This is a genomic window from Pseudomonas sp. 1 R 17 (assembly GCF_900067035.1).
Taxonomy (GTDB): domain Bacteria; phylum Pseudomonadota; class Gammaproteobacteria; order Pseudomonadales; family Pseudomonadaceae; genus Aquipseudomonas; species Aquipseudomonas marginalis.
In genome coordinates this window covers 12,391-126,242 of record NZ_FKLB01000056.1, presented here as the reverse complement: position 1 = coordinate 126,242, position 113,852 = coordinate 12,391, and the positions used below count along the sequence as shown (strand labels likewise).

At 62.1% G+C, this 113,852-nt stretch carries 100 protein-coding genes and 4 pseudogenes (1 of these 104 running past the window's edge); 49 read left to right on the top strand and 55 right to left on the bottom strand.

Annotation, left to right across the window (positions count from 1 at the left end):
- Positions 1–203 carry the beginning of an aldehyde dehydrogenase family protein gene (locus tag BFP99_RS20215; RefSeq protein WP_065923938.1) on the bottom strand. It extends 1,285 nt beyond the left edge of the window, so only the first 203 of its 1,488 coding nucleotides appear in the window; it begins with the start codon at positions 201–203; its stop codon lies off the left edge, out of view.
- 263 nt (positions 204–466) lie between these two features.
- Here BFP99_RS20215 and BFP99_RS20210 point away from each other — a divergent pair, with 263 nt between their 5' ends.
- Both BFP99_RS20210 and BFP99_RS20205 read left to right on the top strand, forming a co-directional pair.
- Positions 467–1,636, top strand: a complete 1,170-nt coding sequence (locus BFP99_RS20210) for a p-hydroxyphenylacetate 3-hydroxylase oxygenase component (RefSeq protein WP_065948004.1) — start codon at positions 467–469, stop codon at positions 1,634–1,636.
- Between the two features lie 56 nt (positions 1,637–1,692).
- Positions 1,693–2,625 (top strand): p-hydroxyphenylacetate 3-hydroxylase reductase component, encoded by a 933-nt coding sequence (locus BFP99_RS20205; protein WP_065948003.1) that lies wholly within the window; start codon positions 1,693–1,695, stop codon positions 2,623–2,625.
- Positions 2,626–2,675: 50 nt separating this feature from the next.
- Here the strand turns inward: BFP99_RS20205 and BFP99_RS20200 are convergent, their stop codons facing one another.
- The 4 genes from BFP99_RS20200 to BFP99_RS20185 form a co-directional block, all read right to left on the bottom strand.
- Positions 2,676–3,782, bottom strand: coding sequence for a class II histone deacetylase (locus BFP99_RS20200; RefSeq protein WP_065948002.1), 1,107 nt, complete (start codon positions 3,780–3,782; stop codon positions 2,676–2,678).
- Between the two features lie 34 nt (positions 3,783–3,816).
- A complete protein-coding gene (locus BFP99_RS20195) occupies positions 3,817–4,980 on the bottom strand; it encodes an MFS transporter (RefSeq protein ID WP_065948001.1) in 1,164 nt (387 codons plus the stop codon).
- 22 nt (positions 4,981–5,002) lie between these two features.
- On the bottom strand, positions 5,003–5,884 hold the full coding sequence (locus BFP99_RS20190; protein WP_141690802.1) for a transporter: 882 nt from the start codon (positions 5,882–5,884) through the stop codon (positions 5,003–5,005).
- A gap of 132 nt (positions 5,885–6,016) precedes the next feature.
- Entirely contained in the window at positions 6,017–6,994 is a 978-nt protein-coding gene (locus BFP99_RS20185; RefSeq protein WP_065923943.1) for a helix-turn-helix transcriptional regulator, read from the bottom strand.
- Positions 6,995–7,258: 264 nt separating this feature from the next.
- Here BFP99_RS20185 and BFP99_RS33890 point away from each other — a divergent pair.
- Positions 7,259–7,921: pseudogene (locus tag BFP99_RS33890) on the top strand (PAS domain-containing protein); the annotation flags it as partial.
- A pseudogene (locus tag BFP99_RS34165) lies at positions 7,907–8,218 on the top strand (methyl-accepting chemotaxis protein); the annotation flags it as partial. The pseudogenes BFP99_RS33890 and BFP99_RS34165, both read left to right, overlap by 15 nt.
- Before the next feature lie 45 nt (positions 8,219–8,263).
- On the opposite strand, the gene BFP99_RS20175 reads toward BFP99_RS34165, so the two are convergent.
- Positions 8,264–9,592, bottom strand: a complete 1,329-nt coding sequence (locus BFP99_RS20175; protein WP_065948000.1) for a hypothetical protein — start codon at positions 9,590–9,592, stop codon at positions 8,264–8,266.
- A gap of 291 nt (positions 9,593–9,883) precedes the next feature.
- Here BFP99_RS20175 and BFP99_RS20170 point away from each other — a divergent pair, with 291 nt between their 5' ends.
- The 4 genes from BFP99_RS20170 (at position 9,884) to BFP99_RS20155 (ending at position 13,672) form a co-directional block, all read left to right on the top strand.
- Positions 9,884–11,383, top strand: coding sequence for an APC family permease (locus BFP99_RS20170; RefSeq protein WP_065947999.1), 1,500 nt, complete (start codon positions 9,884–9,886; stop codon positions 11,381–11,383).
- Positions 11,328–11,948, top strand: coding sequence for a DUF3156 family protein (locus BFP99_RS20165; RefSeq protein WP_065947998.1), 621 nt, complete (start codon positions 11,328–11,330; stop codon positions 11,946–11,948). Before BFP99_RS20170 ends, BFP99_RS20165 begins: the two co-directional genes overlap by 56 nt.
- A gap of 116 nt (positions 11,949–12,064) precedes the next feature.
- On the top strand, positions 12,065–13,027 hold the full coding sequence (gene feaR, locus BFP99_RS20160; protein WP_027603480.1) for a transcriptional regulator FeaR: 963 nt from the start codon (positions 12,065–12,067) through the stop codon (positions 13,025–13,027).
- Positions 13,028–13,042: 15 nt separating this feature from the next.
- On the top strand, positions 13,043–13,672 hold the full coding sequence (locus tag BFP99_RS20155; RefSeq protein WP_065923948.1) for a TetR/AcrR family transcriptional regulator: 630 nt from the start codon (positions 13,043–13,045) through the stop codon (positions 13,670–13,672).
- 23 nt (positions 13,673–13,695) lie between these two features.
- Here the strand turns inward: BFP99_RS20155 and BFP99_RS20150 are convergent, their stop codons facing one another.
- The 6 genes from BFP99_RS20150 to BFP99_RS20125 form a co-directional block, all read right to left on the bottom strand.
- Positions 13,696–14,466 (bottom strand): SDR family oxidoreductase, encoded by a 771-nt coding sequence (locus BFP99_RS20150; RefSeq protein WP_065947997.1) that lies wholly within the window; start codon positions 14,464–14,466, stop codon positions 13,696–13,698.
- Positions 14,459–15,259, bottom strand: a complete 801-nt coding sequence (locus BFP99_RS20145; RefSeq protein ID WP_065947996.1) for an SDR family NAD(P)-dependent oxidoreductase — start codon at positions 15,257–15,259, stop codon at positions 14,459–14,461. Before BFP99_RS20145 ends, BFP99_RS20150 begins: the two co-directional genes overlap by 8 nt.
- Positions 15,252–16,073 carry a molybdenum cofactor biosynthesis F family protein gene (locus BFP99_RS20140; protein WP_065923951.1) on the bottom strand — a complete coding sequence of 274 codons (822 nt, stop codon included), beginning with the start codon at positions 16,071–16,073 and terminating at the stop codon, positions 15,252–15,254. Before BFP99_RS20140 ends, BFP99_RS20145 begins: the two co-directional genes overlap by 8 nt.
- Before the next feature lie 85 nt (positions 16,074–16,158).
- Positions 16,159–16,818, bottom strand: coding sequence for a response regulator transcription factor (locus BFP99_RS20135; protein WP_065947995.1), 660 nt, complete (start codon positions 16,816–16,818; stop codon positions 16,159–16,161).
- A gap of 57 nt (positions 16,819–16,875) precedes the next feature.
- A complete protein-coding gene (locus BFP99_RS20130; protein ID WP_065923953.1) occupies positions 16,876–17,241 on the bottom strand; it encodes a cupin domain-containing protein in 366 nt (121 codons plus the stop codon).
- Positions 17,242–17,272: 31 nt separating this feature from the next.
- Complete coding sequence (locus BFP99_RS20125) at positions 17,273–18,571, bottom strand: NAD(P)/FAD-dependent oxidoreductase (protein ID WP_065923954.1); 1,299 nt, start codon at positions 18,569–18,571, stop codon at positions 17,273–17,275.
- Positions 18,572–18,810: 239 nt separating this feature from the next.
- Here BFP99_RS20125 and hpaR (BFP99_RS20120) point away from each other — a divergent pair, with 239 nt between their 5' ends.
- Entirely contained in the window at positions 18,811–19,233 is a 423-nt protein-coding gene (gene hpaR / locus BFP99_RS20120; RefSeq protein WP_027603487.1) for a homoprotocatechuate degradation operon regulator HpaR, read from the top strand.
- Between the two features lie 303 nt (positions 19,234–19,536).
- Here hpaR (BFP99_RS20120) and hpaI read toward each other — a convergent pair whose 3' ends face one another.
- From hpaI to BFP99_RS20080, 8 genes are all read right to left on the bottom strand, one after another.
- Positions 19,537–20,340: a 4-hydroxy-2-oxoheptanedioate aldolase gene (gene hpaI / locus BFP99_RS20115; protein ID WP_065947994.1), complete on the bottom strand. Its 804-nt coding sequence runs from the start codon at positions 20,338–20,340 to the stop codon at positions 19,537–19,539.
- 13 nt (positions 20,341–20,353) lie between these two features.
- Positions 20,354–21,157: a 2-oxo-hept-4-ene-1,7-dioate hydratase gene (gene hpaH / locus BFP99_RS20110; protein WP_065923956.1), complete on the bottom strand. Its 804-nt coding sequence runs from the start codon at positions 21,155–21,157 to the stop codon at positions 20,354–20,356.
- Positions 21,158–21,169: 12 nt separating this feature from the next.
- Positions 21,170–22,474, bottom strand: a complete 1,305-nt coding sequence (locus BFP99_RS20105) for an MFS transporter (RefSeq protein ID WP_065947993.1) — start codon at positions 22,472–22,474, stop codon at positions 21,170–21,172.
- 51 nt (positions 22,475–22,525) lie between these two features.
- On the bottom strand, positions 22,526–22,918 hold the full coding sequence (locus tag BFP99_RS20100; RefSeq protein ID WP_065947992.1) for a 5-carboxymethyl-2-hydroxymuconate Delta-isomerase: 393 nt from the start codon (positions 22,916–22,918) through the stop codon (positions 22,526–22,528).
- Positions 22,919–22,963: 45 nt separating this feature from the next.
- Positions 22,964–23,821, bottom strand: coding sequence for a 3,4-dihydroxyphenylacetate 2,3-dioxygenase (hpaD, locus tag BFP99_RS20095; protein WP_053139655.1), 858 nt, complete (start codon positions 23,819–23,821; stop codon positions 22,964–22,966).
- 148 nt (positions 23,822–23,969) lie between these two features.
- Entirely contained in the window at positions 23,970–25,430 is a 1,461-nt protein-coding gene (gene hpaE / locus BFP99_RS20090; protein WP_065947991.1) for a 5-carboxymethyl-2-hydroxymuconate semialdehyde dehydrogenase, read from the bottom strand.
- 5 nt (positions 25,431–25,435) lie between these two features.
- Positions 25,436–26,206: a fumarylacetoacetate hydrolase family protein gene (locus BFP99_RS20085; RefSeq protein ID WP_065947990.1), complete on the bottom strand. Its 771-nt coding sequence runs from the start codon at positions 26,204–26,206 to the stop codon at positions 25,436–25,438.
- Positions 26,203–26,871, bottom strand: coding sequence for a fumarylacetoacetate hydrolase family protein (locus tag BFP99_RS20080; protein ID WP_065923961.1), 669 nt, complete (start codon positions 26,869–26,871; stop codon positions 26,203–26,205). Before BFP99_RS20080 ends, BFP99_RS20085 begins: the two co-directional genes overlap by 4 nt.
- A 161-nt stretch (positions 26,872–27,032) precedes the next feature.
- On the opposite strand from BFP99_RS20080, the gene hpaA reads away from it, so the two are divergent.
- The 6 genes from hpaA to BFP99_RS20050 all read left to right on the top strand — a co-directional run bounded on the left by hpaA (position 27,033) and on the right by BFP99_RS20050 (position 33,390).
- Positions 27,033–27,938, top strand: coding sequence for a 4-hydroxyphenylacetate catabolism regulatory protein HpaA (gene hpaA, locus BFP99_RS20075; protein WP_027603496.1), 906 nt, complete (start codon positions 27,033–27,035; stop codon positions 27,936–27,938).
- 173 nt (positions 27,939–28,111) lie between these two features.
- Positions 28,112–28,534 (top strand): homoprotocatechuate degradation operon regulator HpaR, encoded by a 423-nt coding sequence (hpaR, locus tag BFP99_RS20070; RefSeq protein ID WP_027603497.1) that lies wholly within the window; start codon positions 28,112–28,114, stop codon positions 28,532–28,534.
- A gap of 166 nt (positions 28,535–28,700) precedes the next feature.
- Positions 28,701–29,681: a helix-turn-helix domain-containing protein gene (locus tag BFP99_RS20065; protein WP_065923962.1), complete on the top strand. Its 981-nt coding sequence runs from the start codon at positions 28,701–28,703 to the stop codon at positions 29,679–29,681.
- 68 nt (positions 29,682–29,749) lie between these two features.
- A complete protein-coding gene (locus BFP99_RS20060) occupies positions 29,750–30,682 on the top strand; it encodes a SphA family protein (protein WP_065923963.1) in 933 nt (310 codons plus the stop codon).
- Positions 30,683–30,692: 10 nt separating this feature from the next.
- Positions 30,693–31,925, top strand: a complete 1,233-nt coding sequence (locus tag BFP99_RS20055) for an MFS transporter (RefSeq protein ID WP_065947989.1) — start codon at positions 30,693–30,695, stop codon at positions 31,923–31,925.
- Positions 31,926–31,941: 16 nt separating this feature from the next.
- A complete protein-coding gene (locus BFP99_RS20050) occupies positions 31,942–33,390 on the top strand; it encodes an amidase (protein ID WP_065947988.1) in 1,449 nt (482 codons plus the stop codon).
- Between the two features lie 62 nt (positions 33,391–33,452).
- Here the strand turns inward: BFP99_RS20050 and BFP99_RS20045 are convergent, their stop codons facing one another.
- Complete coding sequence (locus BFP99_RS20045) at positions 33,453–34,316, bottom strand: sensor domain-containing diguanylate cyclase (RefSeq protein WP_065923978.1); 864 nt, start codon at positions 34,314–34,316, stop codon at positions 33,453–33,455.
- A 220-nt stretch (positions 34,317–34,536) separates the two neighbouring features.
- Between BFP99_RS20045 and BFP99_RS20040 the strand changes: the two genes are divergently transcribed.
- Positions 34,537–35,316 (top strand): FadR/GntR family transcriptional regulator, encoded by a 780-nt coding sequence (locus BFP99_RS20040; protein ID WP_065923966.1) that lies wholly within the window; start codon positions 34,537–34,539, stop codon positions 35,314–35,316.
- On the opposite strand, the gene BFP99_RS20035 is transcribed toward BFP99_RS20040, so the two are convergent.
- Together BFP99_RS20035 and BFP99_RS20030 are read right to left on the bottom strand one after the other, a co-directional pair.
- Positions 35,256–36,089: an NAD-dependent epimerase/dehydratase family protein gene (locus BFP99_RS20035; protein ID WP_065948008.1), complete on the bottom strand. Its 834-nt coding sequence runs from the start codon at positions 36,087–36,089 to the stop codon at positions 35,256–35,258. The genes BFP99_RS20040 and BFP99_RS20035 overlap by 61 nt on opposite strands.
- Before the next feature lie 81 nt (positions 36,090–36,170).
- On the bottom strand, positions 36,171–36,896 hold the full coding sequence (locus BFP99_RS20030; protein WP_065923967.1) for an oligogalacturonate-specific porin KdgM family protein: 726 nt from the start codon (positions 36,894–36,896) through the stop codon (positions 36,171–36,173).
- A 359-nt stretch (positions 36,897–37,255) separates the two neighbouring features.
- Between BFP99_RS20030 and BFP99_RS20025 the strand changes: the two genes are divergently transcribed.
- From BFP99_RS20025 to BFP99_RS19980, 10 genes are all read left to right on the top strand, one after another.
- Positions 37,256–38,410, top strand: coding sequence for a mandelate racemase family protein (locus BFP99_RS20025; protein WP_065947987.1), 1,155 nt, complete (start codon positions 37,256–37,258; stop codon positions 38,408–38,410).
- A gap of 85 nt (positions 38,411–38,495) precedes the next feature.
- The gene (locus BFP99_RS20020) at positions 38,496–40,106 is read left to right on the top strand and encodes an ABC transporter substrate-binding protein (protein WP_065947986.1); all 1,611 of its coding nucleotides are present in this window, start codon (positions 38,496–38,498) and stop codon (positions 40,104–40,106) included.
- Positions 40,107–40,126: 20 nt separating this feature from the next.
- Positions 40,127–41,164, top strand: a complete 1,038-nt coding sequence (locus tag BFP99_RS20015) for an ABC transporter permease (protein ID WP_065947985.1) — start codon at positions 40,127–40,129, stop codon at positions 41,162–41,164.
- Positions 41,165–41,209: 45 nt separating this feature from the next.
- On the top strand, positions 41,210–42,820 hold the full coding sequence (locus BFP99_RS20010; RefSeq protein ID WP_065947984.1) for an ABC transporter substrate-binding protein: 1,611 nt from the start codon (positions 41,210–41,212) through the stop codon (positions 42,818–42,820).
- A gap of 42 nt (positions 42,821–42,862) precedes the next feature.
- Positions 42,863–43,780: an ABC transporter permease gene (locus BFP99_RS20005; RefSeq protein ID WP_027603510.1), complete on the top strand. Its 918-nt coding sequence runs from the start codon at positions 42,863–42,865 to the stop codon at positions 43,778–43,780.
- A 14-nt stretch (positions 43,781–43,794) separates the two neighbouring features.
- A complete protein-coding gene (locus BFP99_RS20000; RefSeq protein ID WP_065923972.1) occupies positions 43,795–44,634 on the top strand; it encodes an ABC transporter ATP-binding protein in 840 nt (279 codons plus the stop codon).
- An 11-nt stretch (positions 44,635–44,645) separates the two neighbouring features.
- Positions 44,646–45,422, top strand: coding sequence for an ABC transporter ATP-binding protein (locus BFP99_RS19995; protein ID WP_065947983.1), 777 nt, complete (start codon positions 44,646–44,648; stop codon positions 45,420–45,422).
- A 198-nt stretch (positions 45,423–45,620) separates the two neighbouring features.
- A complete protein-coding gene (gene kdgD, locus BFP99_RS19990; RefSeq protein ID WP_065923974.1) occupies positions 45,621–46,532 on the top strand; it encodes a 5-dehydro-4-deoxyglucarate dehydratase in 912 nt (303 codons plus the stop codon).
- A 61-nt stretch (positions 46,533–46,593) separates the two neighbouring features.
- Positions 46,594–46,962: a 5-carboxymethyl-2-hydroxymuconate Delta-isomerase gene (locus BFP99_RS19985; protein WP_065947982.1), complete on the top strand. Its 369-nt coding sequence runs from the start codon at positions 46,594–46,596 to the stop codon at positions 46,960–46,962.
- A gap of 41 nt (positions 46,963–47,003) precedes the next feature.
- Positions 47,004–48,803 (top strand): glycosyl hydrolase family 28 protein, encoded by a 1,800-nt coding sequence (locus BFP99_RS19980; protein WP_065947981.1) that lies wholly within the window; start codon positions 47,004–47,006, stop codon positions 48,801–48,803.
- Positions 48,804–49,974: 1,171 nt separating this feature from the next.
- Here the strand turns inward: BFP99_RS19980 and ppk2 are convergent.
- On the bottom strand, positions 49,975–50,892 hold the full coding sequence (ppk2, locus tag BFP99_RS19975) for a polyphosphate kinase 2 (RefSeq protein WP_065928085.1): 918 nt from the start codon (positions 50,890–50,892) through the stop codon (positions 49,975–49,977).
- A 188-nt stretch (positions 50,893–51,080) separates the two neighbouring features.
- Between ppk2 and pstS the strand changes: the two genes are divergently transcribed.
- The 6 genes from pstS to BFP99_RS19945 all read left to right on the top strand — a co-directional run bounded on the left by pstS (position 51,081) and on the right by BFP99_RS19945 (position 56,260).
- Complete coding sequence (gene pstS, locus BFP99_RS19970) at positions 51,081–52,109, top strand: phosphate ABC transporter substrate-binding protein PstS (protein ID WP_027603516.1); 1,029 nt, start codon at positions 51,081–51,083, stop codon at positions 52,107–52,109.
- Between the two features lie 74 nt (positions 52,110–52,183).
- Positions 52,184–53,149 (top strand): phosphate ABC transporter permease subunit PstC, encoded by a 966-nt coding sequence (pstC, locus tag BFP99_RS19965; protein WP_027603517.1) that lies wholly within the window; start codon positions 52,184–52,186, stop codon positions 53,147–53,149.
- On the top strand, positions 53,149–54,060 hold the full coding sequence (pstA, locus tag BFP99_RS19960) for a phosphate ABC transporter permease PstA (protein WP_027603518.1): 912 nt from the start codon (positions 53,149–53,151) through the stop codon (positions 54,058–54,060). Before pstC ends, pstA begins: the two co-directional genes overlap by 1 nt.
- A 76-nt stretch (positions 54,061–54,136) precedes the next feature.
- Complete coding sequence (gene pstB / locus BFP99_RS19955; protein ID WP_010210300.1) at positions 54,137–54,898, top strand: phosphate ABC transporter ATP-binding protein PstB; 762 nt, start codon at positions 54,137–54,139, stop codon at positions 54,896–54,898.
- Between the two features lie 55 nt (positions 54,899–54,953).
- A complete protein-coding gene (locus BFP99_RS19950; protein ID WP_065947980.1) occupies positions 54,954–55,652 on the top strand; it encodes a hypothetical protein in 699 nt (232 codons plus the stop codon).
- Positions 55,653–55,708: 56 nt separating this feature from the next.
- The gene (locus BFP99_RS19945) at positions 55,709–56,260 is read left to right on the top strand and encodes a hypothetical protein (RefSeq protein ID WP_027603521.1); all 552 of its coding nucleotides are present in this window, start codon (positions 55,709–55,711) and stop codon (positions 56,258–56,260) included.
- 72 nt (positions 56,261–56,332) lie between these two features.
- Here BFP99_RS19945 and BFP99_RS19940 read toward each other — a convergent pair whose 3' ends face one another.
- The gene (locus tag BFP99_RS19940; protein ID WP_065948007.1) at positions 56,333–56,584 is read right to left on the bottom strand and encodes a hypothetical protein; all 252 of its coding nucleotides are present in this window, start codon (positions 56,582–56,584) and stop codon (positions 56,333–56,335) included.
- Between the two features lie 172 nt (positions 56,585–56,756).
- Between BFP99_RS19940 and BFP99_RS33685 the strand changes: the two are divergent.
- Positions 56,757–56,912, top strand: a pseudogene (locus BFP99_RS33685) (C4-dicarboxylate transporter DctA); the annotation flags it as partial.
- Positions 56,913–56,953: 41 nt separating this feature from the next.
- On the opposite strand, the gene BFP99_RS19935 reads toward BFP99_RS33685, so the two are convergent.
- The 4 genes from BFP99_RS19935 to BFP99_RS19920 all read right to left on the bottom strand — a co-directional run bounded on the left by BFP99_RS19935 (position 56,954) and on the right by BFP99_RS19920 (position 61,595).
- A complete protein-coding gene (locus BFP99_RS19935) occupies positions 56,954–57,301 on the bottom strand; it encodes a BrnA antitoxin family protein (protein ID WP_065947979.1) in 348 nt (115 codons plus the stop codon).
- Between the two features lie 247 nt (positions 57,302–57,548).
- Positions 57,549–58,889, bottom strand: a complete 1,341-nt coding sequence (locus BFP99_RS19930; RefSeq protein ID WP_065947978.1) for a c-type cytochrome — start codon at positions 58,887–58,889, stop codon at positions 57,549–57,551.
- A 16-nt stretch (positions 58,890–58,905) separates the two neighbouring features.
- Positions 58,906–61,137, bottom strand: coding sequence for a xanthine dehydrogenase family protein molybdopterin-binding subunit (locus BFP99_RS19925; protein WP_065947977.1), 2,232 nt, complete (start codon positions 61,135–61,137; stop codon positions 58,906–58,908).
- Entirely contained in the window at positions 61,137–61,595 is a 459-nt protein-coding gene (locus BFP99_RS19920; RefSeq protein ID WP_065924418.1) for a (2Fe-2S)-binding protein, read from the bottom strand. Before BFP99_RS19920 ends, BFP99_RS19925 begins: the two co-directional genes overlap by 1 nt.
- 357 nt (positions 61,596–61,952) lie before the next feature.
- On the opposite strand from BFP99_RS19920, the gene BFP99_RS19915 reads away from it, so the two are divergent.
- Entirely contained in the window at positions 61,953–63,914 is a 1,962-nt protein-coding gene (locus tag BFP99_RS19915) for a methyl-accepting chemotaxis protein (RefSeq protein ID WP_065947976.1), read from the top strand.
- Positions 63,915–63,969: 55 nt separating this feature from the next.
- On the opposite strand, the gene BFP99_RS19910 is transcribed toward BFP99_RS19915, so the two are convergent.
- The 4 genes from BFP99_RS19910 to BFP99_RS19895 form a co-directional block, all read right to left on the bottom strand.
- Positions 63,970–64,926, bottom strand: a complete 957-nt coding sequence (locus BFP99_RS19910; protein WP_065947975.1) for a 2-hydroxyacid dehydrogenase — start codon at positions 64,924–64,926, stop codon at positions 63,970–63,972.
- A gap of 34 nt (positions 64,927–64,960) precedes the next feature.
- Positions 64,961–65,719: an SDR family oxidoreductase gene (locus BFP99_RS19905; RefSeq protein ID WP_065947974.1), complete on the bottom strand. Its 759-nt coding sequence runs from the start codon at positions 65,717–65,719 to the stop codon at positions 64,961–64,963.
- A 42-nt stretch (positions 65,720–65,761) separates the two neighbouring features.
- Positions 65,762–66,454: a fumarylacetoacetate hydrolase family protein gene (locus BFP99_RS19900; RefSeq protein ID WP_065947973.1), complete on the bottom strand. Its 693-nt coding sequence runs from the start codon at positions 66,452–66,454 to the stop codon at positions 65,762–65,764.
- A 98-nt stretch (positions 66,455–66,552) separates the two neighbouring features.
- A complete protein-coding gene (locus BFP99_RS19895) occupies positions 66,553–67,902 on the bottom strand; it encodes an MFS transporter (protein ID WP_065947972.1) in 1,350 nt (449 codons plus the stop codon).
- Positions 67,903–68,454: 552 nt separating this feature from the next.
- Between BFP99_RS19895 and BFP99_RS19890 the strand changes: the two genes are divergently transcribed.
- A complete protein-coding gene (locus tag BFP99_RS19890) occupies positions 68,455–69,387 on the top strand; it encodes a helix-turn-helix transcriptional regulator (RefSeq protein WP_065947971.1) in 933 nt (310 codons plus the stop codon).
- A 14-nt stretch (positions 69,388–69,401) separates the two neighbouring features.
- Here the strand turns inward: BFP99_RS19890 and BFP99_RS19885 are convergent, their stop codons facing one another.
- Positions 69,402–70,304, bottom strand: coding sequence for a LysR family transcriptional regulator (locus BFP99_RS19885; RefSeq protein WP_065947970.1), 903 nt, complete (start codon positions 70,302–70,304; stop codon positions 69,402–69,404).
- Between the two features lie 106 nt (positions 70,305–70,410).
- Between BFP99_RS19885 and BFP99_RS19880 the strand changes: the two genes are divergently transcribed.
- Both BFP99_RS19880 and BFP99_RS19875 read left to right on the top strand, forming a co-directional pair.
- Positions 70,411–71,775 carry an MFS transporter gene (locus tag BFP99_RS19880; protein WP_065924419.1) on the top strand — a complete coding sequence of 455 codons (1,365 nt, stop codon included), beginning with the start codon at positions 70,411–70,413 and terminating at the stop codon, positions 71,773–71,775.
- Complete coding sequence (locus tag BFP99_RS19875) at positions 71,772–73,046, top strand: glucarate dehydratase family protein (protein ID WP_065947969.1); 1,275 nt, start codon at positions 71,772–71,774, stop codon at positions 73,044–73,046. Before BFP99_RS19880 ends, BFP99_RS19875 begins: the two co-directional genes overlap by 4 nt.
- A 47-nt stretch (positions 73,047–73,093) precedes the next feature.
- Here the strand turns inward: BFP99_RS19875 and BFP99_RS19870 are convergent, their stop codons facing one another.
- Positions 73,094–74,776 (bottom strand): AMP-binding protein, encoded by a 1,683-nt coding sequence (locus BFP99_RS19870; RefSeq protein ID WP_065947968.1) that lies wholly within the window; start codon positions 74,774–74,776, stop codon positions 73,094–73,096.
- A 264-nt stretch (positions 74,777–75,040) separates the two neighbouring features.
- Between BFP99_RS19870 and BFP99_RS19865 the strand changes: the two genes are divergently transcribed.
- A complete protein-coding gene (locus tag BFP99_RS19865) occupies positions 75,041–75,817 on the top strand; it encodes an ABC transporter substrate-binding protein (protein WP_065924414.1) in 777 nt (258 codons plus the stop codon).
- Positions 75,818–76,038: 221 nt separating this feature from the next.
- Here the strand turns inward: BFP99_RS19865 and BFP99_RS19860 are convergent, their stop codons facing one another.
- The 4 genes from BFP99_RS19860 to BFP99_RS19845 all read right to left on the bottom strand — a co-directional run bounded on the left by BFP99_RS19860 (position 76,039) and on the right by BFP99_RS19845 (position 79,738).
- On the bottom strand, positions 76,039–76,665 hold the full coding sequence (locus BFP99_RS19860; protein ID WP_065947967.1) for a helix-turn-helix transcriptional regulator: 627 nt from the start codon (positions 76,663–76,665) through the stop codon (positions 76,039–76,041).
- A complete protein-coding gene (locus tag BFP99_RS19855; RefSeq protein WP_065924412.1) occupies positions 76,665–77,798 on the bottom strand; it encodes an NAD(P)/FAD-dependent oxidoreductase in 1,134 nt (377 codons plus the stop codon). Before BFP99_RS19855 ends, BFP99_RS19860 begins: the two co-directional genes overlap by 1 nt.
- Entirely contained in the window at positions 77,795–78,730 is a 936-nt protein-coding gene (locus tag BFP99_RS19850; protein ID WP_065924411.1) for an ornithine cyclodeaminase family protein, read from the bottom strand. Before BFP99_RS19850 ends, BFP99_RS19855 begins: the two co-directional genes overlap by 4 nt.
- Positions 78,731–78,799: 69 nt before the next feature.
- Entirely contained in the window at positions 78,800–79,738 is a 939-nt protein-coding gene (locus BFP99_RS19845) for a LysR family transcriptional regulator (protein ID WP_065947966.1), read from the bottom strand.
- A gap of 108 nt (positions 79,739–79,846) precedes the next feature.
- On the opposite strand from BFP99_RS19845, the gene BFP99_RS19840 reads away from it, so the two are divergent.
- The 6 genes and pseudogenes from BFP99_RS19840 to BFP99_RS19820 all read left to right on the top strand — a co-directional run bounded on the left by BFP99_RS19840 (position 79,847) and on the right by BFP99_RS19820 (position 87,629).
- Positions 79,847–81,346, top strand: a complete 1,500-nt coding sequence (locus BFP99_RS19840) for a CoA-acylating methylmalonate-semialdehyde dehydrogenase (RefSeq protein ID WP_065947965.1) — start codon at positions 79,847–79,849, stop codon at positions 81,344–81,346.
- 707 nt (positions 81,347–82,053) lie between these two features.
- A complete protein-coding gene (locus BFP99_RS19835; RefSeq protein WP_053139574.1) occupies positions 82,054–82,992 on the top strand; it encodes a pectate lyase family protein in 939 nt (312 codons plus the stop codon).
- A gap of 251 nt (positions 82,993–83,243) precedes the next feature.
- Entirely contained in the window at positions 83,244–84,494 is a 1,251-nt protein-coding gene (locus BFP99_RS19830) for a glycoside hydrolase family 68 protein (RefSeq protein WP_065947964.1), read from the top strand.
- 211 nt (positions 84,495–84,705) lie between these two features.
- Positions 84,706–85,833, top strand: a pseudogene (locus BFP99_RS34160) (HAMP domain-containing protein); the annotation flags it as partial.
- Positions 85,834–85,977: 144 nt separating this feature from the next.
- The gene (locus tag BFP99_RS34155; protein WP_370737670.1) at positions 85,978–86,691 is read left to right on the top strand and encodes a methyl-accepting chemotaxis protein; all 714 of its coding nucleotides are present in this window, start codon (positions 85,978–85,980) and stop codon (positions 86,689–86,691) included.
- A 17-nt stretch (positions 86,692–86,708) separates the two neighbouring features.
- Positions 86,709–87,629, top strand: a complete 921-nt coding sequence (locus BFP99_RS19820) for a substrate-binding domain-containing protein (protein ID WP_065947963.1) — start codon at positions 86,709–86,711, stop codon at positions 87,627–87,629.
- 43 nt (positions 87,630–87,672) lie between these two features.
- On the opposite strand, the gene BFP99_RS19815 is transcribed toward BFP99_RS19820, so the two are convergent.
- Positions 87,673–89,121: an MFS transporter gene (locus BFP99_RS19815; protein WP_065926255.1), complete on the bottom strand. Its 1,449-nt coding sequence runs from the start codon at positions 89,119–89,121 to the stop codon at positions 87,673–87,675.
- An 88-nt stretch (positions 89,122–89,209) separates the two neighbouring features.
- Here BFP99_RS19815 and soxR point away from each other — a divergent pair, with 88 nt between their 5' ends.
- The gene (soxR, locus tag BFP99_RS19810; RefSeq protein ID WP_065926256.1) at positions 89,210–89,662 is read left to right on the top strand and encodes a redox-sensitive transcriptional activator SoxR; all 453 of its coding nucleotides are present in this window, start codon (positions 89,210–89,212) and stop codon (positions 89,660–89,662) included.
- A gap of 5 nt (positions 89,663–89,667) precedes the next feature.
- Here soxR and BFP99_RS19805 read toward each other — a convergent pair whose 3' ends face one another.
- The 4 genes from BFP99_RS19805 to xylA form a co-directional block, all read right to left on the bottom strand.
- Entirely contained in the window at positions 89,668–90,804 is a 1,137-nt protein-coding gene (locus BFP99_RS19805) for a sugar ABC transporter permease (protein ID WP_027603558.1), read from the bottom strand.
- Positions 90,805–92,349 (bottom strand): D-xylose ABC transporter ATP-binding protein, encoded by a 1,545-nt coding sequence (gene xylG, locus BFP99_RS19800; RefSeq protein ID WP_065947962.1) that lies wholly within the window; start codon positions 92,347–92,349, stop codon positions 90,805–90,807. It lies immediately after the preceding gene.
- Between the two features lie 128 nt (positions 92,350–92,477).
- Positions 92,478–93,476: a D-xylose ABC transporter substrate-binding protein gene (gene xylF / locus BFP99_RS19795; RefSeq protein ID WP_065926258.1), complete on the bottom strand. Its 999-nt coding sequence runs from the start codon at positions 93,474–93,476 to the stop codon at positions 92,478–92,480.
- Positions 93,477–93,773: 297 nt separating this feature from the next.
- The gene (gene xylA, locus BFP99_RS19790; RefSeq protein ID WP_065947961.1) at positions 93,774–95,090 is read right to left on the bottom strand and encodes a xylose isomerase; all 1,317 of its coding nucleotides are present in this window, start codon (positions 95,088–95,090) and stop codon (positions 93,774–93,776) included.
- Between the two features lie 139 nt (positions 95,091–95,229).
- Between xylA and BFP99_RS19785 the strand changes: the two genes are divergently transcribed.
- The gene (locus BFP99_RS19785; protein WP_065926260.1) at positions 95,230–96,399 is read left to right on the top strand and encodes a XylR family transcriptional regulator; all 1,170 of its coding nucleotides are present in this window, start codon (positions 95,230–95,232) and stop codon (positions 96,397–96,399) included.
- On the opposite strand, the gene BFP99_RS19780 is transcribed toward BFP99_RS19785, so the two are convergent.
- Entirely contained in the window at positions 96,396–97,106 is a 711-nt protein-coding gene (locus BFP99_RS19780) for an autoinducer binding domain-containing protein (protein WP_065947960.1), read from the bottom strand. The genes BFP99_RS19785 and BFP99_RS19780 overlap by 4 nt on opposite strands.
- A gap of 219 nt (positions 97,107–97,325) precedes the next feature.
- On the opposite strand from BFP99_RS19780, the gene BFP99_RS19775 reads away from it, so the two are divergent.
- The gene (locus BFP99_RS19775) at positions 97,326–98,024 is read left to right on the top strand and encodes a lysophospholipid acyltransferase family protein (protein ID WP_065947959.1); all 699 of its coding nucleotides are present in this window, start codon (positions 97,326–97,328) and stop codon (positions 98,022–98,024) included.
- A gap of 275 nt (positions 98,025–98,299) precedes the next feature.
- Here the strand turns inward: BFP99_RS19775 and BFP99_RS19770 are convergent, their stop codons facing one another.
- Both BFP99_RS19770 and BFP99_RS19765 read right to left on the bottom strand, forming a co-directional pair.
- Positions 98,300–98,608: a DUF6124 family protein gene (locus BFP99_RS19770; RefSeq protein WP_065926263.1), complete on the bottom strand. Its 309-nt coding sequence runs from the start codon at positions 98,606–98,608 to the stop codon at positions 98,300–98,302.
- Between the two features lie 423 nt (positions 98,609–99,031).
- Positions 99,032–101,440: a glucose/quinate/shikimate family membrane-bound PQQ-dependent dehydrogenase gene (locus BFP99_RS19765; RefSeq protein ID WP_065947958.1), complete on the bottom strand. Its 2,409-nt coding sequence runs from the start codon at positions 101,438–101,440 to the stop codon at positions 99,032–99,034.
- Between the two features lie 243 nt (positions 101,441–101,683).
- Between BFP99_RS19765 and BFP99_RS19760 the strand changes: the two genes are divergently transcribed.
- A complete protein-coding gene (locus BFP99_RS19760) occupies positions 101,684–102,985 on the top strand; it encodes an Nramp family divalent metal transporter (protein WP_065947957.1) in 1,302 nt (433 codons plus the stop codon).
- A 49-nt stretch (positions 102,986–103,034) separates the two neighbouring features.
- Here BFP99_RS19760 and BFP99_RS19755 read toward each other — a convergent pair whose 3' ends face one another.
- The gene (locus tag BFP99_RS19755; RefSeq protein ID WP_064052580.1) at positions 103,035–104,078 is read right to left on the bottom strand and encodes an LLM class flavin-dependent oxidoreductase; all 1,044 of its coding nucleotides are present in this window, start codon (positions 104,076–104,078) and stop codon (positions 103,035–103,037) included.
- A 56-nt stretch (positions 104,079–104,134) separates the two neighbouring features.
- Positions 104,135–104,620, bottom strand: a complete 486-nt coding sequence (locus BFP99_RS19750; RefSeq protein WP_065925516.1) for a flavin reductase family protein — start codon at positions 104,618–104,620, stop codon at positions 104,135–104,137.
- Between the two features lie 321 nt (positions 104,621–104,941).
- Here BFP99_RS19750 and BFP99_RS19745 point away from each other — a divergent pair, with 321 nt between their 5' ends.
- Positions 104,942–106,348, top strand: a complete 1,407-nt coding sequence (locus BFP99_RS19745; RefSeq protein ID WP_065925515.1) for a purine-cytosine permease family protein — start codon at positions 104,942–104,944, stop codon at positions 106,346–106,348.
- Here BFP99_RS19745 and BFP99_RS19740 read toward each other — a convergent pair.
- From BFP99_RS19740 to purU, 6 genes are read right to left on the bottom strand one after another with little or no spacing between them, the layout of a single operon-like run.
- Positions 106,336–106,902 (bottom strand): sarcosine oxidase subunit gamma, encoded by a 567-nt coding sequence (locus BFP99_RS19740; protein WP_065947956.1) that lies wholly within the window; start codon positions 106,900–106,902, stop codon positions 106,336–106,338. The two genes, BFP99_RS19745 and BFP99_RS19740, sit on opposite strands and share 13 nt — an antisense overlap.
- Before the next feature lie 3 nt (positions 106,903–106,905).
- Positions 106,906–109,803 carry a 2Fe-2S iron-sulfur cluster-binding protein gene (locus tag BFP99_RS19735; RefSeq protein WP_065925513.1) on the bottom strand — a complete coding sequence of 966 codons (2,898 nt, stop codon included), beginning with the start codon at positions 109,801–109,803 and terminating at the stop codon, positions 106,906–106,908.
- Positions 109,800–110,099 carry a sarcosine oxidase subunit delta gene (locus tag BFP99_RS19730; protein WP_065925512.1) on the bottom strand — a complete coding sequence of 100 codons (300 nt, stop codon included), beginning with the start codon at positions 110,097–110,099 and terminating at the stop codon, positions 109,800–109,802. Before BFP99_RS19730 ends, BFP99_RS19735 begins: the two co-directional genes overlap by 4 nt.
- Positions 110,100–110,112: 13 nt before the next feature.
- Complete coding sequence (locus tag BFP99_RS19725) at positions 110,113–111,354, bottom strand: FAD-dependent oxidoreductase (RefSeq protein ID WP_065925511.1); 1,242 nt, start codon at positions 111,352–111,354, stop codon at positions 110,113–110,115.
- Positions 111,336–112,241: a bifunctional methylenetetrahydrofolate dehydrogenase/methenyltetrahydrofolate cyclohydrolase FolD gene (folD, locus tag BFP99_RS19720; RefSeq protein ID WP_065925510.1), complete on the bottom strand. Its 906-nt coding sequence runs from the start codon at positions 112,239–112,241 to the stop codon at positions 111,336–111,338. Before folD ends, BFP99_RS19725 begins: the two co-directional genes overlap by 19 nt.
- Positions 112,238–113,104, bottom strand: a complete 867-nt coding sequence (gene purU / locus BFP99_RS19715) for a formyltetrahydrofolate deformylase (RefSeq protein ID WP_065925509.1) — start codon at positions 113,102–113,104, stop codon at positions 112,238–112,240. Before purU ends, folD begins: the two co-directional genes overlap by 4 nt.
- Positions 113,105–113,852: the final 748 nt, after the last annotated feature.

Sequence of the window (113,852 nt, the reverse complement as noted above, 5' to 3'; positions counted from 1 at the left end):
AAGCCTCGGCTCGCCGACGCCACGGCCGCGTCAATGTCGGCCGGGTCGGCGTCGGCGACATCGGCGATGACCTGGCCGGTGGCCGGGTTGATCACCTCCAACCGCTGGCTGGAATGGCTCTCGACGTAGCCACCGTCAATGAACAACCCATGGGTTCGACGGAGGAAGGCTTCAACCTGGGGCAGCAGTGGAATATCGCTCATGGGGTTTTTCCTGGTGGCAGAGATTGAAAAGCCCGAGGTTAATCCCCGTGGCCGGAACGGGCTTGACTGTGGCTGCCCAGTGGCATGTCTGTGGCTGCCAGCGCCTGTACGCGGCGGATCAGCCTGAGCCTTTGAAAAGTACAATCTTGACTCTGGAAGGTGCATGTCCTGCCAGGAAGGCACGCTCCATACTGGCCCTGCATCCGGCGCCACGCCTTGATTTCTGGCGCTGCCCGGACATCCAATAATAAGCAGGGCCATCCATGAAAAAGCCAAACCCGCTCCTTGAAGACCTCAAGTCCATCCTGCCGACCATCGCCGCCAATGCCTTCGTGGCCGAGCAGGACCGCCAAGTGCCCGCCGAGAATATTGCGCTGCTCAAGAGCATCGGCATGCACCGTGTGTTTCAGCCGAAAGTGTTCGGCGGCATGGAGTTGTCGCTGCCGCAGTTTGCCGACTGCATCGCCTTGCTCGCCGGGGCCTGCGCTAGCACGGCCTGGGCCATGAGCCTGTTGTGTACCCACAGCCATCAATTGGCACTGTTCTCGGCCCAACTGCAGCAGGAGGTCTGGGGCGCTGACCCGGATGCCACTGCGAGCAGCAGCATCGCGCCGTTCGGGCGCACCGAGGAAGTCGAGGGCGGCGTGCTGTTCAGCGGAGAAATGGGCTGGAGCAGCGGCTGTGATCACGCCGAGTGGGCGATCGTGGGTTTCCGCCGCAACAACGCCCAGGGCACCCAGGATTACTGCTTCGCGGTGCTGCCGCGCAGTGACTACCAGATCCGCGATGACTGGTTTGCCGCCGGCATGAAAGGCAGCGGCACCAAGACCTTGATCATCGACAAGGCCTGGGTGCCGGAACACCGCATCCAGAAAGCCAAGGACATGATGGAAGGCAAGTCCGCCGGCTTTGGGCTGTACCCCGACAGCAAGATTTTCTATTCGCCGTACCGGCCGTATTTTGCCAGTGGCTTTTCCACCGTCAGCCTGGGCGTCGCCGAGCGGATGCTGGAGGTGTTCCGCGAAAAGACCAGGACCCGCGTGCGCGCCTACACCGGGGCGGCAGTCGGTGCCGCGACCCCGGCGCTGATGCGCCTGGCCGAGTCGACGCACCAGGTGGCCGCCGCGCGCGCCTTCCTCGAAAAAACCTGGGACGAACACGCCGAACACAGTGAGCAGCAGCGCTACCCCAGCCGCGAGACCCTGGCGTTCTGGCGCACCAACCAGGCCTACGCGACCAAGATGTGCATCCAGGCAGTGGACCGTCTGTTCGAAGCCGCCGGCGGCAACGCCTGGTTCGAGCACAACGAGATGCAGCGCCTGTTCCGCGACTCACACATGACCGGCGCCCATGCCTACACCGACTACGACGTCTGTGCACAGATCCTCGGCCGCGAGTTGATGGGCCTGGAGCCCGATCCGAGCATGATCTGAAGCTGCTTTTGAAAACAACAATCAGGGCTGCGCCTGACGCAGCCCGGGAGTCTTGCATGTCCGAATCGACCTTCGACCCACGCGCCTTTCGCCGGGCCCTGGGCAACTTTGCCACGGGCGTGACCGTGGTCACCGCCGCCGACGCCTCCGGCCGCAAGGTGGGCGTTACCGCCAACAGCTTCAACTCGGTGTCCCTGGACCCACCGCTGGTGCTGTGGAGCATCGACAAACGCTCCAGCAGCCACGGGGTATTTGAGGAGGCCAGCCACTTCGCGGTCAACGTGCTGGCGGCGGACCAGATCGACCTGTCGAACAATTTTGCCCGGCCCAAGGACGACCGCTTCGCCGAGATCGCCTATGCACCGGGGGAGGGCGGGGCGCCGGTGTTCGCCGATTGTGCGGCACGTTTTCACTGCGAGAAATACCAGCAGGTGGATGGCGGCGATCACTGGATCATGATCGGCAAGGTGGTGGCCTTCGACGATTTCGGGCGCTCGCCGCTGCTCTACCACCAGGGCGCCTACTCCATGGTCCTGCCCCATACGCGCATGACCAGGCGCGACGAAAGCCAACCGCCGAGCAGCCACTTCCAGGGGCGCCTGAACCATAACCTGTATTACCTGATGACCCAGGCGGTACGCGCCTACCAGTCCAGCTACCAGCCCCGGCAACTGTCCACCGGCCTGCGCACCAGCGAGGCGCGGATGCTGATGGTGCTGGAGAACGATGCCCGCCTGAGCGCTGGCGACCTGCTGCGGGAAGTGGCGATGCCGGTGCGGGAAATCGACGACGCCGTGGCCAACCTCAAGCGCAAGGGGCTGGTCGACGATGATGAACACGGCGTACGCCTGACCGCTGCGGGCATTGAACAGACCGAAGACCTCTGGGCTATCGCACGGGAACAGCAGGACAAGGTGTTCGCCGAGTTCAGCCAGGACCAGATCGACACCTTCAAGACGGTGTTGAAGGGACTGATCAGCCACTGCTGACTGGCCAAAATCCGATGCCGGCAACGGCATCGGATTTTTTTGCGTCACGCTCAGCGGGCTTCGGCCAACTCATCGACTAAGCGCAACTGAAACGCCGCCAGCGCCGCGTTCGGTTGCTGCAACTGCACAAACTCAAGCATCGGGTCGCCGACCTGTGTCCTGACGCCCACCAATTCCTCAATGGTCGCCAGCCCGCAAAACGGTACATAGGCTTCGGAGTAGCCGCCTTCGTGCACCAGCACCAGGCGGCCCTGGCACAGGCGTTCGGCTGCTTGGCGTACAAGACGGGTCATGTGCCGGAACGAGTCACTGTGCAACAGCATTCGCGCCAGTGGGTCGACCGCGTTGGCGTCGTAGCCGCAGGCGACGATGATCAATTCCGGCTCGAAGCGCTCCAGCGCCGGAATCACGATACGCTCCATCGCGTGCAGATACGCCTCATGACCGCTGCCGGGAGGCAGCGGGATATTGATGTTCGCACCCAGCCCCGCGCCGCGCCCGCGATCGGCTTCACCGCTGTAACCTGCCGGGAAACAGCCGTCCTGATGCAGGGAAATCGTCAGCACGTCGCCGCGTTCTTCGAAGATCGATTGGGTGCCGTTGCCGTGGTGCACGTCCCAGTCGATCACCGCGACGTTGCCCAGGCCACGCCGGGCTTTTGCGGCTTCGATGGCGATGGCGATGTTGGCCAGGAAGCAGAAGCCCATGGCGTTGTCGGCGAGGCAGTGGTGACCGGGTGGGCGTGACAGAGAATAGGCATTGTCGACTTCGCCGGACAGCACCGCATCCACTGCTGCCATGGCCAGCCCGGCGGAGAGCCTGGCTATTTCATAACTGCCTGGCCCGATGGGCGCGTGGGGGCCCAATTCGCCGCCCCCGGCATCGCTCATCGCCTTGAAGCGTTGCAGGTAGTTGGGCGTGTGCACCCGCAGCAGGTCTTCATCGGTGGCCGCGTTGGCACTGCGCACCTGTAAGTGGCGGGTCAGACCGGAAACGTCCAGCAGGCTCTTCAAGCGACGCTTGGTTTCCGGTGACTCGGCGTGGCCGGCGGCGGCAGGCGGCTGCACCCACCCGCCCACCGGTAAGGTCAAGGCGTGCAACCCGGCGCTGTGCCAGAGGCTGAGTTCGTCGAAGAAAAATGCACTTTTTCGGCTCATCGTCTTTCCATTTTCGTTGGGGTAAAAGGGCCCGTCAGGCATTTGGGCGGCTGCTCAGCATCAACACCAGGGACAGCACGGTGATGCACGCCCCTGCGATCAGCAGTGATTGCAAGCCGCCGCTGGCTTCGATCATCCGGCCAGCCACGGTCGGGCCGATGGCCAGGCCGCCACCGATCACCAGGTTGGAGGTGTTCATCAATTTTCCGGAGCGGTCGAGGTCGGCCAGGCAGGCCAGGACCAGCGGCAGGATGAAGGTCCAGGTGAACTTGAAAAGCAGCGCCGCCAAGGCAAAACGCAGCATGTCGGGCTGGCCCAGCAGCAACAGCACGGCGCCTGCCATCAACGCGTACCCCAGCAGTAACAGCAACAGGCGTGGCAGACGGTCGCCGATCAGCGAGGTACAACCGGCCCCGACGATGCCCATCACCGTGGCGAGCGCCAGAATCTCGCCACTGGCCTCGGCAGAGAGGCCGGCATGGCTGCTGATGGAACCGATAAAGGTCCAGACACCGCTCAGGCTGACGTAGAAACTCAGCAGGCCCAGAATGCCCAGTGCGGCTTTCCACCGGGAGGCGAGGGCGATGCGCTCGGCGGCTTTTTCAGGCGCCGGGCTGCCCTGGGGAAAGTGCCGTGCCAGGGGCAGAAAGAGCGTCATCAAGGCGGCGAGGATCAGGTAGCAGGCTGACAACCCGTAGTGCTCGAACAGCTGGGGCAGGATGCTCAAACCGATCGCCCCGACCACCAATTGCCCCATCACCCATAACCCGTAGACACGCCCGGGATGGGCCGTGGAGGCCGCACTGGACAGGCAGATGATCATCAACGAGCCGCCGGCCAGGGCGCTGCAAAAGCGCAGTGCCAGGAGTATCGGGTAGTCGTGGGCCAGCATTGAAAGCAGGTTGGCGGCGATGAACAGCAACCCGGCCAGCAAGGCGGCGCGGCGCCAGTCGACACGCTTGAGCCACCACAGTGCCGGCAGGGTGGCCAGGCTCATGGCGCCGAGTTCGGTGGAGAACAGGTCCCCGATCTGCGACGGGCTCAACTGCCATTGCGTCGCCAGTTGCGCCGCCACGGCCGGTGCGGTCATGAGAATGGTCGGGGTGATGGCGGCGAACAGCACAATGGCTGCCAGCAATGCCAATGGGGATGAGGCGCGGGCGCGTTCATCGGTCAGCGGTTGGGTCTGGGTGTTCATGGGCAAGCTCCGATGAGGGGGTTCAGAACACATGGACCAGGCGCAGCAGCGCGTCGGTACCGTGATAGCCGTTGTCGGTGGCGACGTTCTGCGAGAGGCCGAACATCAACTGGTTCTGTTTATCCAGCCAGTGACCAACCTCGAAGCCCACCTGGGTGTAGCGCTTGTGGGTGTTGTCGATGCGCTGGTCATTGATCCGCAATTCGCCACCATCGGCGTGGATCAGTCGCAGTGCGCCGTAGGTGCTGGGTGTGAAGTCGTAGGAGGCGAAGGCTTGCAGGCGGTACAGCGGGTCCTGTTTCAGGTCGCTGCCGAAGTAGTCGTCGTTCTTGCCATAGAGTTGGGCTTCGAGGTTGGCTTCCAGCACCCATTTTTCACCGATGCCCTGGGTGTAGTTGTAAACGAAGGTGGTACCCCAGCGATTGGCACCGGGCGACACATCGGGATTGTTACCGTGGTATTCGCCCACAGGCAGGGTGATCAGGGTCAGTAGGCCGCTGTAGGTGCGCGAGGCCGGATCGTTGATGAAAAACACCGTGCCGCCGACCTGGGGATCACCGAAACCGCTTTCTGCGCTGTGCTGGCCGGCACCCGGCAGGCGGGCGTTGATGTCGGCGAAAGGCACGATGAACTGTGGGGTACAGAGGGTGCCGCAGAGGTCGGTGAAGAATACTTGGCGGTACGCCACGGCGTTGACCTTCAGGTCGGCCTTGCCGGTGCTGTCGGCCGGGCCGTGGAAGTCACTGGCGCGGCTTGCCGGCAGGTACAGCACGCCCAGGCTGGTACCCGAGGGGGCGCCGAAAAAGTCCCGGGCGTTGAGGTCGGCCGCACTGGCGTGCAGGCTCGACAGGCCGCCGAGCAGGGCCAGTATGGTGGTGCGGGTGAAGGTGTGGATCATGGGCATGGCATCTCTTCTTTGAGGTGTTGTGTGGCGAACGGCTCGCCCGTGGGTGGCAGAGGGGACAAAAAAAGCGCAAAGGTGTCCCGTGGCCGTCAAAACGACAGCGAAAAAGTCAGCGCGGGTCAGTGGTGCCGATCAGTCAGGCGGGGCGTGCAGCAGATGGGCGATTCGGGCTTTGTCCTTGACCCCGAGTTTGCTGTAGATGGCGCGGATGTGATGGCGCACGGTATTGGGCGACATGCCCAGGTCGCGGGCGACTTCCTTGTAGGTCTTGCCTTCGCCGAAACCCTGGGCCACCGCATTCTCCCGAGGGCTCAGTTGCATCAGCACCGTACGGCTGCGGGCGGCCAGCAGGAGCAGGTCGCCGACCGTCGAGGCCTCGACCTGCAGGTGCTTGCCGTCATAGCCCCCGGCGTCCATCGCGACCGGCAGGCAAGGGCCGGTCCAGTCCGGCCATTCGCTCAGCAGCAAGTCGACGAAGCCACGTTCCGTACAGTGCAGGGTGCCGCGCTGGTCGCACACGGCAAGTGCGAGATTGCGCGGGTGGGTGAGGGCTTCGCGCATGGCGACCAGGGTACGAATCTGATTGGCCGAGACCGCCGCCACCAGGTGCCGCATGAGGTTGTTCAGCAGCAGGCAGTCCTGCTCGGTAAAGCGTGGGGCGTCGGGCGCCCGGTAGAGCGTGAGGTGATCGCTGAGGTGGGTTTGCGGGTCGATGTACACGACGCACAGCAATTCACCGATCGCGTAGCACGAGCCGAGCCAGTTGAGCCCCGGGCCGTTGGCGGGGTTGCGCATGTCGACGATGACCGCTTGCCCCGGCACGTCGTTGACCCTGGCAATGGTCACATCGATATGACGAATCGATTGCCAATCGGCCAGGTAGCTGCGGGGCAGGTTGTAGAGGTAGGAGCTGTGTTCTTCCGGCAGACCGTCAATCAGCGCAGCCCGGCCCCACCAGGCGCTGTCGAAGGGCAGTAGTTGGCGGATGCAGCTCAGCGCCGCTTCGTGGAAGTGTTCTATGTCTTTGTCCTGCGCCAGGCGTTGGAGCTCCAGTGTCATCGCGCTGAATGCCTCCAGCAGGCTGGCGTGACCATGATCATGACGGCTCATTCGTATGTACCTCTGTGCGACATTCTTATTGTTTTCGTCACGAAGTCATTAAGGGCCGGAACGTCGTTTGGACGTGGGCAGGGCCTGGAGACAAGTATCGACGGGTTGAAAGCCGATCACCATCCTACAGATGCACGATAGCGCCCGACGCAGGGTTTTTTTGGATGGCAGCCACGCGCAAAGGCCTTGCAGGCTCGTACAAGCAATCACGCTCGGTTTGCGATCAGATCCGGGGTTTCGACTCGATCAGAAAGGGCCAGGCCGATGTTCTTCAAGAAAAAACAGCCGATGCAGGACCTTGCCGCCGTCCTCAAGCAACTGCTGGCGGGAGAGGTGTTGGGAACCCAGGCACTGCACGCTTATCCGTCGGTGCAGGCCGACCTGGAGCAACTCGCCACACAACGTGCGCGGGCTGCGCGGCAGTTGCTGTTGCTCGAGGAATCAGCCCGCGATCAGGCTGCCGAAGGGGCGCGCAGCGAACAGGCACTTGCCGTGCTTCGCCGGCAACTGGAGCAGGCCGGGCAGCGTGAACAGGCGCTGGAAGCCGAGTTGCGTGAGCATGCGCAGCGCGCCCTTGCGCATCAACACGAGACGCAGATCTGGGAGCTGCTGCTCTGCACCATGACCGAAGGCTGCTGGGACATCACCGTGGTCAACGGTGACGTGCAGGATCCCGCCAGTCGCATGCGGATTTTCAATCAGTTCCGTCTGCTCCTGGGCTACGCGCCCCATGAGCTGCCCGATGGCTGGGACGCGCAGGTCAGCATCACCCACCCCGATGACCTGCCGAAGATCATGGCGATCTTCGATCGGGAAATCCTTGCGCCCCAGGGCAGCGGTGAGTACGTGTTTGAATACCGGATGCGCCACAAGACCCGTGACTACATCTGGTGCCGCGAGCGTGGGCGAGCGGTGCGCGATGCCCAGGGGCGTTTGACGCGGGTGATCGGCGCGGTACGCGATATCAGCGACGAGCAGTCGGCGAAGACCACCCATCAACAGCTGCTCGCACACAATCAGGCCACCTATGGCCAGATCGCCACGGTGGTGAGTGTGATCAAGGGCATTGCCGACCAGACCAACCTGCTGGCCTTGAACGCCGCCATTGAAGCGGCCAGGGCCGGCGAGGTCGGGCGCGGGTTCTCGGTGGTGGCCGATGAGGTGCGCAAGCTGGCGGAAAACACCCGTCAGGCGACCCATCAGATCCAGACGATGCTGCATCAGCACGAACGCTAGGAGGGAGCTGCGTTGCGCAGCTCCTGAGGCCGGTCAGAAGGGCACGGCCACCGTCAACTGGCTGTAGAGGTTGGTGCCGTTGCCACCCACTTGGTTACCGCCGGAGTCGGCATCCTTTTTGGGTTGGTAGATGCCCACCAGCGGGCTGATGATCAGGTGGCTGTTGACCGCCCATTCGGCGTACAGGTCCAGCTCCCGGGCGTCGAGGTTCAGCGCGTCGTGTTTGCGCAGGGTATTGAAGTCGAAGTACAGCGCGCCGACCGTCAGGTTCTCCAGGGGCGTCGCCTTGAGGCCGACGTGATGGATGCCGGTATTGCTGTTGAACGGGCCGGCATAGTTGGAGGCGACTTCACCCTGGAACCAGGTGCCATAGCCGGTGCTGAGCCCGGTGAACAGCGGGTCCCATTTTTGCGAGTAGCGCGTGTAGCGGTAGGTCACTTTTGGCGACCAACCGACATCGGCGAAGGTGTAGCCGGCCTCGGCGTACCAGGCTTTTTCCGGCCCCGCGTCCTTGTCTTGCCAGGCGTATTCGAAGGCGAAGCTGGCGTTGTCGATACCGGCGCTGCCTTCGCCGCGCACGCTGTAAGTGTCCAGGCCCTCGCGCTGTTTCTGGAAGTCGCTGGCCCACTGGTCGGTGACGTTCATGCCGTGGACCCAGGTCAGCCCCAGCGTGCCGGCGGCGGCCGTGTAGTCGAGGGTGCCCGCCGCCAGTTCGGTTTCGGCCTGGGCGCGGTTGTCCGACTTGAGCCACAGCACCGAGCCGTGCAGGCCCTCTTGCCCGCCCAGGCGCAGCACCGCCGTGCGGTCGAAGGCGTGGCGTGCCGCGAGGTAATAGGCGCCGCCACGGTTCAGTGCACCGTCAGCCGGGCCTTTGCCGAGGTTGGGTCCGTCGTCGTTGATCAGGAACCCCCGGCCGATCTTGACCACCTGGCGCCCGATGGAAAAATCCACACCGTCCTTGCCCAGCGCCGGAAACAGATCGGCCGAGCGCCATCCCAGGTAGGCGTCTTCGATTTTGGTGGTGCGTTCGCTGCCATCGGTGTTGCCCGCCGCATCGCCGTCGCCCCAGGTGCCGGAGCTGACCCAATTGAGCGCGCCATACGCGGTACCGTGCCCGGCCAGGCCCTGGTCGCCGCTCACCCCGTACTTGATGAAACCCTCGCGCCAGGTCGAGCCGCCCGCTGTGCCGTCGTAGTTGTGACGGCTGTTGAACAGGCCGTAGACCGCCAGGAAGTCCGCATTCAGGTGGGTGTCCTCGTCGGCGTATAGCTCATAGGCCTGGGCCGGTGAATGGCCGATCAACAGCGCGATACCCAGGCCGACGGCCAAGGATTGCGTGCGTATTTTCAAGGTGTGCTCCATTGTTATAGTCCCCAGCATGGTTAGGTCGAGGGCGCATTAAGATGACCCCAGGCGGAGGAAGTCTTTCACCTGCGTGCCACGCAATTGATCCTGCCCGCCAAGCCGTATGCCTTGGCAGGCAGCAACAAAAGCCACGGCAGACATGGGCAAGACGCTCGGTGCTCGGGAAGTGCACAGTGATTTTGCGCACGATGCCGTTTCGATCAGGGACTGGCTGGGGAGGGCTTTATCGCCGGCTCCTTGAACGGCTCGATGCATCCACTCAGAAATCCGCTTTCGAGGATCCGCACCATGTCGATCAATGACCGACTTACACAGCATTTGAAACGCGGCAGCGTCGGGTTTCCGACCGCGCTGGCCAGCACCATTGGCCTGATCATGGCCAGCCCGGTGATTCTCACCGCGACCATGGGCTTCGGTATCGGCGGCAGCGCCTTCGCGGTGGCCATGCTGATTGCGGTGGTGATGATGCTGGCCCAGGCAACCACCTTTGCCGAGGCCGCCTCGATCCTGCCGACCACCGGCTCGGTCTACGACTACATCAATTGCGGCATGGGTCGTTTCTTTGCGATCACCGGCACCCTGTCGGCGTACCTGATCGTGCATGTGTTCGCCGGCACCGCCGAGACGATTCTGTCCGGGGTCATGGCCCTGGTGAACTTCGAACACCTCAACACCCTGGCGGAGTCCGCCGGCGGCTCCTGGTTGCTGGGAGTGGGGTTTGTCGTGGTGTTCGGTGTTCTCAATGCCTTTGGCGTCAGCGCCTTCGGCAGGGCCGAGATCATCCTGACTTTCGGCATGTGGACCACCCTGATGGTGTTCGGCGTGCTCGGCCTGATCGCGGCCCCGGCGGTGCAGCTGGAGGGCTGGTTCGGCGTATCGCTGGTGGGTACCGACCTGGTCACCATTCTGTCGCTGGTGGGCATGGCCATGTTCATGTTCGTCGGTTGCGAGTTCGTCACGCCGTTGGCCCCGGACCTGCGCAACTCGGCCAAGGTCATGCCCAAGGCCATGATTTTCGGCTTGTTGAGCGTGGCGACCTGCATGTTCATCTATGGCGCGGCGATGAAGCGCCAGGTGGAAAACGTGGTGCTGGATGCCGCCACCGGCGTGCACCTGCTCGACACGCCCATGGCGATCCCACGCTTTGCCCAGCAGGTCATGGGCGATATTGGCCCGTTGTGGCTGGGGATCGGTTTCCTGTTCGCCGGTGCCGCCACCATCAATACGCTGATGGCGGGTGTGCCGAGGATTCTCTACGGCATGGCGGTGGACGGCGCGTTGCCCAAGGTCTTCACTTATTTGCACCCGCGCTTCAAGACGCCGCTGCTGTGCATCCTGGCGGCGATGCTGATTCCGTGCCTGTATGCCCTGTGGTTGGGCGGCAACACCGACAACATCATGCACCTGGTGCTGGCGGCGGTGTGTGCGTGGAGTTTCTCTTATCTGCTGGTGACGCTGTCGGTGGTGATCCTGCGCATTCGCCGTCCGGACCTGCCACGGGCCTATCGCTCGCCGTTCTTTCCGTTGCCACAGGTCCTTTCCAGCGTCGGCATCTTACTGGGCATGTGGTTCATTACCCCGCCGGGCATGAACCCTGCGGACATTTATGTGCCGTTCGGGGTGATGCTCGGGATCACGGCTTCATATGCGCTGTTCTGGACACTGGTGGTACAGAAGGTCAATCCATTCAAGCCGGCTTCGGTAGAAGAAGTGCTGGCCAAGGAGTTTTCCCATGAGCCTGGCAACCCTCACAACCCTTATCTCGAGCAGGCTGCAAAAGCTGTCTGAGCTGTTCAGCGCCCAACGGGCCCCGTCCGGTTACCGGCCTGGGGTCACGCTTGAGTACGTGCGGCGCAACCTCGGGCTGGCGAGTTTCACCTCGACGGGGCCAGCCCAGGCAAGGTTTTGCCTGGACGACATCGGCCTTCAGGTCGACGTGGCCGAGCGCACCGAAGCGCAATTGCTGATGCACCTGGTGATGACCGAATTCAGGTTCACGGTGCCCGCCTCAGAGCAGGGCAGTGCGCGCTTTGAACTGCACCACAGCGGGTCGATCCGGCGCACGGGGCTGGCCTGCCGGCAACGGGCGGGAGCGCCGGATTTGCTGGCCAGGCTCCAGGCGGCCTTGAACGATGACCCCGACCTGCATCAAGCGTTGATGGGGCTGGACTTCAAGCGCATGCACCTCGATTTGAGCGGGCAGCAATGGCACGTACGGCTTGAACACATGGGTGGCAGCGAGGTGGTCAACCGCATGCCGGCGTTCCGGCGCTACATCCCCTTGAGCGGCGCACAGCGGGCCGGGCTGCTCACGGTACTGGCGGGTTTGCAGCGGGTATTGGGCGCGCTCTGAGTCGAGCAATTGGCATCATTAGTGCTTCTACAGTCGGTATCACGTACTTGTTGCGCCTATATAGATAACATGTTAACTATTGGCCGACAAAAACAAGAAACCATTGTGGAGATGCCATGAGCACCTATCAGTCTGCGCACTATGGGTTGGAAACCTGGACTCGGGATCTGCGAGCGGCCTGCGGCCATTTCGACACGGAACTGGCCTTCAACCGCTCACTGTTCATCGGTGAGGTGTCCAAGCACTCCCGGGGCGGCCTGTCACTGGCCAACCTGCGCACCAACGCCGGCCTGATCAAACGCGAGCGGCCCAATGCCGATCACGATATGGACCAGCATTGCTTCCTGGTCAGCCAGCGCAGTGGCTATTGCCAGATCACCCAGAACGGCCAGGTCATTCAATTGGCCCCCGGCGATATGCTGCTGATGGACTCCACGGGTTCGATCGAGATCAGCCCGTTTGGCCTTATCGAACATGCCTCGCTGTCACTCTCGCGCAATGAAGTGTGCAAGCAGCTGGGCAGCGCCTCGAAAACCTTCGGCAAGATCTCTTCGAGCAAGGCCTGCGGGCGCATGCTCCACGTGTTGATGGACCAGCTGTGCCGCGAGGGCCTGGAGGGTCAGGATTCGATTGAAGAGGCCGAGGCGCTGCAAGCGGCGTTTGTCTCCCTGCTCGGGTCAGCCTTTGAACTGCATGACGCCCCAGGCGACAGCGGCGTGTCCTTGCAGGGCAGCAACCTGCGCAGTTATGTGCAGAAAGTCATCGACGAGTCCCTGACCCAACCCGGCCTGAGCCCGGTAGGCCTGGCCAGCCGCCTGAACATCTCAGTGCGGCATTTGTACCGCTTGTTTGAAGAACAGGACGACAGCGTCTGCCGCTACATCCAGCGTGCGCGGCTCAAACGCAGCGCGGACGACTTGACCAACCCGTTCCTCAAGAGCGAGTCGATCACCTCGATTGCCTACAAGTGGGGCTTCACCGATTCTGCGCACTTCAGCCGCTCGTTCAAGAAGCAATTCGAGCTGTCGCCCAAGGATTTTCGTTCCACTCATCTGCAGCAAGCGGTCGGTGCGGCATAGGGTATCGATGGATCAATGAAACCGCTCACCCTGTCGGCCCATAACATTTGCGCAGTCGCGGTCGAACACTTTGCCGCTTACGGCTACGACGCTTCATCGCTGAACGAAATCGCGGTCGGGGCGGGCATGCGCAAGGCCTCGCTGTACGCGCACTTTGTCAGCAAGGACGCGCTGTTTCAGACGGTCTTCGAGATTGCCCTGGCCCATGAACATCAGTACATCGCGCAGTGCTTCAAGGAAGAGGCCGGGCACCCCGGCGTGCCTGGGCAATTGCACCTTGAGCGGTTGCGCGGGCGCTATGCGGGGTCGGCGCACCTGCGCTTCCTGTTGCGCACGGCCTACTTTCCGCCGGCGGATATTCGCAGCGTGATTACGGCAGGATTTGAGGGCTACCTGGCGAGCATTCGCGAGGATTTCCAGCGTGCCGCGCAAGGGCGGTACAGGATGGTACGGCCCGAGGCGCTCGAGGTGTTTTGTGACGCTTACCTGGGTATCGTCGACAGCCTGCATGTGGAGCTGATCTATTCGACGCCCCAGGGTTACGTCAAGCGGCTTGCGGCGTTGTCGCGGGTGTTCAGTGATTCACTGTCGCTGCTTGAAGGGGCGAGCGCTATTCAACGGATACACCGCCCCTCCCAGATTTGATCCGGTTTACATCCCGACAGAGGTCACTTCACCTCTGGCAACGTCGAGCCGCCGTCCACCACGATGGTCTGCCCGGTGATGTAGGTCGCCAGGTCGGAGGCCAGGAACAGCATGGCCCCGGCAATATCCTGAGCGGCACCGAGGCGTCCCAGGGGCACGCGGCTGGCGATGTCGGCATTGACCTGGCTGTCGCCCAGGTTATCCATGGCCGGCGTGGCAATCATCCCTGGCTCGACGCCGTTGACGCGTACCTGGTAAGTCGCCAGCTCCAGCGCGGCATTGCGGATAAAACCGTTGACCCCGGCCTTGGACGCCGCGTAGTGGCTGAGCCCCGCATAGGCAACCCGTGGCCCGGTGACCGATGAGGTGACCAGCACGCAGCCACCGCCCTGGCGTTGAAACATCGGCAAGGCGGCCTGGGTCAGCCAGAACAGGGCCGAGAGGTTGACCGCCAGCGTGCGTTCAAGAACGGCCGGGGTGATCTGCGCGAACGCTGTCAACGGAAAGTAGCCGGCGTTGTGCACCAGGATATCCAGGCGGCCCCAGTCCTGTTCTATAGCCTTGATGCCTTCGAACACCGCCGTCGCCTCGGCCAGGTCCAGCGCGATGGCCTCGACCCGGCAGCCGCGCGCACGCAAGCCCTCGGCCAATGCCTGGGCTTGTGCCAGGCGCAGGTCGGCGATCATGACGCGGGCGCCACGCCAGGCGAACGCCTCGACGATGGCCTGGCCGATACCCTGGGCGCCGCCGGTGACCAGCACGGTCTTGCCGCTGAAATCCAAGTCTTCAGGCATGTGCACGCTCCATATGGACGTAAGCCAGTGTGGGCACATCGACGATGCTCGAACCGCCATCGGCGACCACGCTGGCCCCGGTGATGATCGCGGCATCCGGGCTGGCCAGGAAGCGGCACACCTTGGCGATTTCCTCGGCGCTGGCGGGGCGCCGCAACGGCACGTCGGCGCATACGCGGGCATAGGCTTGCGGCAGGGTGTCGCCGTGGAAGCTCATCAACGGCTGCATTTCCTCGTCGGCCATGGGCGTGGTAACCCAGCCGGGACACACCGCGTTCACCCGCACACCGCGTGGGCCGTAGTCCCGCGCCAGGGAGCGATTGAGCCCGAGCAGCGCATGCTTGGCGGTGGTGTAGCCGCATACTTCGGGTCCGGCGGCCAGGGAGGCGATGGAGCCGAGCAGCACGATATTGCCGGCGCTTTCGATCAGCAGCGGCAGGCAGGCGCGGGCGCTGTAGAACGCGCTGTCCAGATTGCTGCGCAAGGCCGCCTCCCAGGTGTGTGGGCTGGTCTGGGTGGCGCTGCCCATGCCATGCCCGCCGGCGCAGGCCAGCAGCACATCGAGGCGGCCGTAGCGCTGACCAATCTGCGCAACGAAACGCTCCCAGGTGGCCGGGCAGGCCGCATCGCCGACCAACACCAGGCCGCCGGTGTCCTGCGCAACTTGCTCCAGGGGCTCGCGGCGACGGCCGATGAGCACCAGGTTGGCCCCTTCGGCGGCGTACAAGCGCGCGCAGGCGGCACCGATGCCCGTGCCGGCACCGGTGATGACAACGGTGCGTGGATCAGGCATCGGGATACTCCGTGCGGTTGAGCACTTGGCAGTAGGAGCTGACTGGAAAGTTCGACAGCTCATCGAACGACGCACCGGCATAGCCGAAGATCTTGCCGTCGCTGCGGTGCTGTTGCAGGTCGATCAGCACCAGGCCGAGGGTCGGGATGATCTTTTCGCGCCAGACGAACAGGTACAGCTGATCGGCGATCTTGTAGTAGTGGCAGCGATCGGTATCGCACAGGCCTTGCTCCACGCCCTTGAGGCATTGCCAGGCATAGAACTGATCGTTCAGGTAGATGTGCTCGTAGACTTCGCTGGGGCTGTAGCGATACAGATTGCGCAGGCCGGTCAGTTCCTGGGTGGGCGCGTGGGGGCATTGGCCCGGCTGCCAGGGTTGATCCAGGCTGCCGTGCAGGAAGTCCACGTCCACCGAGGTCAGGGCCTTGCCGGCCAGGGCGCGGCTGTAGAGGCCTTGCTCGGTTTGTTCGCGGTCCGGCATGCGCCCGATCACGGCGGTGAACGACGACGTGGTGGTGTCCAGCACCAGGCTGATGGACCAGGCCTGGCCGGCTTCATGCTTGATGAAGTCGACCAGGTACAGGCCCGGGCGGACCGAGGTGGCGCGGTAGGCGGCCGAACCGCTGGAGTGACCGTCGGCGGCGTGCCAGTGCAGCTGCTCGGTGTCGAAGCGATGCTCGATCTGCCAGCCGTTGGCGAAGTGCAGGGTGAAGGCCTTGCCGTTGAGGTCGGCAAGGTTGGGCAGGATAAACGCGTCGGGGGCAAAACCATCGGCGAGGGCGCCTACGGTGATCCAGTCGGATGAAGTGGTCATTGCATGGCTCCGGTTGAGGGAATGGACACCCCGGATCATGCGGTTGGCAACCTGGCGCGCCTATCAACCAAAGGGTTGAGGCGGCTTAAAGAAACAGCGCGGCGACCAGTTCGGTACGACTGCTCACACCCGTTTTGCGAAACAGGTGGATCAAGTGGGTCTTGATGGTCGGCAGGCCGACATCCAGCTCCAGGGCCAGTTGCTTGTTGCTCGCACCCTGACGCAATAACCAGGCAATCTGGCGTTCCTTGGGCGTGAGACCGGCCAATGCATCGTCGCAGGGCTGCATATTGGCCACCGCCATTTGCAGCAATGCCTGCAAGGCATTGAGCTGAGCCAGTTGGTCGGAGGTAAACACCCCTTGCTCCGCCGTGCGCAGCAAGGAGATGGCCGCCTGGGGCTGGTCGGCGCGATGGGCGACGATCTCCACCACATCGACCACACCGTAGCGTTGCAGGAAGTCTTGATAGCGGCGGCTGTCACGCAGGGGCTGGCGGGCCATGGCGAACCCCAGCGGCACCACCGCCAGCCCGCTGGACAGGCAATTGCGCGGTTGCAACGGGTCGAATTGGCGGTAGTTGTCCAGGTAGTCGCGGTGCATCTCACCGCTCATGCCTTGCAGCCTGAAATCACGGGCCTGCAACTGGCGGTCCACGCAATAGAACGCTGCCTGGCTGGCGGGCACCAGTTGAGTGAAAGCCTGCAGGCAATGGCCGGCGACTTCCTGAGCGGGGATGGCGTGCATGGTCAGTCACCTGCGCCGGAACAAACGCTGCCGGCCGAAGCCGGCAGAGGGGAGCGATCAGACTACCGCGAAATAGTGCTTCACAAAACTCTCGCTTACCACCTCCCACAGCACCGGCGTGCCCTTGGTCACGAACCAGCTGTCGCCGGCTTTGTAGCGGGTACTCTGGCCAGTACTTTCGTCGGTCAGCACCACTTCGCCGGTGACCACGGTGGCTTGTTCGGCGAACGGGTAGACCATGCGGAACTTGCCTTGGGTGGTGCCGAAATAGGCGCTGCTGACGGCGTCGGTCGGGGCGCCGAAGGTCATTTTGCCAAAGGCTTTGACTTCGCCTTCGAGGATCTCGGAGCCGAGGTCGGCAACGGTGCCCCAGGCATCGAGGTCCGATAATTGGATGTCTTTCTTCAGGGTGGTAACGGGCATGGCAGTTCTCCTGTGAATGAAACAGCGGGGCTCAACGGCGACCGTTGAAATAGCCCGAAAGTTGATGAAGGCTTTTGCCGGCCGTGAGCAGCAGCGGGCGGATATGGTCCTTGCCCAGGATCTGCGCATGCTTGACCGCGCTGATCAGGTCGTAGCGCGACGAGCCTTCGCTCATGCCCTCGGCCAAGACCTTGCAGATGATGTGGCTGGGCGTGACCCCGAAGCCGGCGTAGCCCTGCACATAAAAGGCATTCGGGCGCCCGCTGAGCGTGCCGATCTGCGGGAACAGGTTGGCCCCGGTTGCCATCGGCCCGCCCCACGCCAGGTCGATCTTCACGTCCTTGAGGTAGGGGAAAATCTTCAGCATCAGGTTGCGGTTCCAGGCTTTGAGGTCCAGCGGGATGTGCTCGACGAAAGGTGTGGCGGCACCGAACAGCAAGCGGTTTTCGTTGGTGACCCGGTAGTAGTCGATCACCGGGCGAATATCGCTGTAGGCGCCGCGTATCGGGCTGATGCGGTTGATCATCTCGTCCGACAACGGCTCGGTCATCAACTGGAAGGCATAGGTATTGACGGTGGTCTTGTGCAGTTCCGGTTCCAGCTTGTTGAGGAAACTGTCGCAGGCCCACAGCAACTTGGAGGCTTTGACCGAGCCGCGGCCGGTGCGCACGGTGATGCGTTCGCCATAACTGACTTCCAGCGCCGGGCTGTGCTCAAAGATGCGCACACCGTGGCCGGCCAGGGCCTTGGCTTCGCCCAGCAGCAGGTTCAGCGAGTGCACGTGCCCGCCGCCCATGTGCAGCAGCGCGCTGGTATAGGCGTCGGAACCGATGATCTGCTTGACCTCGGACCCCGCCATAAAGCGGATTTCGTCCTTGGTGTTGATCGACTTGAAGTCCTTCTCCCAGGCGCGCAGGGTTTTTTCCTGGCGGGCGTTGAAGCCCATGTAGCCGTAGCCGTGGCAGAAATCGGCGTCGATCGCGTACTTGGCGATGCGATCCTTGATGATGCCGGCGCCCAGCTCGCTGATTTCAAAGATCTGGCGCAGGCCTTCGTCGCCGACTTGTTGCTTGATCTTCTCCAGGTCATGGCCGATCCCCGCCATGATCTGCCCGCCATTGCGGCCCGTGCCGCCGAAACCCAGGTAGCGCGCTTCGAGCACCACAATGTTGGTGATGCCTTTTTCGGCGAGTTCCAGTGCGGTGTTGATGCCGGAGAAACCGCCGCCAATCACCACCACATCGGCTTCCACGTCCTGTTCGAGGGTGGGGAAGCTGAGGTTGTATTTCTTGGTTGCCGAGTAGTAGGTCGGCGTTTCGATATTGATCATGGCGCAGCCTGGAAAAGTGAAGGGAAACTCACTGCAGAGCCGACACGAAGCTCTGTGCCTGTTGGGGTGTATTAAGTGCCTTCCGAGCGGTAGGTGTCTTGATTCTGTGTGCCGCCGCTCTTGACCGTGGCTGCCAATCATCAACCCTGAATCCGGCCGCGCGGTAAAGCCGCACACGGGCAACAATCGCCAATGCTAGAATGTTGTTAATCTGTTAACCAATTGCGACGCCGCCATCCATGTCCAAACCGCGCCAATCCCTGACCCTCACTTTGCTCCATGCGCGTGAAGCCGCCATGGGGTTTTTTCGCCCTTCGCTCAATCAACACGGGCTGACCGAGCAGCAATGGCGGGTCATTCGGATCCTCAGCCAGCATGAGGAGCTTGAGATCAACCGCCTGGCCGAGCTGGCGTGCATTCTCAAGCCGAGCATGACCGGGGTGCTGGTGCGCATGGAAGCGGCAGGCATGGTGGAGCGGCGCAAGGCGCAACAGGACCAACGCCGCGTGCTGGTGCGGCTGGCCGAGAAGGGGCAAGCCTGTTTCGACTCAATGAGCCAGAGCATGGAAGCCAATTACCAGCGCTTGCAGGCGGGGTTTGGCGAGGAGAAGTTGCAGACGTTGCTGACCTTGCTCAACGAACTGAAAACCCTCAAGCGCTAGTTAAACTACCCCCCGTGGATACCGTCTTATCCAACACCGCGCAAATCCTACGAATGCCAACCCCCCACCAAGGTCTCCCCCCGTAGCAGCTGCCGAGCGCAAGCGAGGCTGCGTCAGGCGCGCTGCCGATTCAGGCTCGAGTCGCGGCCGACGCAGCCTCGCCGAGGCTCGACAGCTGCTACGAATGCCACGGTCTACCCTCGTAGCAGCTGCCGAGCGCAAGCGAGGCTGCGTCAGGCGCGCTGCCGATTCAAGATCGAGTCGCGGCCGACGCAGCCTCGCCGGGGCTCGGCAGCTGCTACGTTAGTAGACGCCGCCGGCCGCGCTGTCAGGCGCCGGTGAATCCTTGAAGGCCGCTGCCAGGCTTTGCAGCCCGCGCATCAGCACCGTGGTGTCGACGCCCACCGCCACGAACGCCGCACCCAGTTCGATGTAGCGTCGGGCCAGTGCCTGGTCGGCGCTGAGAATGCCGGCGGCTTTGCCGGTGTTGCGGATGCGCGCGATGGCGTCTTCGATGGCGGCCTGCACCTCGGGGTGGCCGGGGTTGCCGCGATGGCCCATCGAGGCGCTCAGGTCCGCCGGCCCGATAAACACCCCGTCGACGCCTTCCACCGCCGCAATCGCCTCCAGGTTGGCCAGGCCCTCGCGGTTTTCGATCTGCACCAGCAGGCACATCTGCTCATCGGCGTGGTCGAGGTAACCGGCAATGCTGTTCCAGCGTGAAGCCCTGGCCAGCGCACTGCCGACGCCGCGCACGCCCTTGGGCGGATAATGGATGGCTTTCACCAGCGTACGCGCCTGTTCTGCGCTCTCCACCATGGGCACCAGCAAGGTCTGTACGCCAATGTCGAGCACTTGCTTGATCAACGCGGTGTCGCCGATCACCGGGCGAATCACCGGCTGGCTGGGGTAGGGCGCCACGGCCTGGAGCTGGCCGAGCATGCCGCGCAGGTCGTTGGGCGCATGTTCGCCGTCGATCAGCAGCCAATCGAAACCGGCGTTGGCGGCCAGTTCCGCGCAATAGGCATCGGCCAGGCCCAGCCACAGGCCGATCTGGGCTTCCCCGCTGCGCAGGCGATGTTTGAAGGTGTTGACAGGCATGTCCATGAGCACTCTCCGGTTAAACGAATCGGCAGGCAATCGAACCCAGCATGTCGTAGTCGACATGGAAGGTATCTCCAGGGTTGGCCGCCACCGGACGGGTGAAGGAGCCACCCAGGATGATTTGTCCGGGTTGCAGGGTGACGTCATAGGCGGCCAGTTTATTCGCGAGCCAGGCCACGCCCTTGGCCGGGTGATTGAGCACGGCGGCGGAGACGCCGGACTCTTCGATCACGCCATTGCGGTAGAGCACCGCGGGTACCTTGCGCAAGTCGATCTCGGTGGGGCGCACGGCCCGCCCGCCCATGACCACGCCGGCGTTGGCGGCATTGTCGGAGATGGTGTCGAAGACCTTGCGGGTCGCCTTCGTGTGCGGGTCGACCTGCTGGATGCGTGCATCGATGATCTCCAGTGCCGGGATCACCCATTCGGTGGCGTCGAGCACGTCGAACACCGTCACGTTCGGGCCTTTCAGCGGTTTGCCCAGGATAAACGCCAGCTCCACCTCGACGCGCGGCACGATAAAGCGCTCGAAGGGGATGTCGGTGCCTTCATCGAAGAACATGTCGTCCAGCAGCGCACCGAAATCCGGCTCGGTGATATTGGACGAGACCTGCATGGCCCGGGAGGTCAGGCCGATCTTGTGGCCGACCAGCTTGCGCCCGTCCCTGATTTTCTGTTCCACCCAGGCGCGCTGGATGGCGTAGGCGTCTTCGAGGGTGATTGCCGGGTGATCGAGGGAAAACTGACGCACCTGTTCGCGTGAACGTTCGGCCTGGTCGAGGCGCGCGGCGGCTTGCAAAATGAGCGATTGATCAAGCATGGCAAGAGTCTCTTATTGAGGGTTGACGATGGCTGCCCGGGTGCGCAGCACCAGCAGGCCACCGAGAGCAATCAGCAGCGCCAGGACGTACAGGGCCAGGCTGGCGCTCTGGGTGGTGTCGCGCATCCAGCCGATCAGGTAGGGCGCGAAGAATGACGCGATGCTGCCGAACGAGCTGATCAGGGCGATCCCGGCGGCCTGGGTGTTATTGGAGAGGAACGCGGGAGGCAGTTGCCAGAACATCGGCAACGCCGCGCTGGCGCCCATGCCGGCGACGATCAGGCCGCCCAGCACCACGGCCGGGTTGGCGGGGGCGAGCCCGGCGATGGCAATGCCCACGGCCGACATCAGCAAGGGCACACACAGGTGCCAGCGGCGTTCACGCTGGCGGTCGGATGAGCGCCCGCAGCCAATCATGAAAAAACACCCGGCCAGGTACGGCACCGCACTGAGCAGGCCGACCTTGCCGTCGCTGCCGATGCCGGCACCGTGGATCAGCGTCGGCATCCAGAACGCCAGGGTGTTGACCGCCAGCATCACCGCGAAGTACACCGCCACCAGCAGCCACACCTGTGGGTTGCGAAGAATCGCGGAGAACGAGGTGATGGATTTGCGGTGTTCTTCCTGGTGCAGTTGCTCGCGCAGGTGTTGCTTCTGTTCCGGCGCCAGCCACTTGACCGTCTCGAAGCTGTCCGGCAGGCACTTGAGCACCACCAGCCCGAGCAGAATCACGGGGGCGCCTTCGATGACGAACATCCATTGCCAGCCGCGCAGGCCGCCCAGGTCGTGGAAGTGTTCAAGGATGCCGCCGGAAAGCGGGCCGCCGATCACCCCGGCCATCGGTACTGCGATGGCAAACAGGGCGGTGACTTGCGCGCGACGCCCGGCCGGGTACCAGCGGTTCAGAAACACCAGGATGCCCGGGAAGAAACCGGCCTCGGCCACCCCCAGTAAAAAGCGCAGCACATAGAAGCCCATGGCGCCGTCGATCAGGAACATGCAGGTCGACAGCACGCCCCACACCACCATCAGCGTGGCAATCCACCGCCTGGGGCCGACACGGTCCAGGGCCATGTTGCTGGGGACGCCAAACAACGCATAGGCCACGAAGAACAGGCCGGCGCCGAAGCCATAGACGGTGTCGCTGAAGTTCAAGTCCGCGCTCATCTGCATCTTGGCGAAGCCGATGTTGATGCGGTCGAGATGGGCGAAGAGGTAGCAGATCAGCAACAACGGCATCAGCCGCCAGGTGATGGTGCTGTGAGTGCGGTCGCGTGCGACCTGGCCGAGGTTGTCGGCGGTATGGGCTGTGCTCATGGTTTTATACTTTTTATCTGAGAGGCCGAGGGTGTGAACGGGCAGGGCGCCTTAACCGACCTGCGCCTTGAGGAACGCATGCACGTTGTTCTGCTTGAAGTTGAGCTGCTCGTGCAGTTCGATCATTTCAAATGACAAGGCCAGCAGGCGCTGGGCCTGAAGATCGGCGAAGTGCTGGGTGATGACCTCGAACAGGCGCTCGGCGACGTGCTGCCGTGTCGCCAGGTCGCGGCCATGGCCGACCTTCAACGTCATGTGCACGAACGCGTAGTCATGCTTGCCGTCGGCCATGCGCCAGGTGTCCAGGCGCACGCCACGGCTGCGGATGCCGCCCAGGGGAAACACGCCGCTGGCGCCCAGGCTGGCGTGGACTTTTTCAAACAGGCCCGGCAGGTCCGCCTGCTGTTCAATGTTGTCAGTGTATTCAGCGATGAAGTGAGGCATGAACGGCTCCTTCAGGCCGCGCGGGGATGCCGCGCGGCCATGCGGTCAAACAGGGAAAATGGCGTTGATCTGCCCGGTGCCCGAGCTGCCGAAGGGCGCGGTGATGATCTCGGCCGGCTTGTCGTAGTCCGGCCCGCCGAGCAAACCCAGGAGCATGGCGGTGTCGTGCATCTTGCCTTCGCCAAAGCAATGCTCGGCGTAGTCCGGGAGCATGGCGCAGAACTCTTTCCAGCGGCCCTGGCGCCACAGTTCCACCACATGCAGGTCGACCTGCTTGTCGAATTCACGGGTCCAGTTATGGATATTGGCTTCGGCATTGCGGTCGTCGGAGAAGCGGTGCGACAGCGAACCCGAGGCCAGCACCACGACTTTGCGGTCGCTCTTCTCGATGGCCCGGCGCACGGCGGCGCCGAAGGTGAAGCTGTCTTGCAGGCGATGCCAGGCACACCAGGCGGCAATCGAAACGACGTTGAATGTCTGCTCGTCCGGTACGCCCATGTGCATGTAGCGCATCGGTACCAGGGTGCCGTATTCCAGCTCCAGGCTCGGGATGTTGTGGGCCAGGGTACGCACGTCGGCGGCATTGGCCTCGGCGGCGATCAGCTCGCCCAGCTCCGGGCAGCCGGGGTATTCGTACGCCATGTTCTTGATGAAGTGCGGCAGTTCGTTACTGGTGTAGATGCCCTTGAAGTGCTCGCCGCTGTTGACGTGATAGGCGCTGTTGACCAGCCAGTGCACGTCGAACACCACGGCGGTATCGGCGCCCAGCTCGCGGGCGCGCCGACCGATTTCCTTGTGCCCGGCAATCGCCGCTTCGCGGCAGCCGTGGTGCTTGCCAGGCAGCTCCGACAAATACATCGAGGGTACGTGGCAGATCTTTGCTGCCAGAACTACTTCGCCCATGATCATTCTCCTGAGTATTTATTCTTTTGTAGGAGCGAGCTTGCTCGCGAAAAACATCAACGATAACGCAGCACTTCTGTTAGCCGGCGGCGCCTGCGGATTCTTCACGAGCAAGCTCGCTCCTATAGGACGCGTTGTTGTGTCCGGGTTACACGCCCCAGCGTGGAATGTGATGGCTGCCCATCGAGATGCACACGTTCTTGATCTCGGCGAACACTTCGAAGCTGTACTGGCCGCCTTCACGGCCGGTGCCGGAGCCCTTCACGCCGCCGAACGGTTGGCGCAGGTCGCGCACGTTCTGGCTGTTGATGAACACCATGCCCGCTTCGATGCCATAGGCCAGACGATGCGCCTTGCCGATGTCCTGGGTCCAGATGTAAGACGCCAGGCCGTATTCGGTATCGTTGGCCAGTTGCAAGGCTTCGGCTTCGTCCTTGAACGGGATCAGGCACACCACCGGGCCGAAGATCTCTTCCTGGGCGATACGCATGGAGTTGTCCACGTCAGCGAACACCGTGGGCTGGATGAACTGGCCTTTGCTCAGGTGCGCCGCCAGGTTGGCCGGACGCTCCAGGCCACCGGCGAGGAGGGTGGCGCCTTCTTCAAGGCCGATCTTGATGTAACCGGTGACCTTGTCGTAGTGGGCCTGGGTGATCATCGAGCCGACCTGGGTTTTCGGGTCCTGGGGGTCGCCGACGATCAGGCGTTTGGCGCGCGCGGCGAACTCGGCGACGAACTGCGGGTACACGCTTTCCTGGATAAATATCCGGCTGCCGGCGGTGCAGCGCTCACCGTTCAACGAGAAGATGGTGAACAACGCAGCGTCGAGGGCGCGCTCCAGGTCGGCATCTTCGAAGATCAGCACTGGCGACTTGCCGCCCAGTTCCATGGAGTACTTTTTCAGCCCGGCGGTCTGCATGATTTTCTTGCCGGTGGCGGTGCCGCCGGTGAAGGAAATCGCGCGTACATCGGGGTGACGCACCAGGGCATCGCCAGCGGTGGCGCCGTAACCCTGGATGACATTGAGCACGCCTTTTGGAATCCCGGCTTCCACCGCCAGGCGCCCCAGTTCGTTGGCGGTCAGCGGCGACAGCTCGGACATTTTCAGCACCGCGGTATTGCCCAGGGCCAGGCACGGCGCGGTTTTCCAGGTGGCGGTCATGAACGGCACGTTCCACGGCGACACCAGCGCGCAGACACCCACCGGCTGGTACAGGGTGTAGTTGAGCATCTGGTCATCGACCGGGTAGCTGTGGCCGTCCATGCGCGTGCAGACTTCGGCGAAAAAATCGAAGTTGTGCGAGGCGCGGGGAATCAATACGTTTTTGGTCTGGTGAATCGGCAGGCCGGTGTCGAGGGTTTCCAGTTCGGCCAGGTGCGGCACGTTCTGTTCGATCAGTTCGCCGAGCTTGCGCATCAAGCGCGCCCGTTCCTTGGCCGGGGTGCCGGCCCATTTCGGGAAGGCTTCCTTGGCCGCCGCCACGGCTTGCGCGACTTCCTCGGCGCCGCCGCTGGCGACTTCACCGATGGCTTCGCCGGTGGCCGGGTTGTAGTTGACGAACACGTCTTTGCTTTCGACCTCACGGCCGTTGATCCAATGTTTGATCATGCTGCTCAAGCCTCTTTACGGGCGCTGAAGAACGCCGCTTCGCTGACAATTCGGTTAACCAGGCGGCCTACGCCTTCGACTTCCACAATCACTTCATCGCCAGGCACGACGTCGGCCAGGCCTTCGGGCGTGCCGGTGGCGATCATGTCGCCGGGTTGCAAGGTCATGAAGCTGGACAGGTATTCGATCAGGTAGGGAATGTCGAAAATCATGTCCTGGGTGCTGCCTTCCTGGCGCAGCTCGCCGTTGATCCAGGTGCGCAGTTTCAGGTTGCTCGGGTCCGGCACATCGGCCACATCGACGATCCACGGGCCGACGGGCGTGGTGGCGTCGCGGTTTTTCACGCGCAGGTTGGGTCGGTAGTAGTTTTCCAGGTAGTCGCGAATGGCGTAGTCGTTGCACACGGTGTAGCCCGCCAGGTAATCCAGGGCGTCTTCGCGCTTGACGTTGCGCGCCGGCTTGCCGATGACGGCCACCAGCTCGCACTCGTAGTGCATGTAGGCGACGTTATCCGGGCGCCAGGTCACCTGGTTGTGGCCGGTGTACGTGCCCACGGACTTGATGAAGGCCAGGGGTTCGGTCGGCGGCTTGAAAGCCAGTTCAGCGGCGTGGTCGGCATAGTTCAGGCCCAGGGCGAACATGCTGCCGGTCGCCGGTGGCAGCCATTGCACCTGGTCTTCGGCCAGCAGGCGACCGTCGGCCAGGCGCACGGCGTTTTCAGCTTCGACCTGTACCGAATGGACTTCACCTTCAAAGCGAATACGGGCGTGTTTCATGAGAGCTCCTCTGCCTTGATGTGGTTGACCAGGCGGCCGAGGCCGCTGATCTCGACCTCCACGGTGTCGCCGGGCTGCACATCCACCCGGCCTTCGGGCGTGCCGGTGATCAGCACATCGCCCGCGTGCAGGGTCATGAATTCGCTGATCTCGGCGATCAGCAATGGAATATTGCGCACGAAGTTGGCCGTGGTGTTGTGCTGGCGAACCTCGCCGTTGACGTACAGGGTGATCGCAAGATTGTGCGGGTTCGACACCTGCCCTGTGGGTATCAGCTCGGGCCCGATGGCGCAGAACCCATCGCGGCATTTGGCTTTGACGGCGGGGCGGTAGTAGCTGTCTTCCGGCAGGCTGAACTCATTGACGAGGGTGTAGCCGGCCACGTAGTCGAGGGCTTCATCTACGCTGACGCGGCTGGCGCTCTTGCCCATCACCACCCCCAACGCCGGCCCAGGTTGCAGGCGTTCGCCCTGGCCGGGATGCACCACCTCGGCGCCGTGCTGGTTGCGGGTGTTGGGCGTCTTGATGAACAGCACCGGCTTGACCGGCGGTTTCTGGTACGGCGGCTGTTCGAATTCGGCGAGGCGCTGCTTGAGCAACCCCTGGTAGTTCAGCGCGACACCGAAAAGGGTGCCGGTCGCGATGTCATGCAAGGCACGGCTCATGGGTTCTCCTGGCAGGGCCATGGCGGCCTTGCATTTAGTTAATGTGTTAACAGTTATAATTAAGATGTTAACTATCGTCAAGGGTGTAGACTGTCCACGGGGTGCTTGCAGGGTGAGCACCGCTGCATCAGGGCAATCACAATAAAAACGAGTAGCGTGCGATGAGCGACCGTCAACCCATCCCGAACATCAACATTGGCCAGGTGTACGACCAGCGCTACAGCGACGCCGAAGTCCATTACGACAAGCTGGCCAACCTGGCGGATTTTTTCGGGCGCAACATGCCCGTTCACCGGCATGACCGGTTCTTCCAGGTTCACTACGTAAAAAGCGGCACCGTGCGCGTGTACCTGGACGACCAGCAATACGTCGAGTCCGGGCCGATGTTCTTCCTCACGCCACCCACGGTGCCGCACTCGTTTGTGACTGAGGCCGACAGTGACGGGCATGTGCTGACGGTGCGTCAGCAACTGGTGTGGCAACTGATCGAAGCCGACGCCAGCCTGGCGCCGGCCGGTGTGCAATTGCCGGCCGCGTGTGTCGCCCTGACGCAGTTGGCGCCGCAATACGCGGGCGATATCCGCCGCCTGGATTATCTGTTCGAGGAACTGCGCGAAGAGGTAAAAGCCCAGCGTTCCGGGCGCAGCGCAGCCCTGGATAGCCTGACGCGGTTGATCATGATCAGCCTGTTGCGGCTGTGTTCGAACTCGTTGAAAGCCACGCCCGCCCGCCACGAAGACTTGAAAATCTTCCACCGCTTCAACGAGCTGATCGAAGCGCACTACCAGCAACACTGGCCGTTGTCGCGGTATGCCCAGGGCATTGGGGTGACAGAAGCACGGCTCAACGATGTGTGCCGACGCATTGCCGACTTGCCGTCCAAGCGCCTGATCCTGGAGCGCCTGATGCAGGAAGCCAAGCGCCTGCTGCTGTTTACCGGCAGCTCGGCCAACGAGATCTGCTATCAGCTGGGGTTCAAGGACCCGGCCTATTTCAGTCGTTTTTTCCAGCGTTACGCCCAGCTCACTCCGGGGGAGTACCGCCAGCGCCAATCGGGGTTGCGTTGAGCCAGGCATAAGGTAGGTCTTGTTGATCTTGTGCGGATCATCATGAGCATCGCCGCGGTGCAACAGAATGGCTTTTACGCCGAACCGATTGTACTTTTCACAGCCCCCAGGCCGCTTGCAGCGGTTGGCCGGCGACACTAAGCTGCCGACTCGCCCATCCAATTGGTGCCGATATGGCCAACCCCAGACCTTCGCTGACACTGACCCTGCTGCAAGCCCGTGAAGCCGCAATGGCGTTCTTCCGCCCGGCCCTGAACAAGCATGCACTGACCGAGCAACAGTGGCGGGTCATTCGGATCCTGCGCCAGCAGGGCGAACTCGAAAGCCACCAGCTCGCCCAGCAGGCCTGCATCTTGAAACCGAGCATGACCGGAGTGTTGACCCGCCTGGAGCGCGACGGCCTGGTGCGCCGGCAGAAGTCCAGCCAGGATCAGCGCCGGGTGTTCGTGGGCCTCACCGAGCGCGGCCAGCAGTGTTTCGTCTCCATGAGCGAGGGCATGGAAAGCAACTACCAGAAAATCGAAGCGCAGTTTGGCGCGGAGAAAATGCAGCAGTTGCTGGACTTGCTCAATGAGCTGAAAAACATCAAGCCTTGAAGGTAAAAAAATCATTAACAGGTGAACGTGTTTGCCCGAGGCTGGCATCGCGGGCGCACATCCTCACTATCCATTTTCGGCACACATGCACGAGCTGCCCCGGGTTCGGAATGGAACTTGCGTGCGATACGACCTGTAAGCCTTGCAACTGAAAAAGGTTGGGTCAATGAACAATAATAATGTACTGATGCCTGCGGCCTCGGTGGTGCTTCCACCGGCGTTACCCCTCCAGCGTTTCCTGACCAGCGACATCGATGAGCACGCTCGCAATATGGGCGGCTGGCAGGTTCGCTACGATCAGTTGTCACCCGGCTCCTTTGCCGGTGAGTTGCTGGAGTTCCGCTCGGACTGGATGCAACTGGTGCGCGACCGCTCTAATCAGGCCATGGTCAAGAGTGGTGTGGCCTGGAAAGGTGCGATCACCTTCAGCATTCCCTTGAGTGCCGACGGCCCGGTGTATTGCTCGGGGCATCCGATCCACGAGCCCAGCCTGTTGGTGGCCCACGGTGAAAACCTGCCCGAGCTGCACACTCCACAGCACTTGGACCTGCTCGGCGTGGCCATCGAAGAGCACGCCCTGGAACATGTGCTGGAGTGCCAGGGCATTCAATTTCGAATTACCGATCTTCCCAGGTGTTACCGCTTGGGTGATTCATCCGTGCAACGTGACCTCGCGGCGTTGTTCGATGAGCTGGCGGGCTGTGATGCCGTGCTCGGGCATGACTCGATCCGCCGCGGCATCCGCGATGCGGTGATGCTGCATATGCTGGAGTTGATCGCCCCGGACCAGGCGCCACCCCTCAACCCCACGGCGCGCAAAAGGATGGTCGATCGCGCCCGCGAATATGCATTGAGTCACCTGGACGAGCCGCTGTCGATCCTCGACCTGTGCAACCACATCGGCGCCAGTCGGCGCAAACTCCAGTACTGTTTTCAGGAGACCCTGGGCATCAACCCGGTGGCCTATCTGCGGGCACTGCGCCTCAATGCGGTGCGCCGCGAACTGCGAACCAGCACCCAAGCCCACGGCGTACAGGAAGTGGCGGCGCGCTGGGGCTTCTGGCATTTGAGCCGGTTTGCAAGCGATTACCGCACCATGTTCGGCGAAAGCCCTTCCCAGACCCTGCGTCGCACGCAACTCTGCTGAAAACGGATAACCGCCGCACTCTGCGCGTTACTAGGATGGCCCACACCACTTGATGGGAGGGGCATTCGATGATTCACCACAATAATGCAAGCGCCACACGCATGACGCTGTTCACCCTGGGGCTGCTGGGTTGCTGTGCCAGTGTCCAGGCCACCGAGAACGGTGCGCCGACCACCGCCGTCGGCGTGTACGATTTCGGCGCGGGGATGATGCCGCCGGCCACGCCGTTCGGGACCGTGGGGCTGCGCACGGCGTTTTACTCGGCCAATGTGCAGAAGGACCGTAACGGTCGCTCCGTCGACAACCACTTCTCACTGGATGTGTTGTCCATCGGCGTCGCCTACATGCGCATGACCGATCACACGGTGCTGGGCGCCAACTATGGTTTCGGCGTGGTGGTACCTTTTTTCAAGATGGACGCTTCCGTCAAGGTGCCCACACCGGTGGGTCCGCTGAGCCTGGAAGCCGATCCGTTTCGAATGGCCGACATGCAGTTTCTGCCGGTGATCCTGCAATGGAATCTGTCGCCGAACCTGTTTATCAACACGCAACTGCAGATCCAGGCGCCCACCGGTGACTACGACAAGAATCGTTTGATCTCCCCAGGGCTCAATCACTGGACGTTCTCGCCGATCGTCAACGCCACCTACATCACCGACAGTGGTTTCGAGGTTTCTTCCAGCTTTGAGGTTGACGTCAATACCCGCAACCCCGCGACCGACTACAAGAACGGTGTCGAATACCGCCACGAATTTGCCGTGGGCCAGCATGTAGGGCCGTGGACCCTGGGCCTGGGTGGTTACTACTACCGTCAGTTCAGCGATGACGACGCGCCAGGGCTGCAATCGGGCAACCGGGCGCGGGTGCTGGCTGTCGGGCCGGCCGTGAGTTACTTCAAGCCCGGCCTGCCGCCCATTTGGCTGCACGCCTACAAGGAAACCGATGCCCGCAACCGTGCCGAGGGTTACACCGTGGCACTGCGCATTTCTCAAAGTTTCTAAGGGGCTGGCCATGAACTCATCACATTCCGATTCCCCCTCGCCACGGCAAGCCACCGGGCGCCGTGAAGGGCTGGTGCTGATGCTGGGCAGCAGCCTGACCATCATGGGCGCGGCCATGGTGGCGCCGATCCTGCCCAAGCTGGGCGCCGAGTTCGGTGCGCTGGAACCGCGCGCCGACCTGCTGGTGCCCTTGGCGGTCACCGGGCCGGCACTCGCGATTGCGCTGTGCGCCCCCCTGGCCGGCTGGTTGGCCGACCGGGTCGGGCGCAAGGCGTTGCTGGTGATCGCCACGCTGTTGTATGCCGTGCTCGGGGCCATCCCGGCGCTGCTGGATAACTTGCCCGCCATCGTCGGTGTACGCCTGCTGTTCGGCGCGGCGGAGGCGGCGGTGATGACCTGTTGCGCGACGCTGATTGCCGACTATTGGCACGGCGAGGAACGGCTGCGCTACATCAATCGGCAAGTGGTCACCATCGGTTTGGTCGGCTCGCTGTTCTATGTCGTGGGCGGCGCGTTGGGCGAACACTCCTGGCGCCTGCCATTCCTGCTGTACCTGCTGCCACTGCTGTTGATACCGATGATGATCAAGGTGCTGTGGGAACCCGCGGCCGCTCGCCAGCCCGTCGAGGTGGCTGAACAGGGCAGGGTGGCCGTGCTGCCCCTGGTGCTCGGTTATCTGCTGATCCTCAGTGGGATGGTGCTGAGTTTTATCGTGCCGATCCAGGCGCCGGTTTTACTCGTCAGCCTCGGCATTACTTCAAGCACGATGATCGGGCTGTCGGCGGGGGGCAGTCTGCTGGCGACCCTGGGCGGTTCGTTAGCCTGGCCGCTGCTGCGCCGGCGCATCGGTATCCCCGGCTGCAATGCGCTGTTGCTGAGCCTGTTGGGCCTGGGATTGTGGCTGCTGATGCGCGCACCGAGCTACAGCATGGTGTTGGTGGCCGTGCTGATCCATGGCCTGGGCGCCGGGCTGCTGGTGCCCAACGCGATGGCGCCGGTGATGAATGCCCTGAGCGCGAAAACCCGCGGGCGCGGCTTGGGCGGGTTCACGGCGTTTCTGTATTTCGGTCAATTTGTCAGCCCGCTGGTGGTGGCCGTGCTCAGCGTTTACTCGGGTGACGTACGTCGTTCAATCCTGTGGCTGGCCTGCGCCAGTTTTGCCTCGGCCCTGGCCTGGGCACTGGCAGGCCTGCAAGCACGGCGCAAAGCGCTGACCCAGGCATTCGGATCAAGTCATTCATAATCAATAGGAGACGAACATGGACATCCACAACCTGCTGGACAGCGAGGACGCCACCGGTTTGGCCGAATGGGTCAGGCGCGGTGAGGTGCAGCCCGGCGAGCTGCTGGAAGCGGTGATCGAGCGTATCGAACGGGTCGAACCGCAGCTGAATGCGGTGGCCGAGCGGCTTTACGATTCGGCCCGCCAGTCGGTACGCGCGTCGCGCCCCGGCCCCGGTGTGTTTGCCGGGGTACCGACTCTGATCAAGGACCTGTTTTCGCCGGTCAACGGCGCGGCGATGACCAATGGCTCGCAGGCGTTGGGAGGCGCTCGCGCTGACTTTGAAGCCGAACACGTAAGCCGTATCCGCCGTGCCGGGTGTGTGATTGTCGGTACCAGCACCTCACCCGAATTCGGCACCTCCTATTCCACCGAGTCCAACCGCTTTGGCGCCACGCGCAACCCCTGGAACATCGCCCACAGTGCCGGCGGCTCCAGTGGCGGTGCGGCAGCCTTGGTGGCGGCGCGCGTCGTACCGTTTGCCCATGGCAACGATGGCGGCGGTTCCTTGCGTGTGCCGGCGTCCTGCTGTGGGGTGTTCGGCCTCAAGCCCAGCCGTGGGCTGTTGCCGTCCGGGCCGATGGTCGGCGAGGGCTGGGCCGGCATGGGCACCCCCCATGCGATTACCTTGTCGGTACGTGACAGCGCCGCGCTGCTGGATGCCACGGCCGGGATCGACCTGGGCGCACCCTATGCCGCGCCGCTGCAGGCGCAGCCCTATGTCACCGCGCTGCAGCAGGACCCTCGGCCGCTGCGGATCGCCCTGGTCGAGCAGCTCGGGCCTTGGCCGACCTCCGGCGAAAGTGTGCAAGCCGTGCGCCAGGCCGCCAGGTTGTGCGAATCCCTGGGCCACCGCGTTGAACCGGTCAGCTTGCCGGTGGCGCTGCCGGCGTTTCTCGATCAGGTCTTCACCATCATCGGTGCAAGCACTCGCCACTATGTCGATGTGTTGGGGCAGATGCGCGGTTCCGCCGTACAGCCTGAGGAGCTGGAAGCCCGCACCCGCATTATCTTGCGCTGCAAAGGGGCTGTCAGCGGTGCGCAGTACGCCGGTGCCGTGGAATGGATTCATGCCTTGGGCCGGCAGTTGGCGGTGTTCATGCAGGATTACGACCTGATCCTCACGCCGACCCTGGCCCGCGAGCCGGTGCCGATCGGGGAGCTGGACCTGCAAGACGACCGCTTGAGCCTGGAGGAATTGATCGAACGGTTCCACAGCTACTCACCGTTCACGGCGCTGTTCAATGCCAGCGGGCAACCGGCAATGTCGGTGCCGTTGCACTGGAGCGCTGCCGGCCTGCCGATGGGCGCCCACTTCGCCGCTCGCTTTGGCGAAGAAAGTACCCTGCTGGCCCTTGCGGGGCAGTTGGAGCGGGCCCAGCCCTGGCGCGGCCGGGTTCCGCCGGTCAATGCCTGTCGGTTGTGAGTCTCTGAGGGCTTCTGCATCGGGCGGGTGGGCCGACCTGCCTGATGCAAACCGCCTTCTGGTCATTCAGCCGCGAATCGCTGCCTTTTTATTCGATACATATCACCGTCCGCATGGCTGAGCAGGGTGTCGGCATCCTCTCCGTCCTGGGGATAAACCGCCACGCCGATGCTGCAGGACGGCATCTTCACCCCACCAAACTCGGGCCCCAGCGGCTCGGCCATGACCGCGAGTATCTGCACCACCCTGGCAGAAATAGCCTCCCGCGACGGGATGTCCATCAACAGCACCGTGAACTCATCACCGCCCATCCTCGCCACCAGGTCGCTGTCGAGTACGCAGCGTTCCAGGCGTCGGGCAATCGCACACAGCACGCGATCGCCCATGGCGTGGCCATGCACATCGTTGATGCCCTTGAAATCATTGATGTCCAGGAACAGCAACGCCAGGCCGCGGTTGTGGGACTGCGCACTGTGCAGGGCCTGGTCCAGCCGATCATTGAACAGTGAGCGGTTGGTCAGGCCCGTCAGCGGATCATGATGGGCAAGGAAGCGCAGTTCTTCTTCGGCCTGGGTGAGCGCCGTCACGTCCCGTGCGACACCGATTCGCGCGCCTACCTCTTTGGACCAGAAGGCCGCCCACAGGATGTGCACGACACTGCCATCCTTGCGTAGATAGCGGTTGCGGAAGTCGACATGGGAGTGGCCATTCATGACCCGCACAATCGAGGCTCGAGTGCGCGCCAGGTCTTCGGGGTGCATGTAGTGAGTGATCAGGGTGCCGACCAGTTCGTCGGCACGGTAGCCGAGCAGGGCCTCGCAGCCATCGCTGACGAAGACAATCTGGCTGTCGCTGTCGACGACAAATACCGTATCCAGCATCAGGTGGATCAGTTTGGGGTACAGCGCTTGCAGGTCAACGGGCATGGGGTATCGGGCGTCCGGTTCATATGGGCCGATCATAGCCCGATCATGAGCAGGGGCGTCGAGCAATCCTGCACATTTTTAGTCCGTTCGGCAGTCGCTGAGAGCGGCCAGGCAGAGGCTTTTCGCGTAGGGGACGGCGCTGCGAGCCACAGGGAAGGTTGTCGTACAACCGAATGCGCTATGATGCGCGTTCCTCCGACAACCGAGATACCCGTTCTTGATGGACAACCCGAACGTCCAGCCTACCGTTCGCCGCCGGCATCGCAGCCTGGCCGAAGAACTGGTCACCGAGCTTTCCCGGCGCATCTGTTCCGGTGAGCTGCCGCGTGCCACCAAGCTGCCCACCGAATCCGAAGTGATGGCCGAACATGGGGTGAGCCGCACGGTGGTGCGCGAGGCCATTTCGCGCCTGCAGGCCTCGGGCCTGGTGGAAACCCGGCACGGCGTCGGTACCTTTGTGAAGGATATCCCGAGCCCCAGCGGGTTTCGCATCGACCCGGACAGCATCGTGACCCTGCAGGATGTGCTGGCTGTGCTGGAGTTGCGCATCAGTCTGGAGGTGGAGGCCGCCGGCCTCGCGTGCGTGGGGCGGACCGACGAGCAATTGCAGGTGATGCGCGACTCGCTGGATGCGCTGAACTCGCGGGCGGTGAGTGCCGACTACGCGGTGTCGGCAGACTTTCAGTTTCACCAGCAGATCGCGTTGGCCACGGGCAATCGCTACTTCACCGACATCATGTTGCACCTGGGGGTCAACATCCTGCCGCGTACACGCCTGCACTCAAAACGCTTGGCCAACGACAACAAGGAGCCCTTCCTGGAGCGCCTGAGTCGTGAGCATGAGGACATCTACAAAGCCATCCTGCGCCGTGACGCCGATGCGGCTCGGGCGGCGATGCGCCTGCATCTGTCCAACAGTCGCGAGCGTATGCGCCGGGCCTATGAAGCCGCCGCCGCCGAGTTGTCGAACGGCCCTGCCGCAGTGAACGCGCCGCCCTGAAGCCCGCTGCCCGGTTCATCAGCCGCCGCCGGCGGTTGCTGCTCGACCTTGGCGCGAAACGCTTCCGAGCTGTCCTTGGGTGCAAAGCCCAGGTGTTCCGTGTGCCGAGTACTCCACCAGCGATCGCGATTGTCCGAGACGCCATACACCACACTGTGCCCAACCTCCTTGGCCAGCAGGGCGCGCGCCACCAGACGGTCCAGGTCGGTGTAGCTCAGCCAGGTCGACAGCATCCGCCGGTTGCGCGGCTCGGGGAACGACGAGCCGATGCGCAGGCTCACGGTTTCAATCCCATAGCGGTGAAAGTAGAACGCCGCCAGGTCTTCGCCGTAGGCCTTGGAGAGGGCGTAGTAGCCATCCGGACGGCGCGGTGAGTGCACGTCCAGTTCAACGTCCTGGGGATAGAAACCGGTGACGTGGTTGGAACTGGCAAACACAATCCGCTTGACCCCCTGTTGTCGCGCCGCCTCATAAATGTGGAATGTGCCGCGAATATTGGCGTCGAGAATCTCCTCGAACGGCCGCTCCACGGAAATCCCGCCCAGGTGAACGATGGCGTCGACGCCGGTGACCAACGCCGCAACGGCGGCCTTGTCGGCCAGGTTGCAGGTGATCACCTCGTCGTGCTCACCACGGCTGGGGGCCATGGGGCTGATGTCCGAGGCGCGGACGATGTCGGCATGGGCGTGCAAGGTGTTCCGCAGGATTTGCCCCAGGCCGCCGGCGGCGCCGGTGAGCAAGATGCGCGTGAAGGGTTTGGGTGGTGTGGTCATGGTCAGGTCTTCCATTGAACGCTGAATGCAGGTGGCTTGCCTGTCGAGCGATGCGCACTCGCCAGGCAAGTCGTGGGGGCTTTACATGAAGTTGTACTGGATGCCCAGGCGCCACCGCGCCTGGCGGTCTTCGGACGTGGCGTTGACCTTCACATCACCAATCTCCATGAACGGGGCCCATTCCTTGGTGAGCTTGTATTTGACGATCAGGTTCTGTTCGTAATCGCTCTTCTTGTTGTCGTAGCGGATGTAGTCAGTCTTGAAGTAGATGAACTGATATTCATACGCCCACTTACTGGCCGGCGTGTAGCCGAGCCAGCCCTCGAAACGATGGGTGGTCTGGTCATCCTTGATGTGGTCGGGCAAGTCCTCGTTGACCTGGTCGCGGTCCAGCTTCTTGGCATCCAGGCGATAGCGCGTGGCGGCGTAGAAGGCGTCGTTGATCTTGTAGTTGTACTTGAGGCCGAACTTGTAGGTGGTCGAGTCTTTCGAGCTGTCCATCTGGAACGCCGGGGTCAACGTCGATTGCGCGCTGAGTTTGTAGTTGTAGCTCACGGTGAACTCGTGCCCGTTGTTGACCATGTTGTCGTAGGCGACGTCTTCACGGTCGCCGGCGGTGCGGTATTTCATTTCCGCTTCAAATCCCAGGCCACTGTCCAGGCGGTAGTTGAGCTTGATTCGGTCAGCGTGGGCGCTGTCCTCCTCGGTGAACTGGTGGCGGTAGTTGATGCTGGCAGAGTCAGCGCTGACATACAGCGGCAGGCCGAGGGTCAGGGCAGTAACGAGCGTGCGTAGGGTGGTGTTCATACGGTCTTCTTTTTTGTTTTTGTTAGGGTCGTTTGACGGTTGCTACGGCAGTGGGTTGTTGCGGATGGCTCTCATCTAAGGTGCCGATATACGTTATCGTACGACAAGATGACTCGTCTATGGGTTATCGGTGGTTTTGAAACATCTTGAAATATATGTGCCCAGTGAATAGGGCTTTACAGCAATCCGAGTTATTCCTTGGTTGTCTTTAAAAATAAGGGTTTTGCCTGGATTTACTGAAAATGCATGCAGGTGAGGGGCGGGTTATTGGGTCTTTTCAAGTGTTGTACGATGACCTATGATCGGTCGCAACAGACGACACTTCCGTCACAAATCCAATAAGAAGGCTTACGACGTCCATGAGAATCACAGCAGTCAACGTCCAGGTATTTTCCTACCCGACCCGCCGCGCAGTGGACAGTGCCGGCCATGCGCACCCCGGTGATGTCACCCAGGCGCAGATGGCTTTGCTGCACATCCAGACCGAAGACGGCCAGGAGGGTTATGCCTTCGGCGCCCCGGAGCTGATCCGCCCGTATGTACTGGATGGTTTCGTGCGCAAAGTGCTGGTGGGGCAGAACGCTTTCGATCGCGAAAAAATCTGGCACGACCTCGCACACTGGCAGCGCGGCAGTGCCAGCCAGTTGACCGACCGCGCCCTGGCGCTGGTGGAGCAGGCCCTGTGGGATTGGGCCGGGCGCAAACTGGGTGTGCCGGTGCACAAGTTGATTGGCGGTTTCCGCGACAAGGTGCCGGCCTACGGCTCCACCATGTGTGGCGACGAACTGCCCGGTGGCCTGGCGACCCCGGAAGACTACGGGCGTTTTGCCGAGACCCTGGTGCAGCGCGGCTACAAGGCCATCAAGCTGCACACCTGGATGCCGCCGGTGTCCTTCGCCCCGAGCCCGCGCATCGACGTGCAGGCTTGTGCGGCGGTACGCGAAGCGGTCGGCCCGGACATCGCCCTGATGCTCGATGGTTATCACTGGTACAGCCGCACCGAAGCGCTGTACATCGGGCGTGAGCTGGAGAAGCTCGACTTCGCCTGGTTCGAAGAGCCGATGATGGAAGAGTCCGCCGAGTCCTATGCCTGGCTGGCGGGGCAGTTGGACATTCCGGTGCTGGGTCCGGAAACCCTGTCCGGCAAACACCTGAGCCGCGCCAGTTGGGTCAAGCACGATGTGTGCGATATCTTGCGCGCCGGTGTGGCGGGCGTCGGCGGCATTGCGCCGTGCCTGAAGGTTGCGCACCTGGCTGAATCCTTCGGCATGGATTGCGAGATTCATGGCAACGGTGCGGCCAACCTGGCTGTCGTCGGCGCGATCAAGAACTGCACCTGGTATGAGCGTGGCCTGTTGCACCCGTACCTGGATTACGACGAAGTGCCGGCCTACCTCAAGCGTCTGGTAGACCCGATGGACAGCGACGGTTTTGTGCACCTGTCCGACTTGCCGGGCTTGGGTGAAGACATCGATTTCAACTTCATCGAGACCAATACGCTTAAAAGCTTCTGACGTGCACACGGTCAGTCCGGCATGAGTCGGGCTGATCAAGAGCACCTACCAATACAAGAATAAATATAAAAAAGGCACTCTTGTTATGAGCATTTTCCCTTCGCTGTGGGCGCGGGTGTTCGTCGCCGCGCTGGCTGTCACCGCTGTACCTGCAAGTTTCGCAAAAACCCCGGCCGATCAATTGATCGTCGGCATGAGCATGATCAACCTGCTGTCCCTCGACCCGGCGGCGGCCACCGGCCTGGATGTGTCGGAGATCAACGCCAACCTCTATGACATGTTGCTGGTGCAGGACGTTGCCCAGCCGGATCGCCTGGTGCCGGCGCTGGCCGAGCGCTGGCAGGTCAGTGACGACCGCAAGACCCTGACCTTCAACCTGCGCACCGGCGTGAAATTCCAGTCCGGCAATGACCTGAGTGCCGAAGACGTTGCCTGGTCGTTGCAGCGCGTGCTCAAGCTCAACCTGGCGCTGGCTTCCACCTGGAAGGCCTACGGCTTTACCGCCGAGAACGTCGAGCGCTACATGCGTGCCACGGATGCCACGACCTTCGTGATCGAGCTGCCGCGTCCGACCGACCCGCTGCTGGTGCTCAACACCCTGGCGACCTCGCCGAGTGCGTTTGTCCTCGATCGCAAAAAAGTCCTCGAACACCAGAAGAACAACGACATGGGCGCCGCCTGGCTGGTGACTCACGCCGCCGGCAGCGGTGCGTTCGTGCTCAATGACTGGCGCGCCAACGACGTGATCCTGATGAGCCGTTTCGACGGGTACTGGGGCGGCCCGGCCAAGCTCAAGCGCATCGTCATGCGCAACATGACCGAGTCACAGTCGTTGCGCCTGATGATCGAGCGCGGCGACCTGGACATCGCCAAAGGCATGTCTGCGCCGGATATTGAAGCCCTGCAGAAAAGCGCCAAGGTCCGCACCCAGACCTTGCAGCGCGGCACCCTGTACTACGTCGCCCTGAGTGTGAAGCAACCGATGTTCGCCGATGCGCGTGTGCGCAAGGCCGTGCGTGCGCTGATCGATTACCAGGGCATCAACCAGACCGTCATGCCCCATTACGGCGTGATCAATCAACGGCCGCTGCCCCTGGGCCTGGCCGCACGCCTGCCGGATCCCGGCTACACGCTCAACGTCGAGCAGGCCAAGGCCTGGCTGGCCGAGGCCGGTTACCCGAACGGTTTCAAGACCACCATTCGCGTGCTCGCCGAACCGCCGTTTATCAACATTGCCTCCAACCTGCAGTCGACCCTGGCCCAGGCCGGTATCGATGCCAGCATCATCACCGGCACGGGCAACCAGATCTACGGCGCGATGCGTGAGCGCAGCTTCGACATCATCGTCGGCCGCGGCGGTGGCGGGGCGGAACGGCATCCGCACTCCAGCCTGCGTACGCTGGTGTACAACCCGGATAACCGCGATGAGGCCAAGCTCACCAACTTCCAGGGCTGGCGCACATCCTTCTACAGCCCTGAGCTGAACCAGCTGATCGAGCGCGCGGAAGTCGAGCCTGACACAGGCAAGCAACTGGCACAGTACCGCGACATCCAGGAGCAGGTCGACCGGCAGGTCGGGGCCATTTTGCCGGTCTCGCAAATGACCGACACCGTGGTGGTGTACGAAGACGTGGCCGACTTCCAGGGCCATACCGCCGCGACCACGCGCTACAAAGACGTCTACAAGAAGCGCTGACCGATTATCAGGAGCTCACTATGTTTGTTATGACTGCCTCTGTCATGGGCGCTCGCGCGTCCAACACAGCCCGGCGTGCCGGTACGGTGCTGGTGACCTTGCTCGGCCTGCTGGCCCTGACGTTCATCATCGGCCGGGTCATGCCGCTCGACCCCGTGCTGGCGGTCGTCGGGCCGGATGCCGACAGTTCCACCTACGATCAGGTGTACCGGTCGATGGGCCTGGACAAGCCGATCTGGACCCAATTCGGTCTTTACCTCAACGACCTGCTCCACGGTGACTTCGGCAATGCGCTGTTGAGCGGCCATCCGGTACTCGACGACATCCTGCGCGTCTTCCCCGCGACGATTGAGCTGGCCACCCTGGCGATCCTGTTCGGCGTACTGATCGGCTTGCCCCTGGGCGTCTGTGCCGCCAGCAACCAGGGGCGCCTCGGCGATCACGTGGCGCGGGTGATCACCTTGTTCGGCTACTCCACGCCGATTTTCTGGCTGGGCATGATGGGGCTGCTGGTGTTCTACGCCTGGCTCGGCTGGGCCGGTGGAGCGGGGCGCATCGACCTGGCCTACGACGGCATGGTGCCCGAGGTCACCGGCCTGCTGCTGATCGACTCGACCCTGGCACGTGACTGGGAGGCCTTCGCCAGCGCTCTGCGCCACATCGTGTTGCCGGCGCTGATCCTGGGTCTGAACTCGGTGGCGTATATCAGCCGCATGACCCGCAGCTTCATGCTCGAGCAGCTGTCCCAGGAGTACATCATCACCGCGCGGGTCAAGGGCCTTTCCCGGCGCCAGGTGGTGTGGGGGCATGCGTTTCGCAACATCCTCGTGCAGTTGCTGACGGTGGTTGCGTTGGCCTACGGCTCGTTGCTGGAGGGCGCGGTGCTGATCGAAACCGTGTTTGCCTGGCCGGGGTTCGGCCAGTACCTGACCAGCAGCCTGATGCTCGGCGACATGAACGCGGTGATGGGCTGCGTGTTGGTGATCGGCTTGATTTTCGTCGCGCTCAACCTGATCAGCGACGCCTTGTACAAGGTGTTCGACCCCCGTACCCGTTAACGCACTGCGCCGTACCGATAAAACTATAAAAAGAAGGAATTTTGCATGAAGACGGTATTTTCAACACTGCACCTTGGCCTGTTGACGGCGATGCTCGCCCTTGGGCCGATGACAACGGCCAGCGCCAAGACCCCCGTCGATCAATTGATCGTCGGCATGAGCATGGTCAACCTGTTTTCCATCGACCCGGCCAATGCGCCCGGCCTGGATGCCTCCGGCGTCAACGCCAACCTCTACGACACGCTGATCAAGCGTGACCAGGGCAACCCGGAAAAGCACCTGCCGCAATTGGCCGAACGCTGGGACATCAGCGAAGACGGCAAGCAGGTGACCTTTCATCTGCGCCAGGATGTGAAATTCCATTCGGGCAACCCGCTGACCGCCGAGGACGTGGCGTGGTCGCTGTACCGGGTGATGAAGCTCAATTTCGGCCTGGCCACCACCTGGAAGGCCTATGGCTACAGCGTCGAGAATATCCAATCGCTGATCCGCGCCACGGACGCCCACACCCTGGTCATCGACCTGCCGCAGACCATGGACCCGCTGCTGCTGGTGGACTCCCTGGCGATCTCGCCGAGCGCTGTGGTAGTGGACCGCAAGACCGCCCTGGCCCATGAGAAAAACGGCGACCTCGGCGCCGGCTGGCTGGTGACCAACGAGGCCGGCAGTGGCCCCTTCGTGCTGACCAAATGGAGCGCCAACGATTCGCTGCTGCTGACCCGTTTCGACGGCTACTGGGGCGGCGCGGCCAAGCTCAAGCGCGTGGTGGTGCGGCACATGACCGAATCCCAATCCTTGCGCCTGATGCTCGAGCGCGGCGACCTCGACCTGGCCTACGGCATGGCGGCACCGGACATTCGCGCCATCGACGGCTCGGACAAGATTCAGGTGCAATCATTGCCGCGCGGCACCATGTACTACGTGGCGATGAGCATGAAGCAACCCGAGTTTGCCAAGCCTCAGGTGCGTGAAGCGGTGCGCAACCTGATCGACTACAAGGGCCTGGATGAACAGGTGATGCCGTATTACGGCAAGCTCAATCAGCAGCCGATGCAGCTGGGGCTGGAAGCGCGCTTGCCGGATCCGGGCTATCACATGGATGTGGCCAAGGCGAAACAGCTGCTGGCCGAGGCGGGTTACCCCGACGGTTTCAACACCACCATTCGTACATTGTCGGAGCCGCCGTTTATCGACATCGCCGCGCGCCTGCAAGCGACCCTGGCCGAAGGTGGGATCAAGGCCAGCATCGTCACCGGCACCGGCAACCAGGTCTACGGCGCCATGCGCGCGCGCAATTTCGAGATCATCGTGGCCCGTGGCGCCGAGCGCTATCCGCATCCGTATTTCAGCCTGCGCACCTTCGCCTACAACCCCAACAACAGCGATGACGCCGGCTTGCCGAACTTCCAGGGCTGGCGCGCTTCATTCTTCAATCCGCAGCTCAACAGCCTGATCGACCAGGCGGGCGTGACGCGCGATTCGGCACAGCGGGTCAGCCTGTATCACCAGGCGCAGACGCTCTATGACCAGCAGGTGGGGCCGATCCTGATGATCTCGCAGATGACCGACACCGTGGTCAGCGCTGCCGACGTCAAGGGTTTCAGTGGTGACGATGCCGAGGCCACCCGTTATCTGGGTGTCTACAAGCAGCGTTGAGTGGGGCTGCGGCCCTTCAGAATTCACACAGAGAAGATGCTTATGAATGCCAATCTGTCTTCCATCGACACGGCGGCGAAGCGGCCGGTGGATCGCTCGCCGGGCTCCAGCTTCGATGCCTTCTGCAAGAGCGGCCTGCGGGTGCTGCGTCACCTGTTGCGCAACCCCATGACCCTGGCGGGCCTGCTGGTTGCGCTGCTCTTGGTGGTGGTCGCGGCCTTTGCGCCATGGATCGCCACCCATGACCCGGTCGCGCAAAACCTCGCCACAGCCTTGCAGGCGCCGGGCTCGGCGCACTGGTTCGGCACCGACGAATACGGTCGGGATATTTTCAGTCGGCTGGTCTATGGCTCGCGGATCACGCTGTACATCATTGCCCTGGTAACCGTGATCGTCGGTCCCATCGGGCTGTTTATCGGCACCGTCTCGGGCTACTTCGGCGGAGCGGTCGACACCGTGTTCATGCGCCTGACCGATATCTTTATTTCCTTCCCCAGCCTGGTCCTGGCACTGGCCTTTATCGCCGCCCTGGGCCCTGGCCTGGAGCATGCGGTGGTGGCGATTGCCTTGACCTCATGGCCACCGATTGCGCGGCTCGCGCGGGCTGAAACCCTGTCCCTGCGCAACGCCGACTTTGTCGTCGCGGTGGAACTGCAAGGCGCGTCGCCGGCGCGGATTATCCTGCGCCATATCGTGCCGATGTGCCTGTCCTCGGTGATCATCCGCCTGACCATGAACATGGCCGGGATCATCCTCACCGCCGCCGCTTTGGGCTTTCTCGGCCTGGGTGCCCAGGCGCCGCTGCCGGAGTGGGGCGCGATGATTTCCACCGGGCGCCGCTACATGCTCGAGTGCTGGTGGCTGGTGGCGGTTCCCGGGGCGGCGATCATGTTGGTCAGCCTGGCCTTCAACCTGTTGGGCGATGGCCTGCGGGACATCCTTGATCCGCGCAGCGAATAATCGGAGAACACCTTATGTCTGCCATCAAGCTGAATGTCGAAGGGCTGAATGTGCGCTTCGTCAGTGGCCAGAAAGAAACCCACGCCGTGCGCGATGTGTCCTTTACCTTGGGGCGGGAGAAACTGGCGATTGTCGGTGAGTCCGGCTCAGGCAAGTCTACCGTCGGGCGCAGCTTGCTCAAGCTGCATCCGCCCAGCGCCAGAATCACCGCCAAGGCCATGGCGTTTGGCGAGGTCGACCTGCTCTCGGCCAGTGAAAAGGCGATGCAGAAGATTCGCGGCCAGCGCATCTCGATGATCATGCAAGACCCCAAGTACTCGCTGAACCCGGTGGTCAAGGTGGGCGACCAGATTGCCGAAGCCTACCTGGCCCACCACAAGGCCAGTCGCAGTGATGCGCGCGAACGGGTCATGCAGATGCTCGAGCAGGTGCATATCCGCGATCCGAAGCGGGTCTACAACCTGTACCCCCACGAGGTGTCCGGCGGTATGGGCCAGCGCATCATGATCGCGATGATGGTCATCACTCGCCCGGAAGTGATCATTGCCGACGAGCCCACCTCGGCCCTGGATGTCTCGGTGCGCCAGCAAGTGCTCAACGTGCTGGAAGAGTTGGTGGACCAGCAGCAGATGGGGCTGATTTTTGTCAGTCACGACCTCAACCTGGTGCGCAACTACTGTGACCGCGTGTTGGTGATGTACGCCGGGCGCGTGGTCGAATCCCTGGCTGCCTGCGACCTGCAATACGCCGAGCATCCCTACACCCGTGGCCTGCTGGCCGCGCTGCCGAGCATGGATAACCGTCGCGTGCACCTGCCGGTGCTCAAGCGCGATCCACTCTGGCTGACTCAATAAGGAACCTGACCATGCCCATGATCCAAGCGCACGCCTTGAACCTGAGTTTCGGCACCGGCGCTGCCATCAACCAGGTGCTGCACGATGTGAGCCTGAGTGTCGCCGACGGCGAATCGTTCGGCCTGGTGGGGGAGTCCGGTTCGGGCAAGACCACCGTGCTGCGCTGCCTGGCCGGGCAATACCGGCATTGGCACGGGGAGCTGAGCATCGCCGGCGCGCCGTTGCAGCACAAGATTCCCAAGGAGCACTTTCGCAAAGTGCAGATGGTCTTCCAGGACCCCTACGGCTCCCTGCACCCCAGGCACACCATCGACACCGCCCTGCGCGAGCCGCTGATTATCCATGGGGTAGGGGACAAGGACGATCGGATCAACGAGATCCTGCTCAAGGTCGGCCTGAACGACAGCTTCCGCTTTCGCTATCCGCATCAGCTGTCCGGTGGGCAGCGCCAACGGGTGGCGATTGCGCGCGCATTGATCCTTGAACCCCGCGTGTTGTTGCTGGATGAACCGACCTCGGCCCTGGATGTGTCGGTCCAGGCCGAGATCCTCAACTTGCTGGCGGACCTGCGCCAGCGCGAGAAACTCACCTATCTGCTGGTCACCCACGACCTGGGTGTGGTCACTCACTTGTGCGACCGGGTAGCGGTGATGCAGCACGGCCGGATCGTCGAGTTGCTCGACTGCCAGGCCTTGAGCCAGGACCAGGCCGTGCACGACTACACGCGCATGCTGGTGCAGGCCAGCCGTGACTTCAGCCAGGAGTCTGAGCGACGGCGGGTCGGCTGATTTCTGTAGTCATCGTATGACCATTCTTGATTGGTAATGCGCCAATTCCTATGAAATGCGATTAATATGCTGTTTTTATTGAAAAAAATATAAAGGCCCTGAACTAAGGCACTCAGGGCTAGCTAACAATCATTTGTAGTTGTACGATGACGTACCTCTAGAGGTGTCCCTTTATTTTTTGATTTGAGGTTTGCGAACATGACGCCACAAGAACTAAAAACAGTCCTGTCTTCCGGCTTGCTCTCGTTCCCGGTTACCGACTTTGACGCGGCCGGTGACTTCCGTGCCGACACCTATGCCCGCCGCCTGGAATGGCTGGCACCCTACGGCGCCAGCGCGTTGTTCGCGGCCGGGGGCACCGGGGAATTCTTCTCCCTGGAAGCCAAGGAATACACGCAGATCATCAAGACTGCGGTGGACACCTGCAGGGGCCAGGTGCCCATCCTCGCCGGGGCAGGGGGCCCGACTCGTCAGGCCATCGCCTACGCCCAGGAGGCCGAGCGCCTCGGTGCCGCCGGTATTCTGCTGATGCCTCACTACCTCACCGAAGCCAGCCAGAAAGGCCTGGTGGCCCACGTTGAGCAGGTGTGCAATTCGGTGGATTTCGGCGTGGTGGTGTACAACCGCAACCTGTGCCGTCTCAATGCCGACAGCCTCGAGCAGTTGGCCGAGCGCTGCCCGAACCTGATCGGCTTCAAGGATGGCATCGGTGAAGTCGAATCCATGGTGTCGATCCGTCGTCGCCTCGGCGATCGCCTGACCTACCTCGGCGGGCTGCCGACCGCCGAAGTCTATGCCGCGGCCTACAAGGCCCTGGGCGTGCCGGTGTATTCCTCGGCGGTGTTCAACTTCATCCCGAAAACCGCGATGGATTTCTACCGCGCCGTGGCCGCCGACGACCACGCCACCGTGGGCCGCTTGATCGATGATTTCTTCCTGCCGTACCTGGCGATCCGCAACCGCTGTGAAGGTTATGGCGTGAGCATCGTCAAGGCCGGTGCACGCCTGGTCGGCCACGACGCCGGCCCCGTGCGCGCGCCGTTGACCGACTTGCTGCCTGAAGAAGTGGAGCAGTTGGACGTGCTGATCAAGGCGCTGGGCGCCCAGTAAGCTGTCAGTCTGCGGCGCCCTGTGTGGCGCCGCTGTCCTTTCATCAATCTGAGGTTTGACCATGCCCCACTGCATCATCGATTGCCCGGCGGCCTTGGCCCAGCGCATCGGCGAACACACCCTGCTGGCGACCGTACACGATGCCCTCGACAGCTTCGGCGTATTCAAGCCCGGCGACATCAAGGTGCGGCTCAACGGCTTCAGCCATTACCGCTGTGGCAGCACTCAAGATGACTTCGTGCACGTTGCCCTGTACCTGTTCGCCGGGCGCACTGCCGAACAACAGCGCAGCCTGGCTTCGGCGACGCTGGGCGCCCTGATTGAACTGCTGCCGCAGGTCGAGGCGCTGTCCATGGACGTGCGCGAAATGCCCCGCGAAACCTTCGTCAATCGCAGCCAATACCTCGAAGAATCCGGGCGGCAGAGGTAGCGCCCCTCGGTGTGAATACCGGCAAAAACAAGGAGAACAACATGCCGTATCAACCCTCGAAAAAAAACCCGGTGCGTTGCGCGCTGGCCCTCGTGGCGCTTGGATGCAGCCCGCTGTCATGGGCGCTGCAAGCCCCGTCAAAACTGCAGGTACCGACGCTGGCCTTTGATGACCGACAAATCATCCTGGTGTGGGAAAAACCTGCCGAGCATGCCGGCATCAAGGATTACCGGGTCTACGCCAATGGCACGCTGCTGGGCAGCGCCAATGCCAATAATGACCAGGTGTCGCCGGCCAAACCCTACATCGACCAGTTTTATCGGCAAGACACCGCCAACTTCCACCATCGCATCGGCATTCACAGCTTTACTGCCCAAGGCTTGAAGCCCGACACTGCGTACCGTTTCACCGTGCGTTCGGTGGACGGCAGCGGCAAGGAATCCGCCGACAGCGCCCCGGTGCTGCAACGCACCACCCCGGTTGCGGCGGTATTTGACGTGAAAAAATACGGCGCCAAAGGCGACGGCAGTCACCTCGATACCCAGGCGATCCAGAACGCCATCGATGCCTGCACCGTCGGTTGCACAGTCTTGCTGCCTGAAGGCACCTACAAAAGCGGCGCGCTCTACCTCAAGAGCAACATGACCCTGGAGATCGCCGAAGGCGCGACCCTGCTCGGCTCCGAGCGCGCCGAAGATTACCCGCTGGCCGGCTATATCCAGTACCCGTATTCCACCACCGTGCGCCCGGCTTCGCTGATCAACGCGTTGCCCCGCGATCCACGCCAGCATCAGTCATTCGAAAACATCCGCATCGTCGGCAAGGGCACCCTCGATGGCAATGGCTGGAAGCGCAACGCCGATGTCGTCGACGAGCGTGGCCAGGCACTGCCGTTCTACCTGGCCAGTGACAATACCCGCTATGCCCAGGACGGCATCCTCGCCAAGGCGCAGGTGGAACAGGCCGTGGCACGCGGCATGAACGTCAAGGATGCCTACGGGCAGATGCGTTCCTCGCTGATTACCCTGCGCAATGTGAAGAACGTCTTCTACGGCGGCTTCACCGTGGTGAACCCGGCGTTCCACGGCATCATGAACCTGGAGACCGAAAACGTGGTGCTGGCCAACACCACCCACACGACCTACGACGCCAACAACGGCGACGGCATCGAGTTCGCCAACAGCAAGGGCGCGATGGTGTTCAACAACTTCTTCGACACCGGCGATGACTGCGTGAATTTTGCGGCCGGCACCGGTGCCGATGCCGTGCACCAGCCGCCGCAGGAAGACGCGTGGATCTTCAACAACTACTTCCGCAAGGGCCACGGCATGGTGGTCGCCGGCAGCCACACCGGCGCCTGGATCCAGAACATCCTGGCCGAAGACAACGTGTCGGACGGCACCGATGCCGGGTTGCGCATGAAGAGCACCAACTTCATGGGCGGCGGCGCGCGCAACGTCACATTCCGCGACTCGGCGATCCGCAACACCGTCAAGCAGGCGTTCATTTTTACCCTCGACTACAACGACCCTAACGCCAAGCTCGACTATCAGCGCTCAACCATCGCGGGGCAGTTCAAGGACATCCGGGTGAGCGACGTGAGCGTCGAGAATGCCCAGGGGGCGGCGATCGAGGTCAAGGGTGATGCAGCGCACAACGCCTACCATCAGGGCCTGGTGTTCGAGCGCGTGCGCTTTCGCGGCGCGGCCAAGGCGCGTATCGATGGACTGAAAGACTCACGCTTCGACCACGTGGTCTTCAGCCAGACCGGCGCTGCCAACCCATGGCAGGTCAGCGATAGCCAAGGGCTGGTGTTCAAGGAGGTGGAGCCGACGCCGTAAGCGCAAACGTTATGGCGAATGGACCCTCGTAGTGAGCGGGCTTGCCCCGCGCTGGGCTGCGCAGCAGCCCCAAAACACAGCCCCGGAACTGTCTGGCACACTGCAGCGTTCTTATTGGGGCTGCTACGCAGCCCGGCGCGGGGCAAGCCCGCTCACCACCGGTCCGGTGTTCGCTCTTAACTATCCCTGGGTGATAGCCTAGGGCTCGTGTTCAAGGAGGTGGAGCCGACGCCGTAAGCGCAAACGTTATGGCGAATGGATCCTTGTAGTGAGCGGGCTTGCCCCGCGCTGGGCTGCGCAGCCGCCCCAAAACACAGCCCCGGAACTGTCTGGCACACTGCAGCGTTCTTATTGGGGCTGCTACGCAGCCCAGCGCGGGGCAAGCCCGCTCACCACCGGTCCGGTGTTCGCTCTTAACTATCCCTGGGTGATAGCCAAGGGCTGGTGTTCAAGGAGGTGGAGCCGACGCCGTAAGCGCAAACGTTATGGCGAATGGACCCTTGTAGTGAGCGGGCTTGCCCCGCGCTGGGCTGCGCAGCAGCCACAAAACACAGCCCCGGAACTGTCTGGCACACTGCAGCGTTCTTATTGGGGCTGCTACGCAGCCCAGCGCGGGGCAAGCCCGCTCACCACCTGTACGGTGTTCGCTCTTAACTATCCCTGGGTGATAGCCAAGGGCTGGTGTTCAAGGAGGTGGAGCCGGCACCGTAAGCGCAAACGTTATGGCGAATGGACCCTTGTAGTGAGCGGGCTTGCCCCGCGCTGGGCTGCGCAGCCGCCCCAAAACATAGCCCCGGAACTGTCTGGCACACTGCAGCGTTCTTATTGGGGCTGCTACGCAGCCCAGCGCGGGGCAAGCCCGCTCACCACCGGTACGGTGTTCGCTCTTAACTATCCCTGGGTGATAGCCAAGGGCTGGTGTTCAAGGAGGTGGAGCCGGCACCGTAAGCGCAAACGTTATGGCGAATGGACCCTTGTAGTGAGCGGGCTTGCCCCGCGCTGGGCTGCGCAGCCGCTCCAAAACACAGCCCCGGAACTGTCTGGCACACTGCGGCGTTCTTATTGGGGCTGCTACGCAGCCCAGCGCGGGGCAAGCCCGCTCACCACAGGTACGGTGTTCGCTCTTAACTGAACGGCGCGCTCACCACCGGGGAATCTAGTGCGTCCCGCGTTAATAGACCTGCGGCACGATGATTTCCACCGGCGTCGGATTGCGCGAGTAGTCCTCCTGCCTGACCCGTTGCGGCAGCTCGATCACCGGCAGTTCCACTTCTTCATAAGGCATTTGCCCAAGCAGGTGGTGGATGCAGTTGAGGCGGGCTTTCTTTTTGTCGTCGGCCTGCACCACCCACCATGGCGCTTCGGCGATGTGGGTGCGCTCGAGCATGACTTCCTTGGCCTTGGTGTACGCCTCCCAGCGCCGGCGCGACTCCAGGTCCATGGGGCTGAGTTTCCACTGCTTGAGTGGGTCGTGAATGCGGCTGAGAAAGCGCAGGTGCTGTTCCTGGTCGGAAATGGAGAACCAGTATTTGATCAACTGGATGCCGGAGCGCGCGAGCATGCGTTCGAACTCCGGTACAGTGCGGAAGAATTCCTCGTACTGGTCTTCGTTGCAAAAGCCCATGACTTGTTCGACGCCGGCGCGGTTGTACCAGCTGCGGTCGAACAGCACGATTTCACCGGCGGCCGGCAGGTGCGAGACATACCGCTGGAAATACCACTGCGTCTGTTCGCGGTCGTTGGGCGCGGGCAGTGCGGCGACGCGGCAGACTCGCGGGTTGAGGCGCTGGGTAATGCGCTTGATCACACCGCCTTTGCCGGCGGCATCACGCCCTTCGAACAGGATCACCACCTTGGCGCCGGTCTTGACCACCCAGCTTTGCAGCTTCACCAGTTCGCCTTGCAGGCGGAACAGTTCGCTGAAGTAAATCCTGCGCGCGGCCTTTTCGGGGCTTTCCTCGACGTGCTCGTCGAACAGCGCGTTGAGGTCGTGCCCGTCTTCGGATAATTCCAGTTCCAGCTCTTCGTCACTGTGATCCAGCAGCTCTCGGTGGATGCGCTGGATCAAGGCGTCGTCTACTGCAGACATGGGAGGCACTCGCGTCGTGGGGGAGATGGCAAAGTCTTAGTCGCATTTTGTTACCAACCAATTACATCGAAATACGTGGCTGTGTCGGAAAGACGGGACGAAATAGCGGTTTGCCACCCAATTTTCATAAAAGCGTAACAAAGCTGCTGCAAAGTTCCGGGAGCCCGTAATCACAAGGATTTCCCTGAATGAAACGTCTGATGAAGTCAGCTGCACTCGCCGTTGCGGTTTCTCTAAGTGCCACCTCGGTATTTGCTGCCGAGAACGTCCGTCTGACAGGTTCTGGCGCCAGTTTCCCAGCGCCGATCTACCTCACCTGGTTCAAGGATTTCAGCAAGAAGACCGAAGGCGTCACGGTTGACTACCAGTCCAAAGGCAGTGGCGCGGGTGTACAGGACTTCCTGAACAAAACCGTGGACTTCGCCGCCAGTGACTCGGCCATGAAGGACGAAGACATCGCCAAGGTCGCCGAAGGCGTGCAGTTGCTGCCGATGACCGCAGGCGAAATCGTCCTGGCGTTCAACCTGCCGGGCAATCCTAAAGAACTTAAGTTGCCACGCGATGTGTACTCCAACATCTTCCTGGGCAAGATCACCAAGTGGAACGATCCGCAGATCGTCGCCGCCAACCCTGGCCTGAAACTGCCGGACATGCCGATCACCGTGGTCGTGCGTGCAGACTCCAGCGGCACCACAGCCGTATTCACCAAGCACTTGGCGGCCATCAACCCGCAGTTCCAGAAGGACTTGGGTGAAGGCAACACCGTCAACTGGCCAGCCAGCGACAAATTCATCAAGTCGCCGAAGAACGATGGTGTGACCGCCACCGTACGCCAGACCCCAGGCGCGATTGGCTACATCGAATACGGCTTCGCCAAGCTGGCCAAGGTTGACTTTGCCCAGCTGCAGAACAAGGCCGGCAAGTACGTGGTACCTAACGCCGAAAGCGGTGCCGAAGCCCTGGCTGCGGTGAAAATGCCGGAAAGCCTGGTGGCCTGGCTGCCGGACCCGGACGGCGCCAAGTCCTACCCGATCACGTCCTACACCTGGATGATCTTCCGCAAGGACAACGGCAACCCGGCCAAGGCCAAGGCCATGCGTGAAATGGTCGAGTACAGCCTGACCGAAGGGCAGAAAATCGCCGATTCGATGGGCTATATCCCGCTGCCGAAGTCGGTGGTCGATCAGGTTCGTAAAGCGTCCGCCAACATCCAGTAACGCTTGTGAGGCCTCTCTCGGCGGGCGCTGTCAGCCCGGCCGGGAGGGTTACCCCCCTGTTCCGGAATTAGCCAATGAACACACCGTTTGTCGTACCGGGTAACCCGGATTCTGCCTGCCAGCCACCTTCTGCGAAGGATTTCCTGGTTGATCGCACCTTCCGTGCGCTTGCACGAATAGGCGTGGTTCTGGTGCTGGCGTTGGTGTTTGCCCTGGTGTTCGAAGTCGGGCGCAAGGCCCTTCCAGGCATGGAAAAGCACGGCTTTGACGTGCTGCTGGGCAGCGTCTGGGATGTCAACCAAGGCAAGTACGGCATTCTGCCGGCCATCTGGGGCACGCTCTACAGTGCCTTTATCGCGTTGCTGATCGCAGGTGTTTTCGGCGTCAGCATGGCGATTTTCCTCACCCAGGATTTTTTGCCGGCGAAGCTGGCGGCGGTGTTTCGTACCATCGTCGAACTGCTCGCGGCCATCCCCAGCGTCGTTTACGGCCTGTGGGGCATTTACGTGGTCATCCCGGCGATCCGGCCGTTGACCGCATGGTTGAACACTGAACTTGGCTGGATTCCCTTTTTCGGCACGTCCCTGAGCGGGCCGGGGTTGCTCCCGGCGGCGCTGGTGCTTGCAATCATGATTCTGCCGACCATCGCCGCCGTGTCGCAGGATGCGCTCACCGCCGTGCCGATGAAAACCAAGCAAGCCGCCTACGGCATGGGGACCACCCACTGGGAAGCGATTCTCAAGGTGATGGTGCCGTCCGCCGCCACCGGCATCTTCGGTTCCCTGGTCTTGGGCCTGGGCCGCGCACTCGGTGAAACCATGGCCCTGGCCATGCTGGTGGGCAACGCCAACAACATCTCGCTGTCGCTGTTCGCCCCGGCCAACACCCTGGCAGCCTTGCTGGCGCTGAACTTCCCCGAAGCCGGGCCGAACGAGATCGAAGTACTGATGTACGCCGCACTGGTGCTGATGTTGATCACGCTGATCGTGAACATCTTCGGCTCCATGATCATGATGTACGCCCAACGGGGTAATAAGTGATGACTGACCTCACTGCTGCAACCGACCTGACGTCCCCCGCAGGCGCAATGCCCAGCCTCCAGCGCCGGTTCGAAGGCCGTGCCCTGCGCAGCCTGGTGTTGACCACCCTGGTCTGGGCGGGCGCGCTGCTGGCCAGCGTGCCGCTGATTTCCGTGCTCTACATGCTCATCACCCGCGGCGGTGCGCGCCTGAGCCTTGAAGTGTTTACCGAGCTGCCACCCACCGGTTTCGAGACCGGCGGCGGTTTCGGCAACGCGATGGCCGGTACCTTCGTGATGGTCGGCATTGCCGCTGCCATCGCCGTGCCGGTCGGCATCATGGCGGCAATCTTCCTCGCCGAACTGGGCCCGGACAGCAAGCTGGCGAACGCCGCACGTTTTGCCGCGAAGATGCTCACCGGCCTGCCGTCGATTCTGGCCGGTGTGTTTGCCTACGCCCTGGTGGTGATGACCACCGGCACCTACTCGGCCCCGGCCGGTGGTGTGGCACTGGCGGTACTGATGCTGCCGATCGTGGTGCTGACGGCTGAAGAGTCGATGCGCATGGTGCCCAAGATCATGAAGGACGCCGCCTACGGCATGGGCTGCACCCGCTCCCAGGTGATCTGGAAAATCGTCCTGCCCACCGGCCTGCCGGCAATCCTCACCGGCGTGATGCTCGCCGTGGCCCGCGCCGCCGGCGAAACCGCGCCGCTGTTGTTTACCGCGCTGTTCAGCAACTACTGGATCTACCACGACGGCAGCCTGGCGGTGATGAACCCGACGGCCTCCCTGGCCGTGCTGATCTACAACTTCTCCGGCATGCCCTTCGACAACCAGCTTGAACTCGCATGGGCGGCGTCGCTGGTACTGGTAATGATCGTGCTGGTCGTGAATATCGTGAGCCGTATCTTCGGCAAGCCAAAGTATTGAAAACGGGAGCATCTGAATCTTGAACGTATCAACTGCGCAAATAGCCGCTCCGTTTGTCACCCAGGCGCCTGTGGTCATGGACTGCAAACTGGACAAGATCTTCTACGGCAACTTCATGGCCGTGCGTGACAGCCATGTGCCGATCGAAAAGAACAAGATCACCGGCTTCATCGGCCCTTCCGGTTGCGGTAAAAGTACCGTGCTGCGTAGCCTCAACCGCATGAACGACCTGGTCAAGGGCTTCCGTTTCGAGGGCCATGTGCACTTCCTTGGCCAGGACGTCTACGGCAAGGGCGTGGACCCGGTGGTCGTGCGCCGCTACATCGGCATGGTGTTCCAGCAGCCGAACCCGTTCTCGATGAGCATCTTCGACAACGTCGCCTTTGGCCTGCGCCTGAACCGCTACAAAGGCGACCTGGGCGACCGCGTCAAGCACGCCCTGCAAGGCGCCGCGCTGTGGGATGAGGTCAAGGACAAGCTCAAGGTCAGCGGCCTGTCGCTGTCCGGTGGCCAGCAGCAACGCCTGTGCATCGCCCGCGCCATCGCCACCGAGCCGGAAGTGCTGTTGCTCGACGAGCCGTGCTCGGCGCTGGACCCGATCGCCACGCGCCGGGTCGAGGAGCTGATGGTCGAGTTGAAGAAGGACTACACCATCGCCCTGGTGACCCACAACATGCAGCAGGCCATCCGCGTGGCCGACACCACGGCGTTTTTCTCGGTGGATATTTCCCAGGGCACGCGCACCGGCTACCTGGTGGAGATGGGCCCGACGGCGCAGATCTTCGAGAACCCGCGTGAACAAATGACCGGGGACTACATCAGCGGCAAGTTCAGCTGATGCCCCTGCGGGAGCTGGGATGCTCCCGTATTTTCCACTGCTTATGGGAATGCCGATGCCTGCAACACGACGCCTTGATTTGCCCGCGATTGAACGCGCACTGCGTGAGGTGCAACAGCGCTTTGCCGAGCTCAGCCGGGACTTTACCGAGCCGCGCGACCCGTTGACCGACGAAGTGCTGCACAACGTGCTTGAAGGCTACGCGCTGATTGACGACTATGTGGCGCGGGGCGTCGACCTGTTCGACCTGCAGCAGCTGGACCTGATGCTGGAGATCAACGCCACCGTGCTCTGTGGCAGCGACCCGGCACGGCGCCTGGAATACGCCCACCACCTGGCGGCGACCGAAGAACACTTCTTCAACAATGTCGAAGGTGGCATCAAGGACTTGTACAACTGGTACTGCGCGTATCGCAGTGAATCAGTCTGGAAGCGCGCCGCCGGGGTGTATGTACGCATCCTCAGCAAGCCGCAGCTGTTCATTGAAGGCAACAACCGCAGCGGTTCGCTGATCGTCAGCTATTTGCTGATGCGTGCAGGCCTGCCGCCGTTCGTGCTGACGCTGGAGAACGCCGAGGGCTACTTCAACCCTTCGTCGGTGATCCGCAACTCAGCCAAACATGGAGTCAAGGCGTTGTACGAATTGCCCAAGATCAAGAAAAAATACGCTGCCTTCCTGGAAGAACAGGCGCCGGATCCGCACAAGTTTTTTCTCAAGGACCCGCGCCAGCCCGTTTTTCAAGGAGGCCATTGATGAGCGGTTCTCCGGTATTCGCCAGGGCAGGGCGGGCCCTCCAGCGCATCCTGCCGATGCAGCAGCGCCCGCGTATCCGTATTTCCTTCGATATCGACGACACCCTGGCCTGCCAGCTGCACCACTGCGACGTTGAGCCGAGCCGGCTGCCGGCCTGCGTGCACCGTTGGCTGGGTGAGCCCTTGCGGATCGGCACGCGCTCCCTGACCCGCGAGCTACGCCGCCAGGGCTGCAGCATCTGGGTCTACACCTCGTCCGGTCGCACGCCGTCGTATATCCGCCGCTGGCTGATGCTCTACGGCATCCGCGTCGACGGCGTGGTCAACAGCGTGCTGCACAACCATGCCCTGACGGCGCGCGGGCTGTCGAACGCACCCTCGAAATTCCCCCCGGCCTTCGACATCGACCTGCATGTGGATGACTCCGAAGGCGTGCGCAGTGAAGGCCATGACCACGGTTTTCGCGTGGTAGTGGTGGACCCTCAGGACGAAAACTGGGCGCAGCGGGTGTTGGAGGCCGTAGCGCAGGTCCAGGCGCAGTTGGCCTGGCAGCAGCCGCTCCGGTACAAAAAGACAACACGGCAGCGCGCGGAGGTTTTTTCTTCCTGAGGCGCTGTGAAAACCCAGAAAAGCCACTCGAACGAGTGGTTTTTTTGTCTTGCCGCAGCGCCCCGAGCGGCCTCAGTCGGAGCGCGCAGCCTCCATGCCGCGCCGGATCCGCATCAGGTCCTGATACGCCTCGGTGCGCTTTGCATCGGCTATCTGTTTCGCTTCGGTAAAGCGCAGCCAGTCACCGGCATCGGCCAGGCTGCTGCCTATGATGGCGTAGGCCTGTGTTTCCAGGCGGTCGGCCTCGTAGAACAGCTCGGTGTTCCTGGCCAGCTCTGCTTCCCAGCCGGTGTGTTTCGACGCTTCACGCCTATTCGCTGCCATGGCCTTCACCCCAAGGTCGTCATGTGCGAGCGAAGAGAGCAGGGGCCTGGTCGAGGCCGCCGGGTTCGTTGCTCGCGTAGGAGCGACACGAGCCGTTCTCGTGTCTGATAAGTCCTTCAATGTTGATGGATAAACGTGGGGGTTCGTTCAAATTAGTTCGGGGGGCGGGCGCACCCTCGGCTCGATCTATGTGATACCGGCAGCAGGCCTGGTGCTGATACTGGGCGTCTACCGGTTTATCTCCGAAGGCGGCGCGCTGATCAATGTGATCGGCAACGGCGTGGCCACCCTGTTCATTGCCCGCTGGGATGGGGCGCTGGACCGTTAGCCACTCAAGCGGGAGTTGGGGTAGGTCGCAGAAAGCCTTGGTCAATCGGCCAGTTTGGCTGTGCCCAGCACGCGATTCAACTCGCCAGCGACAGCGATGAGTTGTTGTTCCAGTGCTTCAACCTCAGAAAGGCTAATGCCACTGTTGATAACTTGCAGGGTTTTAGCCCGCTTCTTTGGGGCGGGCGCCAGATTGTGTGCGTGTTGCGAAATCAACGCCTGACGCAACAGATTGTTGATCACGGTTTGATAGCCCGTACCGGCGCTTTCTGCGCGTTCACGGGCAGCATCGATAACCGCATCGTCAAGCATGATGGTGATGCGGGTCTTGCCCTTGTTGCTGGCGACAGCACCGCGTTTGCTGTGGGTGAAATCGTATTCGTCTTTCAAGGTCCAAGCCTCCAGGTACCGACACGGTTCATTTCTTGAGGCGAGTTTGGCGCTGATAATGGCTGATCCGCCATATAGATTGATTCTGTTTTAATTGTCAGAAGAGGCGAACTTGAATGTGCGAATAGTCTGGACAGGTCAACGTGCACGGGGTCAGTTCAAGACTGCGTTTGTTCACATTGCCCCTTTATTCCCCGGCATGCTCATTTCACTGACCACGCCGGGGAAAAGATCAGGACAGCGACTTTTAACGCATATGCAAAATAATCGGACTGCTGCTCGCCGGGTCGGTATGCCCGCGCAGCTTGCCGACGGCCTTGGCGTCGACCGCCTCCCCGTGGTTGCCCCAGGCGCTGCGCACGTAGGTCAGTACCTGGGCGATTTCCGCATCGGACAGTTGCTCACGAAACGCCGGCATGCGGTAGGCGTCCGGTACGCCGGCGGCGACTACCCGCTGTGAGCCGTTGAGGGTGATGTTGATCGCCGAGGCACTTTCCTTGGCCAATGCCGAGGTGGCGCCGGCCAGGGGCGGCATCCATTCGGGCTGGCCCTTGCCGTCCGGGCCATGGCAGGAGGCGCAGCGGGTCGCGTAGGTGTGGGCGCCGGGGACGTCCTGGCGTGTATCGGCGGCTACGTACTGCCAGGGCGTGCCGTCACGCTGTGGGTCGCCGGGCAGTGACTTGAGGTAACGGGCGATGGCGGCCAGGTCGTCGTCGGCCATGAACTGCGTGGAGTTGTTGAAGGCTTCGGTCATCGAGCCATAGACCACCGCATGGGCGTTGCGCCCGGTCTTGAGGAACTGCACGATCTGCGCCTCGCTCCAGCGCCCCAGGCCGGTGTTCGGGTCCTGGCGCAGGCTCGGTGCGTACCAGCCGTCGAGCAGGGCGCCGGCGAGGAACGGCTTGCCGGATTCGTCCAGGGCTTTTTCGTTAAAGGCCAGGCCGCGCGGCGTGTGGCAACTGCCGCAGTGGCCAGGGCCTTGGACGATGTAGGCGCCACGGTTCCATAGCGCGTCCTGATTGGGTTTGGCCGCGTAAGTGGCGGTCGGCGCGAAGAGGCCGTTCCACAAGGCGATGGGCCAGCGCAGATTGAGCGGCCAGGGAATATCGCTGGGGATGTTGGGCTCGTTGGCCGGTTGTACGCCTTGCATGAAGAACGCATACATCGCGCGGATATCGTCGTCGCTGAGCTTGGCGTAAGACGGGTAGGGCATCGCGGGGTAGAGCCGGCGGCCGCCCGGTGCTACGCCGTGGCGCACTGCACGGTCGAAGTCGGCGAGGCTGTAGGTGCCGATGCCGTGGGTGCGGTCCGGGGTGATGTTGGTGGCGTGAATGGCGCCCAGCGGCGTGGCCATTTCCAGGCCCCCGGCGAAGGGCGCCTTGCCCGGCAGGCTGTGGCAGGCGACGCAGTCACTGAGGCGGGCGACATATTCGCCGCGACTGACCTGTGCGGGGTCGACGCTGGCGGCTTGTTCCTGCGCGAACGGGGTGACGGGCTGGCGGGTGACATACCAGGCCAGCAGGCCGGCGGCGACCAGGCAGGGCAGCACCAGCCAGCCTGCGGTTCTTGCGAATCGACGGTTGTTCATGGGCGGTCTCGCTCGGTTAGCTGAAGGTGTGTCGGCTTAATGGCAGGCTGCGAACACGCTGGCCGGTCAACTGCGCTACCGCATTGACCACGGCCGGCGCCACAGCGGGGAGCGGAGGCTCACCGATGCCGCCCATCTTCTCGCCACTCTCGACGATCTTTACGTGCACCTGCGCCATCCGTGAGGGCGGCAAGATTGGGTAAAGGTCGTAATTGCGCGCTCGTGGTTTACCGTCCACGTACACCGCTTCTTCCAGCAAGGTTTGCGAGAGCCCCAGGGCCACCGCGCCATTGACCTGAGCTTGCACAATCGCCGGGTTGACGATGCTGCCGGGGTCGATGGCTTCCCAGATGTGGTGGACCTTGACCTGGCCGTTTTCAATCGACACTTCGGCGATCACTGCCGCGTGGGAGCCGAACGGCGAGGCCATGGCCACGCCACGGGCGCGCCGGGTACCGTCTTCGGCAGTGTAGGGGCCCCGTTTCCAGCCACCGGACAACTCGCCCACGGCCTTGAGCAGGGTGGTCAGCCGTGGGTTGTCGCGCAGCAGGTGCAGGCGCAGCTCATAGGGATCGCGGCCGCCTTTGTCCGCCAGCTCATCAAGGAACGCTTCGTAGAAGAAGTCATTCAGCGAATTGCCCACCGAACGCCAGTAGCCGAGCATGGCCGGGCCCTTGACGTAGATCTGCGCGATGCGTTTGTTGGGGATGGCGTAGCTCTTGCCCGACAGGCCTTCAAGGGCGGTGGGGTCGAGTTTTTCGCCCTGCTTGCCGGCGATGGCCTCGGTGGGGCCTTCGGTGGCGCTCACCGCTTCGATCGCCACCGGCAGGCCGTCGGCGTCCAGCGCGGCGCGGAACTTGACCACCGCCACCGGGCGCAACACGTCGCGCAGGAACTCTTCCTCACGGCTCCAGATCAGCTTGACCGGACGGCCCACCGCCTTGGCCAATGCAATCGCCTGGGGGTAGGGGCTGGCCGAGTCATACAGGAAGTGCCGGCCGAAAAAACCGCCCAGCAGCGGCGAGTGCAGGGTCACTTGCGCAGGGTCGAGCCCGGCGCGCTTGGCGATGTCGGCGCGGAACATATCGGGCGCCTGGTTGGGCAGCCAGATCTCCAGCGAACCGTCGGGGTTGAAGCGCGCCAGGGCTGACGGCGGCTCCAGTTGGGCATGGTTGAGGTACTGGTTGTGGTAGGTAGCCTCGACCTGGGTCTTGGCGTTTTTCAACGCGCCGGCCACATCGCCTTCGTTCTCGTCGTCACGGGCCGGACCTTGCTGGGCCGCGAGGAAATCGCGAAAGCCGTCGCTGGAAAAATCCGCGGGCATGCCGCGCACTTTTGAGTCGGCCGTCGGTTCCTGCCAGTCGACCTGGATCGCCTCCACCGCCCGCTTGGCGTGCCACCAGCGTTCGGCCACCACGGCTACCGCACCGGGCAGCACATGCACCGAGTGCACGCCTTTCATGGTTTCGACCTGGGATTGGTTACGCAGGCTGCCCACGGTCATGCCCAGGCGCGGCGCGTGCTGCACGGCGGCGTGGAGCATGCCGTCGACCTTGATGTCGATGCTGTACTGCGCCTTGCCGGTGGATTTGTCATAGGCATCCAGGCGCTTGACCGGCTTGCCGATCCAGCGGAACTGGCTCGGGTCACGCAGGGTGATGCTGGCCGGGTCGGGCACCGGCATGTCCAGGGCGCGGCCGGCCAACTCGCCGTAGCCCAGGGAGCGCCCGGAGGCGGCGTGCACCACGCGGCCAGGCTGGGTGGTCAGTTGGGCCACCGGCACACCAAGCTGCTCGGCGCCGGCCTGCAACAGCATGGCGCGGGCGAGGGCGCCCAGGCGGCGCATGACCGGGTAGCTCATGCGCACCGACATGCTGCCGCCGGTGATGCGCATGCCGTTGTCCATCACCACATAGGCCTCACCGGGTGGCGCGGCTTCGACGATAAAGGTGGCAGGGTCGGCATCCAGCTCTTCGCCGACGATCTGCGCCATGGCGGTGTGGGTGCCTTGGCCACCTTCCATAAAGGGGCTGAGCAGGCGCACCGTACCGTCCGGGCGAATCTCCAGGAACGCCGGCACCTGGGTGCCGCGTTCTGCGGCGGCAGCGGCCTGCACTCGGGCCGAGCCCAGCGGCAGGCCAAAACCGATGACCAGCGCACCCACGGCCGTGCTGGCCAGGAAGCGGCGACGCGACAGGTTGATCGGCTCGCCCAATGTGATGCCAGGGATGACGGATGGCGTGTTCATCAGGCGCTCTCCTTCCCGGCGGCCAGGTCATGCATGGCGGCATGGATGGCGTTGTAGGTGCCGCAGCGGCACAGGTTGACCATGGCCGCGTCGATCTGCGCATTGGTGGGGGCGGGGGTGTGCTTGAGCAGCGCGGTGGCTGCCACCACCTGCCCGGACTGGCAGTAACCGCATTGCGCCACCTGATGCTCGACCCAGGCACTGACCACCCGCTTGCCGACTGCATCGGCTTCGATAGCCTCGATGGTGGTGATCTCACGCCCGACCACCCCGGCCACCGGCGTGACGCACGAACGCACGACATTGCCGTCCACCAGCACCGAGCAGGCGCCGCATTGGGCCAGGCCGCAGCCGTACTTGGTGCCGGTCAGCCCCAGGTCATCGCGGATCACCCACAGCAGCGGCGTGTCGGCGTCGGCGTCGACCTGATAGGTTTTTTGGTTGATGCGTAATTCCATGGCTGGCTCACCTGCTGATCATCGGTCGGGATGGCGTGTTTCTTATAAGAAAGGCGATGGGCGCCCATTGTCGAACTCTAGATCAGGGCACAAGGGCCATCTACGAAAAAACCGAACATTCGGAGGATCAGGCAAGTATTCGAGAGGATTGAGTCAGTCAAGCAAGGTGCTCGATCAACACAGGGGCCGGCAGTCGATTGGTTTGTGAGGGTTTATTGATCTGGGTCAGTACAACCCCCTATTGGCTCCAGATGGCCGTCCGAGAGCGGTAGCGCTGTTTTCATGGGTGATATTATGGCGCCACTATCTTGGCGTGACAGGCGCCAGTCTGATCCATGGACATGAGGCTTTAGGGAAATGCTTAAGAACGCTCCGCTGCGTCTGAAACTGTTGTTGATTCTGCTACTGCCCATGCTCGGGTTCCTGACCCTGGCCGGCGTGTTTGTGGTGGACAACTACAAAACGCTGCGTGACATGAACACCACGGTGATGGCCAGCGCCACCGCCCAGAAGTTGAGCCAGTTGATTACCACTTTGCAGCGTGAGCGTGGTGCCAGTGGCGTGTTCCTCGGCAGTGGCGGCAAGTCCATGGGCGAACGAATGGTGCAGATGCGCAGGGACTCCAGCGCGGCCGTCGAGGTGGTGCGCGGTTTGTCCACCTCCGGCGGTGCGAACCTGGACAACGTCCTGCGGGCCCTGGACCAGTTGCCGGCGATGCGCGGGCAGGTCGATAAACTGAGCATCAACAGCACCGAATCCGGCGCACGGTATACCGAGATCATTCAAGTGCTGACCGGTTACACCCATTCCCTGGAAGCGAGCGTCAACAACGCGACCATCGTCTACGCCCTGGGGGCCCTGAATCAATTTATCGAAATGAAAGAGCGGGCCGGGCGCGAGCGCGTGGTGCTGGGCCTGGTCTTCAGCCAGGGGCATTTCGATGAGGCCCTGTTGTCGCGCTTCAGCCGCAACCTGGGCGAGTTCGGCGCCTATTACGATGCGTTCCGACGCAAAGCGCCCGCGGCCTCGCTGGCGCAGTTCGATACGCAAATGCAGCAACCGGCCGCCGTCGAAGTCGCCAAGTTGCAGCGCCTGGCGTTTGAGGTGCCGATGGGGCAGGCGCTGGGGATCAAACCCGAAGCCTGGTTTGAGACCTCTACCCAACGCATTGACCTGATGAGCCAAGTGGAGGAAGCCTTGGGCCAAAGTGTCAGCAGCCTGGCGATGCACGAGCGGGATGACGCCCGCCGCGCCCTATGGTTGACCGTTGACGCAGTGATCGTGTCCCTGTTGGCGGTGGCGGTGTTGTCCTGGCTGATCATCCGCATGATCGATTCGGCGGTGCGCGACCTCAACCGCGTGCTCAATGACCTGGCACAGCGCGATCTCACCGCGCGGGCGACTTATGACAGCAAGGACGAATTCGGTCAGATCTCGCGCAACCTCAACCGCATGGCGCAAGAGATCAGTGGCGTGGTGCAGGAAATCGGCAACGCCACCGCACAGGTTGCAACGGCGGCGGAGGAGTCTTCAACCGTGACGATGCAGACCAGCCAAAGCGTCGAGCAGCAGCGCCAAAGCACTGAACTGGTGGCCACGGCGATCAACGAAATGAGCGCCACCGTGCGCGAGGTGGCGCACAGCACCAACGATGCGGCGCAACTGTCGCAACGGGTCAATACCAGCACCACCCAAGGACGTACCGAGATCGAAGGCACCATCACCCTGATCCGCCAGCTCTCCGGGCAGGCCGAGGACACCGCGCTGATCATTGGCGAACTCAAGCAGGAAAGCGATGGGATTTCCTCCGTGCTCGACGTCATTCGCGGCATTGCCGAGCAAACCAACCTGCTGGCCCTGAACGCGGCCATCGAAGCGGCGCGGGCAGGGGATCATGGGCGCGGATTTGCCGTGGTGGCGTCCGAGGTGCGGGTACTTGCGCAGAAGACCCAGGAGTCCACGGGGAATATTCAGCAGATGATCAGCAACCTGCAAAGTGGTTCCGATCGGGCGAGTTCGTCCATGCAGGAGACCTTGGGCAAGGCCCAGGACGGCGCGCGCAAGGTCGAGCGTGCGGGTGAATTGTTGTTGGAGATCGCCGAAGGCGTGGCCAGTATCAGTGATCGCAATCTGCAGATTGCTTCGGCGGCTGAAGAGCAGAGTGCGGTTTCAGAAGACATCAACCGTAACGTCAACGAGATCAACGACCTGGTCATCCAGGTCAGTGCCGGCGCCGAGCAAACCGCAATCACCAGCCAGGAATTGGCGCGTTTGGCCGAGCACCAGCAGCGGCTGGTCAATCGGTTCAAGGTGGCGTGAGGCGGTGGTGAGGGGGGCTTTGATCGTTCCCACGCAGGTGGGAACGATCAAATGCTCAATCCGTCACACAACCCTGGGGTTTTTTCCCGGCGAAACTGTCCAGCAGGCTCGCCACCACCATGTCCCCCATGCGCGTGCGGGTTTGCAGCGTCGCGCTGGCGCGGTGGGGTTGCAGCACCACTTGCTCATTGGCGAAGAGCGCCTCGGGAACATTCGGCTCGTCGACAAACACGTCCAGGGCCGCCCCCGCGATCTCACCGGCGGCCAGCGCGGCCACCAAGTCCGCCTCGTTGACCAGCTTGCCGCGTGCCACGTTGATCAAGTAGCCGTCCTTGCCCAATGCCTGCAACACCTGGGCGTTGATAATGGCTTCAGCCTGGTCGGCGGCAGCGGCCAGGATCAGCGCGTCGCTTTGGCTGGCCAACTGTTTCAGGTCGGCGATGAAGGTATGGCTCACATCGCTCATCGGCTGCAGGTCGGTGTAGCAGATCGGGCAACCGAAGGCCGCCGCTCGAGTGGCGACTGCCCGCCCGACCCGACCCATGCCGACGATGCCGATGCGCATGCCGGACACCTGGCGCGCCAACGGCAAGGGCGCCAGCGGTGTCGGACTCTGCGGCCACTGGCCCGAGCGCACATAGCGATCACTGGTGCACAGCCCACGGCACACGGCGATCAGCAAGCCGATGGCCAGGTCGGCGACGTCCTCGGTCAGCGCGCCGATCGTTGCGGTCACGCGGATCCCGCGATCCCGGGCATACGCCAGGTCCACCGCATCGGTGCCCACGCCGTTGACCGCCACCACTTCCAATCTCGGCAGTTGCGCCATCAGCGCCTGGCTGATGCCGGTATGCCCGCCGGTGATCACCCCGCGAATGTTCGCACCGTGTTCCTGTAAATAAGCCGGCTTGTCGGCCTGCTGGAAGTAACGTCTGACGGTAAACAGCTCATCGAGCCGCGCGTTGATTTCAGGGATCAGGATCGGGCTGAGCTGCAAGACTTCTGGTTTCATTGGGAACCTCGTGTCACGGAATAAAAAGGCCGGTTTAACCGCGACCGGCAAACGGCATGGCGCTGGCCATGACGGTCATGTTCAGGACGTTCGCTTCCAGGGGCAGCGCGGCGATGTAGCGCACGGCATCGGCCACGTGCTTGACGTCGACCATCGGCTCCACGGCGATGGTGCCGTTGGCCTGGCGTACGCCTTTGGTCATGCGCACCGACATGTCGGTCAAGGCGTTGCCGATGTCGATCTGGCTGCAGGCAATGTTGAATTCGCGCCCGTCCAGGGCCAGGGATTTGGTCAGCCCCAACACCGCATGTTTGCTGGCGGTATAGGCGCTGCTGAAAGGCCGTGGGGTATGCGCGGAAATCGAGCCGTTATTGATGATGCGTCCACCCTGTGGCTGTTGACGGCGCATCTGCCCGAAGGCACCACGGGCGCAGAGGAAAACCCCGTTGAGGTTGGTATCGATCACGTTGCGCCACTGCTCGAACGTCAGTTCATCCAACGGCACGGCAGGGGCGTTGACCCCAGCGTTGTTGAACACCACATCGAGACGTCCGTACACCTCGGCAATCGTTGCAAACAGCGCGTTGACACTGGCCGGGTCGCGCACATCAGTGGGGACGGCCAAGGCTTCGTGGCCCTCGCTGGCCGCCAACTCGGCCAAGGCCTGCAACGGCTCCGGCCGGCGCCCGGCCAGTACCAGGGTGAAACCGTCCGCCATCAAGCCCAGGGCCACGGCGCGGCCGATTCCGCTGCCGGCGCCGGTAACCAGGGCCACCTTCAAAAGATTCGACATGGTGTTATCTCCTTTTTCCATTTACGGGTAGGTGTGCCGGGTTCAAGCGCGCTGGCCGACGCGCATTTCGAGTTGGCCGATGCCGTCGATCCCGGCGTTGATGAGATCGCCCGGTTGCAGCACATCCACGCCCGCCGGGCTGCCGGTCATGATCAGGTCACCGGCCCGCAGCGATACCGACTGGGAGATCCGGCTGATGATCTCGCTGACCGACCAGATCTGGCTGTCGAGGCTGTCACGCTGGCGCTCCTGGCCATTGACGTTGAGCCACAACTCGCCGCTCGGGCGCCCGGCGTGAGTCACCGGCACAATGGCGGTCATGGGCGCGGCGCCGTCGAACACCTTGGCGCCTTCCCAGGGCAAGCCCTGGCTTTTGGCTGCGCGCTGCACATCGCGGCGGGTCAGGTCCAGGCCGGCGGCATAGCCCCACACATAAGCCAGCGCCTGGCTCTCAGGAATATGAGCGCCACCCTCACCGATGGCCACGACCAATTCGATTTCGTGGGCAAACTCTTCGGTCAACGGCGGGAACGTCACCTCGCCCGTCGCGTCGACCACGCTGCTCGCCGGTTTCATGAAGAACACCGGCGGCTGGCGGGACTGGCCTTGGGTATCCGGCCACGGGTAGTTGCGGCCGACGCAAAATACCCGGCCGACGGGAAAGCGCTGCTGGCTAACGGCCACCGGCAAGGTCACGGGCAGATCGGGGGTAAACACATACTCGGTCATGGTCATTTTTATCAGTGTCCTGTTGGAAGCAGCAGCCTACGGCGGCATTCATGGGTGAAGTTGGACGATTGCGGCCTGGTGTTGGAGAAAAACATGTTGTTGACTCAGCGCGCCTTGAGTTCGATGCGGTACAAGCGGCCGAGCAGCAACGAGTAAGACAAGGTGCCAATCAGCGCGACACCGCCGATAAACCAAAACGCGTAGGCAAACGAGCCTGTCGCGTGAACGATGCCGCCAATCACGATCGGGGTGACGATCCCGCCGATATTGGCGGCCAGGCTGGTGATCCCGCCGGTCAGGCCGATCAGCTCCTTCGGTGCCACTTCCGATACGGCGGCCCACGACGACGACGCGATGCCTTGGGCAAAGAAGGCAATGGTCAGTATCGCGATGCAGATCACGTTCGAGTCGGTGAAATTGACCAGCACAATCGACATGCCCAGCATCGAGCCGACCACCAGGGGCAACTTGCGCGCGAAGGACATTGAGTAGCCACGGCGTATCAGCAAGTCGGAGACGATGCCGGCCAATAGAATGCCGACGGTAGCGCCCACGAACGGCAGCACCGCGAAGATCCCGGCCTTGATCATGGTCAGCTTGCGCTCTTCGATCAGGTATGTCGGGAACCAGGTCAGGAAGAAGTACAGCGCCGAGGTGCTGGCGAACTTGCCGATGCAAATGGCCCATATCTGCCGGTAGCCGAACAGCTCGGTGATCTGTCGCCAATTGAAGCGTGTGCGCTCCTGGCTGCTCTTGACCAGCCCACCGCCGCCTTCGATGTACTTCAATTCTTCCTGGCTGACGCGCTTGCAGTTCAACGGGTCGCGGTACAGGTACAGCCAGGCCACGCCGAACACGATGCCGAGCAACCCTGTGCTGTAGAACACATGGCGCCAGTCATAAGTGGTGGCCAGCCATAGCAGCACGCCGGTAAACAGAGCCGTGCCCAGGTACTGGCCGCACACATAGATGCTGCTGGCCATGCCGCGTTCGCGGGCCGGGAACCACACCGTCACTGCCCGGCTGTTGGCCGGAAACGCCGGTGCTTCCATGGCGCCGACGGCCAGGCGCAAGCCGAATAACGATGCAAACCCTGTGGCGAAACCCTGGCACACGGTCACGGTTGACCAACTGATCAGCGACACGCCGTAGGTGAGCCGGGAGCCGAAGCGGTCGGCCACAAAGCCTGCTGGTACCAGGGCGAGGGCATAAGTCCAGGCAAACGCGGAGAAAACCAGGCCCATTTCGATCTTGTCCAGGCCCAGGTCCTTGGCCATGAACGGTGCCGCAATCGAGATGTTCACGCGGTCGATGTAATTGATGATGGTTGCAATCAGCAGCAACGACAGCATGAACCAGCGACGCCGGGTCGGCAGCCGCTGGGGCAGGACGGCGTCCCGTACGCCGGCACTCACCGACGGCGCGGTGGACGGGGAGAGGTGCGAGTTCGACATGGGTAGACCTTTTTATTGTCAGGTGAATCGTGAAGTTCGCGCGCAGCCGAAGCCGATGCCCCCAGTACCGGGGCAGAGCAATCGCTGCATTAATGGGAGGCGCGAACAGCCGCTGTCAGGCGCTCAGAGATGCCTTCGCACGGGTCGGGCCGGGGGAGGGGGGATAGGGCAAAAAAGCAGGTTCATGGGGTGCGCACCTTTTGATTGTTTTTGGAAGGTTCGGGCTGCATGGGTGATTACAGTGGTCGTACAACATTCCAAAATCAACGCGTGCGTTAGATCGTTTTTTCTTTATGAAAAGGCCTTGAATGCAGGAGTCCAAGAAAAAACGGATTAATTTATTTGGCTAAAACCGCTGCGTTTTTTAAATAATCTATTGTTTTTTAATGATTAATTATTTTGTGGTGCGCCCGATTTTTTTGGACAGAGAAAATCGCCAACGCAGGTGAAAATAATCCGTCACACCTGGCTGTCATCCGATGACATATTGAAGCCGCGCCGGTCCGCCTGCACAATCACCCCGACCCTGTACCTGTCGAGGAGCCTCAGGCAATGTCATCACCCAGTCGAGTCCCCACTTACGTCATGCAGCAACGCAGCGAGTTGACCGACTTTTACATCCGCGACAAAAAAGGCCGTCGCGCGGAAACCAGCCCCCACCGCCATGAGTATTTCCAGATCCAGGTCAACCTGGGTGGCGACACCGTGCAGCACATCGGCAATGCCGAACGGCCGTTTCCGCGCAATGCGCTGGCGTTCATCCTGCCGCATCGGGTGCATGTGATTCCCCATCCGGCAGACAGCAACTTCATTGTGATCAATTTCTCCCAGACCTTCCTGCTGCCGCATTTGCAGTGCGACCCGATGGATCTGGAAGAGGTTTCGATCCTGCTGGCGCCCGAGTTGTCACCGTTCCGCTTCCAGGAGCATCTGGATTTCATCCTCGGCGATGAGGACTTCGGCATCGTCCGTGGCTTGATCGAACAGATGCGCGCCCTGGATGAAAACCGCCAGTTTGGCACTCGCGAGATGCTCAAGGGATTGTTGCTGCAATTGTTAGGGCGCGTGTGCGCGTTGTATGCCGAACCGCTCAAGCGCTTGGCCGAAGAGAATGCCGCCGAAGTCAGTCGGCGCGATGCACTGAGCAGAATGTCTGAGTACCTGCGCAAGAATATTGCAGACCCCGATCTGAACCTGATCAAGGTGGCGGCGGCGACTTACCTGTCACCGACCTACCTGACGCATTGGTTGCGCAAGGAAATCGGCAAGACCTTTACGGAGTTGGTGCTTGAACGCCGGATGCACGCGGCGCGCAATTATTTGCTCAATGGCACACGACCGGTGGGTGAGGTGGCCAGGTTGTGCGGTTTCGCCGACGAGGCGTATTTCTCCCGACGTTTTCGCCAGATACACGGCCAGCCACCCGGGCAATTCAGGCGCCAGCAGCTCAACCCTGACACGCCGCAATCACCCACCGGCACCTGAGTCGGCACGCGCCGTCAGTTCGCCCACCCGTCACGCACCGCACTGCGAATCCCCTCCAGCAACATCGCGAACGCCGGGTTGTCATTGTTCTCGCGCCAGATCAGGTGCAGTTCACTTTGCGCGCCTTCGCCCAGGTCGATATCGCGAAACACCACGTTCTTGAACACCACGCTGCTGGCGCAACGCGGTACCAGCGCCAAGCCCATACCGGCGTTGACCAGGGCCAGGATGGTCAGGGACGAGCCCAGCCACTGTACGTATTCCGGTGCGACACGGGCCGAGCGCAGCAGCCCGGTGAGCAGTTCGTTGAACGGCGGGTAGGCCGCATGGGCGTACATCAGGAACGGCTGGGCGTCGAGGTCGTGGACGCTGACGCTGTCGGCACTGGCCAGTCGATGGCTGCTCGGCACCGCCAGCACGAAGGGCTCGCGCACCAGGCATTCGGTGGCATAACCGGGTTCCAGCAGGGGCGCGCGGACGATGCCCAGGTCGATGCGCCGCGCGCGCAGGGCTTCGTATTGCTGGTAGGTGTTCATCTCCGAGAGGTCGATCCTGACCTGGGGCTGCTTGAGCCGTGCCTCGGCGATGACCCTGGGCAAAAACTCATACACCGCGCTGCCGACGAAGCTGATATTCACCGTGCCGATATCGCCCTCGGCAAAACGCCGTGCGGTCACGGCTGCCTGCTGGGCGCGCTCCAACAGGTTCTGCGCCTCGATGAAAAACGCCCGGCCGGCGGCGGTGAGGGCAACGCTGCGGGTGGTGCGGGTAAACAGCTCTACGCCGAGGTGATGCTCCAGTAATTGGATCTGCCGGCTGAGGGGCGGCTGGGTCATGTTCAGCCGTTCGGCGGCGCGGCGAAAATTCAGCTCGGTGGCCACGGTGGTGAAGCAGCGCAGTTGCGTCAGTTCGAACATTGATCTAATCCAGGTATCAATCGAATGCCAAGTTAGATTAGACGGGAACAATCCCCGGCGTCCATCATCGGTGCGTCCCTAAAAAAACAATGATTGGGAGTTGCCCTTGGATACCGTCCAGAATCCGCCCGACCCGAGCGTGCTCGCCCGCGCAGCCGCCAAGGTCAAGCGCCATGTACTGCCGTTGTTCGTGGTGATGTTCATCGTCAATTACATCGACCGGGTCAATATCGGCTTTGTGCGCAGCCATATGGAGACCGACCTGGGCATTGGCGCCGCCGCCTATGGCTTGGGTGCCGGGTTGTTCTTCATCGGTTACGCGATCTTCGAAGTGCCGTCCAATCTGCTGCTGCAGCGCTACGGCGCACGGGCCTGGTTGACGCGCATCATGTTCACCTGGGGCGCGGCTGCGATGGCCATGGCCTTTGTCCAAGGCGAAACCAGCTTTTATATCCTGCGCTTCGTGCTCGGCGCGGCCGAAGCCGGTTTTTTCCCCGGCATCATCTACTACTTCACCCAATGGTTGCCGGCCGCCGAGCGCGGCAAGGCGATGGCGATTTTCCTCAGCGGTTCGGCCATCGCCTCGGTGATTTCCGGGCCGGTGTCGGGGGCGTTGCTCAACGTCAGCGGCTTGAGCCTGCATGGCTGGCAGTGGATGTTCCTGATCGAGGGTTTTGCCTCCATCCTGTTGTGCGGGTTTGTGTGGTTCTGGTTGCAGTCCCACCCCCATCAGGCCAAGTGGCTCAGCGACGAAGAAAAACACGCCCTGGTGACGGCCATCGCGCTTGAGCAAACGGCCCGCGAAGCCACCCAGAGCGTGCGGCCGTCGATGTTCAAGCTGCTGGCCGACAAGCAGATCGCGCTGTTCTGCTTTATCTACTTTTCCATCGCCCTGACCATCTACGGCGCCACGTTCTGGTTGCCGAGCATGATCAAGAAAATGGGCAACCTGGGCGACTTCCAGGTGGGGTTGTTCAACTCGATCCCGTGGTTGATTTCCATCGTCGCCATGTATGGGTTCGCCGCCCTGGCGAGCAAGTGGAAACACCAGCAGGCGTGGGTGGCGCTGATGCTGGTGATCGCCGCCGTCGGCATGTTCATGTCCACCACTGGCGGGCCGGTGTTTGCGTTTGTCGCCATCTGTTTTGCCGCGATTGGCTTCAAGGCCGCTTCCGCGCTGTTCTGGCCGATCCCCCAGGGTTACCTGGATGCGCGCATCGCCGCGGCGGTGATTGCCTTGATCAATTCGGTCGGCAACCTCGGCGGGTTTGTTGCTCCCACCACCTTCGGCCTGCTGGAGCAGACCACCGGTTCGATTGAAGGCGGGCTGTACGGCCTGGCCGCGACCTCGCTGGTGGCCGCGGTGGTGGTGTTTTTTGCGCGCACCGCACCACGGCCCGGTGTGCCGCCCACCTCCAAACCGACTCATCATCATGCCTTGCGTCCAGGCCCACAGGGAGCCGCCTCTTGAAAATCGTCCGCGTTACCGTCACACCCATCGCGTTTCGCGACCCGCCGCTGCTCAACGCCAGCGGTATCCACGAAGCCTTCGCGCTGCGCTCGATCATCGAAATCGAGAGCGACACCGGCTACATCGGCCTTGGCGAAAGCTACGGCGATGCCCCGGCGCTGGCGATCCAGCAACAGGTCAAGGATCAACTGATCGGCCTTGATCCGTTCAACCTCAACCAACTGCGCGCCATCGTGCAGGCCACCGTGGCGGCGCACAAACCCGCGAGCATTGCCGGCGCCGAACTGGCCCCCGGTTCCCATGCGAGCAAGGCAGTGAGCAATGCCTATTCGGCGTTTGAGGTGGCGTTTCTCGACCTGCAGGCGCACTCACTGAATGTGCCGCTGGTGGACCTGCTGGGCGGCGCGATCCGCGACCGGATCCCGTTCAGCGCCTACCTGTTCTTCAAGTACGCCGAGCACATCGACTCGCCCTATAAACCCGACAGTTGGGGCGAAGCCCTCAACGAAGTACAGATCGTCGCCCAGGCGCGGCGGATGATCGACACCTATGGCTTCAAAAGCATCAAGCTCAAGGCCGGTGCGCTGGACCCTGAGCATGAAGTGGCGTGCATCAAGGCCCTTAAAAAAGCCTTCCCCGGCGTGCCGCTGCGCATCGACCCGAATGGCAATTGGTCCCTGGAAACCTCGATCCGCATGGCCGAACTGCTCGGCGACGACCTGCAGTATTACGAAGACCCCACCCCCGGCCTGGAAGGCATGGCCGAGTTGCACACACGCACCGGCTTGCCCCTGGCGACCAACATGGTGGTCACCGATTTTGACGAGTTCCGCCGCAGCGTGGCCCTGAACAGCGTGCAGATCGTACTCGCCGACCATCACTACTGGGGCGGCCTGCGCGACACCCAGGTATTGGCGAAGATGTGCCAGACTTTTGGCCTGGGCGTGTCGATGCACTCCAACTCACACCTGGGCATCAGCCTGATGGCCATGGCCCACGTGGCCGCGTCGGTGCCCAACCTCGACTACGCCTGCGACACCCACTACCCCTGGCAAGAACCGGACGAAGAAGTGATCAAGGGCGGCAAACTGCCGATTGTCGACGGCTGCGTGAAGATCACCCGCGCACCGGGGCTGGGCCTGGAACTGGACCCTGATCAACTGGGCAAGCTGCATGACCAATACCTCAGCTGCGGCATTCGCCAGCGCGACGACGTGAAGCAGATGCAGCGCTATCAACCGGATTGGAAGACCGTCAAACCGCGTTTCTGAAGCTGGTCGCTTCGTTTTGCCCGGTGACTTGCGTCACCGGGCTTTTTTTAGCTGAAATCTTCTTCGAAGTGCTCCTGTTCACCCCGTGTGTCGCTCTGGCGCCGCACCACCTCCATCTGCCGCAACTCCACCCGGCGGATTTTGCCGGAAATGGTCTTGGGCAACTCGCTGACAAACTCGATCCGCCGCACCCGCTTGTAGGGCGCCAGATGCTCGCGGGCGAAGGCGAGGATGTGCGCGGCCAGTTCGGCGCTGCCCGGGGCGTCATGGGCCAGGATCAGGAACGCCTTGGGCACCGCCAGGCGCAACGGATCGGGGCTGGGCACCACGGCCACTTCCATCACCGCCGGGTGTTCGATCAGCGCGCTTTCCAGCTCGAAGGGGCTGATGCGGTAGTCGGAGGCCTTGAACACGTCGTCGGCGCGCCCGACAAAGGTGATGTAGCCGTCGGCGTCGATCTGCGCGGTGTCGCCGGTGCGGTAGTAACCGTCGCGCATCACCTCGGCGGTTTTCTCCGGGCTGTCTTCGTAGCCGAGCATCAGGCCCAGTGGGCGCACCTCAAGGGGCAGGGCAACTTCACCCTCGGTGCCCGGCACGCCGTCGGCGTCCAGCAGGGCCACCTGGTAGCCCGGCAACGGGCGGCCCATGGAGCCTGGCTTGAGCACCTGGCCCGGCGTATTGCCCACCAACGCGGTGGTTTCCGACTGGCCGAAGCCGTCGCGCAGCGGCAGGCCCCAGGCCTGTTGGATCTGCTCGATGATCTCCGGGTTCAGCGGTTCACCGGCGCCCACCAGTTCGCGCAGGTTCAGGCGCGATTTGTAGCTGGCCAGGTCTTCCTGGATCAGCATGCGCCACACCGTGGGCGGGGCGCACAGGCTGGTTACCCGGTACTTCTCCAGCGCGCCGAGCAACGCCTGGGCACTGAAGCGCGCGACGTTATGGATAAAGATGCAGGCGCCGGCATTCCACGGTGCGAACAGGCAGCTCCAGGCATGCTTGGCCCAGCCCGGCGAGGAGATGTTCAGGTGCAGGTCGCCGGGTTGCAGGCCGATCCAGTACAGGGTCGACAGATGGCCGACCGGATAGCTCTGGTGGCTGTGCAGCACCATCTTCGGTTTTGAGGTGGTGCCGGAGGTGAAATACAGCAGCATCGGGTCCGTGGCCAAGGTACGGCCCTCGGCCTCGAACCGCTCGGGGTATTCAAAGGCGGCGCTGTGCGCGACCCAGCCAGTCGGCGCCGCTCCCACGCATACGCGGCTGCAACCTTCGCCCAGGCCCTCGAACTTGCCGACATGCGCCGCGCCGACCACCAAGTGGCGGACCTGGCCACGCTCGATGCGGTCGTGCAGGTCAACCGGGTTGAGCAGGGCGGTGGCGGGGATCACCACCGCGCCGAGCTTGAAGGCCGCCAGCATGGTTTCCCACAGCGCCACATCGTTGCCGAGCATCAGCAGCACGCGCTCGCCACGCCGAACACCGAGGGCGCGCAGGTGGTTAGCGACCTGGTTGGAGCGCGCGGCCAGTTGCTGGAAGCTGTAGCGCTGCTCGCTGCCGTCCTCTTCGACGATCCACAGCGCGTCGGCGGCATTGCCCTCGGCCATGGCATCGAAGTAGTCCAGGGCCCAATTGAATTCGCTCAGCTGTGGCCAACGAAAATCCCGGGCGGCGGTGGCGTAGTCGGTACGGTGCGCGAGCAGAAAATCCCGGGCAGCCAGGAAGGACTGGGTCATGGTCGGTGTCCTTAATTATTGTTGTGGGGACTGGCCCTTCGGGTGCACCGAGAGGCTGGACCGAGTATAGGCACGCATAAATAAGAGCAAAACGCTCAAAAACACCGGAGCGTTGTGCAAAAAAGTCATGGGTGATAAGGGCTGGCGAGTGGTGATTGACGGGTTATACGTAAAAGTCCAGTATGGAATTATAAGTACAAAAGAACCCGCTCCAGCTTTTTCTTCACGCTTGCCAAAACCAATAACAACTCGCGAGACACGACCATGAAGAAACTCCCCCTCATCACCGCCCTGGCCTTGGGCCTGATCGCCTCCAGCCACCTGCTGGCCGCCGAGAAAACCCTGCGTATCGGCATCGAAGCGGCTTACCCACCGTTTGCGTCCAAGACCGAAGAGGGCAAGATCGTCGGCTTCGACTACGACATCGGCAATGCGCTGTGTGCGCAGATGAAGGTCAAGTGTGTGTGGGTCGAAGGTGAATTCGACGGCCTGATTCCTTCCCTCAAAGTGAAGAAAATCGACATGGCCTTGTCGTCCATGACCATCAATGACGATCGCAAGAAGTCGGTGGATTTCTCCCACAAGTACTACTTCACCTCCTCGCGCCTGGTGATGAGGGACGGTGCCGTGGTGGATGACCAGTACGCCAGCCTCAAGGGCAAGACCGTGGGTGTGCAGCGCGCCACCACCACCGACCGTTACGCCACCGAGGTGTTCGAACCCAAGGGCATCAACGTCAAGCGCTACAGCAATAACGAAGAGATCTACATGGACCTGGCGGCAGGCCGGCTGGATGCAATCTTTGCCGACACCATTCCCTTGAATGACTTTTTGCAGATGCCTCGGGGCAAGGGCTACGGGTTTGTCGGCCCGGAACTCAAGGACCCGAAATACGTGGGCGAGGGCGCCGGGATCGCGGTGCGCAAGGGCAATACCGCGCTGGTCAGCGAACTGAACAGCGCCATCGACGGCATTCGTGCCAGTGGGGAATACCAGAAGATTTCACAGCAGTACTTCAAGGCCGACATCTACGGCGATTGAGCGTCATACGCGGGAAAAATGTGGTGGGAGAGGGCAAGCCCTAATGCCAGTCAGTTAAGCGTACATCGCCTCCTGTAGGAGCGAGCTTGCTCGCGAAAAACGTCAACGATAACGCGTGCTTCCTGAATGAACGCGGCGCCTGCGAGTTTTTCGCGAGCAAGCTCGCTCCTACAAAAAGCCTTAACTGACTGGCATTGAGGCAAGCCCCCTCTCACATTTGATCAGCCCTTGAGCTCCTTCAAATGCTTGTAGACCGTGGCCCGGCCCATGCCCAGCACGTTGGCCACGTAGTTCGAGGCGCTTTTGCCCTTGAACGCGCCTTCGGCATGCAGCGCCAGTACCAGCTCACGCTTGTGGTCACGGGTGAGCAGGTTCAGGCTCAGCTGGCGCTCGCGCATCCAGGCATGCAGGAACGTGTTGATACGCTCCTGCCAGTCATCGCGAAACAGCGAGTCCGGTTGCGGGATCAGCTTGCTCGGCGACAGGAACAGGTCCAGCGCCGCCTTGGCGTTTTCGAACAGTGAGATATTCAGGTTGATGCACAGCACTGCCAGCCGGCGACCTGTGTGGTCATGCAGCACGGTGCTCAGGCTGCGGATTTTCTGGCCATCCCAATTGAGCTTTTCGTAGGGGCCGATATTCACGTCGCTGACGTCGGCGCTGAGCATGTCCTCCAGCGCCGAGTCGTCGCCAATGCCCCTTTTGGACAGGTTATTGGCGATGTAATCGACTTTTTGCGTGCGCAGGTCATGCAGCACCACTTCAGCGTGGGGGAAGAACAGCGTGGCGATTGCATCGGCAATCGCACGGAAATTCTGCATGACTTTTTCGTGTTCGGCGCTGTTCATCAATGGGGCTCCAGGCGGGCGAGGGAGAGCATACCAGCGTCGAGGCCGAACCGTGTCAGTGGTTCCGGCAACGCTTCACCGCGCACCAGCGCTGCACTGGCCTGGCCCATGGCGGGCGATGTCTGGATCCCATAACCGCCTTGCGCCGCCACCCAGAACAGGCCGGGTACCTGTGGGTCGAAGCCGCTGAGCAAATCACCATCGTGCACAAAACTGCGCAGGCCGGCCCAGGTGCGCGTCGGGCGGCGGATAGTCAGGGTGGTGGCTTCTTCTATCTGATAGATGCCCATGGCGATGTCCAGCTCTTCGGGCTGTACATCCTGGGGCTCCACCGGGTCGGCATTGGCCGGCGAGCCGAGGAACATGCCGGCGTCGGGTTTCATGTAGAAGGCTTCGTCGAGGGCTACCAGCATCGGCCAGGCGTGGCTGTCCACGCCTTCGGGGCCGGCGAAGATAAATGCCGAGCGCCGCTTGGGTTGCAGGCCGATGGACGCGGCGCCCGCCAGCCCGCCGATATGATCGGCCCAGGCGCCAGCGGCGTTGATAATGATCGGCGCGGTGTAGGTCCCGTCCTGGGTGTTTACGTGCCAGAGGCCCGCGCTGTCACGGCTCAAGCCCAGTACATGGCTGTCGGTACGCACTTCGCCCTGATTGCGTCGGATACCGCGCAAATAGCCCTGGTGCAGGGCGTCGGTGTCGATGTCGCTGGCGGTCGGGTCATACAGCGCGCCATGGACTTTTTCCCGGCGCAGGATCGGCAGGCGCGCGCAGGCTTCATCCGCCGTGAGCCGTTCGACCTGGGGCACCGTGGCCTTGGCGCTCAGGTACTGGGCCTGCAATTCGGCGGCGTCACCGTTGAAGTCCACAGTCATTTCGCCGCGTGGCGTCAGCAGCGGGTGCTCGCAGAAACCCGGCGGCGGGTTATCGAAAAACGCGCGGCTGGCCTGGGTCAACGCCCGCACCTGCGGGGTGCCATAGGCCGCCGTGTAGAGCGCCGCCGAGCGTCCGGTGGAGTGATAGGCCGGGTGGGATTCACGCTCCAGCACCAGCACCTTGCCATGGGGCGACAACCAGAAACCCGTGGACGCGCCGGCAATGCCGCCGCCGATGATGATGAAGTCGGCATGGCTCATAACAGTCTCCAGAGGGCATTGGCCAGGGCGATGTCTTCCAGGCCCAGGCCGATGGAACGGAAAAATACGTGGCGGTCATAGGCCGGGCGCTGTACCTGCTCACTGAGCAGTTCGGGCAGGTCGCCGACGATCGCGTTCTTGTCCCAGCCGTGCTGTTCAGCGGCAATCAACATTTCGCCGGCCGAGCCGGGGGTGGTCTGGCGATAGTCGCAGAACACCTGCATGGCGTTGAGGCTCTGGGGCGGCACTTCATGGGCACGCGGGGCGTTGGTGCTGATCGAGGTGATCAGCGCCGGCTTGCTCAAGCGCGACGGGTCGATCACCGGGCCGGCCGATGAGGTGCACAGCAGGATCACATCGGCGTCGGCCACCGCCGCATCGCAGCTGTTGGCGATGCTCAAACGTGGATCCAGGCGTTTGATGGCGTCGGTATTGGCAGTGGCCAGGCGTGGCGAAAACAGGCTGATGCCCTGCCAGTCCCGCAGATTCTTCACGTAATGCAAATGTGCCAGCGCGACCTTGCCGCTGCCGATGATCGCCAGGCGCCGTGCCACCTGCGGGGCCAGCGCCTCCACAGCCAGCGCAGTGGTCGCGGCGGTGCGCGCGGTGGTCAACTCGGCGGCATCGCACAGCAACAGGGGCTCGCCGGTTTGCATCGACATCAACAGCGTCCAGGCCGTCACCAGCGGCCCTTGCTCGCGCACGATATACGGCGAGGTCTTGACCCCGTACACCCCCTCTTCAGCCAGCACGCCCAGGTAATTGATGAAATCGCCGGCGTCGTGGGGGAACGCCACTAATTGCTGCGCCGGTTGCACCGCGTGCCCGGCGGCCAGGGCGCGAAACAGCGTGTGCAGGATCTGCGGTACATCGACTTGGGCGAGCAGTTCACGGGCCTGGGCCTGGTTGATTACATGGGGCGCGCTGGACATGGATATCTCCGATATCTGAACTTATTTGTCCATTATGGACTTTTAGTTCCGTTGGGCAAGCTAAAAACCTCAGCCCTCGAAGCGGAATCCCGTCGATAACTTTTCCTTCAAATACCCCACCAACGCACTCACCGACTTCGGCACATGGGGCGAATACGGCCGAATCAGGTAGATCTCATCGGCAAACGCGCCCTTGAGTGTCCAGCCCTTGAGCACCTGTACCAGCTTGCCGCTGGCCAGCGCAGCGTGGGCGCTGAAGTCCGGGAGCAGGGCGATGCCCAGGTGGTTGAGCGCCGAATCACGCAGGGCTTCGCTGTTGTTGGTGGCGAAGCTGCCGGCGATGGGCACGGTGAGGCGTTCGACCTTTTTGCTGCCGCGCTCGAAGGTCCATGCGGGCTGGTCGGTGCCGCGCGGGTAGAACAGGCAGTTGTGCGCCGACAGGTCGCCGGGTTCGCGGGGTTCGCCGTGGCGTTGCAGGTAATCGCGGCTGGCGACCAGCACCGAACCGGTGTCGCACAGCTTCCAGGCCACATGGGTTTCCGGCACCTGGAAACCGTGGCGCACAGCGAGGTCGTAGCCTTCGGCCGCCAGCGAACTCAGGGAATCCGAGACATCCAGCTGGATACGCACCTGCGGGTACTGCTGCAGGAACTCCGCCAAGTGCGGCACCAACTGTTGCCGGGCAAATGCCACGGGAGCGGTCAAGCGCACCAGGCCACGAATCTCCCCGGCGGAATCGCGCACCGACGAGAAGCTGCGCGCGATTTGCTCATAGGCACCGCGCACTTCACGGGTCAGCGACAACCCGGCATCGGTCAACCGCACACTGCGCGTGGTACGGGTCACCAGCCGTGTGCCGGTGGCTTTCTCGAGGTCGGAAATGCGCTGGCTGACCGCGGATTTACTCACCCCCAGGCGCGCAGCGGCGGCGGTGTAGGTGCCGTGTTCCTCCAGCACTGAGAGCCAGTGAATGTGGGTCCACAGCCCTTCGATCTCGGATTTTTCCATGGGCTTATTGTTCGCTTATAAGGACAATCAGTTCTTGATTCTGCTCTGGTTTGGAACAAACCGAAAGCCTATCGTGTGTCCCAACGCAACCCACCTGGATCGACTGCCATGACTACAACAATCGAGCACTACATCAACGACCAGCGCGTCAGCCGCGATGATCGCTATCAGGACGTCTACAACCCGGCCACCGGCGAAATCACCGGCCGCGTTGCCCTGGCCAGCAGCCAGACCGTGTCCGAAGCCGTCGCCGCTGCACAGGCCGCTTTTGCCGGTTGGGCCGACACCCCGCCTATCCGTCGCGCCCGCGTGCTGTTCGAATACCTGCACCTGCTGCGTGAGCGCAAGGACGACCTGGCGCGCATCATCGTCGCCGAACACGGCAAGGTCTTCACCGATGCCCAGGGCGAAGTCGACCGTGGCATCGACATTCTCGAATTCGCCTGCGGCATCCCCAACCTGCTCAAGGGCGAGCATTCCGACCAGGTCTCCCGTGGCATGGACAACTGGACGATGCGCCAACCCCTGGGCGTCGTGGCCGGTGTCACGCCGTTCAACTTCCCGGTGATGGTGCCGATGTGGATGTACCCGATCGCCATTGCGGCGGGCAACACCTTCATCCTCAAGCCAAGCCCGACCGACCCAAGTGCTTCGCTGTTCATGGCTGAACTGCTGCGTGAAGCCGGCCTGCCCAAAGGCGTATTCAACGTGGTGCAGGGCGACAAGGAATCGGTGGACGCGCTGATCGCGCACCCGGACGTCAAGGCCGTGAGCTTCGTCGGCTCCACGCCGATTGCGCAGTACATCTACGAAACCGGTGCGCGCAACGGCAAGCGTGTGCAAGGCCTGGGCGGTGCGAAGAACCACATGGTGGTGATGCCGGACGCGGATATCGAAAAAACCGTCGATGCCTTGATGGGCGCCGCCTACGGCAGTGCCGGCGAACGCTGCATGGCCATTTCCGTAGCGGTGCTGGTCGGCGATGTCGGTGACAAGGTCATCGCCGCCCTGACCGAACGCGCCAGGCATCTGCGCATCACCGACGGCCGCGAACTCAAGGCCGAGATGGGCCCGATTGTGTCCCGCGCCGCACTGGAGCGCATCAGCGGCTACATCGAACAAGGCGTGCAGGCCGGCGCGCAGTTGCTGCTCGACGGACGTGACTATGTACCCACCGAGGCTGGCCTGGAAAACGGCTTCTGGCTCGGCGCGACCCTGTTCGACCACGTGACCCAGGAGATGAGCATCTACCGCGAAGAAATTTTCGGCCCGGTACTGGCCTGCGTGCGCGTGAATGACTTCGCCGAGGCGGTGAAGCTGGTCAACGACCACGAATTCGGCAACGGCGTCAGCTGCTTTACCCGCGACGGCAACATTGCCCGCGAGTTTGCCCGGCGTATCGAAGTGGGCATGGTCGGCATCAACGTGCCGATCCCGGTGCCGATGGCCTGGCACGGGTTTGGTGGCTGGAAGAAGAGCCTGTTCGGCGACATGCATGCCTACGGCACTGAGGGTGTGCGCTTCTACACCAAGCAGAAATCGATCATGCAGCGCTGGTCGGAGAGCATCGAGCAGGGTGCGGAGTTTGCGATGCCGGTGTCCAAATAACGGCCAAAAGAACACAGCGGAACCCATGTGGGAGGGGACTTGCCAGTCAGTTAAGGAAAAACACTGTAACTGTGGTGAGCGGGCTTGCTGTGGTGAGCGGGCTTGTCCCGCGCTGGGCTGCGAAGCAGCCCCAATCAGGCTCCCTGTGTTCTGTCAGGTAAACCGCAGTGCCTGGTTTTGGGTCTGCTTCGCAGCCCAGCGCGGGGCAAGCCCGCTCACCACAGGTTAGGAGTAGTCCCCAGATCACGTGGGCGCGTGGAGGTGCAATCTCGAATGGGTTATCGGGTGAGCCTGCGCAAGCTTATTGTGGTGAGCGGGCTTGTCCCGCGCTGGGCTGCGAAGCAGCCCCAATCAGGCTCCCTGTGTTCTGTCAGGTAAACCGCAGCGCCTGGTTTTGGGTCTGCTTCGCAGCCCCGCGCGGGGCAAGCCCGCTCACCACAGCAAGCCCGCTCACCACTGGTTACTGTTTGCCCGTTCTATCTCTTAACTGATCAGCATTAGGGCAAGCCCCCTCCCACTTTTGGTTGTTTTTCACTTGAGGGTTGACGGCCAGGCGAATGACGAATACTGTACATAAACACAGTGTTTAAGCGCTGATCAACCAGGATGGCAACATCAGCCACGCCAAACACTGTGTGCAAGTTAATGGATTAACTTAATGCACAGGCTCGTTATACCGAGCCGTTTGATTGATAGAGAGGGAACTCATGTCCTATCCAGAAAGCAAACTCACCGGCTTGACCGGTTTCGCCCTCGCGGCAAAAGTCACTGGCGGCTGGTCCGGCCCTGTGGTCAGCATTACTACCCTGGATCAACTCAAGGCCAATATTGGCGACACCACCCCACGGGTATTGGTGATCAACAGTAATATCTCGGCGTCGAGCCTGACCAAAGTCAACTTGGGCGCCAACAAGACCCTGATCGGTTCGTTCCAGAACCGCACGTTGGAGAATATTCACCTGCGTGCAACCGCGCAGTCGCAGAACATTATTCTGCAGAATATTATCTTCAAGCATTCGGCGAGCATTAAGGCCAATGACGATATTCAGGTCTACCTGAACTACGGCAGCAAGTACTGGATTGATCATTGCTCGTTTGTCGGTCACAGCTGGTCCACCACTGACGGCAGTGAAGATAAACTGCTGTATATCGGTGAAAAAGCCGATTATGCCACCATCAGCAACTGCTTCTTTGGCAGCCACAAGTACGGGCTGATCTTCGGTCACCCAGCGGATGATAATAAGGCAGAGTTCAACGGTTATCCGCGCCTGACGTTGTGCCATAACCGCTTCGACAATATGGAAGTGCGCGCACCCGGCTTGATGCGCTATGGTTATTTCCATGTGTATAACAACTACATCAATAACTTCCACCTCGGTTTTACCCTGGCGCAGAACGCCAATATCCTGTCTGAAAGTAACTATTTTGGCGAGGGCAGCCAAAACAAAGGCATGTTGGATGACAAAGGCACCGGGACGTTCACGGATACAAACAGTGTGCCGCCGATCACCAACCAGAAGTCGCCCAAAGCACAATGGACGGCCAGTTCCAACTACGCCTATACCTTGAAGACTGCGGCGCAAGCCAAGGACTTCACCCAGAAGAATGCCGGTGCCCAGGCTGCGGCGCTGGTATTCGGTAGTTGATTAGCTAGCTTTCTACTGAGCTGTCATTTATTGCAAGTGCCACTGTATTTATATCAAGGATATAAATACAGTGATGGCCCTTGTAATATAAATAATTCTTCATGTTGCGATAAGCAAGTGCCCATGTTAAACCTTGGTGCGCACTTGCAGAGCCAACTATCTCTTGCTCTTTCAGTCAGTATTAAGTTGCTGGCTGTTCGGTGCTATTTAATCTTCGCTTGTCACTTAAGCGTCAGCAAAAGGACATCATCATGAAACATGCGAATCACACACCCACTCGCTGGACACGGGCCGATGCGCTGAAAGTTAATGAAAATGACCCGACGACGACACAGCCGTTAGTGAGTCCTGACTTTCCTGTCATGAGTGACACGGTCTTTATCTGGGACACCATGCCCTTGCGTGAACTCGATGGCACGGTGGTATCGGTGGATGGCTGGTCGGTGATCTTCACCCTGACCGCCGACCGTCGCCCCCATGATCCACAATTCATCAATGCCGATGGCCGTTACGACATCAAGCGCGATTGGGAAGACCGTCATGGTCATGCGCGGATCTGCTACTGGTATTCGCGCACCGGCAAGGACTGGATCTTCGGCGGCCGTGTCATGGCCGAAGGGGTTTCGCCGACCACCCGTGAATGGGCGGGCACGCCGATTCTGTTGAATAACAACGGTGACATCGACCTGTACTACACCTGCGTCACGCCGGGCGCCACGATTGCCAAGGTCCGGGGCCAGGTCATTACGTCCGACACCGGTGTCACCCTCCAGGGCTTTGATCAGGTCAAGTCGTTGTTCGACGCCGACGGCACCTATTATCAAACTGAAGCGCAGAATGCGACCTGGAACTTTCGCGATCCCAGCCCCTTTATCGATCCCGTCGATGGCAAGTTGTACATGGTGTTCGAAGGCAATGTGGCCGGCGAGCGCGGGACTCACGAAGTGGGCCCGAACGAGCTGGGCCTGGTGCCGCCGGGGCACGAGGACGTGGGCGGTGCCCGCTACCAGGTGGGTTGCATCGGCATCGCCGTGGCCAAGGACCTCAACGGTGACGAATGGGAAATCCTGCCGCCCCTGGTCACGGCCGTCGGCGTGAACGACCAGACCGAACGGCCGCACTATGTGTTCCAGGACAACAAGTACTACCTGTTCACCATCAGCCACAAGTTCACCTATGCCGATGGCGTGACGGGGCCGGATGGCGTCTATGGGTTCGTCAGCGATCATCTGTTCGGGCCCTATACGCCGATGAACGCGTCCGGGCTGGTCCTCGGCAATCCGCCGTCGCAGCCGTTCCAGACGTATTCCCACTGTGTGATGCCCAACGGCCTGGTGACGTCGTTTATCGACAGCGTGCCCACCACCGGCGATGACTACCGCATCGGCGGCACCGAAGCGCCGACGGTCAGGATCGTGTTGAAGGGCGATCGTTCGTTTGTGCAGGAGGCTTATGACTATGGCTACATTCCGGCGATGCGGGATGTGGTGTTGAGCCAGTGACCGCAGTGCAAAACCCAGCCTGAATTCATCAGGTAGGTGGGAGTGGGCTTGCCCCCTCCCACTTTTTTTGACCGCATTTCAGCCTGCCTTCAAGGCTCAAGTCCTCGCCCACCTGGCCGATACAGGCACTAGCAGCACGAGTGATCCCGAGCTCGTAGGTGCACGCCTGGTCGTCGCTCAGGTCAACGAATAAAAATCAAAAGGGGTGGCCATGACCATATTGCAGCGTGTGATCGGCGGGTTTGCGGTGTTGGTGCTGTTACTGCTAGTCATGGCGGGGATCAGTTATCAGAACACCCAGTCCATCAGCAGTCGCTTGAACATTATCACCGGCGAGTCGGCACCCTTGAGCCGGGCCGCCAGTGAGCTATACGTGCACATCCTGCGCGCCAACCAGGCGTTGCTGGCCCTTCAGATCAGCACCGACCCCAAGCAGATCGAGGACGGCAAGCGACCGTTCACCGAGAGCATCGCCCAGTTCAATCAATTGCTCGACAGCACCGTTGCCTATACGGGCGAGCATGAGGCGCTGCGCGCGAACCTGGCGCAGCAGCGCCAACAGGTAGCGGCCTACGCCGAACAGGCGCAGGCGCTGATGGCGTCCCACGTGCAACACGTGCAGCAATTGGCGCTGACGCGGCAACTGCAAGGCTACAGCAGTGCACAGGCGATACAGTTGACCAGCTATCTGCGCGATTACATTGCCCATGCACGCAGTGTCGGCGAACCGCAACAGGTGGCCGCAGCGGAAAAGCTGCTGTTGGAGGTCAACAAATCCTACGATGGCTTCGCGGCTCATACCGTCACGCCGGCCATTGATAAATTACAGCGTGTGCTCAATCTCCAGGACGAAGTGATCAGCACCCGGGCCCAGGCCCTGGCGGCGATTGACCCCAGGGTCGGGCGGATTGCCGGCGTCATGGTCAATCGCCTGCTGAGTGACCTGACCGCCCCTGACGGCCTGTTCCAGGCTTATCAGGTGGAGGCAAAACTGGCCGCGCAGGTGCAGCAGCAACGCAGTGCGGTTGACGCGGCGCTGAAAGCCACCCTGGACAGGATTGGCGAGTTCGGCAGCCAGTCCCTGGAGGTCGCCAACCAGGCCAGCCAGTCGGCCAATGCGACCATCGGCACCAGCCGCAGCTTGCTGTTGATCGCGTGTGTGCTGGCGGTGCTGGCGGCGGTGGCGATTGGTACCTGGGTCGCCTTCAGCCTGCGGCGTCCGCTGGCGGCGTTTCGCGAAGTCCTCAAGACGCTTACTGCGGGAGACATGCGGGTCAGTTTCGATGTCAGCCGTAAAGACGAGTTCGGTGAGTTGGGCGGTTACCTGAACGAACTGACCACGGCCCTGCGCAAAACCTTCCGTGAATTGATCGGCTCTGCCGATGCGCTGGCCGTTACCGCGGGCAGCAACGCCCTGAACAGCGAGCAGACCACCCGGGTGGTGGATGAACAGAAGGACCGCTTGCAATCGGCGGCTTCGGCCATGACGCAGATGGAAAGCACGGTCGAAGAGGTGGCCCGGCGTGCGCAGGACACCCGCCAGGCCGTGGACGACACGAGTGAACTTACGCACAAGGTGCAGGCGCGTGTGGCCGAGACCATCGTCAACATCCGCCAGCAGGCCGACCAGGTGAACAAGGCCACGCAGGTGACCGATGAGTTGCAGAAGTACGGACAGAATATCGAGGGCATTGTTGTCGCCATTCGCACCATTGCGGAACAGACCAACCTGCTCGCCCTGAATGCGGCGATCGAAGCGGCCCGTGCCGGCGAGCAGGGACGCGGTTTTGCGGTGGTGGCCGATGAAGTGCGCTCCCTGGCCAGCCGTACCCAGACCTCGACCAGCGAAATCCAGGACATGATCGGGCTCATGCAGGAAAAGATTCACTCGGTGGTGCACGTGATGAACGAAAGCCAGGCGCAGTCCACCCAGTGCGTGTCCCTGGCCTCGGGCGCGGGTGACTTGCTGCTGTCGATGAGCGACTCGGTCGACAGTATCCGCGACATGAATATCCAGATCGCCGCCGCCACCGAGGAGCAGAGCGCCACGGTGCAGGAAACCAGTCGGATGGTCATCCAGATCAACGATTCGGCCCAGCAGACGGCAGACGGCGCCGAGCAGTCCGCCATCAGCAGCCACGAGCTGTCGGACATGGCCAAGGTGCAGCGCGAGCTGCTCCATCATTTCAGCGTTTGAGCCGCGGGAGTCAGAACATGAAAGCATGGTTAATCCTCGCCTTGGGGGCGACGCTGTTCATTCCGGGCCCAGCCCAGGCCGCCACGCCCTTGCTGGGTGTAGGCATGGCAAAGTACGACGATAACTTCCAGACCCTGCTGCGCAACGGGGTGCAGCAACAGGCCAGCGTCATGAACGCAGACATCTTTATGGAGAACGGGCAGGACAGCGTCGATTTGCAGATGCGCCAATTCCGCAACCTGGTCAATTCCAAGGTGGATGCGATCATCGTCGCGATGGTCGACGGCAAAAGTGCGGCGCAGATGATGCAGCTGGCCTCGGATGCAAAGATCCCGCTGGTGTTCGTCAACCGCAACCCGAACCCGCAAAAGTGGCCGGCGCAGACCGCGTTTGTCGGCTCCAACGAGCTGGAGTCGGGTACTTTGCAGATGGAAGAGCTGGCGCGCCGCGCCGGTTACAAGGGCAACGTGGTGATTCTGGTGGGCGACCCCGCCAACGCGTCCTCCTTGATGCGCACCGAGGACGTGGAAAAAGTCGTCGCCAAATACCCCGATATGAAAGTCGTACAGAAAAAAGTCGGTAACTGGGAGCGTAGCCAGGCCGCCACGATTGTCATTGACTGGGTCAAGCAGGGCGTCGATTTTTCGATCATCGCGGCCAATAACGATGAAATGGCGATCGGCGCGATCATGGGCCTGGAAAAGGCCGGCAAGCAGGCCAAGGACTACTGGGTCGGCGGCATCGACGGCACACCGGACGGCTTGAAATTGATGGCTGAGGGCAAGATGGCGGTCAGCGTGTTCCAGGATGCCGCCGGCCAGGCCGGCGGCGCAGTGGACACCGCACTGCGCCTGGTACGCGGCGAGGTGCTGGAGTCGGCGGTGGTCTGGGTGCCGTTCAAGTTGATTACGCCTGAGAATCGCCAGGCGTTTGAATAGCACTGAGCACCTCGATCCAACCTTGGAATGCAGTCAAATGTGCTCAGGCAGGGGTATTGGTGAGCTTGGCATGGTACTGACCGATCATGCGAACCACCCGCCTGGCAATCAGAACACCCACCACAGGCGCGAGTGCAAACACCCCAAACAGCCACACCGCAGCGCTTGCGGTGCCTTCGACACCGCCGGGTTCAGTGAGGCCGGCGACGTTCGCGACCATGCCCGCCAGTGCCGCGCCAAACGCGGTAGCGAACAGCTGCACGGTGGTAATCGACGCGCTGGCAAGGTCCTGCTCACCGGCCGGCGCCACCTGGAACACCCGGGTCAGCAAGTGCGGCCAAGCCAGCCCCACGCCCAACCCAATCAGGATAAGCGCCAGGCAGATCGGTGTGAGCGTCTGCCCGCTGCCGTTGCTTTCGACGGGCATCAAGATGGCCAGCGCCACCATGCCCACCACGCCCAGGATCGGCCCGGCCAGGATCGCCCGTCGAATGTTGCTGCCCGTCACACCCGCGCTGGCGATTGACCCCAGCGTCCAGCCAGCCGCCATCAATGCCGCCAGATAACCGGCCACCAGCGGCGACTGGTGGTGCAGGACTTGAAGAAACAGCGGCACGAAGATTTCGCCACTGGTCACGGCCACCGCCAGCAATGACATCGTCGCGTACAGCGCGCCGAGCGCAGTGGTGATCCGAAACGCTCCGGCGGGCAACAGTCGATGGCGGGCGCGGCTTTCCGTGACGATCAGCAGCGCGGTAAACACCGCCGCCACGGCCAGCCCCAGCAGGTTCAGGGGCAGGGTGGACGAGACACTGCCGGCCGACACCGCCAGTACCGCCGCCGTCAGCAGCACCAGTTGGGCGAGTGGCAACGGGGTCGGCGCAGCGCTTTCGGTGCTGCGCCTGGGCAGGACCGCCGCCGCCAGCACCGCGAATAACCCGGCCACCGGAATCAACGACCAGAACGCCGCGCGCCATATGCCCAGCTCGGCAAACACTCCGCCCACCGCTGGCCCGACCAGCGTCGCCACGCCCCACATCCCCGACACCAACGCCATCGCGCGCGGCCACAGGCTTTCATCGAACACCAACCGAATCATCGCGTAGGACAGCGCGAACAAGAACCCACCACCCAGTCCCTGCACCAACCGCCCCACGAGCATCACCGGCATGGACGGCGCAAACGCACAGGCCAAGGCCCCGCCGGCGAACACCAGGCTGGCGACCAGGTACGCCGCACGCGGCCCGAGGCTGCCAAGCAGGCGCGCCGACAATGCCGAGCCGAGGATCGAGGCGGCGACAAATAACGTGGTGTTCCATGCGTAGTAGTCGATGCCGCCGATGTCCTGGACCACTGACGGCAGAATCGTGGTGGCGATGTACACGTTGATCGCATGCAGCACCACGCCGCCTGCCAGTGCGAGCGAACGTACGCCGTTGGCACCGGACAACAGCGCGGCCCAGTTGGAGGGGGAGGGTTGAGGTGTGTCCATGCAGGCTCCGATTCAAAGGACTGAAGGCTTGCCAAGGCAAGCCGACACCCTTTATAAAACCTCATGTTTAGATGAGGTCAAGAGCTGGATGGAAGCGAAAATCGATGTGCGCATCCCCCTCGGCGTGGGCGAATTGGCCCGCCGCAGCGGCGTGACCGTGGCCACGGTGCATTTCTACGAAGCCAAGGGGTTGATTCACGCACAACGCAGCGCGGGCAATCAGCGTCGTTATCAGCGTGACGTACTGCGCCGAATTGCGGTGATCAAGGTCGCGCAGCGCGCGGGCATTCCGTTGGCGACTATCAAGGACGCGTTGGACGAACTGCCTTCAGGACGGCCATTGACGGCCAAGGATTGGACCCAACTCTCCACACGCTGGCGCGACCTGTTGAGTGAGCGTATCAACAGCCTCACTCAACTGCGCGACCAACTCGATGGCTGTATCGGCTGTGGATGCCTGTCCCTGGATGATTGCCCGTTGCGCAATCCGGGGGATCAGTTGGGACGGTTGGGGGATGGGGCCGTGTTGCTCGGGAAGTGAGGCAGTCAGCGCCGACCCGTGCGCGTACTCACATCCACCCACACCGCCAACACCAGGATGCTGCCCTTCACAATCATCTGCCAGTAACTGTCCACGTCCAGCATCGACATGCCGTTATCCAGGCTGGTAATCACCAATGCCCCGAGCAAAGCGCCATACACCGTGCCCGAGCCGCCGCGCATCGACGTACCACCAATAAAGCACGCAGCGATGGCATCCAACTCGCCCATATTGCCCGCTGACGGTGAGCCCGCCGCGAGACGCGCAGTATTGACCAGGCCGGCGAGGGCGCACATCACGCCCATGATGCCGAAGATCCACAGTTTCACCGCCTGCACGTTGATGCCTGACAGGCGCGTGGCTTCCATGTTGCTGCCCACCGCGTAGACGCGGCGGCCGAACACGGTCTGGCTGGTGACGTAGCTGAACACGCCGAGCAGCACCAGCAACAGCAGCACCGGTACGGGGATGCCGTCGTAGCTGTTGAGGGTGGTGACAAACCCGGCGAGCACCGCGCCGATCACCCCCACGCGCAGCACATCGCGCATCAGGGCGTGCGGTGCCAAGCCATGCAGCGCGCGGTTGCGCCGTTGTCTCCAGGTCAAAAACAGAGTCAGGGCAAACAGCAAGACCCCAAGGCCAACCCCCACCGAATGCGGCAAATACCCCTGGCCTACATACACCAGCGACGGCGACACCGGCGCGATGGTGGTGCCGCCGGTGATCCCCAGCAGGATCCCGCGAAACGCCAGCATGCCGCCGAGGCCAACGATAAACGACGGAATGCGCAGGTAAGCGGTCATGTAGCCGTTGGCCAAACCGATCATCAAGCCGCACAACGCCACCAGGCTGAGGTTGGCCAGCAGCGGAATGTGATAGACCACATCCAGGATCGCTGCGAGCCCGCCCAACAGTCCCAGCAACGAACCCACCGACAAATCGATCTCACCGCTGATGATCACCAGCACCATGCCGCACGCCAGGATGCCGGTGATCGACATCTGCCGCAGCAGGTTGGACAGGTTGCGCGGGGTGAGGAAACCGCCCTCGGTCTGCCAGCTGAAAAACAGCCAGATAAACGCCACGGCGATCACCAGTGCGAGCATTTTGTAGCGAGTGAACAGCTGTTTGACCTGATTCATCTACGCGGTTTTCCGATTGTTATTGTTTTGGCTGAGCGCGGCGGCGAGCACCTGTTCCTGGGTGAGCCCCTCGTTGATGAAGTCGCCACGCAACTGGCCGTCGCCGATGACCAGCACGCGGTTGGACACGCCGAGCACTTCGGCCAATTCCGAGGAAACCATGATAATCGACACGCCTTCTGCCGCCAGCGCGCCCATCAGTTTGTAGATCTCATACTTGGCGCCCACATCCACCCCGCGTGTGGGCTCGTCGAGGATCAGCACCTTGGGCTTGGTCATCAGCATTTTCGCCAGCACAGCCTTTTGCTGATTGCCACCGGACAGGCTGGTGATCGGCAGGAACGGGCTGGCGGTCTTGAGGTGCATGCGTGCGATCTGCTGGTCGATGCTGCCCAGTTCGGCCTCGGCATCGATGCGGGTCAGGTGGGCATAGGTGTCGAGCACCGCCAACGTGATGTTCTGGCCCACGCCCAGGTCAGGGATGATGCCCTGGCGCTTGCGGTCCTCGGGCACCATGCACAGCCCGGCGCGGATCGATTTGAGCGGCGTGCGCGTGTCGATCACCTGGCCGTCGAGCCACACCTCGGCGCTGTAGCGGCCGGGGTAGGCGCCGAACAACGCCGACACCAGCTCCGTACGCCCGGCGCCCACCAGCCCGGCTATGCCGAGGATTTCGCCGCGCTTGAGCACAAAGGAAATATCGTCGACGCGCTTGCGCTGGGGGTTGTCGACGTCATAGCAGGTGACGTTGCGCGCTTCGAAAATCACCTCGCCGATGGCACGGGGCTCGGTGGGGTACAGGTTGCTCATTTCCCGCCCGACCATCTGCGTGATGATCTGCGGGATGTCCATGTCGGCCATGGCCGTGGTCGCGATGTGCTTGCCATCGCGGATCACCGCGATGGTGTCGCACACGGCCGCCACTTCATCGAGCTTATGGGAGATGTACACGCAGGCCACGCCCTTGGCCTTGAGGCCGCGGATGATGTCGAGCAGCACCTCGATTTCCGAGCGGGTCAGGGCCGAGGAGGGCTCGTCGAGGATCAGCAGGCGCGCCTGTTTGTTCAGGGCCTTGGCGATTTCCACCAGTTGCTGGTAGCCGCCGCCGTACTGTGACACCGGCAGCGCGACGTTCATGTCCGGCACCTTGAGCTCGCGCATCAACGCTTCGGCGCGGTGCAGCATCGCCGGGTAGTTCATGCGCCCGCCGGGCAGGGTCAGCTCGTGGCCCATGAAGATGTTCTCGGCCACCGACAGGTCGGGCACCAGGGTCAGTTCCTGGTGAATGATGACGATACCGGCGGCCTCGGTTTCGCTAATGGACTGGGCCCTGAGCGGTTGCCCGTCCCAGAGGATTTCCCCCTCCCAGGTGCCATGGGGGTAGACCGCCGACAGCACCTTCATCAGGGTGGATTTACCGGCACCGTTCTCGCCGCACAGGCCGACACATTCCCCCGGCCGTACCTTGATGTCGATGCCGTTCAGCGCGTGGACACCGCCAAAGGTTTTGACGATGCCGTTCATTTGCAGCAGGTAGTCGGACATACCATGGCTCACACACAGGACTGACGACATGACTGTAGGAGCGAGCTTGCTCGCGAAAAACGCCAAGTCACCGCGTTTATTCAGGCTTTCCGCGTTTTCGTTCGCGATCTTCGCTGGCAAGCCAGCGCCTACAGGCCGATCTGCTCTTTGGTATAGAACCCGTCCTTCTCCAACAGGTCGATATTGGCCTTGGTCAGCGGGGTCGGGGTGAGCAGGATGGTGTCGACTTTCTTGCTGCCATTGTCGTACTGCGAGCTGTAGGTGGGCTTCTCGTTACGCGCCAGTTGCACCGAGAGCTTGGCGGCTTCGGTGGCGATCAGCTTGAGCGGCTTGTACACGGTCATGGTCTGGGTACCGTCGATCACGCGCTTGACGGCGGCGAGGTCGGCGTCCTGGCCGGAGATCGGCACCTTGCCCGCCAGTTTCTGGGCGGCCAGGGCCTGGATCGCACCGCCTGCGGTGGCGTCGTTGGAGGCGACGATGGCGTCGATCTTGTTGCTGTTGCGGGTCAGGGCGTTCTCGACGATGCTCAGGGCTTCGGTGGGGTTCCATTCCTTGACCCACTGCTGGCCGACAATCTTGATGTCGCCCTTGTCGATGGCCGGTTGCAGCACCTTCATCTGGCCTTCGCGCAGTACCTTGGCGTTGTTGTCGGTGGGCGCGCCGCCGAGCAGGAAGTAATTGCCCTTGGGCGCCGCTTGCAGCACGCCGTTGGCCTGCATCTCGCCGACTTTTTCGTTATCGAAGGAAATGTACGCATCGATGTCCGCGTTGAGAATCAGGCGGTCGTATGACACCACCTTGATCCCGGCTTTCTTGGCTTCGGCGACCGCGTTGGTCAGCACGGTGGCGTTGAACGGCACGATCACGATCACATCGACGCCCCGGGAGATCAGGTTTTCGATCTGCGAAATCTGCTTCTGCTCGTTGGCATCGGCGGATTGCACAAAGACCTTGGCATCGAGTTTTTCCGCCGCGGCGACGAAGTAGTCACGGTCACGGGACCAGCGTTCCAGGCGCAGGTCGTCGATGGAAAAACCGATTTTCGGGTGGGCGGAGTCGGCCATCACCGGCAGGGCGAGCAGGGCCAGGGCGGTGGCGAGCAGGGTACGTTTGAATGACTTCATGGTGGTGCGTCCTTTTATTGTTGTTGGAAAGACACTGGGTGAAGACTCTAGGCGAACACTGTAGGTGTGGCTAACCGGCGTGTTGTGGCAAGCCGGGCTTTTGTGGTGAACAGGACTTTTGTGGTGAATGGGCTTGTCGTGGTGAATGGGTTTGGTGTGGTGAGGGGGCTTGTTGTGGTGAGCGGGGCAAGCCCGCTCACCACAACAAGCCCGCTCACCACAATAACCCCCCCTCACCACACCAAGCCTCTCACCACACCAACTCCACTCATCACAACAAACGCAATCACCACACGGTCACCGATAAATAAACCGGTTGACCACCCCCTCCAGCATCTCCTGGCGACCACTCACGGCCTGCGGGTTCAGTTCGTGGGCAAACGCATGTTCGGCCAGTGACTCCAGGCTGAACTCACCGGCCAGCACGGCCTGGCCCAGCGGCTGCTGCCAGCCGGCATAGCGCTGGTCCTTGAACTGCTGCAACTGGTCGTTCTGCACCATGGCCGCCGCACGTTCGAGCGCCAGGGCGAGTACATCCATGGCGGCGACATGGCCGTGGAACAGGTCGACTTCGTCCAGGCTCTGGCGGCGGACCTTGGAGTCGAAATTGTAGCCGCCATTCTTGAAGCCACCGGCCTTGAGGATTTCATAAGTGGCGAGGGTCATCTCCTCGACGCTGTTGGGGAATTGGTCGGTGTCCCAGCCGTTCTGCGGGTCGCCACGGTTGGCGTCGATGCTGCCGAAGATGCCCAGGGACACGGCCGTGGCAATCTCATGGTGGAAGCTGTGCCCGGCCAGGGTGGCGTGGTTGGCCTCGATGTTCACCTTGATCTCGTGTTCCAGGCCGTACTCATGCAAAAAGCCGAACACCGTGGCGCTGTCGTAGTCGTACTGGTGCTTGGTCGGCTCCTGGGGCTTGGGCTCGATCAGCAGGTCGCCCTTGAAGCCGATCTTGTGCTTGTGCTCCACCACCATGCGCATAAAGCGCCCGAGCTGTTCGCGCTCGCGCTTGAGGTCGGTGTTGAGCAGGGTTTCATAACCTTCACGGCCGCCCCACAGCACATAGTTGGCGCCCTTGAGCCGCAGCGTGGCGTTCATCGCGCTGAACACCTGGGCAGCGGCGTAGGCAAACACCTCCGGGTCCGGGTTACTGGCGGCACCGGCGGCAAAACGCGGGTTGCTGAAGCAGTTGGCGGTGCCCCACAGCAACTTGATGCCGGTCTGTTCCTGATGGCGCTCCAGGTGGTCGACCATCTGCGCAAGGTGGTTGCGGTACTCCTTGAGCGAACTGCCTTCGGGCGCCACATCGGTGTCGTGAAAACTGTAGTAGTCGATGCCCAGCTTGGAGAAAAACTCGAAGGCCGCCTCAGCCTTGCCGATGGCCACGTCCATGGGCTCGCCACTGCGCTGCCACGGCCGCTTGAAGGTACCCATGCCGAACATATCGGCGCCAGGCCACACGAAGGTGTGCCAATAACACGCGGCCATGCGCAGGTGCTCGCGCATCGGTTTGCCGAGGACCAGTTTGTTGGCGTCGTAATGGCGAAAGGCGAGGGGGGCATCGCTGCTGGGGCCTTCGAAGCGAACCTTCTCGACACCGGGGAAGTACAGCATGGCGTTTTCCTTATTGTTCTTGGCGGTGTCTGGATACTAGCAACGGCTCCTGGCCCGCTGATTATGAAAATCACCAAGGGGTGGTGCGATTTTGACCGGCGAGGGCTAGTCTGTTGCCACAGGCCCGAGGACAAAAACAATGAAAACCCTACCGCCCGTCCACCGTATTGCCCTGTTGTTCAACGGCAGCAAAATCTACGACCGCGGCATCATCGCCGGCATCGGCAATTACCTGAGCAGCACCCGTGCGTCCTGGGATTTGTTCCTCGAGGAGGATTTCCTCTGTCGCCTGCGCGGCATCGAGCGCTGGCAGGGCGACGGCATCATTGCCGACTTCGACGACCCGCTGATCGGCGAAGCGTTGGCCGACAGCACGTTGCCGGTGGTGGCGGTAGGTGGCTCCTATGAAGACGCGCGCGCTTATCCCAAGGGCATTCCCTATGTGGCGACCGATAACCACGCATTGATGAAGTTGGCTTACGAACACTTGATCGAAGCTGGCCTGACTCGGTTCGCCTGTTTCAGCCTGCCCGAGGCCCAGGCCAATCGCTGGGCCCAGGAGCGTGAAAAAGCCTTTCGCCGCCTGCTGCAACGCGATGGTCTGCACGTCGAGGTGTATCGCGGCCTGGGCACCAGCGCGCCGTTGTGGGACAGCGCGGTGGAACAGCAGATTGCCTGGCTGCACAGCCTGCCCAAGCCCATCGGCATCATCGCCGTCACCGACGCCCGCGCCCGACAACTGCTGCAAGCCTGCCTCACCGCCGGCATCGCCGTGCCGGAGCAAGTCGCATTGATCGGCATCGACAATGACCCCCTGACCCGCACCCTCACGCGCGTGCCGCTGAGTTCGGTGATCCAGGGCACGGAAACCATGGGGCGCACGGCCGCCGCCTTGCTGCACCAGATGCTGCACGGCAAACCGTGCGTGGGCACGCAGGTCCTGGTGCCGCCGGAGGCGATCAATGTGCAGGCCTCCAGCTTGCATCAACCCTTGGGTAATCCGTACGTGATGCAGGCGCTGCTGTTTATCCGCCAGTACGCCTGCCAGGGCATCAAGACCGCGCAGGTGGCGGCCTATGTCGGCGTGTCGCGCTCCTCCCTGGAAGCGCACTTTCGCAAGGTGCGCGGCTGCAGCGTGCATGACGAGATCCTGCGTTTCAAACTCGCCGCCGCCGCCAAGGGCCTGGAAAGCCACGAACTGGCGATTGCCGATATTGCCGCCAAGTGCGGCTTCAAGTCGGCGCAGTACCTGCATACGGTGTTTCGTCGCGAGTTTGGTTGTACGCCGCGGGAGTACCAGCAGGGCTAAAAGAGTAATCCCAGCAAGGAGGCTTTGACGGCAGCTTGGGTTTTGTTGTGGGCCTGGAGTTTGCGCATGGCATTGGCCAGATGAAACTTCACGGTTCCTGTGTCGATGTTGAGGATCAGGCTGATCTCGATATAGGTTTTGCCGATGGCCGTCCACCTCAAGGTCTCTTTTTCCCGTGCGGTCAGGGGGCGGTGAATTTCTGGCAGGCATTTGTCGGAGAAGAAGCGTGTCATCGATTCGTGCGCCAACTGCGTCAACCAGGTCAACTTGTTCTCGATGTGCTCAAGTTCAGTCGCTGAAATGCATTCACTGGAGCGCGATACCGAGAGTAAACCAATCGCGTCAGGGCCGCGTTGCGAAGACAGGCACCAGCCATGGTTGAGCTGGTAATGGCGCGCCTCCTCCCAGAAGGCCTGGTGCTGTTGTTGCTGTTGTGCGGCGGACCGGTGCAGCGGGATGGAGCGGGTCAGGCCGTGGGCAACGGTGGGGTCTTGGGAGAAGTAATTTTCGCTGACATACTTCTTTTCCCAAGCGCCTGGGTAGTTCGAAATCAGCACATATTGCGATGTGGCCAACGGGATTTTCAGTCCGTAAGAACAGAACTCGAAGCCCAGGTTGGACGTTATCGTATGAATTTTATTGAATAGTTCATGTTCGGTCATGCAGCCGGATACGGCTTCTATCAAGGTTTCTCGCCATTCTTTCACCGATCGTCCCTTCCATGGTCGGCACCCGTTACAGACGGGAGCGCGCCGATTATACCGCTTGTGCGCGTGACGGAGGGCGCGCGGTTGAACGCGATCGACCTGCCCATTCGGGCAGCTACTCAAAACGCCGCAGGTTTGTTGTACTTGCATGGATAATGCTGACGAGGTTCGAGAAGCCCCGTTAACCAAGCTCAGAGATTCAGGTAAAGCGGGTAATTTATGATTGCGTTGGCCCGAGGGCTGTTGGTGTTGCTGTGGATCGTGTTGAGCTTTCCGTTCTTGTGCCTCTACATGTTGATCAACACCTCAAAGAATAGAAATCTGTACGTGGCCTGCCGGGCCTATTCGGTGATCAATAAAATCTTCCGGGTGCGTGTCGATGTTCGTGGCTTTGACAGCGTTCCCACCACCCGGCCTTACATCTATGTGGCCAACCACCACTGCAACTATGACGTGTTGATCGTGGCGCATGCGCTCAACCCCGGCACGGTAATCGTCGGTAAACAGTCGCTCAAGTGGCTGCCACTGGTGGGGCAGTTGTATTGGCTGACCGGTAGTCTGTTCATTGACAGGAACAGCCCACGGGCATCCATCGGCAGTTTGCGCAAGATCGCCAAGCGGGTTGTCGCAGAGAATACTTCGCTGTGGATCTTTCCCGAGGGCACTCGAAACCATGGCGGGGAGATGCAGCCTTTCAAGAGTGGGGCGTTTCGGATTGCCAAGGATATCGGGGTTGGGATCATTCCCGTCACGATCAGCCCGGCGGTCAACCATATCGCCTACAACGCCTTGCGCAGCACCGACGTCAGCATCATCGCCCACCCGCCCATTGAGGCCGAGGAGGTGGTTGCGATGAGTGCCAAACAGCTGGCCAATCACGCCCGAGAGATTATCGCCAAGTCGATTCCACTGGGTTAGCCGTCGCAAACCGGGGGGGACCATCCGCCGATTTGCGCACGGGCGAGTCAGAACATCGCCTTGACCTGCAATCCCGGCACCAGCGCACTGTCGATGTTATCCCCCGGAAATGTCCCCGGCTCGATGATCAAAGATCATTCCCACGCTCCTGCGTGGGAATGCAGCCCGTGACGCTTCGCGTCACCTGTGCGCAGTAGCCGAAACTTGCAGCGCTCACCATGTGGGAGGGGGGCAAGTCGAATCGTCGCACCGCCCCTCCCACATTTTTAACGCGTTCAGGCAGTTGCTTTTGCGGGTTTCAGGCAGTCGATGGAGCGATCCACGGTGGTCTTTGCAATTTCCAGCAAATGCCACACGGCCAGAATCTTCGCCCGTTCGGGGTTTGGTAGCAGGTCACCGCAATCCAGCGCCGTGGCGGAAGCGCTGTCGAGCAAGCTGGCGGTGTAAAGCAGGGCGTCTTCGAAGCTCAGGTCTTCGTTGACCGAGTGGAGGCCTTGGGTGGGTAGATAGTGGTCGATGGCGCGGTTGAAGGCGGCGCGGTCTTTGGCGGGGTCGTGGGATGGATCGGGGATAACTTTATTCATGGTGTACCTTCGCGTTGGATGAGAGGCCTACACCCTTCGCGACTAAACGAGGGTGGCGGCTGTACGCAGGTTAGTCGACCGGCTCCAACGCGAAAATACCGGCGCACCCGAAGGTGCCCTGCGCACAGCCACCATAAAACTCATGGAGGACCATGCACGCGTTGGAAGGTCAGGCGACTAAACCCGATCACTGATTTGGCAGTGACGGACCGCAGACTAGCCAGCGATTCCAACAGGCACAAGGCGGCAGGGATTGTCTAGGAAACGTCCTGCAATTAAAAGCGAGCCGACTTGCTGGCCCTTTACAAACCATGACCAAATGCCACTAACGATGCCGCTCACCTATTGAAATGCAGGCGATGTGGGAGGGGGCTAGTTGCTGATGCCGGAGCGCGGTGCAGGGGCACCGCGCGGACAGAGGGGTTATGGCAGGGCGTAGGCGATCACATAGTCGCCACGGTCGGTGGACTGGCGCGCACCGCCGGCGGTGACGACGATGTACTGCTTGCCGGTTTTCGGCGACACGTAGGTCATCGGGCCGCCCTGGCTGCCGACGGGCAGGCGGGCCTTCCAGATTTCATCGCCGTTGCCGCTGTTGAAGGCGCGCAGGTAGAAGTCCTGGGTGCCGGCGATAAAGATCAGGCCGCCCTGGGTCGACAGCGTGCCGCCGAGGGTCGGCAGGCCGATCTTGATCGGCAGGTGCATGCGGATGCCCAGGGGGCCGGTGTCTTCAACGGTGCCCACCGGCACTTGCCACGCGACTTTCTGGGTCTTCATATCGATGGCGGTGAGGGTGCCGAACGGCGGCGCCTGGCACGGAATGCCGGCCACCGACAGGAAGCGGTTTTTGTTCACCGCATACGGCGTGCCCTTGAGCGGGACCGCGCCCATGCCGGTGTTCAGCGCTTCGCCACCGGACGAAGACTGGGCCTTGTTCTGCGACGGCAGCATCTGGATCCACAGGCCCAGGCGCATGTCGTTGACAAAGATAAAGCCATGCACCGGGTCGGTGGAAATGCTGCCCCAGTTCATGCCACCCAGGGAACCCGGGAAGCTCAGGGATTTATCCGTACCCGGCGCAGTGTACAGGCCGTCGTAGCGCATGCCCTTGAAGTCGATGCGGCACAGCAACTGGTCGTACGGGGTGGCGCCCCACATGTCCGACTCGCTCAGGGTCTGCGCGCCGATCTGCGGCATGCCCACAGACTTGGGCTGGGTCGGCGAGTAGGGTTCGTTGGGGATGTTCGCGGCTTTGACCGGGACTTCCTTGACCTCGGTCAGCGGCTGTCCGGTGGCGCGGTCGAGTACATAGATCTGCCCGGCCTTGGTGCCGATTACCACTGCGGGTACCGCCTTGTCACTGCCCGGTGGGGTGAAGTCGATCAGGCTCGGTTGCATCGGCAGGTCGAAGTCCCACAGGTCATTGTGGACGGTCTGGTACACCCACTTTTCAGCACCGGTAGAGGCATCCAGCGCCAATACCGAAGCGCCGTATTTGTGGTTGAGCTGAGTGCGTTCCACACCGTAGATGTCGGTGGACGAGCTGCCCATCGGCAGGAAGACCGTGTTCATCAACGGGTCGTAGGACATCGGCGCCCAGCTGTTCGGTGTACTGCGCACGTAGGTCTTGTCGCCGGTCGGGGCCTGTTTGTCTTCCGGGTTGCCCGGGTCGAAGGCCCAGCGCATTTGCCCGCTGATCACATCGAAGCCACGGATCACACCGCCGGGCATGTCGGTTTGGACGTTATCCGCGACGCGACCACCGACCACCACGGTGGTGCCGGCGACCAACGGTGCGGACGACAGCTGGTAGTAGCTGTCCGGTACATTGCCCAGGCCGGCTTTCAGGTCCACCTGGCCATGGGTGCCGAAGTCTTCGCAGAATTTGCCGGTGTCGGCATCCACGGCGATCAGCCGTGCATCGATGGTGTTGGTCAGCAAGCGACGCTGGCACTGCGCACCGGCGGGAACGCTGGCGGCGATGATCGGCGAGCTGTTGGGCTGGGTCGGCTGGGCAATCGGCGCGGTGGCGTCGAAATACGCCATGCCCCGGCAACGCTGCCACACCGCCGACTTGGCGTTGACTTCGTTCTTCCACAGCTCTTTGCCGGTGTCGGCGTCGAGGGCGATCAGGTTGTTGTGGGGCGTGCAGATAAACACTTTGTTGCCGATCTGCAGGGGCGTCAGCTGGTCTTCGGCACCGTTGCCGTCGCTGAGGGCCACGTCACCGGTGTGATAGGTCCAGGCCACCTTGAGCTTGTCGACAGTGTCGCGGTTGATCTGGTCCAGCGCGGCGAAGCGGCTGCCCCCTTCGGTGTTGCCGTAGTGGGCCCAGTCTTTCTGCGCGTCGGCCGCGGCCACGGGCGTGATGCCTGGGCCCGCACCGGTCGGCGCGACGCTGGGATGGGCGACAAACATATTGCCCGCCGCCACCGCCACGCCCACCGCCAACACGGCGGCAACGCCATAGGCACCGCGCGCGGGCCGGCCGGCCAGCAGCGGATACACCAGCGCCACCACCAGGCCGATGGCCGCAAACATGAACAGCCGCGAGAACAGCGGCCAGAACACCAGGCCCACATCCGCCACCGCCCAGATGGCCGTGCCGATCAGGAACGCGGCGAACAACCATGCGCCGGCGGTGTTGCGCCGGGCAATCAACAGGCCGGAAACCGCCATGGCCACGCCGCCGATCAGGAAGTACCAGGAACCGCCGAGGCTCACCAGTTTGGCGCCGCCAACGGCCAGCGCGAGGCCGAGCAGGGCGATGATTACACCCAGGCCCAGGAGTAGGAATCTAGAGACGCCAGTGGCGCGCGATGCTCGTTTCATGTCGAAAGGACTCGAGTGAGAGAGGGCAAAGACGCGATTTTAGCAATATAAGTAACCAGATAGTACATTTTGCCGTGTGCACAGCGATCCAATCCTCTTTCTGTCCGGTCAATCAGCACTCAAGGGGGGGCGCCCGCCAGGAAACATTTATTAATACATACCCGCCCTGATTGGTTATACGACGTCGTATCAATTGTGTTCGACTATCTCCGCTCTCACAAAAACAACAACGGAGACTCCCCTATGACCGATTTCCCTTCGATAGAAGGCAAGTCTGCCGCACCCGTAAGCGGCCATGTTGTACGACTACTCAAGTTATTAGGCCCAGGCGTGATCGCCGTCCTGTCTTGGCTGGGGGCAGGCGATTTGATTACTTCCTCCGTTGCCGGCGCGAATTACGGCTACGCCATGATGTGGGTGCTGGCGGTTTCTCTGCTGCTCAGGTACCTGATCGTCAACATCATTGCGCGCTTTCAACTGTGCAATAACCAAGGCATGACGATCCTTCAGGGTTATGCCCAGTTGAACCCGTTCTTCGCCTGGTTCCTGCTGGTGTACGCGCTGCTGATGGGGCATTTGATGAATGCCTACATGATCAAGGGGGCGGGTGAAGCCCTGGCCATGCTGTTCAAGACCGACTATGCGCTGCTGTGTTCGGTGGCGGTGGTGCTGGCGGTGTGGCTGCTGGTGGGGCGCAATATCTATTCGATGATCGAAGGCGTGATGAAAGGCCTGTTGGCAATCATGACCCTGGCGTTCATTGCCTTGGCGGTGATGTCCGGGCCGGATATGGCGGGCATTGTCAAAGGGACTATTGGTTTCAGCATTCCGCCGGATGAGGGCGTACACGGGGCGTTGCTGGTGGCTGTCTCGGTGATCGGCGCGGTGGCGGGCTCGATTGCCAACTTCGTGCACCCTTATGTCATGCGCCAGAAAGGCTGGGTCGGCCCACAGCACAAGCGCATCCAGCGTAACGACCTGCTATTCGCCGTGTTCGTCGGCATTGTGATCAATCTGGCGATCTGGATTGTGGGCGCCGAGATCCTGCGGCCCAACGGTATTGAAGTGAAGACCTTGGGCGACCTGGGCAAGGCGCTCGAAATCTTCTTCGGGCCGATCGGCTGGTACATCTTCTTTATCGGTGTATTCGCTACGCTGTTTGCCAGCATCTCCGGCAAAACCACGGCCTTTCCGATGCTGATCACCGATGCCTTCCAGCACGTACGGCCTGGGCGCCGGGAGCGTTACGGCAAAGAGTTTCACCATGACCCGATGCACAAGTGGTTCATGTTGTTCATCCTGGTGACCCCGCTGATCTGGTCGCTGCCGGGCATGCCGGACTTTGTCACGCTGACCATCGGCGTCAGCGCGTTGAACATCATTGGCTTGCCGGTGATTTCCCTCGGCTTGCTGATTATGTCCAACCAGAAGTCGCTACTGAACAAGGAGTACCGCAATAACCTGTTCGAAAATATTGCGCTGCTCTTCGCCACGGGGCTGGCGCTGTGGGTTGCGTTCCAATTGGGTGTCGAACTGTTCAGTTGATGCCGGGCGGGCAGGCGTCGCAGCTGTTTGGCGCGACGCCTGCAAGCAATCAACGAAACGCCGGCACCACCTGCTCGATAAACAGTGCCAACGACTTCTTCTTCTCGGCATGGGGCAGGCTGTTGTCGCACCAGAAGCTGAACTCATCCACGCCCAGTTCCTGGTAGTAGCGGATGCGCGGGATGATTTCTTCGGCGGTGCCGATCATCGCGGTCTTGTGCAGGCTGTCCAGCTCGAACTCCGGGCGGGCGGCGAATTTTTCTTCCGGGCTCGGTGCCAGGAAGCCATTCACCGGCACCTCTTTATTGCCGAACCAGGCATCGAAGGTGCGATAGAACTTCGAGATCGCCTTGGCCCCGACTTTCCAGCCGTCCGGATCATCGGCGGCATGCACGTGGGTGTGGCGCAGCACCATCAGTTGCGGGCGCGGTACGCCGGGATTGTTGTCGAGGGCGGCCTGGAATTTGTTTTTCAGGTCGAGGACTTCTTCGTCGCCCTTCATCAGCGGCGTGACCATCACGTTGCAGCCGTTGGCGACTGCGAAGTTGTGCGAGTCCGGGTCGCGGGCGGCGATCCACATCGGCGGGTTGGGCTGCTGGATCGGCTTGGGCACGCTGGTGGAGGTGGGGAATTTCCAGATGTCGCCGTCGTGGGCATAGTCGCCTTTCCACAACGCACGCACCACCGGCACCATCTCACGCAGCGCCTGGCCGCCGCTGGAAGCGGGCATGCCGCCGGCCATGCGGTCGAATTCGACCTGGTAAGCACCACGGGCCAGGCCGACTTCCATGCGTCCGTTGCTGATCACGTCGAGCAAGGCGCATTCGCCCGCCACCCGCAGCGGGTGCCAGAACGGCGCGATGATGGTCCCGGCGCCCAGGTGAATGGTGGTGGTCTTGGCCGCGAGGTAAGCCAGCAGCGGCATCGGGCTCGGCGAGATGGTGTATTCCATGGCGTGGTGTTCGCCAATCCATACGGTGCTGAAACCGCCGGCCTCGGCCATCAGGGTCAGTTCGGTCAAGTCTTCGAACAACTGGCGGTGGCTGACACTTTCGTCCCAACGCTCCATGTGTACGAACAGGGAAAACTTCATGACGCTTACCTCTAATCTGTTGTTATTTTCCGCAAATACCGGGTTTGCAGGGAGGGTCAGGCAGGCACGGGCAGGGTACCCATTTTGCCGTGGCAATACACCAGTGGACCATTGGCCTGCTCTGGCACGATCAGGTTCTTTACCGAGCCGACCATAATCGCGTGGTCGCCGCCTTCATATTCGCGCCACAGCTCACACTCGATCACTGCAGTGGCATTCGCCAGGATCGGGTTGCCCAGTGCGCTGAGCGTCCATTCGATGCCTTGGGCCTTGTCTTTGCCCTTGCGCGCGAAGGCGTAGGCTTCATTTTGCTGTCCGCCCGACAAGACGTGGATGGCAAAGTGCCTGTTCTTGATCAGAATGGGATAGGAGTCGGAGCTGTAATTGGGGCAGAACAGCACCAGGGCCGGGTCCATGGACAGCGAGCTGAACGCGCTGGCGGTGAGGCCGACGATCTGCCCGTCGTCATCGAGCGTGGTAATCACGGTGACCCCGGAAGGAAACGAACCCATCACTTGTTTGTAGATGGTGGCATCGATCATGTGACGGTCCTCTGGCGGTGAAACGGTTTTTATCGGCTTGTAGGTATGATGGTATACCGTAATACAAAGCTTGCAAGCGCTTTTTTAAATCCCTGATAAACGTCTTTTGTGGCGAAATATTCAATGAATACGGGGTGTTAGGTTTAAAAATCAAGGAATCAATACGACAAGGAACCGGATCAGTTGCAGGTAAAACCAGCGGATCAGTCTTGTGAAAATGTTGGAATACCATAATATGGTGTTCATCTGAGGGGCGGCCAGAGAGCTCCCCCGGTTTGGCGTCAAACAACTATAAGATCAGACAAACGCGAGTTCATTTCCATGCCCCAGATGTCCCGGCAAGACCCCCTGATCGAGCATCACACGGTCGATTACGTCCCCCTCGCAGAGCGCCATGGAAAGGCCCGCGACCTGTTCACCTTATGGTTCAGCACCAACATCGCACCACTGCCGATCGTCACCGGTGCCATGGTGGCCCAAGTGTTCCATCTCAATCTGGCGTGGGGCCTGCTGGCGATTGCCCTCGGGCATTTGCTCGGCGGCATCGTGATTGCCCTCGCATCGGCCCAGGGCCCGCGCATGGGCATCCCGCAGATGGTGCAGAGCCGTGGCCAGTTCGGCCGTTACGGCGCGCTGTTGATCGTGTTCTTTGCCGCGCTGATCTACATCGGATTTTTCATCTCCAATATCGTCCTGGCCGGCAAGTCCATCGTTGGCATCGTGCCGTCGGTGCCGGTGCCGGCGAGCATCCTGATCGGCGCCCTCAGCGCCACCGCCATCGGCGTGATCGGCTACCGCTTTATCCATACCCTCAACCGCATCGGCACCTGGGTGATGGGCAGCGCGTTGCTGGCCGGTTTTATCTACATCTTCGCCCATGACTTGCCGGCAGATTTCCTGACCCGTGGCGGCTTCAACGCCGCTGGCTGGTTGGCCACCGTGTCGCTGGGGGTGATCTGGCAGATCAGCTTTTCGCCCTACACCAGCGACTACTCGCGCTACCTGCCGGCGGATATCGGCATCACCCGGCCGTTCATTGCGACCTACTTGGGCGCCACCCTTGGCACCATCCTGTCCTTCGCCTTTGGCCTGGTAGCTGCACTGGCCACGCCCGAAGGCACCGAAGCCATGGTCGCGGTCAAGCAAGCCACCGGCTGGCTGGGGCCGATCCTGATGGTGCTGTTCCTGCTCAATATCATCAGCCACAACGCCCTGAATCTGTACGGCGCGGTGCTGTCGATCATCACCTCGGTGCAGACCTTCGCCAGCCAGTGGACCCCGAGCATCAAGGTGCGCGTGCTGCTGTCGGGCGTGGTCCTGGCCGGTTGCTGCGTGGTGGCGTTGGGTGCCTCGGCGGACTTCATCTCGCAATTTATCGGCCTGATCCTCGCGCTGTTGCTGGTGCTGGTGCCGTGGGCGTCGATCAACCTGATCGACTTCTACGTCATCAAGCGCGGGGTCTATGACATTGCCTCGATCTTCCGGGCCGATGGCGGGGTGTATGGGCGTTTCAACCTGCATGCGATCGTGGCGTACTTCATCGGCATCATCGTGCAACTGCCGTTTGCCAATACGTCGCTGTATGTGGGGCCGTGGGCCAACCTGGTGGAAGGCGCGGACCTGTCGTGGCTGGTGGGACTGGTGGTGACGTGCCCGTTGTATTACTGCCTGGCGACACGTCAACACACCCGGAAGATCAGGGCGGCGCGGTTGGGCTACACCGACTGAGCCACTCCGCCGAACTCCTCCAACGCATCCCGCAGCGCGCCCTCGAAGTATTCCTTCGAGGCGCGATCCCAGAGGATATGAAACGCCGGCAGCTCCACACTCCCTGTGTGGATGACAATCGCATTGACCCGCGCCACTGACGTCTGCGCCACCATCCCGGGCTTGAACGCCGGGTCACTCAAGTCAACCCCGCACAGCTTGGCCATCACCCGCGCAATCACCCCCCCGCTGAGCCGCACGCAGGCATGGCTGTCCTGGCGCGGCAGCAGGTAGTTGGCACGGTGGTCCAGTTCCCAACGCGCTTCTTCATCGGCAATCCGTTGCCCCTGATCCTGCGGGCTGCCCAGCACCAGGTATTCGTTCTGCGACAGGCGCGCCACCCAGCTGCCGTCCGCTTGTGCGCTGGCTTGGTTGGGCGCGCCCGGCAACGTGAAGCCGCGCGCCGTGAGGTACTCGGCGCTTTGTGCGCCGCGAAAGCCGACCCGGGGCAGGTCGGTCTGGTCCTGCAACTGGCAGGGCGGCGTGAACAATTCGTGGGCTTTCAGACTGGTCATGGCTTAACCCTCCTGGCGTTGGTTGGTGGGGTCGAAGAACGGCAGTTGCACCACCTCGGCCTGGACGACGATGCCGCCCTCGACGCGAATCGGAATGCGCTGCCCCGGTGTGCTCTGGTCGATCCCGGCGTAGGCCAGGCCGATGATGCGGCCCAGGCTGGTGGAGTATTCGCAGGAGGTGACGTTGCCGCTGATGTCCGCGCCGTTGAGTACCAGGTGGCCTTCCAGCGGTTGCACGCTGCCCTTGGGCAGGCTGAAGCCCACCAGTTTGCGTTTCAGCGGCTGGGCTTCGAGGATGTCCACCGAGCGGCGGCCGACGAAGAACGGCTTGTTGCGGCTGACCGCCCAGCCCATGTCGATTTCTGCCGGGTGAGTCATGCCGTCGGTGTCCTGGCTGATGATCACGTGGCCTTTTTCCAGGCGCAGCAGGCGTTGGGTTTCGACGCCGAAGGGGCGAATGTCAAAGGCCTTGCCGGCCGTCATCAACGCGTCCCACAACGCCAGGCCGTGGCGTGCCGGTACGTGGATTTCATAGCCCAGCTCGCCGACAAACCCGACCCGCAGCAAGCGCGCCTTGATCCCGGCCACCGTGCCCTGGCGCACGCCCAGGTAGGGGAAGCCTTCGGCACTGAGGTCGAGGTCGTTGCACACCTGCTCCAGCACCTTGCGCGAATCCGGCCCGGCCACGTTCACCGCACAGATCGCTGCCGTGACGTTGGTCACGTCCACGTCCAGGCGCCACTGTGCGTTCCACTTGAGCATCTGCTGGTAGATGCGGTCGACGCCGCTGGTGGTGGCGGTGACGTAGAAATGCTTGTCGGCCAGCCGCGCGCACACGCCGTCGTCGATCACCACGCCGTGTTCGTTGGTCATCAGCGCATAACGCGAACGGCCCACCGGCTGCTTGAGGAACGCGAAGGTGTACATGCGGTTGAGCAATTCGGCGGCGTCCGGGCCGCGCACGTCCAGGCCACCGAGTGTGGACACATCGATCAGACCGACCTTGTTACGCACATGCAGCGCTTCGGCCTGCATGCACGCTTCGCGGTCCTGGGGCTTGCCGTAATAGGCCGGGCGCTGCCAGATACCGGCGGGCATCATCTTCGCCCCGGCTTGCACATGGCGCGCGTGCATCGGCGTTTGGCGGTAGGGGTCGAAGGCGCGTCCGGCGACATGGGCGAGTTTCTCCGCCACGAACGGCGGGCGTGCGGTGGTGACCCCGGTTTCGCTGATCGTGCGCTGGGTCGCCCAGGCCACCAGCCGTGCGGTCGGCAGCGCCGAGTGACGTCCCTGGGACGGACCCATGCCGACCGTGGAGTAACGCTTGACCAACTGCACATCGCGGTAGCCGATGCGGGTGGCGTTGACGATATCCGCCACTTGCAGGTCTTCGTCGAAGTCGACGAAATCCTTGCCCTTGGGGTGCGGGAAGATCGGCCAGTGGAAGTTGACCTGGGCTTCGCTGCGCAGCGCTGCAGGCGGGCTCGGGCTGTTCAAACCGAGGGCGCACAGGCTGTCGGCGGCGGCGTTGGACCCATCCGCCAGCACATTGTCCAGTTGATGCCGACCGTGTACGGAACCGGCCACGCCCAGGTTGCGCGGCAGGCCACTGAGGCTGAACTCCGCTCGCGAGTCGTCATAGGCCAGCTTGCCACCGGCCTGGCATAGCAGCTGATAGACCGGCATATAACCGGCCGACATGCACAGCAGGTCGCAGTCGATCACTTGCCCGCTGGCGCTGACCTGGCCCTGGCCGGTGATCTGGCGCACATCGACGCCTTTCACATGGCGCAGGCCTTTTTCATGCAGGGCCTCGAACACGGTGCTGTTGCTCAGGCACGGGATCTTGCGCTGGGCCAGGGCACCCGGCAGGGCTTTGTCCGCCGGGGCGTGACGCAGGTCGATCACGGCGGCCACGTCCACGCCCTGGTCATGCAGGTCGAGGGCGGCGAGGTAGCCGTCATCGTTGCCGGTGAGTACTACTGCGCGCTTGCCGGGCTTGACCGCATAGAGCTTCATCAGGCGTTGCGCGGCGCTGGTGAGCATCACCCCCGGCAGGTCGTTATTGCGGAAGACCACCGGTTGGTCGAACGAACCGCTGCACACCAGGCACTGTTGCGCGCGCACTTTGTACAGGCGCTTGCCCTGGATCACCGGCAGGTAGTTGTCGGTGAACCAGGCATTGCAGGTGGCGTCGGTGAGCACCTGGATATTCGCGTGTTGCTGCACCGCGCCGAGCAACTCGCGGCGCAGGGTGTCGGCACGGGTGCCGGCAATATCGAAGCGCGCGTAGGTCAGCGACCCGCCGAGGATCGGCTGCTGCTCGATCAGCAGCACCTTGGCGCCGGCATTCGCGGCGGTCAGCGCGGCCTGCAAGCCAGCGGGGCCGGCGCCGATCACGGCGAGGTCGGTGAACAGGTAGGCCTTGTCGTAGTACTCGGGTTGGAACGTCAGGTCGAGCACGCCCAGGCCGGCCTTTTTGCGGATGATCGGCTCCCAGACTTTCCACATGCCCTTGGGCTTGTAGAACGAACGGTAGTAGAAACCCACTGGCATGAACCTGGAGAACTTGCCCAGGTAGGCGTCCTTGTCGTTATCCAGCGAGCCGTTGACGTTCTGCGCCGTCACCGCCAGGCCGGCGGACAGCGCGTGGGCATCGGCCAATACGTTGGGTTCGCGAGGCAGTTGCACCAGGCTGTTGGCGTCATGGCCGGCCATGGTCAATGGGCCGCGTGGGCGGTGGTACTTGAACGAACGCGACATCAGGAAGCGCCCGTTGGCGAGCAGCGCGCTGGCGATGCTGTCGCCCTGCAAACCTTGGTAGGGCAGGCCGTCGAAACTGAAATCGAGTGGCTGGTCACGCTGGATCAGCAGGCCCATGGGGGCGGGGAGGCGGTTCATCCGGCGATCTCCTTGGCGGTGGTGAAGTCGACGCGGGTAGTGAACACTTCGCGCGGATCGAAGGTGCGCAGGATCTCGTCGGTGACCGTGTGGCGCTCGGCGAGGAACCAGTAACTGGACGGCGTGTGCATCCACCATTCGCGCACCACACCGGCGAGGTTATCGGTGTTGAACACGTAGTCGGCCCATTCGGCATCGCTGCAGGTCAGCGGGTCGGGCATCGGTTTGAATTCACCGCCGTAGGTGAACTCGCTGATATTGCGCGGCCCGTTGAGCGGGCAAATCATGATTTTCATCGTCTGCTCTCCGTCAGTGGCTGGCCGCTGTGGCGCCCATTTCGTTGACTTGCTGGAAGGTCGAGAAACGTTCGAGGCCGAAGGGCTTGATCAAGTCCGGCACCTTGCCGCCGCTGGCGACCAGCTCGGCCATGGTCTTGCCGCAGATCGGCGTGGCCTTGAAGCCCCAGGTGCCCCAGCCGGCGTCGAGGTAGTAATTCTTCAGCGGCGACAGGCCCATGATCGGGCTGTAGTCGGGGGTCATGTCGGTGATCCCGGCCCACTGGCGCATCAACTTGGCGTTGGCCAGGAACGGAAACATCTCGATGGCATGGGCCAACAGGCTTTCCTTGAGGTCCAGGGTCGAGCGCGTGTTGAACAGCGGGTACGGGTCGGAACCGCCACCGAACACCACTTCGCCACGGCTGGTTTGCTGCACGTAGCAGTGCAGGGCCGAGGAACTCACCAACGGGTCGAGGAACGGCTTGAACGGCTGGGTGACCATGGCCTGCAACGGGAAGGTCTGGATCGGCGAACGGATACCGGCCTTGGCCATCAGCAGCGAGCTGTGCCCGGCAATCGCCTGCACCGCGCAGCCGCACCGGATGGTGCCGCGATTGGTTTTCACCGCGGTGATGGCACCGTTCTCGATCACCAGGTCCTGCACTTCAGTGAGCTGATGGATTTCCACGCCGCGCTTGGCCGCCTGCTTGGCGTAGCCCCAGGCCACGGCATCGTGACGCGCGGTCGCGCCGTCGATATGCCAGAGCCCGGCGATCACCGGCAAGTGGCCGGGGTCGAGGTTGAGGCTGGGCACCAGCTCGCGGATCTGCTGGCGGTCGATCATCTCGGTACGCCCGCCGAAGTGCTTGTTGACCTCGGCGCGCTGGCGGAACGAACGCACGGTGGCGTCGGTGTGGGCCAGGGTCAGTTGGCCGCGCTCGGAGTACATGATGTTGAAATCGAATTCGTTGGACAGCGACTGGAACATCTTCACCGACTCGGCATAGAAACGAACGCCTTCGCTGGTGAGGTAGTTGGAGCGGATCACCGCCGTATTGCGCGCGGTATTGCCGCCGCCCAGGTAGGCCTTTTCCAGCACCGCTATATTGGTGATGCCGTGGTACTTGGCCAGGTAGTAGGCCGTCGCCAGGCCATGGCCACCGGCGCCGATGATCACCACGTCGTAACTCGACTTGAGTTCCTTGGGCGGTGGCAGGTCCACCTCCACCGGGTACTCCGAACTCAGCCCGTATTTCAATAGATTGAATGGCATACGGCCTCCGATTGGCTGCGTAGGGCGTGGTGTTGCGCCAGGGCGGCGGCCACGGTGTTTTTCATCAGGAAGGCAATGGTCATCGGCCCGACACCGCCGGGCACCGGGGTGATGGCGGCGACATGGGGCAGGGCGCTGTCGAAGTCGACATCACCCACCAGGCGGCTGCGGCCGTCGTCGTCGATGCGGTTGATGCCGACATCGATCACCACCGCGCCGGGCTTCAACCAGCTCGCGTCAATCAAGCGGGCGCGGCCCACGGCGGCGATCACGATATCGGCCTGGCGACACAGGGCCTGGGCGTCGTGGCTGCGCGAATGCAGCACGGTCACCGAGCAATCCGCCTTGAGCAGCAGCGCGGCCATGGGCTTACCGACGATGTTCGAACGGCCGATTACCACCGCGTGTTTGCCACGCAGGTCGCCGCAGGTTTGCTCCAACAGATACAGGCAACCGCTCGGGGTGCATGGCGTGAGCACTGCGCGGCCCTGGCTGAGGCCACCGACGTTCTGGCTGTGAAACCCGTCGACGTCCTTGTCCGGCGCGATGGCCTCCAGGGCGCGCAGTTCGTCCATCTGCGCCGGCAACGGCAATTGCAGGAGGACGCCGTGGATCGCCGGGTCGGCATTCAATTGGCCGATCAGGATCAACAAGTGTTCGGTGCTGGTATCGCCGGGCAGGCGATGCTCCACGGAGCGGATGCCCACCTCTTCGGCGCGCAGGATCTTGTTGCGCACATAGACCTGGCTGGCCGGGTCGCTGCCCACCAGGATCACCGCCAGCGCCGGTTGAATAGCCTGCCCATGCAGCCGCGCCACGTCCTCGCGCACTTGCAGCAGCACGCGCGCCGCGGCGGCTTTGCCGTCGATCAGTTTATGCGCGCTCACCGGAACACCACCGTTCTGTCCTGATTGAGGAAGACCCGGTGCTCCAGGTGGTACTTGACCGCCTTGGACAGGGCCACGGTTTCGGTGTCGCGGCCGATGGCGACCAGGTCGTCGGGCTTGTACACGTGGTCGACGCGCTGCACTTCCTGCTCGATGATCGGGCCCTCATCCAGGTCGCTGGTCACATAGTGCGCGGTGGCACCGATCAACTTCACACCGCGTTGATACGCCTGGTGATAGGGCTTGGCACCCTTGAACCCGGGCAGGAACGAATGGTGGATATTGATCGCCCGCCCCGACAGTTGCCGGCACAGGTCGTCGGAGAGGATCTGCATGTAGCGCGCCAACACCACCAGCTCGGTGCGGGTGTCGTCGACGATCTTCATCAGCTCGGTTTCCTGCGCGGCCTTGTTGTCCCTGGACACCGGCAGGTAGATAAAGCGAATGCCCTCGCGCTCGGCCATCGGCCGCAGGTCGAGGTGGTTGGAGACGATGGCGGTGATGGTCATGTCCATCTCGCCCTTGTGGTAGCGGTAGAGCAGGTCGGTGAGGCAGTGGTCGAACTTGCTCACCATCAGCATCACGCGCATCGGCTCGCGGGTGTCGTGCAGCTCCCACTGCATGTCGAAGGCCTGGGCGACATCGGCGAAACCGTCTCTGATCTCTTGCAGGTCGCCTGTGTGGCCATCGTTGAAACGGAACACGGCACGCATGAAAAAGCGGCCGCTGAAGTCATCATCGAACTGCGCCATTTCCCCGATGTAGCACGCCTTGTCCGCCAGGTAAGTGGTGACGGCAGCGACGATGCCGGACACGGCGGGGCACGTCACCTTGATGATGAAATGGTTTTTTTCGTGTTGCATGACACGTCCTCGGGATGATGGCGGCAGCTCATCGCATAGCGAAAAAATGTCTGAGGACAGCAGGCTCATTCCTTGAGCGCGTTTTCTTGTGGGGAATAAAATATTCCTGAAGTGGCTTTATAGGGGAATGGGGGCAGGGCGTCCAGGGTTTTTGGGAAAGTTTTTTAACTGAGGGGAAATTTTTGGGCTGGGCGCCACCAGTCACTATAGGACTTCGCCCCACACTCGCGGGTGGACGCGGTTAGAAATGGGGGAGGGGGGCTTGCCCCCGATGGCGGCCTCTGGGCCGACTATTTTTTTGGATTGGACCGGGTACATATCCGTTGCTGCGGTAACGGCGGCTTAGGGTTCCGCCCTTACGGCGGCTCACTTTTGGAAAGGCCCAAAAGTAAGCAAAAGGCCTTCGCCCCAACACTCGGTGCCTCGCCTAGGCTCGGCATGCCCTCACTCCGGCTTTGGAGCGTGGGCCGCCGCGATGGGCCATCCATGGCCCAGCGCGGCTAACCCGGCGTCCTGCCGGGTTACCCACGCTCCAAAGCCTGCGTTCGGCCAGCGTGTTTGACGGGGCGATGCCAAATCAAAAACAAAAGCGAGGCGGCCTTAAAGCCGACCTGATTATTGAAGCGTACGCGGTGTGGCTTCTACTTCCTTAATCGCTGACGAAGTCAGCAATCTTTTGATCTGGCTCTGGCTTTTGATCTTGATCTCAGGCGCCCCGTTAACCACGCTGGCCGAACGCAGGCTTGAA

What these genes read in the sequence shown, in the direction of transcription:
- purU (WP_065925509.1), bottom strand. Translation starts at nt 113,104, where the DNA reads ATGCAACACGAAAAAAACCATTTCATCATCAAGGTGACGTGCCCCGCC.
- BFP99_RS20205 (WP_065948003.1), top strand. Translation starts at nt 1,693, where the DNA reads ATGTCCGAATCGACCTTCGACCCACGCGCCTTTCGCCGGGCCCTGGGC.
- soxR (WP_065926256.1), top strand. Translation starts at nt 89,210, where the DNA reads ATGGAAGCGAAAATCGATGTGCGCATCCCCCTCGGCGTGGGCGAATTG.
- BFP99_RS20155 (WP_065923948.1), top strand. Translation starts at nt 13,043, where the DNA reads ATGAAACCGCTCACCCTGTCGGCCCATAACATTTGCGCAGTCGCGGTC.
- BFP99_RS19845 (WP_065947966.1), bottom strand. Translation starts at nt 79,738, where the DNA reads ATGGAAAAATCCGAGATCGAAGGGCTGTGGACCCACATTCACTGGCTC.
- BFP99_RS20165 (WP_065947998.1), top strand. Translation starts at nt 11,328, where the DNA reads ATGAGCCTGGCAACCCTCACAACCCTTATCTCGAGCAGGCTGCAAAAG.
- BFP99_RS20055 (WP_065947989.1), top strand. Translation starts at nt 30,693, where the DNA reads ATGAACTCATCACATTCCGATTCCCCCTCGCCACGGCAAGCCACCGGG.
- hpaE (WP_065947991.1), bottom strand. Translation starts at nt 25,430, where the DNA reads ATGATCAAACATTGGATCAACGGCCGTGAGGTCGAAAGCAAAGACGTG.
- BFP99_RS19775 (WP_065947959.1), top strand. Translation starts at nt 97,326, where the DNA reads ATGATTGCGTTGGCCCGAGGGCTGTTGGTGTTGCTGTGGATCGTGTTG.
- BFP99_RS20170 (WP_065947999.1), top strand. Translation starts at nt 9,884, where the DNA reads ATGTCGATCAATGACCGACTTACACAGCATTTGAAACGCGGCAGCGTC.
- BFP99_RS19995 (WP_065947983.1), top strand. Translation starts at nt 44,646, where the DNA reads ATGCCCATGATCCAAGCGCACGCCTTGAACCTGAGTTTCGGCACCGGC.
- BFP99_RS19855 (WP_065924412.1), bottom strand. Translation starts at nt 77,798, where the DNA reads ATGAGCCATGCCGACTTCATCATCATCGGCGGCGGCATTGCCGGCGCG.
- BFP99_RS20140 (WP_065923951.1), bottom strand. Translation starts at nt 16,073, where the DNA reads ATGACCACTTCATCCGACTGGATCACCGTAGGCGCCCTCGCCGATGGT.
- feaR (WP_027603480.1), top strand. Translation starts at nt 12,065, where the DNA reads ATGAGCACCTATCAGTCTGCGCACTATGGGTTGGAAACCTGGACTCGG.
- BFP99_RS20195 (WP_065948001.1), bottom strand. Translation starts at nt 4,980, where the DNA reads ATGAACACCCAGACCCAACCGCTGACCGATGAACGCGCCCGCGCCTCA.
- BFP99_RS19750 (WP_065925516.1), bottom strand. Translation starts at nt 104,620, where the DNA reads ATGATCGATGCCACCATCTACAAACAAGTGATGGGTTCGTTTCCTTCC.
- BFP99_RS19725 (WP_065925511.1), bottom strand. Translation starts at nt 111,354, where the DNA reads ATGCCATTCAATCTATTGAAATACGGGCTGAGTTCGGAGTACCCGGTG.
- hpaD (WP_053139655.1), bottom strand. Translation starts at nt 23,821, where the DNA reads ATGGGCGAAGTAGTTCTGGCAGCAAAGATCTGCCACGTACCCTCGATG.
- BFP99_RS19930 (WP_065947978.1), bottom strand. Translation starts at nt 58,889, where the DNA reads ATGAACAACCGTCGATTCGCAAGAACCGCAGGCTGGCTGGTGCTGCCC.
- ppk2 (WP_065928085.1), bottom strand. Translation starts at nt 50,892, where the DNA reads ATGTCTGCAGTAGACGACGCCTTGATCCAGCGCATCCACCGAGAGCTG.
- BFP99_RS19860 (WP_065947967.1), bottom strand. Translation starts at nt 76,665, where the DNA reads ATGAACAGCGCCGAACACGAAAAAGTCATGCAGAATTTCCGTGCGATT.
- hpaA (WP_027603496.1), top strand. Translation starts at nt 27,033, where the DNA reads ATGAGCGACCGTCAACCCATCCCGAACATCAACATTGGCCAGGTGTAC.
- BFP99_RS19865 (WP_065924414.1), top strand. Translation starts at nt 75,041, where the DNA reads ATGAAGAAACTCCCCCTCATCACCGCCCTGGCCTTGGGCCTGATCGCC.
- BFP99_RS19815 (WP_065926255.1), bottom strand. Translation starts at nt 89,121, where the DNA reads ATGGACACACCTCAACCCTCCCCCTCCAACTGGGCCGCGCTGTTGTCC.
- hpaH (WP_065923956.1), bottom strand. Translation starts at nt 21,157, where the DNA reads ATGCTTGATCAATCGCTCATTTTGCAAGCCGCCGCGCGCCTCGACCAG.
- BFP99_RS19770 (WP_065926263.1), bottom strand. Translation starts at nt 98,608, where the DNA reads ATGAATAAAGTTATCCCCGATCCATCCCACGACCCCGCCAAAGACCGC.
- BFP99_RS20185 (WP_065923943.1), bottom strand. Translation starts at nt 6,994, where the DNA reads ATGAGCCGTCATGATCATGGTCACGCCAGCCTGCTGGAGGCATTCAGC.
- BFP99_RS20025 (WP_065947987.1), top strand. Translation starts at nt 37,256, where the DNA reads ATGAGAATCACAGCAGTCAACGTCCAGGTATTTTCCTACCCGACCCGC.
- BFP99_RS19910 (WP_065947975.1), bottom strand. Translation starts at nt 64,926, where the DNA reads ATGAAACCAGAAGTCTTGCAGCTCAGCCCGATCCTGATCCCTGAAATC.
- hpaR (WP_027603497.1), top strand. Translation starts at nt 28,112, where the DNA reads ATGGCCAACCCCAGACCTTCGCTGACACTGACCCTGCTGCAAGCCCGT.
- BFP99_RS20175 (WP_065948000.1), bottom strand. Translation starts at nt 9,592, where the DNA reads ATGGAGCACACCTTGAAAATACGCACGCAATCCTTGGCCGTCGGCCTG.
- BFP99_RS19905 (WP_065947974.1), bottom strand. Translation starts at nt 65,719, where the DNA reads ATGTCGAATCTTTTGAAGGTGGCCCTGGTTACCGGCGCCGGCAGCGGA.
- BFP99_RS19950 (WP_065947980.1), top strand. Translation starts at nt 54,954, where the DNA reads ATGCCTGCAACACGACGCCTTGATTTGCCCGCGATTGAACGCGCACTG.
- BFP99_RS19945 (WP_027603521.1), top strand. Translation starts at nt 55,709, where the DNA reads ATGCAGCAGCGCCCGCGTATCCGTATTTCCTTCGATATCGACGACACC.
- BFP99_RS19805 (WP_027603558.1), bottom strand. Translation starts at nt 90,804, where the DNA reads ATGAATCAGGTCAAACAGCTGTTCACTCGCTACAAAATGCTCGCACTG.
- BFP99_RS19980 (WP_065947981.1), top strand. Translation starts at nt 47,004, where the DNA reads ATGCCGTATCAACCCTCGAAAAAAAACCCGGTGCGTTGCGCGCTGGCC.
- BFP99_RS19785 (WP_065926260.1), top strand. Translation starts at nt 95,230, where the DNA reads ATGAAAACCCTACCGCCCGTCCACCGTATTGCCCTGTTGTTCAACGGC.
- BFP99_RS20065 (WP_065923962.1), top strand. Translation starts at nt 28,701, where the DNA reads ATGAACAATAATAATGTACTGATGCCTGCGGCCTCGGTGGTGCTTCCA.
- BFP99_RS19765 (WP_065947958.1), bottom strand. Translation starts at nt 101,440, where the DNA reads ATGAAACGAGCATCGCGCGCCACTGGCGTCTCTAGATTCCTACTCCTG.
- BFP99_RS20050 (WP_065947988.1), top strand. Translation starts at nt 31,942, where the DNA reads ATGGACATCCACAACCTGCTGGACAGCGAGGACGCCACCGGTTTGGCC.
- BFP99_RS20150 (WP_065947997.1), bottom strand. Translation starts at nt 14,466, where the DNA reads ATGCCTGAAGACTTGGATTTCAGCGGCAAGACCGTGCTGGTCACCGGC.
- BFP99_RS20010 (WP_065947984.1), top strand. Translation starts at nt 41,210, where the DNA reads ATGAAGACGGTATTTTCAACACTGCACCTTGGCCTGTTGACGGCGATG.
- BFP99_RS20145 (WP_065947996.1), bottom strand. Translation starts at nt 15,259, where the DNA reads ATGCCTGATCCACGCACCGTTGTCATCACCGGTGCCGGCACGGGCATC.
- BFP99_RS19870 (WP_065947968.1), bottom strand. Translation starts at nt 74,776, where the DNA reads ATGACCCAGTCCTTCCTGGCTGCCCGGGATTTTCTGCTCGCGCACCGT.
- BFP99_RS19890 (WP_065947971.1), top strand. Translation starts at nt 68,455, where the DNA reads ATGTCATCACCCAGTCGAGTCCCCACTTACGTCATGCAGCAACGCAGC.
- BFP99_RS20030 (WP_065923967.1), bottom strand. Translation starts at nt 36,896, where the DNA reads ATGAACACCACCCTACGCACGCTCGTTACTGCCCTGACCCTCGGCCTG.
- xylG (WP_065947962.1), bottom strand. Translation starts at nt 92,349, where the DNA reads ATGTCCGACTACCTGCTGCAAATGAACGGCATCGTCAAAACCTTTGGC.
- BFP99_RS20005 (WP_027603510.1), top strand. Translation starts at nt 42,863, where the DNA reads ATGAATGCCAATCTGTCTTCCATCGACACGGCGGCGAAGCGGCCGGTG.
- xylA (WP_065947961.1), bottom strand. Translation starts at nt 95,090, where the DNA reads ATGCTGTACTTCCCCGGTGTCGAGAAGGTTCGCTTCGAAGGCCCCAGC.
- pstA (WP_027603518.1), top strand. Translation starts at nt 53,149, where the DNA reads ATGACTGACCTCACTGCTGCAACCGACCTGACGTCCCCCGCAGGCGCA.
- BFP99_RS19740 (WP_065947956.1), bottom strand. Translation starts at nt 106,902, where the DNA reads ATGACCAGTCTGAAAGCCCACGAATTGTTCACGCCGCCCTGCCAGTTG.
- pstC (WP_027603517.1), top strand. Translation starts at nt 52,184, where the DNA reads ATGAACACACCGTTTGTCGTACCGGGTAACCCGGATTCTGCCTGCCAG.
- BFP99_RS19985 (WP_065947982.1), top strand. Translation starts at nt 46,594, where the DNA reads ATGCCCCACTGCATCATCGATTGCCCGGCGGCCTTGGCCCAGCGCATC.
- BFP99_RS20020 (WP_065947986.1), top strand. Translation starts at nt 38,496, where the DNA reads ATGAGCATTTTCCCTTCGCTGTGGGCGCGGGTGTTCGTCGCCGCGCTG.
- BFP99_RS20190 (WP_141690802.1), bottom strand. Translation starts at nt 5,884, where the DNA reads ATGCCCATGATCCACACCTTCACCCGCACCACCATACTGGCCCTGCTC.
- pstB (WP_010210300.1), top strand. Translation starts at nt 54,137, where the DNA reads ATGGACTGCAAACTGGACAAGATCTTCTACGGCAACTTCATGGCCGTG.
- BFP99_RS19755 (WP_064052580.1), bottom strand. Translation starts at nt 104,078, where the DNA reads ATGAAGTTTTCCCTGTTCGTACACATGGAGCGTTGGGACGAAAGTGTC.
- BFP99_RS19900 (WP_065947973.1), bottom strand. Translation starts at nt 66,454, where the DNA reads ATGACCATGACCGAGTATGTGTTTACCCCCGATCTGCCCGTGACCTTG.
- BFP99_RS19820 (WP_065947963.1), top strand. Translation starts at nt 86,709, where the DNA reads ATGAAAGCATGGTTAATCCTCGCCTTGGGGGCGACGCTGTTCATTCCG.
- BFP99_RS19760 (WP_065947957.1), top strand. Translation starts at nt 101,684, where the DNA reads ATGACCGATTTCCCTTCGATAGAAGGCAAGTCTGCCGCACCCGTAAGC.
- pstS (WP_027603516.1), top strand. Translation starts at nt 51,081, where the DNA reads ATGAAACGTCTGATGAAGTCAGCTGCACTCGCCGTTGCGGTTTCTCTA.
- BFP99_RS20200 (WP_065948002.1), bottom strand. Translation starts at nt 3,782, where the DNA reads ATGAGCCGAAAAAGTGCATTTTTCTTCGACGAACTCAGCCTCTGGCAC.
- kdgD (WP_065923974.1), top strand. Translation starts at nt 45,621, where the DNA reads ATGACGCCACAAGAACTAAAAACAGTCCTGTCTTCCGGCTTGCTCTCG.
- BFP99_RS20035 (WP_065948008.1), bottom strand. Translation starts at nt 36,089, where the DNA reads ATGACCACACCACCCAAACCCTTCACGCGCATCTTGCTCACCGGCGCC.
- hpaI (WP_065947994.1), bottom strand. Translation starts at nt 20,340, where the DNA reads ATGGACATGCCTGTCAACACCTTCAAACATCGCCTGCGCAGCGGGGAA.
- BFP99_RS20015 (WP_065947985.1), top strand. Translation starts at nt 40,127, where the DNA reads ATGTTTGTTATGACTGCCTCTGTCATGGGCGCTCGCGCGTCCAACACA.
- BFP99_RS19730 (WP_065925512.1), bottom strand. Translation starts at nt 110,099, where the DNA reads ATGAAAATCATGATTTGCCCGCTCAACGGGCCGCGCAATATCAGCGAG.
- BFP99_RS19895 (WP_065947972.1), bottom strand. Translation starts at nt 67,902, where the DNA reads ATGTCGAACTCGCACCTCTCCCCGTCCACCGCGCCGTCGGTGAGTGCC.
- BFP99_RS19735 (WP_065925513.1), bottom strand. Translation starts at nt 109,803, where the DNA reads ATGAACCGCCTCCCCGCCCCCATGGGCCTGCTGATCCAGCGTGACCAG.
- BFP99_RS34155 (WP_370737670.1), top strand. Translation starts at nt 85,978, where the DNA reads ATGACGCAGATGGAAAGCACGGTCGAAGAGGTGGCCCGGCGTGCGCAG.
- BFP99_RS20130 (WP_065923953.1), bottom strand. Translation starts at nt 17,241, where the DNA reads ATGCCCGTTACCACCCTGAAGAAAGACATCCAATTATCGGACCTCGAT.
- BFP99_RS20125 (WP_065923954.1), bottom strand. Translation starts at nt 18,571, where the DNA reads ATGATCAATATCGAAACGCCGACCTACTACTCGGCAACCAAGAAATAC.
- BFP99_RS20045 (WP_065923978.1), bottom strand. Translation starts at nt 34,316, where the DNA reads ATGCCCGTTGACCTGCAAGCGCTGTACCCCAAACTGATCCACCTGATG.
- BFP99_RS20060 (WP_065923963.1), top strand. Translation starts at nt 29,750, where the DNA reads ATGATTCACCACAATAATGCAAGCGCCACACGCATGACGCTGTTCACC.
- BFP99_RS19885 (WP_065947970.1), bottom strand. Translation starts at nt 70,304, where the DNA reads ATGTTCGAACTGACGCAACTGCGCTGCTTCACCACCGTGGCCACCGAG.
- BFP99_RS20040 (WP_065923966.1), top strand. Translation starts at nt 34,537, where the DNA reads ATGGACAACCCGAACGTCCAGCCTACCGTTCGCCGCCGGCATCGCAGC.
- BFP99_RS19850 (WP_065924411.1), bottom strand. Translation starts at nt 78,730, where the DNA reads ATGTCCAGCGCGCCCCATGTAATCAACCAGGCCCAGGCCCGTGAACTG.
- BFP99_RS19840 (WP_065947965.1), top strand. Translation starts at nt 79,847, where the DNA reads ATGACTACAACAATCGAGCACTACATCAACGACCAGCGCGTCAGCCGC.
- BFP99_RS19925 (WP_065947977.1), bottom strand. Translation starts at nt 61,137, where the DNA reads ATGAACACGCCATCCGTCATCCCTGGCATCACATTGGGCGAGCCGATC.
- BFP99_RS20000 (WP_065923972.1), top strand. Translation starts at nt 43,795, where the DNA reads ATGTCTGCCATCAAGCTGAATGTCGAAGGGCTGAATGTGCGCTTCGTC.
- BFP99_RS19745 (WP_065925515.1), top strand. Translation starts at nt 104,942, where the DNA reads ATGCCCCAGATGTCCCGGCAAGACCCCCTGATCGAGCATCACACGGTC.
- BFP99_RS20100 (WP_065947992.1), bottom strand. Translation starts at nt 22,918, where the DNA reads ATGCCTCACTTCATCGCTGAATACACTGACAACATTGAACAGCAGGCG.
- BFP99_RS19940 (WP_065948007.1), bottom strand. Translation starts at nt 56,584, where the DNA reads ATGGCAGCGAATAGGCGTGAAGCGTCGAAACACACCGGCTGGGAAGCA.
- BFP99_RS20135 (WP_065947995.1), bottom strand. Translation starts at nt 16,818, where the DNA reads ATGCACGCCATCCCCGCTCAGGAAGTCGCCGGCCATTGCCTGCAGGCT.
- xylF (WP_065926258.1), bottom strand. Translation starts at nt 93,476, where the DNA reads ATGAAGTCATTCAAACGTACCCTGCTCGCCACCGCCCTGGCCCTGCTC.
- BFP99_RS20210 (WP_065948004.1), top strand. Translation starts at nt 467, where the DNA reads ATGAAAAAGCCAAACCCGCTCCTTGAAGACCTCAAGTCCATCCTGCCG.
- BFP99_RS19920 (WP_065924418.1), bottom strand. Translation starts at nt 61,595, where the DNA reads ATGGAATTACGCATCAACCAAAAAACCTATCAGGTCGACGCCGACGCC.
- BFP99_RS19830 (WP_065947964.1), top strand. Translation starts at nt 83,244, where the DNA reads ATGAAACATGCGAATCACACACCCACTCGCTGGACACGGGCCGATGCG.
- BFP99_RS19915 (WP_065947976.1), top strand. Translation starts at nt 61,953, where the DNA reads ATGCTTAAGAACGCTCCGCTGCGTCTGAAACTGTTGTTGATTCTGCTA.
- BFP99_RS19835 (WP_053139574.1), top strand. Translation starts at nt 82,054, where the DNA reads ATGTCCTATCCAGAAAGCAAACTCACCGGCTTGACCGGTTTCGCCCTC.
- hpaR (WP_027603487.1), top strand. Translation starts at nt 18,811, where the DNA reads ATGTCCAAACCGCGCCAATCCCTGACCCTCACTTTGCTCCATGCGCGT.
- BFP99_RS20080 (WP_065923961.1), bottom strand. Translation starts at nt 26,871, where the DNA reads ATGAGCCGTGCCTTGCATGACATCGCGACCGGCACCCTTTTCGGTGTC.
- BFP99_RS20105 (WP_065947993.1), bottom strand. Translation starts at nt 22,474, where the DNA reads ATGAGCACAGCCCATACCGCCGACAACCTCGGCCAGGTCGCACGCGAC.
- BFP99_RS20085 (WP_065947990.1), bottom strand. Translation starts at nt 26,206, where the DNA reads ATGAAACACGCCCGTATTCGCTTTGAAGGTGAAGTCCATTCGGTACAG.